Here is a 115343-nt window from a genome sequence, read left to right as displayed (position 1 = left end):
ATAGTTCCTGCCTCGCCTCTAATTTATGATGAATTTAAAGAGAGGTGAGGCACTAAAAACAATGACAAATATTGAAAACGCATACAAGTAAAGAAAGAATGCTTCAAAGTGCAAGCTGGTCCTTAATTACCTGTCACCGATTACTTCAAAATTACTTCAAAGTGTACTTCATATGTATATTTTATTGAAAGCGTTTTCCGAAGTATGTGTTGCAGATCAATTGAGGCGGCAACATCTAATAATTCAAGGAGTGAGTCATATGCCAGACCCATGGAAAAGAAGGCTTTTCAGTATTCTTAGTTTTGTGCTCTTAACTTTTTTGTTTGTATCTCTCGATTTAGTTCCAAGCTTAGCAAAAGCAGAATCAGCTCACTTGGTCACCGATGTGGATGGTCGAACGGCGATGAATGCAAGTCAAGGTTTATCCACTAACGGCAGCCCCTTTTCTACGGTCGTCAGCTCCAAAGAGGCACTTCTTCAAGGTTACGGCGTAGAAAAACGGGATACACCCTATACCGGCGATACGTTTTATAAAGGTGATGGCTATGTATCTTTCTTTTATGACTATGACTCAAACTCTGGCAAGTCTGATGGAACGGCTACATTTAAAATAAACGTGCCTACAGCAGGTCTATATAGACTGAGCCTCGGCTACTACATTCCGGCGGGCACCGGCTCCAAGGATACCAGCATCGAGGTCAATGGCACCATGACTGAAAACATAACGCTGGCTGCTCCTCCGAAAGGTACATCGGTAAACGAGAAAATGATAACCAAGATCATGCTGAATGCTGGCACAAACGAGCTGACTTTTTCAAGAGGCTGGGGATATTACGGGATCGAGTATGTAAAGGTTGAATTCGCCAATCTTCCTGCTGCAATCAGCAAAATTGAAGCCGAAGAGGGAGCCATAACTGGCGAGGTCAACATAGAAGCGACTGATACGGGGTATTCTGGTACCGGTTACGCAGCCATTAAGGGCACAGGTTCGCTAACCCTTGCCTATAACGCAGCTTCGAGCGGACTTTACAACCTTGCAATCGGTTACAGTAGCCCCACTGGAGATAAAAAGACCCATTTGGTGGTCAACGGCCAGACCAGCGAAATATCACTCCCGGCAACAGCAAGCTACACAGAGGTAGCCGGCGGTAAACTTATGCTGAATTCGGGAAACAACACGATACAGTTCAATGTCGACTCGGATCGATATCATATCGACTACGTCAAGCTGTCAGCTGTTTCCCTCCCTAAACTGCATCAGATTGAGAAAAAGCCAGTAAACCCAAATGCGACTGCGGAAACCAAGGCACTCATGAGTTATCTCGTCGATAGTTACGGTAGCCATATTCTTTCCGGTCAGCACACTCTGGAGGATGCCCAGTGGATTGAAGACCATACCGGAAAGTACCCTGCTATATTATCAACGGACATGATGGATTATTCCCCCTCTCGCGTCGAGCATGGTGCCACCTCAACTGAGGTGGAAAAGGCGATTCAATGGGCCAAAGAAGGTGGAATTGTCACGTTCGCATGGCACTGGAATGCCCCCAAGGGACTGCATGATATTCCCGGCAAAGAATGGTGGCGCGGGTTTTACACGGACGCTACTACATTCGACGTCCAATATGCGCTGAATCATCCCGAGTCGGAAGAGTACCAGCTAATCCTGCGGGACATCGATGCCATTGCTGCTCAATTGAAACGGCTCCAAGATGCTCACGTTCCAGTGCTGTGGAGACCGCTGCACGAAGCGGAGGGCAAATGGTTTTGGTGGGGCGCCCAAGGGCCAGAGTCCGCCAAACAACTGTACCGTATCATGTACGACCGTCTAACACACTACCATCACCTGAACAATCTGATCTGGGTATGGAACTCCGAGAGTCCCGACTGGTATCCAGGGGACGATGTCGTCGATATTGTAAGTGTGGATATCTACAACCAGGCGGCTAATTATAACCCAAGTATTGGCAAGTACGACAGCTTGGTGAATCTCGTGCAAGACAAGAAGCTGGTTGGCCTGTCCGAAAACGGCCCGATTGGCGATCCTGAACTGCTTCAAGCATATTCAGCACATTGGCTCTTTTTCACCACATGGACGGGCGATTTCGTCCGCAACGGACAATATAATTCACTCGATCATCTCATAAAAGTGTTCAACAGCGATTACGTGATCACGAGGGATGAGCTTCCTCAAGACCTGTTTACTTCGTCCAAGAATGAAGCGGAGTAAGGCGCTCTTAACGTATCCGTAACTGTAACCTTCCATCCAGCACCATGAAGCAGCGTAGAAGCCTGTCTCTAAGGAACAGCGGCCACCTCAGAAAGTAACCGAGGTTGGCCGCTGTTTGTACTTTAAGCAAATGTAGTCTATCGCAAACCTTAATAGAAAAGGACCGTCTCCTCTCCAATTGGAAAGTGGAAACGGCCCTGTTCTTTTATGCAAAACGAATTAGTTAGCGGACCATAGCTTAATCCGATTCTGAATATGCTTGGTAAAGGATTGTTCCATTTCTTGTACTCCGGCTTTCTCCAGCTCTGCCATATAAGCATCCCAAACCTTATCGAAGTTTTCCGGCTTGGTCATGACCGCTTCCGGAATCCGTTTCCATGTAATATCCTTCATCTTGGCTCCGAGGATAACAGCCGGATCGTCATTGGGAAGAGACATCGTGTATGCTGCCCCGTATGCTCTAGGCGGAAATTCCTCTTCTTTCGGAAACAGATCTTTCCAGTGTTCTATCTTATAGCCCTTCAGGACTTCCTTCTCCGACTTGTTATAGGTTGCTGTCAGCATCTCCGGATAACTACGAGTAAAGTAGTTGCCGGTTGAGTCCTTGATGCCATCACCATAATGGACCATCAGGTTCCAATATAGACCGATTCCGGACTCCTTTTGGAAAGCTGCATTGTCATTGTTCATCCGTTCCAGCACAGCCGGAATAATCGTCCGTTTGCCGTCTTTAACCGTGTAATGCTTTCCTTCAATTCCCCAGTTATTCAGGACTTGCCCCTCTTCCGATGCCAAAAAGTCGAGGAACTGGATAGCACGTACCGGGTCCTTGCACTTGCTAGAGATCGAGATTCCATATCCCCCATCAAAACCAGGGAGCCAGAAGTTGGTATCCTTATATTCCTTGCTCATGGTGACTGGATAATGACCGTACGTTTGGTCGAATTTGCCCTCCGCTTTCAGCGCATTTTGTCCGTCGCCATAGTCCCACTCTGGATCGGCCAAGCCTAGTACACGTCCTGAAGCTATCTTCGCCTTAAACTGGTCTGTCTTCTGTACGAAGCTTTCTGGGTCCAGCAATCCAATGGAGTTCATGTGATTCAACCAGCGGAAATATTCCTTTTCTTCCGGGCGGCGGAAATGATAAGTTGCTTGGTGTGTTTTTTGATCGATGAAGTATTCGCCGTCATCTGGTCCCCCGGTCGTTTGAAATCCTGAGTTGGTTACCTGGTACATATGCCAATCATCGGCATTAAGGGACAATCCGATATTTTTGTTGCCATTTTCGTCTGTCGGATGCTTGGTGATATAGTCCTTAATGACTTTTTCAAAATCCTGTACCGTACGAATGTCCGGGTATCCCGCTTCCTTGACGACACGATGCTGGAGTTTAAATCCTACGTCAGGCTTGATTTTTTTCTCTTCGACAGCAGACCAGGTTGGAATCACATAGATCGATGGGTCGTCCAAACTGTACTTTGTCCGAACAAGCTTGTCACCCAGCATTTTTTTGATGTTCGGTGCGTGCTTATCGATCAAATCCGTCAAATCAATGATTGCGCCAGCATCGACAAGTTTACCGACATCCGCCTTAGCAGCGATCAAATCAGGATAGTTTCCTGTGGCTGCAATCAACGAAATCTTTTGGACCGGGTCGCCGACAGCGAATTCAGCATCTAGAGTTACTCCGGTTTTTTCAGCGATGACCTTACCGACTTCATCCTTCATGTTATTCCAATTTGTGCTGGAGTCTTCCGAGAAATAAGTTAGCGTGATGTCTCCTGTAGTTACGGCCTTGGTAGCCTCAGACGGATTATTACCGCTGCACCCTGCGAGCGTCGCGACTAAAGTTAATGACATTACGAAAGATACGATCATTCTGTTTTTTCTTGACTTCATGGAGCGAAACCTCCCTGTATAATGAATGTTTGCTGCTTCGTTTTAGCTTTTTACTGCTCCAAGCGTCATACCTTTAACAAAATATTTTTGTAAAAAAGGATAGACGATAAGAATCGGCACGGTAACAATGATGGTAATTGCCATTTTAACCGATTCCGGGGATACCTGTGCCATACGCTCCGCCATATTGGCAGCGTCCTGGGAATTGGTTGCGCTTGTTGTCGTACTTTGCAAAATTTTCATCAATTCATATTGCAGGGTCGTCAACGATTCATTGGACCCATTAAACAGATAAGTATCGAACCAAGAGTTCCATTGCCCAACGGCCAAGAAGAGCGCTACGGTCGCTAATGCCGGTTTGCAAAGAGGAAGTATAACGCGCCAGTAGATTGTGAAATCGTTGGCACCATCCAGCTTGGCTGATTCCTGTAACGCATAAGGCAGGCCGTCAATGAAGGAACGAATAATGAAGACGTTAAACGCACTTACAAGACCTGGTAAAATATAGACGGCAAATGTATCAATTAGATGCAGTTCCTTCATCAGGATAAAACCTGGAATTAACCCCCCGGAAACATACATAGTGACAGCAAGAAAGATGGAGATGAACCTTCTAGCTTGAAAATCACTTCGGGCAAGTGTATAGGCAAGCATCGAGCCGCTGACCAAACCCGCTACGGTGCCAATGATGGTCCGCAGAAAGGAGATCTTGAATCCAGTGATTAACCCCTCATAGGTGAAAATCAAATCGTAATTCTTCAACGTAAATTGCCTTGGCCAGATGGTGATTCCCCCTCTAATGGTGTCTACCGAATCGTTAAAAGAGATAGCTAGCACATTTAAGAACGGGTAGATCGTCAGAACGGTGACCACAATCATGAAAAGATAAACAACTACCCCCAGGATTCGGTCTTGTGGTGATTTCGCCTGAAGCTTGTTGTTTAATCCGCCGACCGGCGTAGTGCTTTTGACAGCCTCCATGTCCATTCTCCTCCTTACATAATGCTCTCGTTGGTATAGCGCTTAAAGATTCCGTTAGCCGCAAACAATAGGACTAGGCTGATCACCGAATTGAAAATATTAATGGCCGTTCCGAAAGAGTAACGTCCCATCGCCAGACCATAATTAAGCGCATACAAATCAAGTACTTCAGAGTAATCGATGACCAGGTGATTGCCCAGCAGAAATTGTTTCTCGAATCCCGTACCGAGCAGATGGCCAATAGACATAATCAGGAGAATGATAATGGTCGGCCGGATTCCCGGCAGCGTAATGTGCCACATTTGCTGGAATCGGCTAGCGCCGTCCACCCGCGCAGCCTCGTATAATTCAGGACCAATACCGGCGATGGCAGCCAGATAAATAATGGCGTTCCAACCTGTTTCCTTCCAGATGTCTCCGAAAGTTACAACCCACCAAAATAATTTACCTTGGGCCATAAACTGGACTGGCTGGTCGATGATGCCTAGACCCATGAGCATATCGTTTACGACACCGCCATCCGCTGAAAGCATTTTGGTGACGATGCCTGCAGCAACCACCCATGAAACAAAGTGTGGCAGATAAGATACGGTCTGAACAAAACGTTTTATCACTTGTATGCGGACCTCGTTGAGCAATAGAGCAAAGACAACCGGTACAATAAAACCAGCGACCAGTCCCATAAGACTCATAGCCAACGTGTTCCGCAGTACTTGGTAGAAATGATCATCTTGGAACAAAGTACGAAAATGCTCCAAGCCCACCCACTTCTGTTCAAAAAAACTCAAACCGGGTCTGTATTTCTGAAATGCCATTGTCCAGCCCCATAGCGGCAAATACTGAAAGACGAAGACCCAAATAACAAACGGAATAGACATGTAGTAAAGATACCTTTGGCTTTTAAATACCTTCCAAGCATTCCTCTTCGGTTTTTTGTATACGTTTTCCGAATTTGCTGTTACCGCTTTCATTTTCTCATCCCCTCTCTTAAAATCCATCATAAAACAGAGGAGAGTCCGAGCCCAGATAACGGATTTCGGGAAAAATCATCCACAAATTATGGATTTCTATATTCCGACGGTGAACAGCCTTCGTACCTTTTGAATTTGCTATAAAAGTAGTTGACGCTTGTGTAGCCAACGCTTTCAGCGACTTCGTAAACTTTCATTCCCTGATCCAGCAACTCCTTTGCCTTGTGGATACGGACTCTGTCCAGATAGGTGTTAAAGTACTCCCCTGTCTTGTTCTTAAAGAGCTGGCCCAAATAGGCGGTACTATAGTTTAGTAGTCCGGCTAACGCTTCCAGCCTCAGGTTGTCTGCATAATGCTTGTGAATAAAGTCGATCATTTTTTTGAATTCCTGCTCCTTTCCACGAGGTTCGGAGTCTTTCGCCAAAGCTAGCAGGAAACGGTAGGTCTCTTCCAAAAGGTCATCTAGGTGATCATGCTGGTATATCCCATTCAAAAAACGGGAAACTTCCTCCGTCTCTTTCAACTCGATACAGAACCCCGCGGTCAGCTTGTGAATGATCGCATTGGATAGAAAGAAGAACGACTCTTTGATCGACTTTTCATCTTGCCCCTGTTGGAGAAAAAATGCTGCCACCTCGTTCAACAATGGTAGTATGACATTCTGGTTTCCTACTTCCAGACTGTAATACAGGCGGAAGATGAATTCCTCCATCGTTTCTTCAGCTTTATCGACAGACAATCCGGGGGAAGCCAGCGAAGGAGAAAAGAAAGGATACGGATCTAGCAGTCGGTTCTTCTCGCTGAAAAAGGATCGTTTTACCGCTTCCTGGGCCTTTAAAAAAGATTTGCAAATATCTTCGGGAGCAGTTACTCCCCCTCCGGTTGCAGCGGCGAACCGGACCTTATCCGCAGCGTTACGAATCTCGTTGTACAGAGTTTCGCGTCGTTGTCTTCCACGCAGCGGCTCGTTGAGCAAAAGGACCGTATACGGCGGGATTACTGTGACAAGCCCCATCATCTGCCCCTCGATCGTTGCCTTCAATCCATTCGAAAGCTGGTATGCGACATCGGAACGGTCTACTTCAGAAACACGCGGGTAGACGATCACGACTTCGTAGTGGGGCCACAATAAGTCCGCTTCTATTGCCTTACTTCTCAACTTGGTGGGATCTTCCGTCTTCTCTTGAGAGACGAGCAGGCTGTGCAGGTATAAATCCCGATTTATAACCTCCTTCTTACGCCACTCCCGTTGAAGGCGCTCCTCTTCGATCCGCTCGCGTATCTGTTTTAAACTGGCCGACATTTCACCAATGTCCACCGGTTTAAGGAGATAGCCGCACACCCCGTATTTGATCGCTTGCTTGGCATACTCGAAGTCGGCATATCCACTGAGGATCATAAAATGTAAATGATGACCGTCAGATCTCAAGTGCTCAATCAACTGTAAGCCATCCATAACCGGCATGCGGATATCGACGATTACGACATCGGGGGACTTTTCCTGGATGACTTCCAATGCTTCTTTTCCATTGGCTGCCGTAGCTGTAACGGTAAACCCAAGACTCTCCCATGGAATCAGCGTTTGAAGGCCTTGACGAAGCTTCGGCTCATCGTCAACGATAACTACCTTAATCATTTGGATTCACCCCCAGGTATGAAAAACTGAATACAAGTGCCTTTCCCCGGCTCGCTCTCAATGCTTAAGGCACTAGAGGTCCCATACAATAAGACAAGACGATCGTTTACATTTCGCAATCCAATTCGCTGGACCTCCTGCTCATGTACGGATGCAGCAAGCTCTTCTCGTACAAGGGCGAGACGATCACCTGTGAAACCGGCGCCGTTGTCACATACCATAACTCGGACCCCCTCCGGAATTTCCTTTACTTTCACTTCAATGACAGCTCCTTCTGCTTGATTATCCAGACCATGTACAATAGAATTTTCCACCAATGGTTGGATAATCAGAGGTGGAACCAACATTTCCTCCAAATCCGGATCAACCGTTAAGCGATACTCCAAACGCTCTTCATACCGGAACTTTTGAAGATCAAGATAACAGCACACCCGCTCAAGCTCTTTACGCAGCGGAATCTTGTCGTTACCGGCCTCCAGACTGCTGCGTAACAACGCGCTCAACTGCCATACTGCTTTGGCGATATCGTCCTGTTTGCGAATGTGGGCTTCCATTCTGATGGACTCCAAAGAATTGAAGAGAAAATGCGGATTAATCTGGCTTGCCAGCATTTTGAACTTGATCTCGTTTTGTCTTTGCTCCACCAGACTTTTCTGACGATTCGTTTCTTGAACCTCCTGGACCAGATGGTTTACGTTACTGACGAGCGCGTTAAATTCCTTCGATAGTAGACCAACTTCATCTTTTCCGTCGATATGGAGATAGGTTTCCCATGAGCCCGCCCCTACCTGGGTCATATGCTTGCTCAAGCGAAGAAGCCTTCTGGATAGTAGCGAAGCAGAAGCATAGATAAGTAAGGCTGCAAATATCAGGCTGGCCGTGATCACGACTCCGCCGAGCCATATCACTTGATTAGCATCTCGGGTAATCTCGGAAACGGAAAAAACGGAGATAATGCGAAGTCCATTCCAGCTGTTCTGTGGAGTTAGATTTGCGATCACCACTTTTGACGCTTTTCCATTAATGAGTGTGTTGTAACTTCCTTCCTGTTGGTAAAGTATATTCTCGTCGACATGAATTTCAGATAGATTCTTCCCGAACAACTCTGCTTCATTGGACGCGACGATCTGATTCCGGTTATCCACGATCAAGGTAGGGAACGATTCCTGATTCAGGATTGAATTTAATTGGCGCTTACTAACATTGATGACCAATACTCCTTTTTGCCCTAGTGAATTCACTGCGAATGAACGAATCAGGCTGAGATAATCGGCATCGTCCCTCTCATCCTTGATTAAGTTCCAGCCAGCCAATCCTTTCTGCTCTATAGCCTCCTTGTACCAATCTGCGGTTGTGATTCTTTCGTCCGGCTGAATAAATTCCCAGTTGTTCAATGCTCCAGGATTAGAAACATAGACTCGGATGCCGGATATCTCTTTGTACAATTGGAGGTAGTCACGAATACCTGTATACTCCCGGTAAGCCTGAATGACTTCAATGTAGCTGTCATACTTCTGGCTAGCCACCATTTTCATCCGGTTATCATTGGTTAGCCGATACGAGATGTCCAGTGGTACTTTAATCAGTTCTTCTGTACGATTTTGGACCCGATCGACATTGTTGGATACTTGCATAAAAGCGTCCTTAATGACGGCCTCTCGGAGTTTTCCCGTCAGAAACAGGCCACATAACAGCAAGGGAAGAACAGCTACCGAAATGAATGTAAGCGTCATCTTCTTCCTTAGTTTCATATCATTCATCATTCGTATAAAAAACATGGCTTGCCCTCCCCGATCAGTACGGCTGCTGCGCGCAAAATGCCCCTTTTCATATAAAAAGGGGCATGCATAACTCAATCAATTGTTTTCTATCTTTCGCCAATGTACTGTTGTACTGATCCTTTAAGCCCTAAGCCTTGCTGGACTTTATGGCCCGAAGCCTGAACCATCCACTTTCATAGTCTTTCTGTCTGTAGACAAGAGGCAGGCCCAACTTCATAAGCCTATCCCCCCCATGGATAGACTTTTCCCCGCTATTTCCAGACTGAACTTCATATTCGAGTTCTGGATTCAGTCCGTCAAGGCGCAGGGCTCGCCAAGGTGCATTCGGAACAGCCATCACTTGGAAATAGTAGACGATGGCATCCTCTTGGTCTTCGGAAACAAACATCCAAGCCGACTCGTTATGTTCAAACGGACTCTTTAGGCGATACAAGTCACCCTTCTGTACTAAGCCACGAATCTGCTTGTATGCTGTGACTTGACGTTTAACCGTCTCTTTTTCCTCATCAGTGAATTTCGTGAGATCAAGCTCATATCCAAAATTTCCAGACATGGCGACATCACCTCGAAAATCAAGGGGCGTTATGCGTCCAACTTGATGGTTCGGAACGGCCGACACATGGGCTCCGATGGCGCTTACGGGATAGACAAGGCTAGTTCCATATTGAATCTTCAGGCGTTCCACCGCATCGGTATTATCACTAGTCCAGACTTGAGGCATGTAGTAAAGCATGCCTGGATCAAAACGTCCTCCACCACTTGAGCAACTCTCAAAAAGAATATGCGGAAATTCGGTGGTGACGCGCTCTAACAGCTCATACAATCCAAGAACATAGCGATGGGCAGTCTCGGATTGGCGTTCCGGCGGCAGATCAGCGGAACCAATTTCCGTCAGGCACCGATTCATATCCCACTTCACGTAAGAGACTGGAGCACTGGAGAAAATGGCAGCCAGCGAATCGTAGATGTAATCGCGCACTTCCTTGCGAGTATAGTCCAGTACCAACTGCCATCTGGCTTCGCTACGCCGCCGTCCTGGAACGTGAAGACACCAGTCTGGATGCTTGCGGTACAATTCGCTGTCTGGAGAGATCATTTCCGGCTCGAACCAGAGCCCGAATTTAAGCCCCAATTGATTGATGCGTTTCGCGACATCGGCCAGTCCGTCTGGCAGCTTCCGGCGATCTTCGTACCAATCACCGAGAGACGAATTGTCAGAATCCCGTTTGCCGAACCAACCATCATCCAGGACAAAGAGTTCGATGCCTAGCTCAGCCCCCTCTTTCGCTATCGATACCAACTTATCCGCATTGAAGTCAAAATAGGTAGCTTCCCAGTTATTGACCAGAATAGGGCGTTCTTCATCCCGATATTTACCTCGGCAAAGCCGAGTCCGATACAAGCGATGATATGTACGCGACATTTCTCCCAGCCCTTGACCGGAGTATACCATAACGGCTTCTGGCGTTTGGAAGCTCTCCCCTGGATTCAGTAACCATGAAAAGTCAAACGAGTTTACGCCAATGCTAAACCGTGTAGAGCCAAATGAATCTAATTCTGCTCCCGCCTCAAAGCCTCCGCTGTACACAAGACTAAAGCCGAATGCCTCACCCTGGCTTTCCGTGGTCTCCTGCGTGACTAATGCAGTAAAAGGATTGAGCTGATGGCTGCTCATGCCTCTTTTACTATCAATTCGGGTTTCACCTTGCAAAATCGGTTTGCGGGTAATATTCCCTTCCCGTGCCCATGCTCCCGAAAGATACATGAACTCTAAATCGCTTTTCCCCGCGAAATCGACACTGGCGCTTAGTGCACGGAGGAGCCGAAGATTTTGTCCCCCCGCATTACTCAAACGAGCCGAACGAGCGATTACATTTCGATCCGCGAAGACGGTGTAAAGAAGAACAACTTTAAGACCTGAAAAGGCATCTTTTAATTCCAGTTCCAACGTATCCGCTTCGGCTTCATTCTCGGTATAAACGGCCGGAAGCCCGGGTAAAGATGGCTTTCCCTTAATGATCCGGTAACCATCATACTTTAACTCCGTGATGCGTGTTCCATCCTCAAGCTCTACTTGATACGCCGGTGTACGGAAGTCTCCACTCCCATACTGCGGGTATTCTTGCGGCAGCCGATCTAATCCAGCCGTCGCGGGAGTGTGAAGCAATAGATCAGCCATGGGCTCACGGTGCTTCAACCTGTCTCCCCAGTATACATGCACAGGAAATCCATCGACAATCTGAATAATATAACTCATGCCCGACGACTGCAAATGAAACAGCCCCGGTTGCTCTTGAACAATGATACCCATTGGGAAAATAACCCCTCTCTTAGATAATAATCATCGGAGATCCACACCTAAAATGGCACTTAGAACAACCCTTTTGTAACAGCCATCAACTAAGTCCATATGGTGTAAAGCTTGATAAGATTCAATGATATAGCAATAGGTTCTATAGAAATCATATATTAATTTTAGATATGAAGTACATGGCATGGTACTCACTGTTTATGTTATAATGCTTGATAATTTACATAAGGAGATATACCGTGATTGAGTATTTGCCACGTAGTAAACAGCACTCTGAATTGTATCTAACTCAGTTTGGCATAGAGGAATGCATACCCGGTCACTTTTTTGGACCTGCTATAAGAGATCACTATCTGCTCCATTATATTTTGGACGGGGAGGGTACCTTCGAGGTCGGTGGGTTCAGTTATCGCTTACGGAAAGGACAATGGTTCCTAATCTGCCCGCAAGTCATCACTTATTATCAAGCCGATGTAGTGAATCCTTGGTCTTATTGCTGGTTTGGTTTTAACGGGGCACTGGCAGAAACACTCCTCAAGCAGGCAGGCCTGACGATGATGTCCCCAATCCTCTACTTTGAAGGAGAGCATTTGATTTATCAGTATTTGCAGCAAATGAACGAATCAAGTGGGTATCATAAAGCTCGGGAAACCAGATTGGCCGGGCTGCTTTACTCAATGTTATCGGAGCTAATTGAGTTCAGTCCGGCAACGTTCTCTGGACAAAAGGAAGGTCGGGCGGAAATTTACGTTGAAAAAGTGAAGGATTTTATCGAAATGAATTATGCTCAGAAAATTACCATCGAGCATATTGCAAATTTTATCGGACTCAATCGGAGTTATTTATGTTCGTTATTTAAACGACGAGTAAACACCAGCATTCAGGACTATCTGATTCGCTACAGGATCAACAAAGCTTGTGAAATGATGGGTAACGCTGAACTTTCGATAGGCGATATTTCCCGTTCAGTCGGCTATAATGACCCTTTACTCTTCTCAAAAATTTTTAAAAAGGTAAAGGGATTCTCTCCCAAACATTATCGAGCCGAAACCCATGCTCAAATGCAAAACGACTACTGAAATTACCAGTAGAAGCCTCTAACGAATAAAAGAGGTCAACCAGAAAACTGGCTGACCTCTTTTATGTTTATTTTGCAGTTTGTCCTTCCAAATAAGAAACAGGTTCTTTAACCTCTACTTTGGTACCGCCAAATTCATCCTTAATGTACTTTTGAGTATCCTCGTTATGATAGAGATCCGCTAATTTTTGTAGTCCCTTATCGTTTGCCTTATCCGCTGAAGTAACCAGAACGTTAATATTGTTCTTTGTCGCCTGACTGATCTCTTCGTGGAACAAGGAATCCTTCAGTACATTCAGACCGCCTTCTAAAGCAATCGTGTTCCCGATCAACACCAGACCTACATCTTGAATCACGCGCGGACCTGTTTTGTCGTCGATGAGCTCAAATTTCAGGTTTTTAGGATTACTCGTAATATCATTGACTGTACCTAAAGCATCATTAAAGTCAGCTTTAAGCTTAATTAAACCGGAGGCTTCTAATAGCCTCAAACCTCTTGCTGTATTCGCCGGATTGTCCGCCAAAGCCACCAACGCTCCGTCGGTCACTTCATCAATACTTTTGAACTTTTGCGAATAAATCCCCATCGGCTCCAGATAGGTGGTGGCTATCGCCTTCAAATCGGCTTTGCTCTCTTTGTTATAGCTCACCAGATACGCCCACGATTGGAATGCATTCACGTCCACATCGCCTTGTTTAGTCGCATTGTTCGTTTCGATTCCACCGTTAATTTCCTTTACTTCAATATCCAGCTTGGCATCCTTGGCGGCCTGGGATTGAGCAATATGCTTCCAAATCTGCGCGTCAGACCCCATGGAGCCAATGACTACCTTTTGCGTTTCCGCACCGGAAGCGGAGCTGGAGCCATTACTGTCTGTACTTTTATTACCGCACCCTGCGGCTACGAGTAATAAACTAATCCCTAATAGTAAAACGAACGATTTCTTCATGTTGTTTTCCCCCAGATCATGCTAGTATGCTAGTGCATCGTCATTCCACCTGTAACATTAATCGCTTGTCCTGTCATATATGCGGAGAGCGGACTTGCCAAAAACAGCACCACATTGGCGACATCCTCTACCTCGGCGGTTCTCCCCAATGGTACCTGCGAACAATCTTCTTCATATATCTCCTGGGCGGTCATTCCGCGAATGACGCCCCCTTCAATCCGCTCACGATGCTTCATCGGCGTTTCTACGATACCTGGACAAACCGCATTCACCAAAATTTGATGCGGAGCAAGCTCAATGGCCATCACCTTGGTCAAGCCGAGAACCGCATGTTTGGATGCACAATATCCGCCCATAGCCCGATATCCATTTTTTCCAGCCTGTGAAGCAATTTGGATAATTCGCCCCGGTTTACGCGCATCCACCATTTCCTTGGCAAACCGTTTGGACGCTACATACAGCCCGGTTGAATTGATCGAAAATACTTTCTCCCAATCAGCCAACTCACTATCAATGACATAATCCATCGTAGAAGTACCTGCGCAGTTCACCAATATGTCAGGAACTCCTGATTTGCTAATGAGCAGATCGCACCATCTTTCGATATCATCCGGCTTAGATATGTCCAATTGAGTTTCAACCAACTGTGAATGGATCACTCTATACGGCTCTTCATAAGAAATATCAGCAGAAATCACCTTAGCTCCACTTTGAATGAAAAGCTCTACAATCCCCTTGCCTATACCCGACTTACCGCCTGTCACTACTGCTGTCTGATGAGATAGGTCTATTGAAATCATAGATTTTAAAATACTCTTTTGAAAGGATCGCGGCTAATGCCAGCCTCCAACACAATCTTCACATATTCCTGCGCGGAGAAAAGAGAATGGTCCTTATAGTTCCCGCATTCCAAAGCAGTAACAGCCGGGACTTCTGTCGTTTCCAGAATTCTCTTCAACGTTTTTTCCAAAGCGAGTGCAATTTCCTCAGGCTCGTGTTCATTCCATAAAATCAGGTAGAACCCTGTTCTGCAGCCCATAGGAGAAATATCGATAATTCCCTTGATTTCATCTCTCAGATACGTCGCCAATAAATGCTCCAGCGTGTGTACAGCAGCTGTTGGCAGTGCGTCTTCGTTCGGTTGCAGAAATCTCAGGTCATACTTTTGTACCGTGCTTCCTTTTTCATCATGCTCTACTCCCGCTGCTCTTACATAAGGAGCCTTTACAATCGTGTGGTCTAATTGGAAGCTTTCTACTTTTGCCATTTTTCTCATCCTCATTTTCTGTAATTTTTATGTTTAGTCTAATGACGACTACTCAATACTTGTGCTATTTTTTTAAAAGTTTAATGCTTTAAATCAGCATTTTTGCAATTATACATCGGATTACTCGGTTTTACCACAATAATTATTATTTTTTTCTCATTTCTTTGTCCGCCTCTCCTTTGCCTGTACGTTTTGACATAGTGTACAATATATACGGTAATCCATCTTTACGAAATAGATCGAGGACATCGTAAGCCTCATTTAGGAGAATGCTCTGTGAATGAACCGGATTGGAAGCACTTGAATGCTGTCCCTTTGCCCTTGCAGGAATTTCAGCTACAGCTGGACCAGAACAGTGTGGACGCCAAGCAACTAGAGGAATGGAAGAAGATTCCCGTCCTTTATCAACTAGCTTTGGAGGAATTAAAGAACAAAATTAAGCTGATTCAGACGGAATGGAAGCTAATAGATGGTTTTAGCCCGATTGAGCACATTAAAACCCGGATCAAAGAACCCCACAGCATTGTGGAAAAGGTTCGGCGTAAAGGGCATGAGGTCACCCTGGACAATATATTGCGTGAAATTCATGATATCGCAGGCATGCGTGTGGTATGCGCATTTGTCAAAGATATCTATCGCCTGATGGATCACCTCCGCACACGGGAAGACATTCGTATTTTGGAGGTCAAGGACTATATTGCCCATCCTAAGCCCAACGGCTATCAGAGTCTACATGTCATTGTGGAGATTCCACTGATCCTGTTTGAGGGCACACGCTGGATTAAAGTCGAAATTCAATTGCGCACATTGGCTATGGATTTTTGGGCCAGTATGGAGCATATTTTGTACTATAAGTTTGATAAAAAAGTGCCCGAACACGTGGTTAACGGGTTGGCCGAAGCTGCACGTGCAACCTACGAACTGGATCAGAAAATGCTCAAGCTGCGCGGGGAAATTTTATCGCTTAGCGAGGAACAGGATGTGGAAGAGTCTCCAGGGAAACGAGCTGAGGAGTCAGCTCTGAAGACACTCTCCCTTCCCGCAGATCACGCTACTTCGAGGTCACAGACTTGCTAGCCATACAGGCACGGGATAACTAAAGCATTCATATGGGGTTGTTCCCCCTTGTGCTGGAACTTAGGAACTTATGTATGATGTATAAATAAAGAGCCGTCAAAACCACTACGATCCTGGTTTTGACGGCTCTTTTACACATTTGTTTCAATCAAATATTACTGTTTCTCGCGAATCTCTGTGCTTATTTTCTCAACGATGTCTGCAATGCTGAATGATCCCAGATCGCCTTCGCCCCGTTTGCGCACTGCTACAGTACCGGTTGTTTTTTCATTTTCCCCGATAACGAACATGTATGGAACCTTCTCCAATTGCGCTTCACGGATTTTATAACCAAGCTTCTCATTCCGAGTATCCACTTCGACACGCAGACCCGCTTTCAGCAATGCTTCCTGCACCTCATTGGCAGTCTCGATATAGTTCTCGGATACAGGCAACAGCTTCGCATGAACAGGAGCCAGCCACAATGGGAATGCACCTGTAAAATGTTCAGTCAGGATGCCCATGAAGCGGTCGATCGAACCATAGATGGCACGGTGAATAACGACCGGACGGTGCTTCTGGTTGTCTTCGCCCACATAAGTGAGGTCGAACTTCTCAGGCATTTGGAAGTCCAATTGGATCGTTCCGCACTGCCAGCTGCGTTTGAGCGCATCGAGAATGTGGAAGTCAATTTTCGGACCATAAAACGCTCCATCTCCCGCATTAATACGGTAGTTCATACCCAAATGCTCCAGCACGTTTTGCAGAGCTTGTTCCGCTTGATCCCACAGCGCTGGCTCGCCCATAAAGTCATCTGGACGTGTGGACAGTTCCACTGTGAATTCAAAGCCAAACACACTGTACATTTCATTAATCAGCTTGATTACGTCCGTAATCTCTTTTTCAATCTGTTCTGGTGTAACGAAAATATGCGCATCATCCTGACAGAATGTACGAACACGCATCATACCGTTCAACGCACCGGACAGCTCATGACGATGCACTTGTCCAAATTCGGATATACGAATCGGCAGATCGCGGTAAGAATGAAGTTCATTTTTAAACACAAGCATATGCCCCGGGCAGTTCATCGGTTTCAGAGCAAATGTAGTTTCATCTACTTCCGAGAAGTACATATTTTCTTTGTAATGGTCATAGTGTCCCGATTGTTCCCACAGACGGTTGTTCATCATCAGCGGTGTACGTACTTCTTCATAGCCATGCAGACGTTGAATGTCGCGGGAGTAATCTTCGAGCGCAGTACGCACCACCATACCTTTAGGCAGGTAGAACGGCATGCCAGGTGCTTCTTCGGAGAACATGAACAGTTCCAGTTCCTTACCCAGCTTGCGGTGGTCGCGTTTTTTCGCTTCTTCCAGCATGTGCAGGTGCTCATCCAGTTGAGCTTTTTTAGGGAATGCTGTTCCGTAGATACGTTGCAGCATCTTGTTATTGGAATCGCCTCTCCAGTATGCACCTGCCACACTTAACAGTTTGAAAGCTTTGATGCGGCCAGTGGATGGCAAATGCGGGCCACGACACAGGTCGAAAAATTCGCCTTGATCATAGATCGTAATTTCCGCTTCTTCCGGCAAATCACGGATCAGTTCCAGTTTCAATGGATCTTCCAGTTCACCAAAAATGCGAGTTGCTTCCTCACGGCTGACCACACGACGTGTAATCGGCAGATTTTCCTGCGTGATCTTCGCCATTTCCTTTTCGATCTTCGCCAGATCGTCAACGGACAATGGGTTTTCGATATCAATGTCATAGTAGAAGCCGCTGTCAATGACTGGACCAATACCCAGCTTCACATTTTTCTCACCATAAATGCGTTTGAGCGCCTGTGCCAGCAAATGCGCTGTGCTGTGGCGGTAAACTTCCAGACCGTCCGCACTGTCCAGCGTAATAATTTCAAGGTCAACGTTCTGATCCAAAACGGTGTTCAGATCGACAGCCTTCCCGTTCACTTTACCTGCTACTGCGTTCTTTTTCAGTCCGGAACTGATCGAACCCGCCACGTCAGCGATGGTTACGCCCTGCTCGTACTCGCGTACGGCTCCGTCCGGCAATTTCACTTGAATACTCACGATTAAAGCCTCCATTTCAAATTGTGTGCTATATCAAAATTGAACGCAAAAAAAACGCCTCTCTCCCTCAAGGGACGAGTGCGTTCAGCTCGTGGTTCCACCCTAGTTCGGCCCGCTACTGTACATACATTCATGTTCATCCAAACATGCTCATGCACGACCTGCGTGACCCTCCATTGGTATCCGTTAACGGGGATAAATCGGTGGGCGCTTACTGATGCCACTGCCAGCTTGCACAGCTACACGTTCAACGTCACGGCTACAAAGGGGTAACTTCACATGCGGTTGCCGGAAAAGCTCTCAGCCTCGTCTTTTCTCTCTGAACGGCCCTTCAAGGAAATCATGTCTTTGGTCAATGCCTTGAATATTACTATATGCTACAGCATTATAGATCAAATTCGCAGGTATTTCAAGTGGACGTTTATGTAAGCTTCTGTCTTATTTATCATCCGGCTATGAAGGCGAAATAGGCCTATATTTACACCCTACTAAAAACACTGTAAAATTTTTCTCATCTAGACGATATCGTACAGAAAGAAGGCGAAAGAGATACCTAAGATCATTGTCACAGAAGAACAATGGATTCAAAAAGGAATAGAACGTTTTGAACAGGGCGGAATGGATCAACTCATTGTTGAAAAAATGGCTACTGCTTTAGGGTGCAGTAAGAGCAGTTTTTATTGGTATTTTGCCAATCGCAGCAGCTATATTAGACAAATTGTAGAGACATGGAAGGCACAGACGACACAACAGGTTATGACCTCGTCCATCAACCATGCGACCGCAGATGAGCGGATCAGAGAGGTGCTAACCCAGATGTTCGGCAAGACGAAACGGGGAGACTTTCTGTTTTATCTGCGCAAGCTGTCACTGAAGGACGATAGTTACCGTTCCTTGCTCAACGAAGTCGAGCAGATGAGAATGGAGTTTATGAAAGAACTTTTAATCCAACAGGGAATGCAGCCAGAGAAAGCCTCGCAGAGGTCATGGATGTTGTACCATTACTATTTGGGTTGGTATGAGCGTCACAAGCAAGAGACGTTAAGTGAAGAAGCCATTCAGCAGCATATTCATATGATTTGGACAGAGTGGATTTCCAATTAAGGAGGATGTGAGATGTTGGAGTTACTTACATGGGCAGTTGGCGGAATTTTATTGGTACTGAGCGGTATGCATCTATATTGGGTATTTGGCGGACAAAAGGGTGCTAAGGCAGCGATCCCAAGCACGGGAACGGATTTGCTTTTTAAACCCTCCAAAATAGGGACGTCGATTGTTGCCATTTTACTAGCTTTAGCCGCTTGGTTCGTTCTGGAGTTAGGGAGAGTCGTACCCATTCAGTTTTTCCATTTCTTCTATTTCTACGGTTCAGGCTTGTTGTCATGTTTATTTATTTTACGTTCTATAGGAGATTTCAAATGGGTAGGGTTCTTCAAGAGAAAAAAAGGAACGGTTTTTGCAAAATGGGATACTGTGCTCTATTCGCCCCTTTGTTTTCTCTTGGGAACAGCCATTTTAATCATGACGCTTTTACGTACGGCGTAATTTAAAGCTGATCTTTACCCGTTTTGTTTCTTTCGTACGTCTCCACCAGTTTCTTTCTCAGTGAAATAGTACAGTAAAGCCAGCACAGGCAAAATGACTCCAATCAGAGCGCTGAAATTCCAACCACCCAACGCATAAGACCAACCACCTAATGATGATCCAATCGCTCCGCCTATGAAAAAGATAGACATGAATAATCCATTCAGACGCCCTCTCGCTTCACTTCCCAGGGAGTAAATGACACGCTGTCCAAGCACCAGGTTTCCCGATACAGCCATATCCAGTGTAATCGCTGAAATAAAGAGAAGGATGAGCGCAGCCGTCGAATGACTTTGGAAAATATAGATGACCAAAAAGGACAAGGCGGCTATGACCATAGCTAGCCCGGTTAAACCTTTGCTCCAGCCTTTATCAGCCAATCTTCCGGCAATCGGAGCTGCTATTGCGCCGCCTACACCTACTAAAGCAAACAGTGCAATCCCTTGCTGAGACATGCCGAAATCATCCGCCAAGCGTAGAGGAACAACCGTCCAAAACAGGCTGAAGGCACCAAATAAGCAGGCTTGATATAAGGCACGACGGCGCAATGCAGGCGTTTGTTTGAAAAGAGTACCTAGCGAGAGAATCAGTTTACTGTAAGATACCGTAGGTACAGGCTTGCGCTCTGGAAGAGCCCGCGAGAGAAGAATCGTCAACAATGTCAAAACGATGGCTGACATAATAAATATGGCTTGCCATCCCCAGATGCTGGTTATGAAGCTTGCCAATGGACGTGCAAACATAATGCCTAGCAGGAGCCCACTCATGACATTCCCGACAACCCGACCGCGCTGTTCTTCGGATGCTAAATAAGTAGCGTACGGTACCAATATTTGGGCTACTACAGATCCAACTCCAATGAACAAGGATGCGGTCAGGAACAACGTGGCATTGGGAGCGAAGGCAGCAACAAGCAATGCAAAGACTGTAATGATGAGCGATACGACCATGAGCCTTCGATTTTCAATAATGTCGCTAATCGGTACGATAAACAGCAGTCCTACAACATAACCGATTTGAGTTAAGGTGACAATGAAGCCCGCTGTTGTGGAAGAAAGGCCCAGTGCTACATGAATAGGCCCTACAAGGGTTTGAGCATAGTAAAGGTTGGCAACAATAAGGCCGCATGCGGCTGCCAACAGAAACATCATCCAATTTGAAATCCGATTACCTTCTACGGCTTGTTGTTTTCTTTGCATGATAATCCTCCTCAATAATTTAAATACTGAACGTATAGTTCGCTAATTCGATAATCAAATAATATACTGAACGTTTCGTTTTGTAAATAGGCAAATTCAAATTTTTATTTTTGTCTATTATTTGATATACTGAACGTACAGTTTGTATTTTGTGTTTTCCTATATCTATGTAAGAGGGTGAGCATTCCAGTGCAGAGTAAACGAGGACGTCCTCGTAATGTCGAGTCGCAAAAATCTATCCTTGCCGCCTCCTATGATCTACTGTTGGAGCAAGGCTTTGGAGCGGTAACGGTAGAAAAAATTGCTGAGCGAGCGAAAGTGAGCAAAGCCACCATTTATAAATGGTGGCCTAACAAAGCTGCCGTAGTCATGGATGGCTTCCTGTCAGCTACCATGGCAAGATTACCTGTACCCGACACAGGTCGTGTACTAGACGATATTCTCATTCATGCTACGAATTTAGTACGGTTCCTAACCAGTCGAGAAGGTAAAATCATTACGGAGTTAATTGGTGAAGGGCAACTTGATGCAGGGTTGTCAGAGGCATACCGAACCCGGTATTTTCATCCCCGGCGACTTGAAGCCCGGCATCTTATTGAGCGGGGAATTGAACGCGGGGAATTGAAGGAGCATCTCGATGTTGAATTATGTATCGATCTCATTTATGGACCGATTTTTTATCGTTTGCTGGTGACAGGTTATCCATTAGACGATGCCTATGTACGACAATTAGTCATGAATGCATTCGAAGGAATTGGCTTGGACTGAATGGCGAATGCTATATAGCGGGGCTGGCAGCCACCACAGAGTATTTTTTGTGAATGGCTGCTTTTTTCTTTTATCTTTTCTTTTACCTGCCGCGATTCTCAAGCTAACTCCTGATTGGCTTATTCGTCAGGGTCTATACTAATCTTTTGCAGCAGATCGATCAGAAGGTCCTCTTCCTCTTCGGATAAATTGTGGACAAGACCGGCATTGAGCTCGTCCAATATTTCTCGTAAGACAGGAGCGAACTCTAACGCCTTAGCCGTAGGAGATACAAGTTGAGAACGACGATCATTCGGGTCCGTTTTACGTTCAATGTAGCCTGATTCCTCTAATTGTTTTACAGAGCGGGCTGTGGTTGCCTTGTCAAATTTAAGTTCATTCGTCAGCTGCTCCTGTGTAATGCCCGGCCGCTGCAAAATAGTTTTTAAGAAACTGTGTTGTCCCCCACTGCCGATTCCGTAAGGAGCCAGTTTTTTGGACAGTATTTTTTGATTTCGACGGTACAGGTGGGAAATTAGCTTTCCAATCGGTTTTTTTCTCATCAAATTCACCTCATTGGCTTGAAAATGGCAATCCCCAGCTGGGACCAAAACAAAGTTTACAATACTATTGTTGCGTACGCAACTAATTTGCTGTACACTAGAACCGTTCATTTAGTTGCGCACGCAACTAAAGAAAGAGCTGCCAACGATAAAGAGGTGTTCATAATGAGTTCAACTGCTACAACTGCTGCAACCTATCAAGAAAATATCGAAGTTCAGAAGAAACGTTGGATGATTTTGATTGTTTTAAATCTGTTTACGTTTATGTCCACCCTGGATGGAAGCATCGTTAATATTGCTCTTCCTGTATTGTCCCGCACGTTACATTTACCTGTGGCACAGATTGAATGGGTAACAACCGCCTATCTAATGGCGATATGTACCGCTATTTTATTTTTTGGCAAGCTAGGGGATATGGTCGGTAAAATCAAAATATTCAAAATCGGTACGATCATATTCATTCTTGGCTCCCTATTGTGCGGTCTTAGCTCCTCACTCTCCCTATTGCTGATTTCCCGCATTATTCAGGCGATTGGCGCATCTATGACCATGGCGAACAGCCAAGGGATCGTAACAGATATCTTTCCGTCCACTGAACGGGGTAAAGCGCTTGGCCTCATCGGAACCTTCGTTTCTCTGGGCAGTATCGCCGGTCCAAGCTTGGGCGGTATTATTGTCTCCTCGTTGGGCTGGCAGTATATTTTCTGGGTCAATGTACCAATAGGCTTGGTCGCTGTCTTTCTTGGCTGGAAGCTTCTGCCGAAGGATCTGATCAAGGTGAAGGATAAAATTGACGTTCCCGGCAGCCTAGTGTTTGCTGTTTTTATTCTCACTTTGTTCGTCGGATTATTGCTAGGACAGCAAGTCGGGTATGGAGACGCACGTATTATTGCTTCGCTGGTGGTGGCGGTAGTTGCTTTTGCCACATTCATCCGATTGGAATTTCGTCGTCCACAGCCGCTGTTACAGCTCACATTGTTCAAAAATCCATTGTTTTCACTTAGTATTTTGTGTGCTTTTCTGGTGTTCGTCGCTAACTTCTGCTTTAACATCATTTCGCCTTTCTATGCACAGAATATGCTGAACTTGTCGCCTTTTTATGCCGGATTTTTGCTGATGCTGTTCCCCATCTCTATGGTTATCGTAGCCCCGCTCAGCGGTGCGCTGTCCGATAAAATCGGGTCTGAGCTGCTTACCTTCGCCGGGCTGGTCGTTATGGTCGTTGCCCAGATTGGATTAGCCCAGCTCCATGCAGGCAGCTCCATCCCGCTCGTCGGTCTGTGGATTGCCATGCTGGGTATTGGCAGTGGTTTATTCCAATCACCGAACAACTCGCTGATTATGTCCAAGGTCCCTCGTACACAGCTCGGCTCAGCCGGAAGTGTTAATTCGCTGGTGCGCAACGTCGGTATGGTTGTAGGGATCACGCTGGCCACATCCATTCTCTTTTATATTATGAGTAAAGAGGCTGGTTATCGGGTCACCGGATTGGTGCCAGGTCACCCTGAAATTTTCCTGTCAGGCATGCATGTAGTCTTTATGACATCTGCGTCCATCTGTCTTGTAGCGGCCTTGTTAACAGGCTGGAGGCTGATCGGGGCTAGACGGGCAAGAATGCAGCAAGAAAAGAGATAGGATTATCAGGAAGCCAAACAGGCTTTTGTAAACAGGATTACGTATTCTCTTACACTTCTACTAAGCGTCCGTTCTCTCTCCAGGATTGCAGAATTTTCTCAAGTACCCATTGATTCTTGTATCCGTCATCGAACAAGGGGGCTCGATCTACGAACTCCCCCCTTGCCAGTTTAATAAAGTCGCCATCGGCTGTATGATTATAGATTGCAGGAACAGCCCAAGTCTCGTATTCGGCATCTGGATGTTCCAGATCACGCAGCACGATACGAATACTTTCCGGATTATTAAGGCTGGCATGCAGCGTACCGAGCTCACCGTAAATATCCACTTCGATATCGTGACGCTTGCCGATGGCATTTTTGTGAGTGATAAAGGTACCCACGGTATTATCGCCAATGATGCCATGGAAGGCGGCGAGATCTTCCACGTCCACTTTTACAGGCAGGCCCGTGACCGGATCAGACCGCTCGGGTGTAATGATATGCAGCAGCGCCGCGACGCTTTTAAATTCACCAACGAGAAAACGGGCCAGATCAATAATGTGTGAGGCAGTATCCCCCACGACTCCGGAGCCGGCCTTGGCTAAATTATGTCGCCATGTATACGGATGCTGACGATACGGTGAAAATGCATCCATCAGATAGCGGAATTGAATATTGTATATTTTCCCCAGTTTGTGCTCTGCCAGCAGCTGCTTGGTATATTGGAAGGCCGCGCCGTAGCGATGCTTGTAGTGAACCAGCAAAGGAACTGGATTCGCGGTATACAGCCTTTCCAGCTGATCGGTTTCCTCCCATGTGAGGGTCAATGGCTTTTCTGCCAGTACTGCTTTGTGTTCTTCCAGCGCAATCCGAATAATGTCAAAATGCACATCATTGGGTGTCAGCGACAAAATCGCATCTACCCCTGGGTCACGGATCAGTGCTTCATAATGGGGATATCGCTTGGAAGCAGGCAGTTGCAGTTGTTCTCCGATGGCTTGAAGGCGGTTCACGTTGACATCACTAACGGCCACAATCGATACCCCTGACATACGGTTCAATGATCTGATGTGATATTCAGCGATCAGGCCCAAGCCGATGATACCCATCCGAATGGGGATGGTTGGGGAAGTAGAAGCACCCATATGTTCAGAACTCCCTTCTCTACAATTTGGTTTGATATGTGTAAAACATTCCTTTTTGCTATGCAGTATCACCCGTAGCTTTGTAGAATAGTCCCCACCAGAAGTGATTGCCGTAACTTTTACTTCTACAGACAGATACTAGACCGTGAATATAATTTCCCATAAAAAAAGAATCTGCAGCTCCGTTGTCCGGTTTTGCAGATCCTTTGTACCTCTTTCTTTATATCGACTACATCCTATCGACTACATCAAAAATGTACCTACGACAAAAGATACCCCAATGATGATCGAGCGCAGCAGCTGTGCCAGAGCCACATTGCCTTTGGCAATTTCTTCGCACACCTTGGTGCGCGGTGTCACCAGATCAAAAATAATATAGACCAGACACAACACTACAATGCCCACGGCCGACCAGGTCAGCATATCGAGCCATGAATGGCTGCTATACGACACCATGCCCACGATGATACACAGGCCTAGCAGCTTTGCACCCATGTAGATGCCTGCTGCTTCATTGCCACGTGCGATTTCCTGATTATCGTTATAACGTGTCAGCAAGCTGAACACAAAATAACCTACGATTAAAATGGCAAACAAGATAAGCAGGCCGATGCCTACATTGCCCAATGCGTTGCCCAAACTGAGATGAGAGTCCAATTTTTTTCCTCCTTATGATACTTGTGAATGAATAGGGACAGATAAGTCCAGCATGTTGTACATTTTGCAATTCAAATTATACAGCGGGCGGATTAGAAGGTTTGTTGGCAACGGCGGCCGCGCAATAGTAGGCCATATCACCTGTTACCTTCTCGCCGATTCGCGGCAGGACTCCCGCAAAACGTCCTCCGATCACGAATATGCCTGTCAGTACATAACCGTGAAATAACCCTTCCTCAGTCTGTACCTCTGCACTCTGCATGGGCCACAGCCGCTGATAAATCTTGGGCTGTCCCTCGTAATAAGCGGCAATATGTGCAGCTTCCTCCTGTTCAGGCGTCAGTGGAGCATCAGCTTGATGCAGCAGATCAGGCTGGTCAGCCTCCGCATTTTGGGCCACTCCCGAAACGCTTTTCAGTCTCTCCTCGGATTCAGGGTGTTCGATCAAGTGTGTCCCTTTTCCCTCTCGGCCCCATATGCCTTTGGCCACATAAGGCTCTTTAGTTTGCATAAACACAGATGGTTCAAAATATGTTGGTAGCAGGTAGGTTCGTATGACCTCCAGCTCCCGGTCGTCAAACAAACGAAAGCCACAGAACGCTGGTGTCTGCTCATTGCGCTCGTACAGCGACCATACGGTTGCGGTGAACCCTTTGCTCTGGGTAATGATATGCTGCGGTGGATTAATGAGTCCTATTTTCCCGTCTGCCACCATATCCATTAGCGCCTGCCCCACCTCAAGCCCTGTGTCTTCTTCCCGATCTTCAATCAGATATTCCAGCGGATACAGGCGATAGAGGATGTGAATCTGCTCTCCCCGGTGATACAATCCTTCATTTGGGATAATTTCCAGTTCTTCCAATGGCGCATAAACCACTTCAAACCCGGCTTGTTCACATAAACGCATAATATATTTGGTATTTGTCTGATCCTCGACATGCCAATCATAGCAAGTGAAATACACCTTTGTCCCTAAGCCCTTACGGCTATAAAAATGAATGAGCTCCGTCAAGGCAGACTGAATCGCCTCATCCATTCCAGAGGAAGGGCCATGTAGACTCATGTCAGTCTCTGACATTCCCTCACTACGCAGCGCTTCCAACAGCTTTCCTTCGAGATAAGCCACCTCTGGAATCCCGGTTGGAGTATCGGTGTTATTCTCAATGCATTTGATCCCCGCTTCCCCCACAATCCAGTCCTGACGGGTTATGCCATCTGGCGCGGCCTCCATCCGTGCAGCACGCAGCAAGCCCGGATGAATCCCCAATCGCTCCACCAGATATTCATCCGGCATATAGCGCTGGATGAATTGCTGGACCTTGCGATAAATACGATGTACCGCCTCGGAAGCAGCCTGAAGCTCTGCCAGCTCGCTGTCCCGATACACCGTTAAGGCGGGCACGCAATAGGACTTGCCGTACATGCGATGATACGGAATCATACGGCTGATTTCATCCTTAAAAAGCTCGTCATGTTCATAAGGTAATTGCCGAATTGTACGCATGCTCATCTTAACCCCCAGAAAAAAAGCCGCTGTGTGAGCCGCTGCTGCCAAAACCACTGTGTGAGCTGGAAGATGAGGACGAGCTTTTGCGATAAGAACTGGAAGAACGACTGCTATGATATGAGGAGCCTCCATTATAATAGGTCGATCCGCCATAATAATACCCGCTGCTGCCTGAATCCCGACAGGCCGTTTGCTCCGATACAGGGAGCTCGTCGCAGTCATAATACTCGTCGTCACCGCAACCCGTCAGAGCGGCCGGGACAGCCAGCATCAGGGCAAAGGCCGCCATCCGTGCACGAGAACCGGGCTTGGATTTCATGGCTTCCCAAGAATGCTCCATTACAGATCGACCTCCTTCACAAACAAATGCACCTTTTTCAACTGAGGGTCCAGCACCGAATAGATGAACTCGTATGTTTTGCCACCCAAGACCGTATAGTGATCCAATAGTCGTTGGGCCAGCTCCAAGGTAAATATCGAGCCTTCCCGCTGATCCGTACTGCGGAACGCAGGCTCATGCCATACCCAGTACAATGCACTGAATGTGGACGTGTAGCCTCCCTCACTAGCCAGCACGAGATCCGTGATCGATGCACCGTAAGGCTGTGCACGTTCCCCTGTAAATTCGGTCACATAGATGGAATGATCCGTATGCTCTTCACTTTCATTCGAGATATGCGCCCATAGTTTGTCATGGAGACGCGTAGCGTCTACAAGCTTGCGCAGGAACAGCTCATCTCCCGATACGGATTCCCGTGTCAGGCTACGCAGTTCCTCTTGAGTGTCTTCTGACCATTCGCGATACGTTAATGAATAATAAATGATGATTCCCTTCCCTTCCTGTACGCTTCTGTCATGAGGTTTGCTATAAATCCAAGCTTCTGCCGTCGTTCACTATACGCGATTCTACCTTGAAAAGGTTCAATTTGGAAGAAAAATAAGACAAAAAAGCCGCAATCCCCAGGATTACGGCTTGGTTGTAGCAATTACAGTTTAATATTGTTTTCGTCGAAATATTCCTCCAGTGTCAGCCCCTGCTTGGCTACATCCTCTGCAATGTCTACTCCCACATAACGGATATGCCAAGGCTCGTACACATAGCCGGTCACATCTTCTTTACCCTTCATATAACGAATAACAAATCCGTATTCCGGTGCATGTTCTTCCAGCCATTTGCCTTCCTTGGAGGCTCCAAAGGATTGCTCCAGCTCATTGCCTACGCTGGGGCTGGATACGTCAATGGATAATCCTGTCTGATGCTCGCTCGTCCCCGGTACGGCGCTGACCTTAGAGGCATATTCCTGCCCCTTTGTCTTTACATTGTTGTTGAAAATAGACACCTGACGCTTATAGGACCGGTATCCCGATACCGCACGCAGCTCAATGCCATCCTTTTTCGCACCGTCAAACAGTTTCTCCAGTGCCTCTGCCGCTTCCTTACGCAAATGCCGTTTCTCATGCGGCCCCTCGAAGGAAAAAGGCACCTGCGGCTCCACCAGGTCATCCGGGACATAGCCCACAGGCAAACTGCGCTTTTTGTTTACAACGACTGTATCGGAAGTCGCATTAGTGACAACCGCCGTTCCATCCTCTTCCTTAACTGTGGCTTGCAGTGCACTTTGACTTCGCAACGCCATCACGGAGTCAGCCTGTCCGCTTGCTGTACCCGCAGAGGCTTGTCCAGCGCTAGTGCTGGCATTTCCTGCGTCCGTCTGGGTGGAAGGTTGTACATTCTCCTGTGCCGCTGTGGATGACTTTAATGGCTCACTTTCCTGGCCACCTGATCCCCCTTGCTGGCAAGCAGCCAACAATAGCCCAGGCAAGATTAGCCCGGGAATGAGCGCTTTGGTCCATCGCTGAGATGTGCGCGTCTGTTGTATATGTCGTTTCATGCTGGTATCTCCTCCAATATTGCAATTGATACATGACTTGCAGTGACTTTTCCGTTCCCCCATTGTAACTGAACTTTGGACACTCTTCGAAGCTGTTATCCTATCCAATGAAGGTGAACAGACTCGAAAAAGAAAGCATATACCCGAATTATTACGGATTATGACGTTTTTGCGGAATTGCAGCCCGAGCTCGTTCGGCTACCCGTTCACGTATGAGTTTCAATGCTTCTTCGGCACGAGGTAATCCCGGCAGCAAGGACGTGATATCGGTTTCCTTTTTGGAAGCAAGTTTTTGCGGCAGACGGATCTCAATAGCATGAAAGCCTGCTCCGGGACGATGCAGTGCTCCTTCCGCTGCGGATTCTGCAATCCATTCGCTAATTGCTGCCGATCCACTGCGTCCGCCCTCCGGGCGTGAAGTAGACTCAAGCGCGGGCGATGTTCTCTGTATATGGGATAACTCTCCAGCCCAAGCACTAAACACGTACTCCAACAGCTCTTCCTGCGTCATTCCGATCAACGCTGGACAGTGTTGTGGCTCGTTTTCCAGCCCGGTCTGCAGAGCTTTCTTTACATCTTCGACTGTACCTATACCATCCTCGCTGGCGGAAATGGCTGCCTCAGCTGCTAGCTGAACAATCTCATCGAGCGACAGACAGGTTTTCCCTTGCAGAAAACGGTAGATGTCCAAGGGCTCCGCTTTTAGCTGCTCCAGCCATGCCTCTCGCTGCTCCAGACTTAGTACAGGTACTGGACCAGTCCATTGGACGGGATGTGCGAAAGGTACACCCGTCGATTCGTCTACCAGCCCGTTGCCGTCTAATTCCACGATCCATCGACCGTCAGTTACTTTCAGCTTCACTTGCGGTCTCGTCATCGCCTTCATCCTTTCTCTGCTCACTCGATCCATACGTCATTTTGCAGCGCAATCAGACCACGCAGTTCATCATCAGACATTTCGGTGAGCCAATGTTCCCCAGAGCCGACAACCTGCTCAGAGAGCGCCTTTTTGCTCTCAATCAGCTCGTCGATCCGCTCCTCCAGTGTCCCTTGGCAAATCAGCTTGTGCACTTGTACATTGCGGCTTTGACCGATACGGAACACCCGGTCTGTTGCCTGATTTTCGACCGCAGGATTCCACCAGCGGTCATAGTGAATGACATGGCTGGCACGCGTCAGGTTTAGACCCACGCCACCTGCACGCAGGGAAAGTACAAATATATTCGGTCCTTTTCCCTGCTGGAAATTGTGGACAATTTCGTCCCGTCTGGTTTTCGCCAGCCCTCCATGCAGGAAATACGGCTCCTCTCCCAAAATCTTAGCCAAACGGGATACCAACAATTCTCCCATCGACACATATTGGGTGAAAATCAGCGCCGATTCGTCGTTCTCGCGAATGGTTTCTACCAGCTCCAGCAATCGCTCCATTTTACCTGAATTTTCAGCTTTACTGCTGTCAGCACGGCCCGGGATGATCAACCCTGGATGGTCACAGATTTGCTTTAACTTGGTGAGTGAAGACAGAACAAGCCCTTTGCGGGCCATACCGACCTGCCCGTCCAGTGTGCCCAACAGTTGGTCTACCACGCCACGGTATAATCCGGCCTGCTCTGGTGTCAGTACACAATAGGACTTCAACTCAAGCTTCTCTGGCAGATCCTTGCGGATATCCGGGTCGCTTTTGAGCCGACGCAGCATGAACGGGGAGACGAGGCGATGAAGCTCACGCAACGCGGACCCTCGCTCCTCTCCTGCCAGACTGTACCGCTGGCGGAATGAAGATGCCGTACCGAGATACCCTGGATTCAAAAACTGAAAAATAGACCACAGCTCGCTTAACCGATTCTCTACCGGCGTCCCCGTCATGGCAATCCGATGTGGTGCAGACAGCTTCATGACGCTTTGTGCCTGCTTTGTGCGTGCATTTTTTATATATTGCGCCTCATCCAACACGATGGAAGACCAGTGGACCGCAGACAAATCACTGCCGTCCCGGCCCGCCAAATGATAGGTAGTGAGGACGATATCATACTCTCGTACACTTTCCTGAAACAGCTCGCCGTGAAGTCGCTGGTTGCCATGGTGAATATACAGCGATAAATCCGGCGAAAAACGCTTCAACTCCCGCTGCCAGTTGCCAAGCAAGGACGTCGGACAGATTATTAACGCCGGACGCTGATCATCTGCGCCGATGCCGCCATCGAGCAGGCAGGTAATAACCTGAATCGTCTTACCCAGACCCATGTCGTCCGCAAGACAGACACCAAAGCCCAATCCTCGCATCGCAGCCAGCCATTGAAAACCGCGCTCCTGATAGGGCCGTAGCGCACCATGCAGCGTTTCCGGCACAGGCCGCGGTTCTACGGAACGGAGCACTCCGCCCTCAGCCAAAGACGCGAGCAATCCGGCGGATTCCGCGCCAAAGATGGACAGGCCCTTCCACGAGGCCTCGCCTGCACTTTCATTTTCCGCAGCCAGATGCATCCATTCAGACAAGCTCATTTCACCGTTTTCTCCGCGCTTGATAAAACGCAGCACCTGGCGAATTTCCTTGGGATCTACCTCGATCCATTCGCCTCCGAGACGTACATATGGCAAATTGGCCGCGACGATGCTTTCCAGCTCCTCCATCGTCAGGATCGTATCCCCCAGCACAGCCTCGGCCTCAAACGAAATCATGCGGTTAATGCCAACGGACGATGTATCGGCAATCACCCCATCTGGCTTGGCCCCCTGCTCTGTCGAGCGCATTTTAAGTCGCAAGCCTGCACGTCTTCGCCCCTCCCGGCTCCAGCGTGAAGGCATCTGCACAGTGATACCGTTCTTTTGTAACGCCGGCACGGCTTCCGTCAGGAAGCGAAAGAACATCTCCGGCTCCATAGTCAGCCCCTCGGGATAAGGGCGATTCAATGCTTCCTGCATGATAGGTGCCGCTTCAGCCGCCTGTCCGAGCCTCGTCAGCAGTTGTGCCTGTACTTGACGGTATACAATTTCACCGCGAACCAGATCACGTTCAGGATACGCCCAGAGTGCCAGAGCAGGCAGTCGCAATCCAGGCTCAGCATCGCTTTCTGCCCAAAAGGTAATGCGCCATTCCTGGATGCTCTCTTCCAGAGAAGGCTCCAAACGAAGGCACAGACGCAATTGCCCTTCAATGGGCTCCCTGGCTTCCCGTTCCGTGACAGGCATCGTGCTCCCCTTAAGAGAGGACGCTTGAAGAACCAGCTCCTCCATCTCAGCGGGCGTTCCCTGTATCGCAACCTGGCGCGAGCCTGTCAACAGACTGTTCCACCACAGCTCCGCCAGTGGCGATCCTCCGCGCCGATACTCTGCCCGATATCGTCCCAGCTCACGATCTGACGCTGTCAGCACTGCGGTCGTTTCGGCATGGACGACCGCACACAAGAAGGAATACAGCACCATTCCAGCTGCATCCTCACGTGTTTCTGGCTCCTTGCCCGCAAAAACGGCCGGAGCTGCCATACAAACAGCTGGCATTGCAGCTGCCAGCTCATGAAAGCGGCGGATGTCCTCCTCTTCGCGAAGCCGAGGAACCCACACCCCTACCGCCGCATCTGGACCGCGGCGGCGCGGTCCGGACGGACGCGCCTCTGTAAGCGATGGCGCAATTTCGCCCCGCTGCATTAGTTCCAGTGCAAAATAGGCAGCCTTTTGCCAATATTGCATTTCCTCGCCGAGCGTAATGCCCGATGCCGCACAGCCCTTCTCGTCCATGCGGGTCAGCAGAGCCATCGTCTCGCGAGGTTCCAGTGCCAGACCCTCCAGCGTACGCCCCAGCATGGAGCGTCTCTTGCCGCCTCTGCCCGCGGTTTCCACGCGAGCATTGTTAGGTATCCGCACCTCGGCAAGACGCAACGCAGCCTGCCGAAACGGTCGAAGGTCTCCCTTTAGCGTCAGCCTGCGGATCACACTGCTCCACGCATCAATACGTGGTTCCGACGTCTCACCAGAAAAGCAAAAAAACACATCACCGAGCCATATTCCATAAAGCGGTTGATTCATATCTGTCTCCCGTCCAGCCTTTTGAATTATTACTCTTCATCATATACGAAAACGGGCTCTTTTCAAAACTTTATCACAAAAATAATTGGAAAGTCATATGTTAATAACCTTAAATATTCATGTGATTAACTATAAATAGAGGAACCGAAATATATGGAAATGCGATGGACACTCCCTCCTATTCTTCGTCATCCTCTAAATAAGGATTCAGACTGTCTTGCAGCAATTCCCTGACCAGTGTACGCAGTTCTTTCGGATATACGACCTCGGCCTCAGGCCCGTATTTTAGCAAAAGTCTGGATACATACCTAAACTCTTCAACAGGGATATGTCCCTGCCATTCTTGACCTAGCCCTTCCTGATGGGAGACATTGTGGAAGAGGGCGTCTGATTCGGCCAGCCTGGCACCCAAGGCGGTAAATCTTATTTTCGACGGGATCCCAACACGGGAATCTTCTGAAGCCAACCACTCTTGAAGGGTAGGAAGGCTATCCAGAGTTTCATCTAGCATGGTTATGTTAATCACCCGATCTGAACGGTACAGAATAATGCGGTCTCTACTATGCGCTGGCATATACCAATAGCCGTGATCAAAGTAAAGCCCAATCGGATATACCTGGGTCCACTTTGCCCCGGAAGCAGAGCGGTAGTGCATGTTCACCCTGCGCTTATTCAGCGCAGCCTCCAAAATGGGCGAAGTGTGGGGTGCGTCTACGTGAGTGGGCATCATGCGAAAAGAAATGTAATCCTTTAGCTGGTTAATGTTGCCCTGTACATCCTGAGGAAGCTCGGCATAATAATGCTCGGACAAATGTCTACGAACCGATCCAAAAGGGATATCCGGGATATTTTCCAGCAGTTGCAGCATGAGAAAAAGACCCAGAGCTTCGTCGCGCGCAAGATGAAGGGGAGGAAGGAGCCGATTGGGAAGTGCCCGGTATCCGCCATGAGGGCCCGTCTCGGTATACAGGGGCAACCCGGTTTGCTGCAGATAATCGAGATCTCTTTGTATCGTTCTGATGGAAACGCCAAAACGTTCGGCCAACTCACGCGCCGTATATTTTTTTCGGGAATCCAGTATCCTCATAAGAGCAATTCTGCGTTCGTTCATAGGATGCTCCTCTAATAAAAATAAAGTTTAAACAATGATTTAACTACGACAAAGTATGTCATAAATAGATTGTAACATAGAGATAGAAAGGAGTGATGAATCAATGAAGGATTTGAAATCTAATGAAGTGGTGTTGTATATCGCCATGAGTCTCGACGGGTATATCGCATTGCCGGATGGCTCGGTGGACTGGCTGTTTGATGTCAAAGGGGATGGTGGCGACAATGGATATGCCGACTTTTACGACACTGTAGGCACGGTACTGATGGGCAGGCTGACGTATGAAGAAGTATTAAAGCTATCGGCTGACTTTCCTTATGCCGGAAAGCCGTGTTATGTACTCACCCGGTCAATGACGGAGCAACAGCAGGCACCCCATGTTACATTTACGGACGAAGCTCTGTCTGAACTGGTTCCACGTCTACAAAAACAATCCGAGGGTTTGGTATGGTTAGTAGGTGGAGGCCAGCTAGTTCAGGCTTTCATGCAGGCTGGACTGCTAGAAAAGGCGATCATTGCGATTATTCCCAAAGTGCTTGGACAAGGAATCCCCTTATTTCCAGAAGGAACACTGCCAAGCACATTTGAACTCCAGGAAATAGAACGCCGCGGGGATATTGTTCTACTTCATTATCATTTATAGTTATGTTTGCCGAAAAGCCTTCGTATGCTCAGGACCATGTATCTCCCTGACATGCGAAGGCTCTTCTGTGTATTTCATTTCATTATTTGGTCTTTAAATTATCCCATGTTCTCTGGAAGTCCTCGAACAGCTTCCCGGCATCCGATTTACCTGCCACATAGGCCTGCATCTCACTTCCGAATTCCTGCTGTGCTCCTTCAGGATAGCGGCTGAAGAACCAGCCCAGCAGTTTATTTTCCTGGCTGTATTTCACGACTTCGGCACCCAATTGACCCATATCAGCCTCGTCGCCCTTGATGCTCTTGAACGCTGGAATGAACTTAAATTCCTTAGTGATGTACTTTTTCCCTTGCTCGGATGTCACCATCCAGTTTAAGAACTCTTTCGCCTCGGCTTTGACAGACGAATTTTTATTAACTACCCAGTTATTGGCTACCCCTACAAACAGCTTATCTCCCGCTGCTGGATCTTCACCAATCGGCATAGGCAAAATACCCAAATTCAACTTCGGATTAATTCCGTCAATTTGGACTTGAGTCCAGTTCCCTTGCTGCATCATGGCAGCCTTGCCAGTGGCAAAATTCGTTACCTGCGTATTGTAATCGGTCGTGAGCGGCTTCGCATTGCCATACTTGAGCGTCAGATCAAGCAGCTTAATCCACTCGGCGAATACAGCATTGCCCGGAATTTTGGCTGTTCCATCATTCAGTCCCTTGACGAAGCCGGACGGATCTGGCTGATTAGCAAATGCCACGTTCAGCAAATGATTGCCCAGCACCCAAAACTCCTGGTATCCATTGGAAAAAGGTGTGATCCCTGCAGCTTGCAGCTTTTGCGCAGCAGCCTCCAGCTCGGACAGCGTTTTAGGAGGCTCGGTGATTCCAGCCTTTTTGAACAAGTCCTTGTTGTAAATAAAGCCGTACCCCTCCAGATTCATCGGCTGACCATATAGCTTGCCATCCTTGGTCATCGGTTCTTTAGCGACATCGACCACATCACCGACCCAAGGCTGATCGGACAGGTCTTCCAAATATTCCAGCCACGTATCCAGCTCACGATAACCGCCGACGTTAAAAACATCCGGCTGTTCGCCAGAGGCAAACTTGGCCTTCAACGCTGCCCCATAGTCACTGCCTCCGCCTACAGTCTGAATGTCGAGCTTGATTCCCGGGTGAGTCGCTTCATATTCTCCTTTCATGCGATTTAGCGCTTCTGCAATTTCTACCTTGAACTGAAAAATGTGAATGGTTTTTTCCTTTACTTCCTCATTGCTTGCTTTTTGTCCACCACTGCTGTTACACCCCGCCAAAACCAGAGCAAAGGCTGCAAAAAGCAAAATTAGTGCTTGGGCTTTCTTTTTAAAAGTATGCGTTTTCATTTTGATGTTCCTTTCTATTCTAGGTTTCATAGCACCATACTCAACACTCAACCTTTAACCGAACCTGCCATAATCCCTTGTATAATATATTTTTGCATAGCCAGAAAGAATGCGATGACTGGCAGGATGCCGAGTACCAGAGCAGGTAAAGCCAGATCCCACTGCTTCGTATATTGTCCGAAAAAGGCATAGGTTGCAATCGGAATGGTGCGCAATTCAGCTTTTTGCAGTACCAGAGAAGGCAGTAGATAATCATTCCAGATCCAGAGTGTATTCAAAATAATAACCGTTACCATCATAGGCAGCATCAACGGATAGACAATCCGGAAAAACACCCCGTAAGGCGTGCAACCGTCCACTGTAGCTGCTTCTTCCACCTCAACCGGCACACCTTTGACGAATCCGTGAAAGAGAAAGATCGACATAGGAGCCCCGAATCCCAGATAACAGATCACGAGACCACTAATACTGTTCATTAAATCCAGCGTGCTTACAACCTTAACCAAAGGAATCATCACCGATTGGAAAGGAATGACCATCGCAGCCACGAACAGGCTGAACAGCACACGATTGTAGCGTGTTGGACGCCGAACCATTCGGTAGGCAGCCATTGAGCTAATCAGTACCAGCAGCAGATTGCTGACCACCGTAACTACGAGTGAGTTCCACAACGCTTCAGGAAAACGTGTGATGCTCCAGGCTCTAGCATAGTTGCTCCATACAAAAGCTTGTGGCCAGGCTGCAGAATCGGTCAGCAGGTCACCAAAGCTTTTGACCGAATTCACGAACAAAAAGTAAAACGGGACGAGGAATAACAATGCTACGAGAATCATCACCAATTCGGTCGCCCATGTTCCAATACGGTAGCGATTGCTTGTTTCCATTTACGATTCCACCTCCCGGCTTTTCGTCAGGCGTACCTGAAGGCTCGTAACAAGTGCAACAATAATGAAGAAAATAAGTGCTTTAGCCGTCCCCAGCCCATAACGATTATTGACAAACGCTTCATTGTATATATTGAGTGCCACTGACTCTGTAGAACCAAAGGGACCGCCCTTGGTCAAGGACAAATTGAGATCGAACATTTTAAACGACCACGATATCGCCAGGAAGAGACATACCGTAATGGCGGGCATGATCAAAGGCAATATAATCGACCGCAAGATTTGCATTCGGCTCGCTCCGTCAATCTCGGCTGCCTCCAGCATATCCCGGGGCACATTGGTTAGGGAAGAGATATAAATCACCATTAAATATCCTGCTGTTTGCCAGATAAACACGATCACAATGCCCCAGAAGGCCGTAATCTCATCTCCCAGCCAGGGCAGGTTGAAGAAGGACAACCCCGTGCTCTCTCCGATCGCAGCAAATCCCTTGACGAAAATAAACTGCCAGATAAACCCGAGCAACAGACCTCCGATCACATTAGGCATGAAAAAAATAGTTCGAAGTACATTTTTTGTTTTTAGCGGCTTGGTTAGAAAATACGCTAGCAGAAAACCAAAAATATTGGCAGCTACCACTCCAATCACCGTAAAACGGACGGTAAACCAGAACGCTGTCCCGAATTTGTCGTCGTTAAATAAGATGTGACTGAAATTATCCAGCCCAACCCACTTGGCCTGATTGGCTACCCCGTTCCACTCCGTAAAAGAATAGTACATTCCTAGCATGAAAGGGATTACAATAATGATAACGAAAAATAACGTCGACGGCCCTACAAAAATCCATTGTTGGAGCCATTGCGACGACTTGGCACGATTCAAACCGATCCCCCCCTTTGTAGTCTTTGGTGTCTGGAACGCTCCCCTACGGCATCCTTGAAAGCAGTGTGGACGCTGAACCCGTATGGATATGCAATTCACATGTTCATTATGTCGAATTAGCGCTCTGGAGAACACGCAAGATCGTGAACCATTAAGGGGGAAAATATTGACCTCTGCTTTGCCTTGAATTCTGAAAGGAGCTACCTTCATGAAATTTCATAGCATTCGTTCTCGCCTAATCTGGTTTCTACTCATTGCAGTCACCCTTCCACTGCTGCTTTCAATGACCATGACCTTCATTCTCACCAAGCAATCCTTGCGGGAGCAGGCCACCCAGGAAAATGAACGGCTTATTTTTCAGGGAATTACGAATCTGGATAACTATTTACAGGGGTTAAATCGCGCATCGATCGGAGTCTATAATGACCCGCATTTTCTGCGCAACCTGGCTAAAATTCCGGATGATTACCGGGCCGTCGCCGAGATTTATACCACGCTGCAAACCATGATGAATGCTTCCTCAGGCATTGACCAGGTGTATTTGCATTCGTTCGAGGCCGGGCAATCTACGCTGATTACCAGCACGGTCCCTCTGCGGGAATTCAGGCTGGCTCCCTTCACTGGCTCTGTTCATTACGGTCCTTCCGGGCTGTTCATTCAACCCTCGCACATAAAGCATTTGTACGGCTTTTCAGCGGTTTCCTATGCGGAGCACGATACTAAGCGGCGGGTATTTACACTCCACCGGGCGATTCGGAACATTCCTTCTTCAGAGACACTTGGGGTACTGGCTATAGATGTGGATCTGGAGCCGCTGCGCAGTATTTGCCGTCAATTGTATGATGCGGATACAGAGGAGTTATTTTTAATCGATCGGAACGGGACGATCATATATAGCGGAAAAGAATCCACCATAGGAACACACTGGGAGGAATCTGACCTGCTCAATCGAATTTCTAAAGAAGGCGAGCACGGTGTAATTGAGGATGACACAGCCCTGCACGTATATGGCAAACTGGATGCCAACCTGTCAGGCTGGACGCTCGTCAAGAAAATCCCTCATCGGACGCTTTATTTGCGGGCTACCCAACTGACCCAGATCAATGCGGTCATTACGGGCGCAGCGTTGCTGCTCGTTATTGTCGCCACGCTATGGATTTCGATAAAAATTACGGAACCTATTAAGCGGCTGACTCGCTACATTACCCAGATTCAGTCCGGTCAGTTAGATGTAGACATCCGAGCCATGGGCAACGATGAGATTGGAGTTCTGTCGCGTCGCTTCAGACAGATGATGGATACCATCAATAACCTCATTTTGCAGGAATACAAGCTCGAACTGGCTAACAAGACGAACCAGTTGAAAGCGCTTCAGGCACAGATTAATCCTCATTTTTTATATAATACGCTACAGTCTATTGGAACACTGGCTCTACAGCATGAGGTGCCGCGCATTTATTCTCTGCTCTCCTCCCTTGCCAAAATGCTGCGCTATAACATGCGAGACCATACGGTTGTTACACTCAAGGAAGAAGCTGAGCATGTAAAACAGTATCTTGATTTGCAAAAGGAACGCTTCGGTGAGCAATTAGAAGTAACCTATCAGTGGGATGATGAAGTACTGAATGAGCGGGTGCCTAAGATGATCCTCCAGCCGTTGGTGGAAAACTACTTTAAACACGGTGCCGATCCCCGGCTGGGGCCCGGTCAGATTCGCATTACAGGCAGCCGAATCCGGGAAGGTATTGTAAAAATAGAAGTGGAAAATAACGGCGCATCGATTCCACCAACTGAGTTGGAGCAGCTTCAGCAAATGCTGAAACGTCCGCTGAAAGCCCATGAAGAATCAGACACCAGCGAACAGAACTCCATCGGCCTTCGTAATGTTCTATTACGTATCCAACTTCACTCGGAAGATGGTTCTAATACCTTGTGTGTAGACAATATTGTACCTCATGGCGTTCGTTTTACACTTGAAATTTGCACCGAACCGCTTACAGAAATTCATATTAAGGGAGAGTGATCTGTCAATGAAAGTCCTGATTGTGGATGATGAAAAGCATGTACGTCACGCCATTCGGATGCTTGTACATTGGGAAGCTTACGGAGTGACCGAGGTGGTTGAGGCTGAATCGGGCGATCAGGCGATTGAGGTCATTACCGCACTTTCCCCACCCGTGGTACTCACTGATATGCGAATGCCCGGGAAGGATGGAGTAGCCTTGATGGAGTGGATTCAAGCGAATTCCCCTTCCACCAGAGTCGTGGTGGTCAGTGGATATGATGATTTTGAGTTGGTTCGACAGGCCATTCGCCGAGGAGGCATGGACTATATTCTTAAGCCCGTAGATCCGGTAGAGATTAATGAGGCAGTTAGTAAAGCTACTCAAGCTTGGAGAACAGCGGAGCAGGACCGGAACAGGCAGGCCATGCAGGCTATAGAGGTCAATCGAATGAGACCGCACTATGCTGATAAACTCCTGACCGAGCTCATTTCCGGTACATCGCTCTCCATCACGCCTTTACGTGAGGAGCTGCGTCTCCCGCCAGCTATCCAAGTCTGCAATGCGGCAGTGATGAGCACCACTCAGCTGGACGCCGATATCCTGGATAAATACAAAACGCGCCGCGCGCTCTTAGGCTTTTCCCTCATTAACATCTGCAACGAATTTCTGGGCACCTCTCAGACCGGAGTTGCATTCCGTCATCTGGAGCGTACGGACGAAATTATCCTGCTGTATTGGGGCGAGCCGGCTCGTTGGCCAGCGCTCTTGCAGGACATTCACGCAGGGATCAGAACGGCGCTGCGGTGCTACATGCACATTGGAGTTGGTTCTTTCGAAACCTTTCCCGCAGGGGCAGCCACAGCCTACCAAGAAGCACGGCAAGCGCTCTGGAAACGGGATATGTTGCAGAACACTGACTGGATGCACGAAAGTTCTCCGGCCCGGCAGACCGTTCGTCTCCCCCAGTTGTCTGAAATGGAAGAGGAACTCCGGCTTAGCGCACTCAGCTGTAATGCCAGTCGCGTATCTATGGCGGTAGGCAGCTGGATGCAAGCTGTAGCCGTACTGCCTTCGGTTACAGCAGAGCAGCTAGCCGGCTGGAATCAAGAGCTGGATTGGATGCTGGCTCGCTGGCTGAATGACAGACCTGGAGATACCGAAGGCGAGGAACTGACAGATGAGTCGAGCACTATTCCTGCCTTGCCGGTCGATAGCCGCGGTTTGCTTTCCCCACCTTTATGGAAAAAACAGATCGAAAATCGATTACTGGCAGCCGGTCAGGCACTTACACCAAGCCATAACCCAAACAATCCGACGATCCGTGATATTGCTCGCTATCTGGATGCTCACTATGACGAGGACATTTCTCTACAGGATATAGCAAGCCGCTTTTATCTTAGCCGAGAATATATTTCTCGTAAATTCAAGCAGGAGTACGGGGTTAATCTATCCGATTATTTGTGTCAGATCCGGATGGGCAAGGCAAAGCTGTTACTGCTGAATGATAAGCTGCGGCTTCATCATATTGCTGGTATGGTCGGTTATCAGGACGAGAAATACTTTGGCAAGGTGTTCAAAAAGCTTGAGGGAGTCACGCCTGGCGAATTCAGAAGGCGCCATTCTGCAAATCCTCAGCCGTCATCGCATATAACACATGATCTTCCCACACACCATTAATCTTTAAATAGTTGAGAGCCAGCCCTTCGCGGCGAAATCCCGCCTTGTCCATCACGCGATGGGAGGGCTTATTTCTTGGCATGACTCCAGCTTGAATACGGTGTAATTCCAACTCATTCAAGGCATAGTGTACAATATCCTTCACTGCGGAGGTAGCATGGCCTTGTCCATGATATGCAGGATCTACGAGGTAGCCCAGATTGGCATTTTGGAAAGGACCTCTGGCAACACCTGACAGCTCCATTCTGCCAATCAGTTTATTATTTTCCGTTAAAAAGAGTCCAAACATATATCCCTGTCCGGCTTGTGCCGCTTCTAAGCCGTTGGAAATCAGGCGCGCCTGTTCTTCCAGCGTAAAGTAAATTTCAGGTCGTTCTGGCTCGTACGGCTTGAAGAAATCAAAATTTTCACGTCTGATCTCCAATAAACGTTCAGCATCACTTACTTGTAACAATCGAATCTGTAACCCCGGATGGGTGGACCTCATCGAAATCACACCATTCGTTTCATGGAACATTATTATTACCTTCTTTCTATGTTATTCCTATATAATTGCAAATCACGGTTATGAGACAAGAAAATACCCTAGGCGCATGAACGCAGCCTAGGGTATTATTATTCAAAATTTAGTCCGTAACAGGCATCCAGCCAGGGATGGTCGTCAGTGCACCCCACAAATAATCAGGAATGACCAGCTCCTGTTGAGCTTGCTTGGACAATGTCGTGCGAATAGTATCTTCAGTGCCGTTTTGCACCTTCTGAACCCATTGCGGCTCCATCAACAGCGGACGTCCCAGTGAAACAAGCGGTACACCTGTCTCCAATGCTGCGAGCGCCTCATCCGGAGTATTCAGCGAACCAACCCCCATGACTGGCACACGGTTCCCTACCTTCTCATGGATGAGAACCGTACGTGACCGTTCGTCACTGCGGTCACGGAACGAACCGCCAAAGAAATGATTTACGGAAATGTGCAGGTAATCCAGCCCTTCATCGGCCAGACGGTCAACAAGCACCATCGTATCATCCAGTGTGATGCCTGGCGTGTGTCCTTCCTCAGGGGACAAACGGTAACCGAAAATGAATGGACGCTTCGCATGCTCCGCGATCACTTTCTTCACTTCGTGAACAATCGCCAGCGGAAAGGTCAAGCGTTTCTCAAGGCTTCCTCCCCATTCATCAGTACGAATGTTGGAATGCGGGGAAAAGAACTGCTGTACCAGGTAGCCGTTCGCTCCGTGAAGTTCCACACCATCATAGCCTGCTTCAATCGCGCGGCGAGTTGCTTCGCCATAGGCGCGGATAACGCGGTGGATATCGTCAGATGTCATTTCACGCGGCACAGGTGCGCCTTCTTTTTCCTCAGCCACTGCGCTTGCACTAATCGGTTGTCCGTCTGGAATCTGATCCGGTGGACACAGACGTCCACCATGATATATTTGCAGGATCGCTTTCGCGCCCTCCTGATGAATCGTATCGGCCAGACGACGCAGGCTAGGAATCATTTCATCCTTGTCCGCACCAAACTCGTTAACAAATCCTTTGCCATCTGGAGTTACATACACACAAGCGGTAATAACCGCGCCTACACCCCCAGAGCGTTCACGGTAGTATGCCAGTTCCTCGTCACTGACTTCGCCATTTTCGTGGGAGGCAAAGTTAGTCATAGGGGCCATCGTAATACGGTTCTTCAATGTAACACCGGATGGCAGAGTAAATGCTTCAAATAAAGGATTATATTTCGGGTTCATTCGGTCTCTCTCCTTCAGTTTAAGTCAGATCAGTTTATATAGGGCTGTTGAGCATGAAGCAAATACGAATTTGACGTCATTTTCCTTCCATGACAAAGCCTATCTCCCGTTGCTTACTTAAATACAGTGGTTGTAATAACCACAGTATAATGATCCGCCCCTGTAAAGTCAAATCTATCCTTTCTGATCTCCCTTAAACTTTCCGAAAAACCTGAACTTTAACCCCTTGTCACAAATCATTGACCCTCGTTTATTTGCTTCCGGCCATGCTATCTTTCTCCTCCCGGCGGGAAAACCAGGTCGCCAGCAACGAGCCGGAAATATTATGCCACACGCTAAAAATCGCACTTGGTACAGCAGCAATCGGATTAAAATGAGCGGCTGCCAACGCAGCGCCCAGCCCGGAATTCTGCATTCCCGTTTCCAACGTAACGGCTTTACGTTTGGAAAGATTCATGCCAAACAGCTTGGCAAACCAATATCCGAGCAGAAAGCCGATACCGTTATGCAAAATAACCACAGCAAAAATAATCGGGCCTGTCTCCAAAATTTTACCTTTGCTGCCTGCAACCACAATAGCCACAATGAGTACAATTGCCAATGTTGAAATGAGCGGCAGCGCCTTGACACTCGCTTCCGCCTGTTTGCGGAATAGCGATTTGACGATTACACCCAGCACAATAGGGACTATAACCACGATGAGAATATCCATGATCAGCGACTTCGCATCAATATTCATCCAGCGCCCGGCAAGCAGACTAATCATCGCCGGAGTCGCCAGTGGAGCAATCAGCGTCGACACTGAGGCAATCGATACCCCAAGCGCCACATCGCCTTTGGATAAGAGCGTCATTACGTTGGATGCAGTTCCACTCGGGCAGCAGCCAACCAAAATGACACCCACCGCAATATCGGGCGGAAGCTGCAATACTAATGCCAATACAAAAGCGAGAAACGGCATGATCAGATAGTGCCCGACCACCCCTATAGCCACATCCACTGGACGCCGGAATACTTCACGAAAATCATCAGCAGATAAAGTTAGTCCCATTCCGAACATGACAATGCCCAGAAATAGCTGTATGAATCCTTTCAACCCTGTAAACGCCGTAGGAAAGAAAAATCCCAAACATGCAAACAAAAGTACCCAGATGGAAAAGGTTCCACCTACAAATTTCCCTACTCTCTCCAGACCATTCATTTATCTATCTCCTTACTTCTATATAAGCCGAATTCGAGAAAATTCATATGAGAAGCATCTTTCGTCTGCCAATTGGCACCTTATGTGAATTTTTCATCAGCTTATATAGTACTTAAAATTTTTATCATTGTACTACATATGAATGCATATACATACAACTTTTTATGATTATATGGGGTTCAAGAAACTTTTTTCCCGTTCGGACATATTTGAAAAGAAAGTGGGTATATTCATAGTAGAAGATAGTGACCAGTCGGTCATTTTGGGACATCATTCGTTGAGGAGGAGTTATTCCTATGTCACGAAGCCATCCGTATAAATGGTGGAATATTATCGCATTTATCGCTGTTGTTCTCGTTAATATTTTGGCTTCTACACTTCCTATCGGCGGAAGAAGCACTGCTGCTATATCCAACATGTACCCTACCTTAATTACACCAGCAGGTTACGCTTTTTCCATCTGGTCGGTGATCTACGTGCTGCTCGCCTGTTTTGCCGTGTACCAAGCGACATCTACAGGGCAAGCCAAGGCAAGCGTTCAGTCTATCGGTATTTTCTTTATTTTGATCTGCCTCTTCAATATCGTCTGGATTTTCCTATGGCAGTATGTGTACGTGGAGCTGTGCGTGATCGTCATCATTCTATATTTGCTCTCGCTGATCATCGTATATATGCGTACCCGTACGCCGCAGCCAACTCGCGGAGAAATGTGGTTCGTCAAGCTGCCGTTCAGCCTGAACCTCGGTTGGGTATCCGTTGCTACTCTTATCAACATCGCAGTAGCACTGAAAAAGAATGAATGGAGTGGCTGGGGTCTCAGCGAGACGGTATGGGCGATCATCATCCTGCTCATTGGCACCGCTTTGGCCATCTTGGTCAGCTTTCCTTACCGTGACAGCATCTATCCTCTTGTATTTGTATGGGCCTATGTCGCCATCGCCATCGAGCATCCAAACCATGAAAAGGTACGACTGGCTGCTTGGATCTTGTCGGCAATCATCCTTTTATACGCGCTATGGCTATTCTTCGCCCGTAATCGAGACCGGGATTAAAGCAAACAAATACTAAACTCCTAGCAAGAACAAGCGAGCCTGGGTCTAAAACCTATACCCCAAGCTCGCTTGCTTCGCTTTTTATCATATATATTCAGGTATAGACTATTTTTATTAATCATCTCCACCTCCACTTTGCATTCAGAAGAACAGCACGCACTAAAACTTGAAGCAACCGGATGCCTCTATCATAGGGGCATCCAGTTGTCATGCAAACTTATTATTTTATGAACATACCCTGCAGACTATTCGCCCTTCAATGCAATGACTTCAATCTCTACCAGTGCATCCTTAGGCAGTCGAGCTACTTCCACCGCACTGCGCGCTGGATACGGCTGCTCAAAGAAAGAACTGTATACCTCATTGACGCTGACAAAGTCGTTCATGTCCTTCAGGAATACAGTCGCTTTCACAACCTGGTTCATGCTGCTGCCTGCCGCTTCCAGAATGGCTTGTACATTACTCAAAGACAGGCGAGCCTGCTCCTGTACATCCTTGCCGAACTCACCTGTTGCCGGATTCAGCCCTAGCTGTCCTGAGGTGTAAATAAACCCGCCTGCCTCTACCGCTTGGCTATAGGGTCCGATCGCACCGGGTGCTTTTTCAGTAGCAATTGTTTTTTTCATAGGGGTTAGATTCTCCTTCCTGATACTGGTTTACCGTATTATAGCATGTGAAATCCAAAGCCACTATTCCGTGCGACAGTTTGACATCTCGGGTTTCTTTGAAGACAACCTGTTGCGATGGTGCTACATTTTTTATTTCCGCTGTAACCTTTAGTGCCTATATATCATCTAATTCCTGTAACCTTCTAATTCCTGTAGTCTACCACACCATAGATTCTACAATTCACATACAGGTACAAGTACAATAATCATAGCTAGTATGGACGGGAAAGGAGCACCATCCTTTGAATCTCGAAACAATTTTACACCAAGCCAGGAACGGGGACCGCAAAGCGTTCGTCGCCTTGATGAAACATATGGAATCCGATATGTATGGCATGGCGCGTTCGATTCTTCGCAGCAATGAGGATTGCGCGGACGCAATGCAAGAAGCGATGCTCAAAGCATACAAGTCTCTTAGTGAACTGCGTGAACCTCGCTATTTTAAAACATGGCTTCTTCGTATCCTCATTAATGAATGCCATCTCATGATCCGCAAGCAAAAACGGGTTGTACCCGTCGCGGAATTTATAAAGGAACCCTCTACCTCGGGCGGATATGAAAAAATCGAACTGCGCGAGGCCATCGACCACCTGGAGGAATCCATGCGAACCGTAATTTCCCTGCACTATTTGCGCGATATGCCGATTAGAGAAATATCAGAGGTACTGGAGCTATCAGAGGGTGCCGTCAAAACACGATTGCACCGTGCTCGCAGAACATTAATGGACCTGCTACAAAATCGTGGAGAAAGGAAGGTGACCTTTCAATGAACCCCTCAGAGTTTGAGAAACAGGCACAAGAGTTGGATGAAAAATTACAATCGGAAAAGGAACACTTGGAAGCAGAAATGGTAGTCATCCCTGATTTGGTGAGACAACGCCTTGATGCCTTTTATACACAAATGGAATCGGAAGCAGACCTGCTATCCAACCGTCCATCCTCCCCTCGATCCGTTAAAAGGTTTCTACGGGGAACTGCAATTACCGCTGCTTCTGCAGCTGTCATTGGCTTTGTAATCATCGGCAGCGCCTTTGTTTCGCCTACAATGGCGGAGTCATTGAAACAGGTTCCCCTTGTCGACAGCGTATTCAAGCTCGCTGGAGATTTCGGCCTGCAAACCGCTGATCGGAAAGGGTTAGTAACCCCCACGAATCTCAGCGTTACCCATGACGGCATTACATTGAAGGTATCCCAAATTATTTTTGACGGTACCCGGCTGGTCGTAGCACTTGAAAAACAGGATGGCGAACAAAAAGTGCTGCCCTTGTTTACGAAAGTAACCCCCGACGGAAAAAAACCTGAAGACATCATCGAAAAAATCGATCTATTTATTAATGGAAAATCCATTCTTAGTGAAAATGGTCCATTTAACTCATTGGGGTGGGGGCCCGGCAAAGACAGCAATTCTATGATCATTTCCTATATGCGCGACCCTGCCGGCGGGCTGCCTGCCTTGCCGAAGCAATTTGATCTGAAAGTGTACGCCAAGCTAAAAGGAGTAGCGGAGCCATTTGCATTGCAAACGACTGTCTACAAAACGAAGCTGGCTAGCAAAGTGCTCCAGCCCCAGATCAGCAAGGCGAATCAATATCTTAAATTTACTGTTGATCGGGTGGAAATGACACCGGTTACGACCAAAATCCTCACCACCTTCACCATGCTTGTGGACCTTAAGGATATGCCCGACGACTATGCAATAGAACGCAAGTATATTTCCACAGAGGGACCGCACAAAAACTACACCAAAAAAGAAGTCAAACATCTTGATTATGCGGTAATTGATGATCAGGGACGTGAACTGGAAATACTCGGCGGTTCGGGCAAATCTATTTCCAAAAATCAGCCAGAGCAAATGGCCATGTTGTTCACTCCTTTTGCTGACCCGCCAAAAAAAATCACCTTCAAGCCATATACTCTTCTTATGACTCCAGATGGAAGAGCTATTCTGGACGCTAAAGGCCACTGGGTCCGCCAATACCTTCCTGAATTTGAGATTACAATCGATGTACCACAAAACACAAACCAACCATAAAACACGAATAACGCCGCTGCTGCCTGAATCATCAGGCAACAGCGGCGTTATTGTCATTTTCTAAGCCTAACTGTGGTTTTACACATTCTCATCAGGGGGCGTTCCTGTATCAGGTTCCTCATCATCGGAGGTTAGTTCCGCGCCAATGACTCGAATGATGTCATTCGGATAAATATGTACGCCGCTCGCCTGCGCGAGAGCAATTCGTACCATAGCTCGTGCGATGAACGAAGCGGGGATAGCACGGTAGGAAGCGAGCCTGCCCGTCATCAGGCTGTCTAGCGCCTTCATGACAACTGTGGCTACGGCTTCGCCAAAACGTCGTTCAGGCCTCGCACCCAAAATGAGCGATGGACGGAACATGTGCAGTGCTGATAATTCGATCTCAGCAAGCGCCTCTTCAGCCTCACCCTTGGTTCGGTTATAAAACACGCGTGAATCTGGGTCAGCGCCCATTGCGGAGATCGCAAGCATTTGTACTGCTCCTGCCTCTTTGGCCAGTCGGGCTGCCAGAACTGGATAGTCCAGATCCACCTGTCGAAACTGCTCCTTGGAGCCGGCCTTTTTCATCGTTGTCCCAAGGCAGCAAAACACATCATCCACCCCTTCGAAAGCGAAGGTCGAATTCTGTGGTTGTTCCCAATCGATTAGCGCCTGCTCCAGCTTGGGATGCTTGATGTCTAGTGGAAGCCTGCCCACAACCATGACGCGGGTGTATTCTTTTTGCACCAGCAGCTCCCGTACCACATACCCCCCGACAAGCCCTGTGCCACCCACAACGACCGCTTTACGTTCCATGATATACCTCCTAATGCTCCTTGTTCCCATGATTGCGATCAGGTTAATTTAAACGGCTGTTCGTCCGCCTTCTTGCTTTTGGACGGACACATAGGCAGATACAGGGAAAAAGTACTCCCCTTGCCCTCCTCACTCTCCAAACGGATAAACCCGCCCAACAAGCGGGAAAAATCACGGCTGATGGACAACCCCAGCCCAGTTCCACCATATTTACGATTAATCGAACCGTTCGCCTGCTGGAATGCCTCAAAAATAACATGCTGTTGAAGCTTGGATATGCCGATGCCTGTATCTTTTACAGCAAACACAACCCAATCTCCCTCCTGGCCCTTTTGATCCAGATGCTGTGTGCTGATTTCCAGCAGTACACGTCCTTCATGAGTAAACTTAAAGGCATTGGACAACAGATTGCGCAAAATTTGCTGTACTCGTTTGGAATCAGATCGGATTTCATCCGGTATATGTTCAGGCACGTTCAAGCTGAATTCCAGGTTTTTATCCTTGGCTGTGACTTCAAAATGCATCATCATCACCTGTGCAATTTCACGTACACTGACTGGCTCACTTATAATTTCCATATGTCCAGCCTCGACCTTGGATAAATCCAGAATATCATTGATCAGCTGGAGCAAATCATGCCCCGAGGCATAGATTAGATCACTGTACTGTTCCAGCTCGTCCTCATCCAGCTCTTTTCCCTGCTCGTTGATAATCTGGGCCAGGTTAATAATGCTGTTAAGAGGTGTACGCAATTCATGCGACATCGTTGCCATAAAATCGGATTTATACTGGGAGGCCATCATGAGCTGCTTGGCACGTTCCTCTAAAATAACTTTTGCTTTCTGCAGCTGATCACGCTGCTCTGACAATAACTCATTCGCCTGCTGGATCTGAAAGTTTCGCTGTTGTTCTAACTGAAAATCACGTAATATCAGGGCAAATAAAAAGCTGAGGATAACACCGATAGGCAGTGTAAGAGGAACGACTTCCGCTACATAATAGCGCAAGGGAATGACGCCCAGGAAGGCAATATTTAACGTATTTACAATATTAACTGCTAAAATGGTTACGGATGCCTTAATAATCAGGCGCCAGGTAGAGCGACGCATCCAGTAGTTCAATCCGGCGCATAATACGCCCAAAATGCTCATATTGAGAAAGCCGACCCACGCCGCCATATTCAGTCCGAAGGTAAATCTCGTAAGACCGATCGCTACCCCAATAATAATAAGCGTATAGGAACGAGGGTATACCAGCGCTGCGATAATTAGCGGTACGAAACGCAGATCAAAAATAACCGTTTCATTAAAATTAAAACCAAAGCAAGAACTGACCCATCCGCCAAAAACCACCAGCAGCACCGAGCTAACATATTTGAACCGCGAAGAGGTACGGCTCAAGCCATATTTATAAATCACGTTCGCCACATAGGCAACGGCAATCAGCATCCCCAAATTCATTATAAACATCATTGAAAATTGCATGGATTCACACTCCCATTGCGCGAGAAATTGGATGCCAGGCCTATGCTAGCCGATTTTGCCTTTCTCGTACATCATAACATGAAGCTCCATCTTTCGACATCTCCAAAGAGGCTTGGGTGTGTATATAAAAAAAGCGAACCTCAACGGCTCGCCCTAGTGGGAGGATCTATAGAGTCAGCTTAGAATGCCTTTGTTCCGGCGCCACTCTTTGACAAATAATTCGGCAAAGTAAGGGTCCCACTGGGTTCCTTTACCCTCTTCCAATATCATAACTGCCTTCTCTTCCTTCATCCCTTTCCGATAGGGACGATCCGACGTCATCGCATCATAGGCATCTGCTACGGCTATGATGCGCCCAAATAGCGGAATATCTTCTCCGGAGAGCTGGTCAGGGTATCCCTTGCCATCGTAACGCTCATGGTGCGAGCGCACACCCGGCAGATAAGGGGCCATAGCATAAGCCGGCTCCACTTGCCGAAGAATACTTTCTCCCATAACCGGGTGCATTTTAATCTGATCAAACTCCTCGTCCGTCAGCTTGCCATCCTTAAACAACACAGCGTCAGGAACACCGATTTTACCGATATCATGCAGCAAGGCTGTTTTACGCAGCAAGTCGAGATCCATCTCACTCAAACCGCCTTTTCGCCCAATGAGTACAGAGTATTCCGCCACGCGCAACGAATGTCCTGCGGTATAAGCGTCACGTGCATCCAGCGCTGCAGCCAAAGTGGCAAAGTAACTGTCTAATAGCTGACCGTTCTTTTCCTCTCGTTCCTTCAGGCCCTCAATCATCATGTTAAACCCTTCGACCAGCTCCGCAAATTCGTCCGAATACAAATCACTGGCGTTACTGTTCAGGCGGCCTTCTTTCACTTCATTCATTTTTTCCAACAAGTGATGGATGGGCTGCTCGATCTCACGGGTCAGCAACCTGCCGCCCAGATAAGCAAAAGCTACACCGAATATTAAAATCATCCCTGCCCATGCCCAATAGGAACCGGAATCCGCCGCATCCAAGTGTTCCAGCCGAATCTGTGTAGCTAAACAAAACAGAAACAGAGGAAATGCACCAATTAGCGTTGCACTTAACTGAAATTTATGCCGCAGGGATAGCAAAACTCGTCCTCGCAGGGACAAGCTCAATCCATATTGCTGACAGGTTCGATTACGGATTTCCTCCAGCAGCGGTTTGATTGCTCTCATGGTCAGAAAAAACTCGACCAGTGCATGCATGGAAGCGACCAGACAAGCTCCGATACAGGCAATTCCTACATAATAGAAGGGAAAGGCAAGCTGTCCAGTATGTATCATCCATAATGCAATGACGGCTGCCGGGATAGAGAAGCCTAACAAATGCGGCCCAACAATACGCAAAACTGACAAATTAGGCAGATGGTGAACCCGGATATACACCGCTTCTACATCCTTGAGCGTCTCCTGGTTGCCTTGAAAAAAACGCTGAACAGGTCTCAAATGCATTCGAAACACTATAATTTCACAAGCAATCATAATAACGCTGGAAAAAGCAACAATTTTGACAAGACCCAGAAGCTCATAGCGGGCTACATTTAACGTGGAAAATACAAAAATCATACATACCAGTAGTACAGCAATAAATGAACCTATAATATAGTTCAGGATAACATGCTGAATAAAGCGCTTATAGATCGGCAAAATGCTACCCCTTCTTTCATCCGTACGCTCATAAGATATCTTTGTATTCAATATCGGAGTCCAGACGTCAAAAGTTAACCTTCTTGCTTGAGCATTTTGCACAAATCCTAGGAAAATAACACTAGCGAGCCTTCCGCATTGGATTGCGGCTTTCGCAGGGCACCTTAGTCTGGCAAAGTCCACAGCCGGCACCTGATTTAGCCTCACCGCCGTTTAACACTGCCCACTTTCGGGATTCATCGCCGTACACAAATTTCATGCAGGCGATTTTGTCATGGCCGCCTTCCTTGCTGATGGCCTGCACCGGACAGCGAGTAATGCACACACCGCAAATGCCTTTGCTGCACAGCAGGCAGTTTGCGGTATGGCTCAGGTTCGAGGACAACCTGACATCAGGCGACACCTGCAGATCCGTTACTACAGACAGCAGGCGGATGGCAATTCCCTTCTCGGTGATGAAGCCATCGTTGATACTGAAGGTGCCCAAACCAGCTGCATACGCGATATGCCGTTCCGACCAGTTAGAAACCGGCCCCCCTGTGGCACCGTGGATGCTGTACCAATCCGTATCCAGCGGTGACACCGCCCGGTAACCAAGCCCGGTCAGATATCCCGCCAAATGCTGCCTTGCCGAACGCACAAACTCTTCATCGCCAAAGGTCCGCAGCAGTGCCCACTCTCTGGAGGCTCTTGTCTTTTGCGCACGATTGGCCTTACGGATCGTCTCACTGATCGGCAGCACAACACTGACAACGCTGCCTCCACCAAAACTTCCTGTGCCGAAGGTTCGTTCGAAGGCTTCCTGTGGCGTAGCATGTTCGGGACCCACCACTGTTTTATAATCATCAAACAAAGGATCATTGGCCGCAGCAAATTGAATAATCGGTTCCTCGTAGTAATGACTTTGCAATTCTTCGCTGAAATTACCCTTGTCTTCGCTCACATAGGCTTTCATCTCGGCTGCGATAAGTTCTTTCATGTCCGGTACGGACAATACCATCCTATCCACATCCCTCTTCTTAGTTATTGTGAATCTTTCTACTGCTTTACACTTCTGCATCTTTTTTTCGTGTATATACACGAAAATATCAGCATGACTTCCCTTATTAGGTGAAGGCTAATCACAGACTCAACTTTTCAACTTTGGATAACAGTGCGGTCAAGATCTGCAAATCAGCGCTTCCGAGTGACTCCTGCAAAAAAAGCTGCGCCTCCTCCCAGAGCGCTGCTGCATCGTTATATACCGCTTTTCCACTCCCCGTCAGAGTAAGGCAGCGGTTTCGGCTTCCCTCAGCGGATGTATCCTCCACATACCCGCGTTGCTCCAGTGCCTTCAAATTGCGCACAAGCGTGGTTCGGTCGAGTCGCATCTCCAACGCTAATTCGCTTACGCTAACCGGTCCCAGCACCGTTAAGTGCTTGAGCAGCGAAAACTGACAAATATTGAGTCCACTTGGAGCCAGATATCGGTCATACAGCCCTGATACAGCCATCGAGGAACGACGCAGATTAATGCAGGTGCAGACTGAGGGCGAGTTCTTCTGTGATGTTTTTTTGTCCTTCCTTGATGCAGCCATAGTTCTTGTTTCCTTCCATCTTTTCGTGTAACTACACTATTTCAGAATTTGCGTGCTTTGTCAGGGTAATTTGTCACAGCCTCCATTCTCTGCAAATACAAATAAGCTTAATCCATTGCAGAAAAGTGTATTTTCCAGTCTACAATCAAAAAATCCAAAAATGTCTTGTGTTTTAGAATCATTCTTGTTATACTGTACTGGTATGTATTAACCCCATAGGATTCCACGCAAGAAGCTATACTCCTAATCACCGCATGGAGCTTCTCCAAATTTTATGTATAACCCTAATGTAGAATTTTGAGCTTTTGCCGAAGATTTTCACATTCACACTGGCGCGGTCATCGGAGCCGCAAGGACGAAAGAGAGGTAGGGCTTTTGTCGTTTGGAAAATGAACAGAGGAATCAGACTGCCCCTTATGAACATGCTGACCATATAATACAAGGTAGCAGGGGTTAAATATATATTATGCCGTCAAACGATAAAGTTTGAGCAGGCTTTGCAGTATACGCAAGCTGCACCCGTCCTCCGGATGATCCCCGGGGGATTTTTCATATACGAAAATGATATCTATGAACAAAAAAGTGACCCTGCCGATACATCGACAGGGCCTATAGCTTGATCAAAAAGGGGTTAATAAGGTCATTATAGTCTTGCTTTCTTAAAACTAAATGATATGCACCTTAAAAACTCATTAATTTTCCAGCTTTATATCGCTATTAATAATTCGTCCAATATTCCGTATTCCCGGACTGTGACGTTGGGGAAGTAGAACGTGCGGCTTCCACTTGGGCATGCCTGTAAGTTGAAGGACGCTCCCAACCTTCTAGTAAAACAATGTGCTGGGTCCCTGTGCTATTTTCCCAAGTGATATAGCGCTCTTGTTCCATATGTCGCAATGCGGCTGTAATTTCAGAATCCCGCCTGCCCGTTTTTGCAGACAATTCAGCCATTGTAGGCATGTGGCGATGTTGGGCAAAATAATTATACAAAATACGCAGTAGCTTCCGTTCCAAATCTGGCAGCATCATTATTCCTCCTAAAAAGAACGTATGTTCTCATTATAACACATAAAAATGCACCCTCCTACTGGAAGATGCAAGTGGGCTTGTATGCCCATGCTGAATTTAGTTTTTTTCCTTTTCCTGACGACCGACAGAGCGTAGCCACCAAGAGATTCCTGCAACGCTTCCAAGTGCCAAAACCGTCAAGAAAATAATATAAAACAAATGAAATGCACGATCACTCATGGCAATCGCCTCCTTACTTTATGTATACACTTTCCAGCTAAGCCTGTAAACCTCTTTTTGATCCCACCATCACATTTTCGCCAAACATTTGACAATAGATACTTACTTGGGTACATCGGTGCACATCTACCCAAAATGGTTAATACCAAATAGGAGACTGGCTAAGGAGGTAATCGACTATGAAGTTTCTCTTGATCGTGATCATCATTGTACTGATCGTTGTTTTGCTGATGAGAAGACGCAGATGAACGAATACATCCTGTATGGCTAAATGAGAATACAAAAAGGGCTTTCGGTATATTACCGAAAACCCTTTTTTCAATCGTGGTTAAGGCTGAACTACGCCTTGTTCCTTTTGTTATATTTAATAAAAGCAATCACAAGCGCTACAGCAAACAATATTCCGCTGACTACCCATGTGGTCAGAAATGCCATCCCCAGACCGACATTAGCCCCCATGGTCGGGTGCTTCATGGCAGTAAGCACCGAGCCCTGCATCATAAATATGGTACAGAACAACACAACGGGCGCCAAAATAATCGTGCTTGCCGTCTTCCGACTACCAGATACTGCAATCACGCACAGAGCGGAAATCACCAAGATTACCCAATAGATAACTGTTTCCCAAATCGCAGAAGTGCCCACCAGTTCGACCTCTTTTCTATCCATCGTATATACCTCTTCCATTGTAACAGACGTCACACAGTGAACCAAGCCATAATTTGAACAGAAAAGGGCTAAACCCTGCGGACAATGTAAATAATGTATCGTAGCAGCAGACCCCACATAGAAGAAATGAAAGGAATTGATCTTATGAGAAGTGCAAGTCCTTATGTGATTGTAAATGATTTGCAGCAGTCAGTCGACTATTACCAATCTGTTTTAGGCGGAAAAATCAAAGTACTGAACAAGCAGGAAGGCAGGCTTCTACATGCCGAACTACACCTAGGCAGCAGTCATATCCATTTTTCTGATTCCTACGGTAAACCGCTGAAAGCGCAGCATGTCCAAATCATTCTTGACTGTGAAAGTGAGAACGAGCTTAAACAGGCTTACCATGCACTATCAGAGAAAGGTACCATTACCGTAGAATTACAAGATACCTTCTTTGGCGCGCTGCATGGCGAAGTAACGGATCATCTTAATCAGATTGGATGGGTCATGAACTATTTTAAAAGATGATCACGTTGAGCCATAGCCGAATATGTTTTGTAGCCACCATCAACGTTCCTTACTCGATAGCCTGATTGGGCCAGAATTCTGGCCGCTAGATAGCCGCGCAGCCCGACTTGGCAGGATACCGCGATCTCCAGATCACGAGGAATCTCCGACATTCGCTCTCTAATCTCGGCCAGAGGAATATGAATGGAACCTGGAATGGCTCCTCCCTGTAGCTCCACCGCATCCCGGACATCAATAACAAGACCACCATTGCGGTGAAAATCGTCAACTTCATGCCATTGTATCGTCTGGACCAGTCCATCCATAATATTCGAAGCTACGTAACCCGCCATATTCACAGGATCTTTAGCTGAAGAATAAGGAGGTGCATAAGCAAGTTCGATATCTGCCAGTTCACGGACATTTAATTGGCCGCGAATCGCCGTCGCAATAACATCAATCCTTTTATCCGCGCCATCAGCCCCAACAGCTTGTGCCCCGTAGATCATTCCGGTCTTCGGATGAAAGAGCAGCTTCATCGAAATGGGGGACGCGCCAGGATAATAACCGGCATGTGAACCGGGATGAATATGAATAGCCTGATAAGGCACAGCCAGCCGCTGCAATGTTTTTTCATTGTTACCTGTAGAAGCTGCGGTCAATGCAAAGGTCTTAATTACGGATGTTCCGAGCGCACCATCATAAGAAATCGCCTGACCATTAATATGATCCGCTGCCAAACGTCCCTGACGATTGGCTCCCCAGGCCAGCGATACCATCGTTGCAAACCCATGATTGCGGTCTTTGACCTGGATGGCATCCCCTACCGCATAAATGGCCGGATCACTGGTTTGCAGCTGAGCATTCACCTGAATAGCGCCGCGAAACCCTAGTTCCAATCCGCATTGCTTGGCCAGCTCATTTTCAGGCACAACACCAATCGCCAGGATCACTATGTCTGTCTGAAGCATTTCCCCCGAGTTCAAACGAAGCTGTGCCCCCTGCTCTTCAAAAGCTGCGACTCCTTCCTCTAAACGCACCTCCACCCCGTTCAGCTTCATATGCTGCTCCACCAGTTTGGCCATCTCAGGGTCAAGTGGATTTAACACTTGTTGTCCCATATCAATGACGGTTACTGAAAGCCCACGCTCCCGCAAATTTTCAGCCATCTCCAGCCCAACAAACCCGGCCCCAATTACCGCGGCATGCTTGGGTTGCCTTTCATCTACATATGCCTTAATAAGGTCGGTGTCATGAATGTTTCTTAACGTAAATACATTTATAGCCTCATGTAATCCGGGAATGTCCGGTATCATCGGTTTGGCTCCCGGCGATAATACGACAATATCGTATGACTGCTCATCCGTCTCCCCTGTGATCATATCGCGGTAACGGACAAGCTTATGCTTGCGATCTATTTGTATTACTTCTATTTGCACCCGTACATCTATATTAAAACGGTCTCTAATGCCTTGAGGCGTCTGGAGAAACAGCTTCTCCCGCGCCTGGATTGTTCCCCCAATATAGTAGGGAAGACCGCAGTTTGCAAAAGAAACATGCTCACCGCGTTCAAACAGAATAATCTCGTCTTCCTCATTCCATCTACGCAATCTCGCTGCGGCAGAAGCTCCACCTGCTACCCCGCCAATAATAATTATTTTCCTACCCAATTGCTTCCCCTCCTCATATACCCTATGGGGTATAATATATACCCGTAGGGGTATGTTGTCAACAAACAAAAAAGGCGGAGGTTGCCCCCGCCTGCTCAAACCCTAAACGAAACCCGCCTTGAATCAGAAATCACTTGTGACTGCTACAAAAATTCCTATTTCACCGGGCTCAATAAACCGCCAATATTTGCTTGTTACTGTTGACTGACCGCGATTGCCTGCTCCAGATCATACAAAATATCTTCTATTGCTTCGGTCCCGACAGATAGACGCAACAGTTCCGGTTTAACTCCGGCAGCCACCTGTTCCTCTGCATTCAACTGCTGGTGGGTTGTGCTTGCCGGATGAATAATCAAAGACTTGGAATCGCCTACATTCGCCAGATGAGAAAAAAGCTTCACATTTTCAATTAGCTTGCTCCCCGCCTGACTCCCGCCTTTAATACCAAAGGTCAGGATCGCTCCTTGTCCCTTTGGCAAATATTTTTGGGCTAACTCGTAGGATGGATGGCTCGGCAATCCAGAATAGCTGACCCACTCCACATCCTTGTGGCTTTCGAGATATTGCGCTACCTTGAGGGCATTCTGACTATGTCTTTCCAGCCGCAGATGCAATGTCTCCAACCCTTGAAGCAGCAGCCATGAATTAAACGGAGAAATGGCTGCTCCCAAGTCACGCAGCAATTGCACCCGTGCCTTGATAATATACGCGATAGGCCCCACCGCCTCGGTGTATACAACCCCATGGTAGCTTGGGTCAGGCTCAGTCAGTCCCGGGAAATGGCCACTGGCTTTCCAGTCAAACTTGCCGCTATCCACGATTACCCCGCCAATAGACGTACCGTGTCCGCCAATGAACTTCGTTGCCGAATGCACCACAATGTCCGCTCCATATTCGATAGGACGCAATAAATAAGGGCTCGGGAACGTGTTATCCACAATCAGCGGAATACCATATTCGTGTGCAATCGCCGCTACAGCTTCCAGATCCAGCACATTGCCCTGTGGATTGCCAATCGTTTCGGCAAATATGGCCTTTGTTTTATCCGTAATGGCATGGCGGAAATTCTCCGGCTCATCCGAATCGACAAAATGCACCTTAATCCCCAATTTGGGCAGTGTGGTAGAAAACAGATTATATGTACCGCCATACAGGCTGGAGGCGGATACAATTTCATCTCCAGCTCCCGCAATGTTCAGAATAGAAAAGGAGATCGCCGCCATTCCTGAAGCTGTGGCCAACGCGCCAGCCCCGCCTTCCAGTGCGGCGATCCGTTGCTCGAATACATCCGTGGTCGGATTCATCAGACGCGTATAAATGTTGCCGAATTCTTTCAGCGAGAACAAATCAGCCGCATGCTCGGAATCCCGAAACCCATATGAAGTGGTCTGGTACAACGGAACGGCGCGGGCAAAGGTATGAGGATCAATCTCTTGTCCGGCATGGACAGCGAGGGTTTCGAATGACAGCTTGCGTTCTTCTGACATGATTATTGCCTCCCTTGTTATACGTGCTGTATGAATCGTCTCTTCCTGTATGCGTAGTCTTGGATGATTTTTCAACTATTCTCGCACAAAAAGGACGATTTGGGAAGATAATTCTCATTATTCAGGTAGGATATTATTATTTTACTGAATGTTCAAGTTTCGGACCGGAAGGTTTTGCCCAAATGCTCACCCAGACCAAAATAATGGCGGAAATTATAGATGAGCGGACTCCACTTTGCCGGATCAATATGATTCTCACCGCGGATGATATCCTGATGAGCATGCACTTGTACAGCTTGGGTTTCAACGATCGCAAAATAAGGGGAATGGCCAGGAATCCGGATTTCTTTCACCCTAGCTTCGATTTGAATAGGGCATTCCCTGATTCGGGTGGGCCGGACTCTATTCGAGTCAATCGCAGTCAGTCCGCTGATCTCATACTTATCTTTGTGATATGTAAATCCATTTTTCTCTTTTTCCACTGGAACAGGATTCTTGCCTGTAAAAGGAGCTAACCGTTCTACATTTTCCCACATGGAAGGTCCAGGAACATTGATTACACATTCGGGATGCCGCTCCATATTTTCTAATGCTTTGCCGCCTGCTCCAATGCCTAGTACCACACAATCTCCTAATGCCCACGAGGAGGAAATAGGGCTAATATTGGTCGTTCCATCCTCATTCAGCGTGTTGAGTAAAATCACAGACGTTCCATAATATAAAATGCTAGGGGTTATCGTTTGTATGCTTGGGCTGACATTCGATTGATTTATTTGATTCATTGAGTCCATGTCCTCTTCTCCTTCTGTTCAGATATGCCTCCTTATTGTAAAATGTAAACATTTCAACCTTCATCGAAGTATGGATTACAAAGGGGGATAATCGTGCCATGAGCACCAAATCAAATGTAGCCATGATCGCTTCTCTCGTCAGCGAGCCTTCCCGTGCAGCCATTCTCACCGCCCTATTAGACGGCAGATTCCACACGGCAAGTGAATTGGCCCATATGGCAGGCATCAAACCGCAAACCGCCAGCTTCCATCTGGCTAAAATGACCGAGGCACAAGTCGTCACCGTAGAAAAACAAGGGCGTCACCGTTACTATGGCATTCAAGATCCTGAAGTTGCCCAGGTGATGGAGTCACTTTTATCCATAGCTCCACCTGTTCCAATCAAATCATTCAAACAAGCCTCTGAAAACGAGGCCATACGGTTGGCAAGAACTTGCTACGATCATATTGCAGGTTATTTAGGCGTACAGATCATGAGTTTTTTCATTCAAAAGGGGATTCTTTCCGAGGATCAGGACGGACTTCATATTACTCAACAAGGAGAGATTTTCTTCGCTGACTTTCAGATCAACCTCAAGAACACAAGACAAAAGCGTCGCTCCTTCTCACACAAATGCCTGGATTGGAGTGAACGACGCCATCACCTTGCCGGTGCCTTAGGAAAGGCTCTCTTGGATAGATTATTCGAATTACACTGGATCGAGCATCTGCCCACAACCCGCGCGATACGCATTACAGCCGATGGTAAAAGAGGTTTTAAGGAGGTTTTTGAGATAGAGATCAGCTAGATAACTACAGATCTAACCCTTTTCTTATTTCACATTAGATGTTACTTACTGATTAACCTCTCTGAAGAATTCTATCATTTCGCTAAATGATTGCTTGGCTGAATATTCGTGATATCGGGGAGAGTACGGATCGCCGAATCCGTGCTGTCCGTTGAATTTATGTACCCGGATATTACGATTGTCTAAAGTTGAAATGAGCTCATCCACATTAAATGATCGTTCTTCGTGTGGAAAAAAAAGCAGTGTTGGGCAATGTGGAGTTATTTCTAAATAGTTTCGAATACGAGAGCCATAGTATCCTACGATTCCATCAACATATTTTTCTTGGCTGCACAGCCAGGCCATCGTTGCCCCGATACTAAACCCGACGATCAATACCTTTTTATAGCGAGCTCGAATACTTAATAACAAACTTTTGATATGATAGGTAGCGCGTTCAAATCCTATATTCCCCATAAAATGGGCATAGGCAGCCTCCTCTTGCGAATAGTCAAAAGACGTTTCTTTGCCTATTAAATTGGGACAAATGACGTCATAACCCTCATCCGATAATAAGCTACAAAAATTTTGTATATGCTGGTTCATCCCATAAATCTCATGCAGCACGACAATTAGAGTGTCCGACTTTTTATCTATGCTTATCATATTGCTCCTCCAACCAGGTTTGAATATGGGAAAACAAATCTCCCGGAAACGTATATTTATACTTAGCCGCCACCTCCAAGGATAACCGATTGAACAGCTCAAAAGATACAATCAGTGCTGCCCAACTATGATGGGGATCGTATTCCCCAAAAGATTTCTTCAAATCAGCAACAATCTCCTGCTCAGCCCATTCATTCAGAAATTTCTCTGCATGCCAAGTATCATAATCGGCTCCATGTAGGGCTTTGGCATGCCATTCTATCATTTGCAGCAATAATTGTTTACAGTCTGTATCCCGTTGCTTGGCTACCCACATATCATGGCGCAAAATTTGTTTAGCCACATATAAAGAGGCGAAGCAATACATATTAACAACCTGTAGAAAAGCCGTTTCAGATATCGGGGGCGTAAGTGGGGTCGTTGTGGTTTGAGGGATGATTAGGTGTCCATTTCCCGTCTTATCGAGCAGCATCCTTACCCCCGGAATTCAAAGTGATGCTTCTGATGCACACACTCATCAAATCAAATTCTTCATCTTTATCTTGTGATATAATTCCTTCATTATCATCGTATGGAAGGATGGTGCAGATGTCGGAGCAGCAAGTGTACGTCCGATTCCCAGAAGAGGTGGACGTCGCAGAATTGACAGCAATGTACAAACGCAATCGGGAGTTCTTTGATAAGTTTTCACCAGAACACCAAGAAGACCACTATACGGAGGAACACCAGCTTCAAACGATTATTAAAAGTAAGGCTGACATGGCGGAGGATCGGAAATATTCCTTCGTGGTGTGCCACAAGGAGGACGACCGGATTATAGGTAGTATAGGTCTATCTTTTGTGGTGAGGGGCCCCCTTCAGAGCTGTATGATCGGATACAGCTTAGACCAAGCTTATAACGGCAAGGGTTATATGACGGAGGCGGTGAAGCAGGTGGTTCGCTACGCTTTCGATGAACTAAAGTTTCATCGGATCGTCGGAGAAGCCTCTCCTCGGAACCCAGGGTCCATCCGGGTGCTTGAGAAGGCTGGCTTTCACAAAGAAGGTATTTCTCGAAGCAACGTAAAAATTAATGGAAAATGGGAGGACCATCAGGTTCTGGCGATTATAAATCCGGCAGAGGATATCTAAGCTTTCAGGGTAAACATTCGTTTAAGCACTGGAGGTAGTAGATAGGAGTGCCAAATTACAGTATTCTTATTATTGTAATTTGATTTTCAGAAATTTCTAAGGAGGTTATTATGAATTATCAATCCATCAAACTGAGTGAAAAGTTATCTAAGTTTAGTGAACATTGGTCTCCGAAAGTTATTGGTGAAATGAATGACTACCAATTTAAATTGGTAAAAATAGTGGGGGATTTTGTATGGCATGATCATCAAGATACCGACGAGGTCTTTATTGTACTTGAAGGCGAGATGTTCATTGATTTTAGAGATGGGCGTGTACAGGTTTCCCAAGGAGAAATGTTTATTGTACCTAAGGGAGTCGAACATAAGCCCTTCGCACAGAAAGAGTGCCATATCATGCTAGTAGAGCCGAGGGGTATAGTAAATACTGGAGGGACGGAGTCAGAATTAACGGCAGCCAATGATGTTTGGATTTAAATACATGAAAAGAAGAATTAATCAAATGGCAACAGCGGCAGCCTAAGACTTTATTTTTAAGCCTTGGTTCACCGCTGTTTGATTTATTTTTCTTATACGCATCTAATTCCGGAATTGAGCCGGAGTTACTAGATCGTTCAGGATTAGATCATCTAGGTTCTTCTCCTGCTACAAGATCTACGCGAAATTCAAGCTGGTCTCTCATGAAAATTTTTCCTGATATCTTGACTGATTCTGGCTTAATCTCCTCTACTATTCCCCCGTAATCCTCAAATGTCACGCGTAGTTCCTCATCAACGGATACCACATATACATGCGCCTGGACCAAAGCGGCTCCAAACAGCTCTATGTCGGTCTTTAATCTTTTATATGTACGTTTCACAACGATCACCTCAAATATTTTCATTCGTTAAATTATATATCGATTCCTTCTGCAACAAGCATTTCTGCGTATGTTATCTCAATTCTTTATATAAAAATTAAATTCCAAAATATTACTTACATTTGAATATATATCATTTAATGTTTGGACAATTATCCCAATCCAGTTTTATAATTCACTTGTTATTACATAATTTTAGGAGGAAGTCATGAAAAATAAAATGTTTAAAAGAATGGGAAGTATCTTGCTAGCCTTACTTATTGGAGCTTCAGTGCTTTCTTTATTCCCTACAGTTTCGAGAGCTGAAACAACAAATGTAACTTGGTCCGACGGATCTCTTAGTAGAACAATTTCTTCTTGGAATTATACTGAGGTTGCCAGTAAAGGGAAGAGCTCAGGTAAGTGGTATTGGGAAATATCCACTAATTCTACTCAAGCAGCTATCGGAATTACTAACTCAGATAAAAGTAAAATAACTAGATATTATGGTTACGATGGTCAAAACTTCTTATATAACTCTTCCGTTCTTGCATACTCTTATGGTTTAACTTTTGGACCGAATGATGTTATTTCTATTGCTCTAGATTTAGATAATGATAAACTCACTTATTATAAAAATGGCGTTTCACAGGGAATTTCACGCTATAAACCTTCTCAAATCGGCAGCACTGTATATCCATCAGTGACAAGACTTAATTTATCATTACCATTAGTTGCAACAGCTAATTTTGGAGCAAGTGATTTTAAATATCCGATTCCAGAAGGATTTTTTCCTTACCAAGATTCAGGTATATCTACAACACCTGGGTCATCTACAACGCCTGGATCATCTACAACACCTGGATCGTCTACAACACCTGGATCGTCTACAACACCTGGATCGTCTACAACACCTGGGTCATCTACAACACCTGGGTCATCTACAACACCTGGGTCATCTACAACACCTGGATCATCTACAACGCCTGGATCATCCACAACGCCTGGATCATCTACAACACCTGGATCATCTACAACACCTGGATCATCTACAACACCTGATTCATCTACAACACCTGGGTCGTCCACAACGCCAGATCCGTCGGATACAGATGGTTCCTCACAGCCAACTGGTGACCGCGCTATTCTAACTGTAACGATGGACAATGGATTTGATAAAGAATTCGATCTAAGTAAAAAAGAATTAAACGCCTTCATCGCTTGGTACGACGCTAAAGATGCTGGCAGAGGTCCTTCATTTTTTGCCATTGATAAGCACAATAACAACAAAGGTCCATTCAGTAACCGTAAAGACTACGTAATCTTCAACAAAATTCTCACATTTGAAGTAAGTGAGTATTCAACCAAATAAACATAAGGTTTGCAACACGCTCCTTTCAATAAAAAAGCGCAGCTTCCAAAAAGCATGGAGGCTGCGCTTATATTTTAGTAAATTGCTCTTGAATGAGTGCTAATAACAAACCTAGACTTGGCTTCCAACTTGGTTTGGATTAAGATCTATATTTTTAGTATACACCTTGTTATTAATGAGACTGATGATGCTGTTAATAATAATTGAGGTAAGTACCGTTAACAATATTAACCATAACAAGATCAAGATAGATACCTTGGGGAAGAAAACAATGCTCTGAAAATAATAATAACAAAAAAAGGTGTGGGTTAGCCAAATATTCATTGAATTTTTCCCTAAGTAAGCGAAAGGTCTGGTTAGTTTTAATTTATTCATTAAATGAATACTAACGAGGATAACTACAGGAGCTATTATCATGTCAATCGTTGTCTTCTCAAACAATTGACTCGTAGTACGAAAACGGAATAACAGCACAAGAACAATAACATCAAATAGTATATTATTAAAAATAATAGAATTGTAAATCTTATTCATCCATGAGTACAATTTATATTTCGCAAAGAACAACCCTATCATAAATGGCAATTGCCAATACATAATGCTGTAATAGTTTCCTTGTGAATAGGAATTATAAAAAACTAGACCCGCAATTAGAAGCGTTACCCATGCATTACGTTGAAAGGCTTGGAAGGTTACCGGAAAAATTAATAGCAGCAGGATATAGTCATACAAAAACCACCACTCACCATTATATGAACTGGATAACGCTATAAAATTCCGCAAAAAATCCATTGTTGTGTTATGTTGGAATCTATCGGAATTCCCAAAAAAGTACAGACCTACCGGAATAAAAAGTAAAAAAACAACCCAGTAGTTTATCATGATTTTGCTTAATCTTGTAAAGCTTTTCTGCATTAAATGCTGTGGATTTTGAACATTGCTCTTGTACAAACCATACCCACTCAAAAATAAAAAAATAGAAATGGCGATCTGACCAAAATGCCCTAAATAGAATTCTCCTCTCTCATGAAATAAACTAAATAATGAAACATAGTCATATTTTAACCGGTCAGGAAAAGCAAAAAGATGGTGGATCAAAAGTAGTATTACAGCAATCCCTTTCGCAATATTTGTTTCTACAAGCTTTAATTCCTTGTCATGATGCACACAGTATCCTCATTTCTAGTTGTAATGGAATAGAGATATATTAGCACAAACAAATAATATAGAATATTTATTTTTTTGTACATCCTATTACGTCCCATTTTTATGCAAAAGAGGCGCCCCACAAAAGGCAAAAAAAGCTTTCCATAGCCACCTTTGGGGTGATTACAAAAAGCTAATCTGCTTTGCGGCGACTGCACCACTTACTTAAAATTTTTCTGGAAACTGTTTGACAATGCCTTCTGTAAGAATGTCCGCTAAATGAATCATATGGATCTCATTTTTATCGGTTGCTGCAATATCTGCTTTCCAGTCTCCTTTGATACAGTTAAGGACTATTTCCGTTATCAACTGAAGGTGCGTATACAGCATATCTTGTAGCGTTTTGAACTGCCAGTTCGGATTCGCTGCACTTAAAAATTTGGCGATATCATCGGCGTTTGTATGCCAAACTGCTTCTAGCTTTTTCACGTCTGCCTGATTACCTGCTTTGGCAGCCGCTACTATCTTCCCTGCGATCAGAATATGCTCTCTCAGAAGATCAGCCAGCTTATTACCGGCAGCTTCCCCATAATAAGGCTTGATCACATTGCCGATATCCTGTTGGTTCCGTAAAAGTCGGTCCAATACGTCTTTCTGATCCGGACGATTAGATACGGCACTGACAATATAGCTTCTCGTCCATATGGTATGGTCGATCCATACCTTCTGCATATCGACCTTCAGTTGCACCATTTTGGGACTTAGGCAAGTGGAGCCCTTTTCCTCCCCCGCCTTCGCTTGCACGACGACTAATGGAGTCATGCTAAAGACGAGCGCCAAGGTTAACGACAATGCCAGTAACCATTTATTTTTCACATTCATCTGCTCCTCTTACGTTTGGAATAAACAGGCTGTCTTATTATGATTGAAACATCTAATTTTATACTATCCTTACAACCATCTTGCAAAAACATAATTTCGTTTTTCAAAACACAAAAAAGGCCTGCCGGTACTTGCCAGCAGAGCCCAAGACTCCATGATCCAAGTAAAAAAGTAATTCTGATGAACAAGCTACGTTCTGAATCACCCATATAATCGTTTAGATGCTAAATCCTTTTGGAGAATAGGCCATGCCGATGGGCATGACTATTTTGCCCGGTGGACCGTCAGGTTGACCCGATTCGTCTCACACATAAATGTAGAGAGATGAACAGGCTCATCGTTTGCATCAAAAGCAATTTTCAATATCCGGAATAAGTTCGCCCCGATATCACATTCCAGAAATTTCGCATAATCTTTAGTCGCACCGATCACATCAATGATCTTGTCATTGCTCACGATCTCGGTGTTATAATCCTCCGCCAGAATCTTGTAAGTCGATTCTTTCATTGCGATCTTTTTTTCCAAATCCGGAAACCGGGTCAGCGAATAATGGGCTATATCATAAAAAAGCGGGCGGTCATCTACATACATCAAGCGTTCAAGCTCCAACACAGGGCTGCCTTCTTCAATAAGAAGATGTCCAGCCACCTCTTCAGATGCCGGGATTACTTCGCTTCTTAATATCCGTGAGTTTGGAATCATGCCCAGCTGGTGGCTGAACTCCGAGAAACCGCTTACGGATAACAGTTCATTATGAAATTTGTTGGAGGCCACAAAGGTGCCTCTACGAGGAATTCGCGTCAGGGTTCCTTCCCGCACGAGCTCCTCAATTGCTTTCCGTATAGTGATTCGGCTTACACTATAAGTATCACAGAGTTCTGCTTCGGTTGGAATCTGTTCATCCGGTTTGTACCGTCCGTCCTGGATATCGTTCTTCAACATTTGCCTGATCTGCATATACAGCGGCTGGGGGGTTGAAGGATTCAAATTCATGGTAAATTCATCCTTATCCATCAATGATTATAATAAGTATTATACATTGATGATCATCTCCAGTCACCATGCACCGAAATAACCTACCGTCTTCCCAGCTGTAATTGTCCCAAGCTCCAGGCAGTCCTCCGCTGAAAGCCCTTTCAATCGGCCGTAAAGGAACCCGGCAATGAAGGAATCCCCAGCTCCCATCGTATCCACGACGTTCACCTTACCCACGCCGTGCGGAAAGAATTGTTCGCCATCGTAAGCAAGCGAACCGTTCTCCCCCAAGGTAGCTACAGCAATCTGCGCTCCTCTTTGCTTGACCTCTACCAAAAGTTGGCGGATATAATCATCATCCTGAGTGTACGAAAAGAATGGATAGTCTACATAGGGCGTTAACGTTTGTACCCGATCATCCTGCAACTGATCCGAGAAATCAAAGGAAGTGATCAGGCCCTTTTCCTTAAAGAGAGGAAAGTACGGATCGGCATGTCCCCATATCCCTGAGTGGACAAGCTGATAATTGACAGCAAAATCGATCTCTTCTGCTGTAAGGAAAAACTGTGCCATAACTCCCTCGTCGTATTCGCCGAACCTCCGGTCATTCTCCACCATCTCCACGTGGGTTACCGCTGTTTTTCCGTCCTTTTTTGAAATTCGGGAAGTATCCACACCCTTGTCCTGAATAGCCTGGATCATGATCTCCCCATAAATGTCGGTGCCCACCCAGCCCAGATAGGCCGTCTTTGCACCCATTTCAGTTAAATAGACGGCCACATTCACCGGATTGCCTCCAGGATAGGCTTTGCCGCTTGCTTGATAGACATCCATGCAATTATCCCCGACTGTAATGATTCTCATCTTGCTCCCGCCTTCCCTGCTATTAAAGAATGAGCACTACGAAGTAGTGCTCAAATCAAATGCATCAATATAGAATGAACTAAGGTTGCGTATCTTAATATTCCATTTGGCGATAGTATCTTCTAAGTGTTAATGGATGATTTCTCTCACGCTCCAGATAGGCGCTGATACGGCTTAGTACAGACCAGTTGATACTTACGGCAAAATGCTTTCTGAACTCCTCGCTAATGCCTTCCATGGCAAAGTCTTTGGTATCAATAATGGTCAGCTTCTTCGTAATCTTCTCAGCGAATCTTTCCACCCGATCCATCAGTGGTCTTGTCTCATCTTCGCCTTTCAGCAGAATAACACTGGTATCTTCAACCACAAGCTCAAGCGTGCCATGGAAGAATTCCGCCGCATGAATCGACTTCGCATGAATCCACTGCATTTCTTCCAGGATACACATCGCGTAGGAGTACGTGTTCCCCCACAGGTTGCCGGAGCCAACCATCATATGATAGTCAGTATCTTTATGTTCTTTTGCAAAAGCTTCCGCTTTAGGGTCAAAGGTTTTGACTGCGTCCAGAATCGCACGCGGCAATAAGGCAACTTCCTTCGTGAACTGTTCATATTGAGGGAACTCATTGTTGTTATACATGAACCGGAACACAACCATGTACAGGAGCATGAAGAATGTATCAAAGGAATGTTTCTCCGAGCCGGTTGTGATACAGTGATCTACAATTTTGGTTAATGGAGTATCCCTTTCTGCCACAAGTGCAATCGTAGTCGCTCCCCGTTCCTTACAGAACTCGGCTGCCGCAACGGTCTCCTGCGTGGTTCCCGACACAGATGTAAAAATACATACGGAATCCTTACTGAAATGTCTGTTGTTCATCACCATAAACTCAGCAGCAATCGCCGCATGCACATCGATGGTCGAGTTTGATTTCAGAATATACTCATAAGGATACATCATCGCAATTGTGCCACCCGCACCAATCAGAAAAATATTGCTGTACCCTTTCTTGGCAATCCCGTCTACAATCTCTTCAATTTGTCCTCTAAAGGCCAGGCCCTCTTGTTCCACAAGCTTAAGGAATAACTGTTCGTCAAAATTCAACATTTACGTTCCCTCCCTATACTGGATCGGTTCCTCTCCAATATCATCCATTTTTATTTATTATATATAGTATCATAACCAGACAATACAATTAAAACAACTATTTTTGTAAAATAAGAAGGAAATCAGTGAGTTAGAGTTGGCTCCCTTCATTTCATCTGGGCTAAATGACTATATTCCTGCTGTCATGACTGCTTTTAGATCCATACTTCTTCTCCCAGTAGTAATACACAGGCAGACCCGTTGCGATGACGATCGCCGCGGCAATCATGCCCTGCACTGGAGCCCACGTAAAGGTTCCCCAAGCCAGCCATCCTGCCCCAAGGATAGCCAGGATAGTAGTTACTCTCCACATTGGCATGCGGTAAATCGGGTTATAATCCTCTCTCTTACGGCATTTATAGACCGCGGCAAAGTCCAGAATGTTAATGACCAGCTGAATCAGCGTGAAATAACCCAGCAGTTCGGTTAAATTGCTGAAGAACACAAGAATACAGGCCAACGTAACCTGAGCAATAATCGAAAAGCTTGGTGTTTCGAATTTGGGATGAACTTTCGCAAAACGCTGAAAGAACAGCCCATCCTTCGCCATGGCATACTCCAGGCGAGGCTGAAACATAATGCAAGAACTCAAGGAACCCAGGATAACAATAATCGCGGTAACAGCTACAAAAGATGAGGCCATGCCGGATAATCCGGGAATATACTTGACGGCGTCGGACACAGCGGAGCTGGAACCCATCAGTTTATCGAACGGCATTAGGCCGGTGACACATACCGCAAGCAGCGTATATAAACCCAATACAATCAGTACCGAACTAATTAAGGCGCGAGGGAGAACTTTCCCTGGATTTTTGAATTCTCCAGCCATAAAACAAATGGCGGCCATTCCCGTGTAAGCCCACGTCGTGGCAGATACGCCACCAATTAAGCTTGAACTTGTCGCTCCTGCGACGGGCGTGTAAGCAAAGTTGTCAAAGTTCATATACATGAGGCCCAGCACAATGACAATCAGGAAAGGGATGATTTTGATAGCCGTAATAATGACCTGAAAACTACCGCCTGCCTTAACACTACGGTAATGGATGGACGTGATGATCAGAATGATCGCTACTCCTAGCAGTTTACCGGTAATTCCAACGAAGAAAGGGAAGAAGCTCGCCAGGTATGCAACAATGGCCAGAGCCATAATTGAAATGGACGGAGGATCGAGGGCCCAGAAGGTTGCCCATCCGTATAGAAAAGCCAAAGGCCTCCATCCTGCTTTATTCAAGTATACGTAACCGCTTCCATTTTGCGGGTAGGCAGTCGCCAACTCAGCCAGCACCATGACCTGAGGAATCGCAATAACTCCACCAATAATCCAGGCTAGAATTGAGATCGAAGGCATACCCGCAGCTTTTGCGACATCACCGGAAGAGACGAAGATTCCGGAACCTACCGTAGTTCCAACAGCGATGGCTAGGGCCGACCAAAAGCCCAGTTTTCGTGTAAGAGAGTCATTACTCATAACGAGTTCCTCCAAATCAAGGTGATAAGACTTCCATTCCCCTTATTTTCCTGACTGATTCCCTAAGTACTTCCTGTGGATTCTGATAATAATTGAACCCCATAATCTCTAGTGTACAAGCTCCCTCGTAATGATGGCTCTGAAGACTGGTTAGATATTCCCGCCAATTCAGCACCCCATCATCCAGAGCAAGATGCGCATCAGACAAGCCGTCACCGTCAATCAGGTGGAAATGAACCATCTCCGCAAGTAGGGAGAAATAATCTTCGGGTGTCTCGTTAGCGAGCTGCATCGCTACGGTATCGATCATCCCTTTTAATGAGGGGGAACGAATCTCCTCCAGCATCCTCTTGATTCCCTTAGCATCGATAATTAGATTCGATTCGAATCGGGTCAGAGGCTCCAACGCTAAAGTCACCCCTTCCTTCTCCGCCACCCTGGATATCTGATAGATGGAGTCGCTTGCATATTTCCATGATTCCAATTGCGATACAGCGAAGTCCCCTATTCCTGAAGTCACAAGCATCATGTTGGTCTCCAGCTCCAGAGCCGCGTACAGATTATCTATGAAGTATACGATACTCTTCTGCCGCAGTTGGGAATCGGAAGCAGCAATATTGAAGGGATAGACACACTGTTCCGGCGTATAACAGACGACCTTCATGTCTCGGGATTTCAGTTGCTGCCTTATGTGCCTCAAGTTGCCAAGAACATTCCGATAGACGTATAAATGAGGCTCGCCCGCCCACAACTCGATGTGCTCGATCCCAAGCTCGGCGACTTGGTCCAGAAAGTGCTCGAAAGGAAAATACCTGTACGTAATATTCATTCCTGCAATCTTCATCTGCTTCCCCCCCTCCCATGTAAGCGCTCTTAATTGTTATGTCTTGTATTATAACTAGGAGTCACAAATATTTCAATGTCTTTTTGAAAATAATTAAAAAGTCATTCAACTGGTTCCTAATGTGGGCTGCTCAGCTCCTATAGGAGTAAAAAAAGCAAGCCTAAACGAGTACATTTGCTCGTTAGGCCTGCTTTTGTTGTTCTATCCAAGGATTAAGCGCTCTTACTACCATGTCCCCATTACTTTCGCTGAAGCACTGGCTTACTTATCATATCTCTTATTGAGCTGATGTCTAAAAAAGTTTCGATCAAATTACAATCCAAGATATTTCCGATAAAGCGACTGTTGGTCCAAGGACTATATACATCACTATCAAGATAAATTTGATTTGCTCTCGAAGCTCATTGAAGAACATATAAGTGAGCTACGAAAATTGTGTCAATCAGTCTTCAACAAAAAAATCTCTGCCGACCAATTAAGGTTAGCGGGGATTTGCTTTGCTTACGTTTAAGCTCCTCCAACGACATCCGTTAGTTGAATAACATGACTATGTGACTGAACAGACACAGTAACAATAAACAAAAAGCTAGCCGCGATGATCAGAAAAGCAACCTTTTTCAACATTATCTAACCACACCTTTTCAATAAATTTTGAGAATTTTTCCATTGTTTCAGGAACCGCATGAGTACGGAAATGCTCAAACAGCCCTATACAGTTTATATAATAAGTCTCATTATTTAGTGTATGATAACTTACCATTGAATACATCAAGTATTTGAAGCCATCGTTGTATGTACCTCGATATAAATGATAATAAGCTAATTCGTAACTCAATCGTGCGAATTGCTCTGGTATAACTTGATTAGAGTACATATCAGATGCTAGCTGTCCCTGCTGCACAAAAGAGTCAATAACCGTTTTAAAACGTTTAAGTATGTGATTCACATCCAACTGATATCGATTAGCTGCCAACACTACGTTCAGTAGCTTTGTTACCATTTCTTTATCGGCTTTATTGGTTGAAGCAGCAATGTATTCAACATAATCCGTTAGCACACTTGTATCCCCGGACAAAAGTTTAAATACGTATGTATTAACTTCTGCCCAATGTTGAAACAAGCCGATCCAATGTTGGGTATCCTTATCCGTCTCTTTTACCCAATCTAAATTAGCATAGGCGTATGTATAATCTAGAGCTTGTTGATAATCGCCTTGGGCTTCGCAGACACCTGCACACAGCAGATCAGCATAGGAAATGTATACAAACAAAGGACGGCTAAGCTTAAGAGTAGATTCAGGACGTTCCCGATCATTCTGTTGATGTTTCAGTGCATATTGGATTTCGGCTTTAGCTCTCATTTTCCTCGCTATCTCATCAACCTTGTCCCATTTGCGCAAAGACCTGTACACGTTTGCCAAATCCTTTAATGCGTCAAGTTGGTCTATTTCATCTAGACGTTCGACAAAAGCTTCAAACACCGCTGCCGCCCTGATATTACGACTTTGATCGTCCCCAATTTGAATCGTAAATATGCGATATTGGCAGATGGCTAGTCGTTCAGAATGTTGATATCTCTCCGCTTCAGCTACACTCTCATAGAGCAGCAGCGCAGCAGCATATCGTTCCTGTGCAAATAGGTCTTCCGCAATTTCAAATAGCTTGGGTGAATAGAGTAGATTATCCATGATGGCTCCCACCACTCGACGGATCGCATCCAGCTTGTCCAACTCCGCACAGCGAAATAAAAACGGCTCGATTCGCCTCATATTTGGAGGAGTGTCGATGATGTAGTTTTCTATAAACAGATCGTAGAAATGTCCTTCTGGCAAACCCATAGCCTCAGTGATTAGGTCAAGCTGGTTAACAGACATAGTCTTATTCCCTGTCACAATAGCGCTTACTATTCCCCTATTCATGCCTGCTATATGCCCAAACTGCGTTAGACTCATGCCCTCTTGGTTGTATGTATCTGTCTAATTCTGCTCGAATCGTAGGTGTATGCTTCATGCCATAGCCACCCCTCGAATAAAATCCTAGTATTTTATATTCATTTACTATTTTTATCCATAAATTAACAATTGTCAACATCTTTTTTTGCGAAATCATATAGAGCTGCCAGTAGGACTATAGATACTTTACTTCTTTTTTTCTTTGCTAGCCAGAAAGTGAGTTTTTTAGCATTGTTCTTTTGGCTCATTGGCTGGCGAGTTTCAGCCTTGCTTGTTCATGCTCAATGGCTACAATTTGAGCGAGAACACGAATTTTCTTGTCGCGCACCTTATTGAGATGATCTTCCTGCTTGAGAATCTTGTCCAGTTTGAAAGCAACAACGGTGGTTATCTCCGTAACCTGGTACAATTTCCTTTTTTGTCTTCTTTTCTTCATCGGTCAGGCTGGCTTCAAGCTTCTTGATGCGGCGCATTGTTCGGCGTTCTGAAACAACCAAGGTCTTTAATGTTGTTTTTAACTGGTCGAGCGTATCCACCTCAATGGCATCAAACAGCGCTTGCTCCTGCTCGTTCAACATATCAAGAAAGATCGTTTCGTAAATGCCGTGCTTCAGGGCCTTTTTATTGCGGTACGGACCACCGGGTCCGCCACTATTACCCTTGGCGTTTTAGTTACCTGGGGGGAACACCGACGCGATTGCCGACTGCGTTCTTGTTCCCCTTTGGCTCTCCCCTTGGATTAGGAACGTTCCCATTGGAGGAATCAAAAACGTCCCCGTTCAATTGATCCTGCCAGCAGTCCATAGACTTCCATTTGCGTCCCCCTCCCACAGGAATAGATAGAGCGGCGGGATGTCTTTTAGCTTCATCGCTCCGCCGCTCTCCAGCCACATCTGTTTTGTTTTATTCCGCTCAGGACTCCGTTCTCTCGCCATGTTACACAATCACCACCCCCACGAATGTAAATGATGTGACCTTGAAAAACAAAGAAGAAAGCTCCAGACCATATGAAGGTCTGAAGCTCTCTCTTGATTTTGTTCAGTTATTATTTTGCGTCCGAAGGCAGTGAACCGGCTACGCCCCATACTTCCACATTAACTTTGTTTGAACCACCGCGGAACTGAATTGTATATCGTCCGGAACGCATAGCATCAGAACTTCTCCAAATAGTTTCAGTGTTTTTGCTGATTGTCTGGCCGTCAACATACGCTTTACCAGAATCATTGTGTTCTACAGTAAAATCAACTGGGGCATTTGCATAGTTTCTAATGCGCAATTTAACATACCCGAAACCCTTAGGAACCTCGAAGGTGCCTGATGAAGTTGCACTTCCCCCTGAAGTAAAGTTAAAAGAATTTCCTAGGCTCTGAGGAGTTATTACATGGTCGCTAGTAGTTGTTGTACCAGCATCTTGGGTCGCTGCAGTCGATGTTGCAGAATCAGTTACAGCAGCATCTGAATCTGCAAAAATCGTATTAGGTACTGCAACAGCTCCCCCTATTAGACCCAGAGCTAAGGCCGGTACAATAAAATGTTTTTTCTTCAAGCTTATCCCTCTCTATATTTGTTTTAAAACTACCACTTCATTCTACTAAAAGATTCCATGTTTTTAGTCTATTTTTCAATAAAATCATAATATTATTTAATAAATATATATTTATGCATTGATTAGGGCCTGTACGCAAACCTATTTGAGCCATAAACGAATTGAAAGCAGCGTCAAAAAAGCCATGAACATGTTCGCTGTTTTTTCATAGCGAGTGGCCAAGCGTCGATAGTTTTTTACTTTGTTGAAAAAGCATTCAATTAAGTGTCGCTCTTTATACGTTTCAGAATCTAACGGGCGCTTTACCCGCCGATTGCGTTTGCTTGGGATAACCGGAGTGATCGCTCGGCTTTGCAAAAGCTCCAGAATGACATTGGTATCGTAGGCGCGATCAGCCAACACTTCGCCCGGGCAGAAGTCCAGTTCATGAAGAAGGCGATAGCCGGTGACAGAATCGTGGTCTTGTCCTGGCGTCAATTCGAAACGCAGCGGATAGCCGAGCGCATCCACCATCGCATGAATTTTGGTAGTTAATCCTCCGCGCGAACGTCCGATTGCTTGCCGGTCCTGCCCCCTTTTGCGCCCGCTCCATGTTGATGGACGCGGACGATGGTGGCATCGACCATGACCTGCTCCCAATCCGGCTCGATGGCGACATGCTTCAGTATTTCACCCCAAATATTCGCTTTTTGTAGCCGCCAGAAAAAGCTGTAGGCTGAAGACCAAGGGCCATAGTAACTCGGTAAATCCCGCCATGGCGCGCCCGTTCGAGCAACCCAAAGCACGGCATTGAGCATCTGGCGCCGATCCTTGGGCGGACGTCCTCCCTGTTTTTTTCGGGCTGGGGGCAACAGGGGGTCAACTATATTCCATTCTTCATCCGTTAACTCGTATCTTCGTCTCATGTGCCTTATTTTACTAGATTTCTACGAGTTGTACAGTTTGCGTACAGGCCCTAGCAAGATAATAAAACAGATTTACAGCTCGTCCTCTTGAAGCTTAATATCCAACTCAATCAGACGATCCAAGTCCTGGACCGTCTGCATTTTTATATTCCCAGCTTGCAGGTCTTTGACCCACTGAGCTATACCAGCCTTAACAATCTTCCGTTACTACGCCTTGGATTCGAGGATTCCCTCAACGGTCTTCACGATCATGAATCTTTACACACGTTACTATCATGCTGGCTACTCCTGTTGTTTTTAATTTCATGATAGAACAGTAGGTAAAAACCTACGAAGTATTGCATGATTAAACCCAAAATTAGATAATAAGTTTTGACAAGATAAAATGAGCAAGTTTCCCAACCGATGGGTCGATAAAAGGAAGATTAAAGTGAAAAGAATTCTATTAATAAATATTATGGCAACAGTAGTTCTCGCAGGGTGTGGCACTGAGGGTGAAGCACAAAATCCAATTACTACAACTCACTAGACAACTCAGACAACAGTTGATACCTCTGATGTCAAAGCTACTTCTGAAGCTGGTTCAAACACATATATTTTCGATATGACAGTAGGAGATTTTACAGAAACGTTCAATGCCGTTGCTGAAAAAAATAAATTATATTACTTACACATATCGAAATTAAAAATAGAGCATAAAAAGTTCCAATACACTTTCAATGATGAGTTAAGCATGATAGGAACCATTGATTCAAAGCAGAAAATACAGGAAGTTATGTTAATAGGTTCTGGAGGTTTCAAAAAAAGAATTGATGGAAATTTAATGACTGCTATGATTGCTTTAATAATGACAACAAACAGTGATTACAATTATGATAATGCACAAGATTTACTCAAAGAAATGGGATTATTGGATAAAAATGAAAATGTCATTGTTTCAAACACTATTAGAAACAGAGTGAAATATAAATTTAAGATTAAGAATAATGATATGACTACGTTCCGTATAATAGGAACAAAGTAAAAACTTCCATACACATGAAATTTCGATACAATATAACCCCGAGCCCTTTGCGGGCTTTTCTTTTAACACAAAAACAGAACATACATTCCCAGTTCTTTTAATAAAGGAACCTTCGTAGAACCGACCAAGAAAACTTTCGGTGAAATTATGGGGACCTGGCTCAAAGACAAAAAAACTTGGTTAAACATAGTACTTGGAAATCTTATGAGTGGTTAGTAAACACGCACATTATTCCTAACCTTGGGAAATTGCTGATGACAAAATTAAAACCACTTGCCTCGTATGTAGACTTGCCCAAGGAAAAAAGAAGAAGCGCCAAAGTGAGATACTTGCACTACCCCGTGCAGAGGTAGATTTACAGAGGAAAACGGCCTCAGTTCAACAAGCTTATACCATTTCTGAAATAGAACAACATGTTCTTCCGAATTTCCAAGAAGCGGTGTTAAAAAACATTGGCGATTCAATTACAGGAGAGAGAATTAGCACTGAAGAACTTACTTTACTAGACTAAAGGTTAGAAGAATGTTAGAAGGATGCTCGCTTCAAACGAAAAAGCGCGACCTCCAAAAAGCTTGGAAGCCGCGCTGTGCTTGAGTTTTATAGAATACTGGTGAAGGGAACTGGATTCCTGGCCTACGCATTACGAGTGCGTTGAAATTTGATGGGTTTTACAAGGCTTCTATAGCCTATCCAACAATAAATAAGGTTCCGTCAGGTATTACAGATATCCGTATTTCGGTAGAAGATTTGGTAGAAGAAAATAATTGAGGCAACAAGTACAAGGCAGATGCCTTAATGGTCTCAAGTCCCTCCGTCTCATCTCCAGATCCTTCATAGCAGCATCCTACGGTCGCCTGCTGAAAACTGTAGACTGAACCGCGACGTTAAGCTAACGGGCAGGATAGTTCAAATACGTGGTATCATGTGGTGAGTAATTAATGGAGCCCTCTTTTACAATGTTGAGAATGGGGGAAATCGTGGTCGGCTTGGAATGGGAAGGTTTGTATAGGAAATTGTTGGGAGATGGAAACCAATTGCTTATGGAAGGCGCAATGGATGTCTGTCATCGCTTATCAAAGACCCATCGAATGTTCGTAATCACGAATGGTATCACTCACACGCAAATCAAACGCTTGAAGCAGTCTGGGCTATATAAGTTTTTCGAGGATATCTTTGATTCGCAAAGCATTGGTTATCAAAAACCGAAGGAAGAATTTTTCAATTACGTCATAAGTCATATTTCAGAATTTAATAGAAAGGATGCGCTTGTCATTGGAGATTCATTAAATACAGATATCAAAGGTGGTCTTCAGTCGGGCATTGACACCTGTTGGGTCAACAGAACCGGACAAATAAGTCCGGCAGAAATTAAAAGCACATATACAATCTCAAACTTAATGGAGCTCACTTCCATCTGTTAGGCTGTAAAAAAAACGCTTGTGCCGCCTCAATTATCACTTTTTGGTGACTATATCACAAAAAAGTGGGTACTGTTTTTCTTGTAACTTTCCCCCCATACTATCGTTCATAGGAGGTTCATGAAGCAGACAGAGCATCCTATACCATATAAATCATTATAAAAGGAGTGTAATAGAATGGGGAAATTTGACGGGAAGGTAGCAGTTGTAACCGGAGGTACAAGCGGCATCGGTCTCGCGTCGGCACAACAGTTCGTAAAAGAAGGGGCTTACGTTTTTATCACGGGACGCAGACAACGTGAACTGGATGAAGCAGTAAAGCAGATCGGAAAGAATGTTACAGGTGTCCGAGGTGACATATCTAAATCGGAAGATCTAGATATATTATTCGAAACAGTTAAGCGAGAAAAGGGACACTTGGACATTCTCTTTGCAAATGCCGGACTAGGGTCATTGCTTCCATTAGGAGAAATTACAGAAGCACAATACTACAAGACTTTCGATGTCAACGTGAAAGGAACCATCTTTACAGTACAAAAGGCATTAGCTTTGTTTCCAAATAAAAGAGGTTCGATTATTCTAACGGGATCCACTGCTGGCTCGACGGGGATGCCAGCGTTTAGTATCTATGGTGCATCCAAGGCAGCGATCAGACAGCTCGTCCGCAGCTGGATTCTTGATATGAGAGGGACCGAAATTCGTATAAACATCCTTAGTCCGGGAACAATCGTAACGCCGGCGTACGATGAGTTATTTGGCTCTGAACTAGATCATTTCCTGGAACAGGCAAAAAATGATATTCCGCTCGGCAGAGTGGGGCAGGTTGAAGAGATCTCCAATGCTGTCATGTTCCTAGCCTCTAATGAAAGCAGCTATATGAACGGCGTTGAATTATTCGTAGATGGCGGAGTAGCTCAAGTTTAACCAGGACATAATAATTTTCAAACGACAAAGATTTTTAAATCAACTTAAATGCGATTGTATTATCCCCTCCATGTAACGTTCAATTTTTCCTTCAGTGATCTTTGAAGGATCAAGCGATACATGAAGGGGATATTCTTAGATCGGGAGATGGTGCATTGATATGAAAACATTTTTCTGTGAACTGGAAGTTACACTAGAGGTTATCGGAGGAAAGTGGAAGGGGCTTGTTCTGTACTATTTAATAAAAGGACCTAAACGGACGGGAGAGCTTAAGCGACTCGTTCATAATATATCGCAAAAGATGCTGATTCAAACTCTTCGGGAACTGGAAACAGACGGATTAATTCGCAGAAAGATGTACAATCAGGTACCGCCTAAGGTGGAATATTCAACGACGGAACTGGGTCAATCACTTGAACCCATTTTGAGATCGCTTTGTGATTGGGGGGGAAATTACGCAGAGCAATCCTTCGCTCCGGGCGAGATTGAGATTTTGTATCTGGATTAACTGTCGGGGGACAAGAGCATAGTCCCATTTGAAGTCGCTATTTTAGCGGCTTTTTTGTTTTATCGTTTTACGTTGATGTTTTCGAGTGATGAGCAATATTCTAGTACAGGTTACTTCGTAATTAACAAGGTGCACTACAAAACTAAGGACACAAAACTTGTCTCAGAGATTAATAAGTACGTCTTGGATTATGGCAAAAGCATCATGCCCCAGCTGTTGCCAGGAGTCTGAGCAAACAGGTAAGCGGTTGAGGCTAATGACAATGAACCCATTACGCTCCCTCGAAATGATTAATTTTTCTCACTCAAACTCTTGAATTCGCAGGATTTCACCTTTAGTTTAGCGCGAGATAAGAAGGGAACAGAGGAGCCGATAGCTTGGAACAACTGAAAGGGCGTGCAGGAACAGGGGTGCGGGATGAATCACCCAATTCACTCCATATTCTGCACGTCTCCATGTCGCCCCTAGCGATTTTCACTCCCATGTCTCAACGGGTCCAAGCCCTTTCATTCCTTCGTTACATCTACTAAGGGGTGGAGGTCGGTTTTTTTAACGGAACGGGTCCGAGCCCTTTTGCGTAATGTCTCCCGATACTCCGTGCTTTTTGGAATCCTGCGAATGCATCAGCTGGTGAGAAAATGCCGGTTAAGCTGCTTGCGGAAAAACTTTGTTGGAGTCGTAAGCCTCGCTGCTCTTCGCCAGACTGACAAGGATTCGGGCTACTTTACCGCATAATTTCATAATAGATTTCATTTTCTTTAGCTTTTTCACGTCGACATTGTGGTGGTGCAGCGCTCTAACATCCGGATTGGTCATGACCATGCACATCGTCATGAGATAGAGGAAGCGTCGGAGACGAGGGCGCCCACGTTTGCTGAGCACCATCTTTCCACGTCATTTCCCAGAACTGGCTTCTGCTAGATTTAGCCCGGCATGGCGGAGTAAAGCATTGCCGTGTGCATAGCCGCTCAGATCACCGGCTTCACCTAGCACACCAGCTAAGCTCGTTGCATTTACGCCTTGAATGGCAAGCAACTTCTGAGCGTACGGAATACGCACCAGGATGTAGTGAAGCTCGTGCTCAATCTGCTCAAGCTGGCGCTGCGCCAAGTCGTATTCTTCGAGCAGCTGACCCAAGTGCAGTTTGTAGGCGTGCAGCGCCTGCGTGGCGCCAACACTGCGTTTAGCCAGGGCAATGAGCTGCTCGGCTCGATGAATGCCCGCATGGCGTTTCACGTATTGCTTCCAGCCGGCAATGACTTGTTCCGTCGTTAACTGGCTAATGTCCTTCGGGAGAGGAAACAGCCTTAACGTGGCTATGGCGCTGGTGCAGGTAAGGATTTTAAAGACGTGACGAAGTTCCGGAAAGACTATATCTACCCAGCGATGAATCTGGTTAACGGCGCTGTTTAGCCGTTTGGCAACTGTGTCGCGGTTGGCCATGAGAATCCGCAGCTCCTCGTAAGCTTCCGGGTTGAAGCGCACAGGGGAATAGTAACCGTTTTTGACCATATCCGCGATGACGAGCGCGTCTTTGCGGTCGCTTTTAGATGGCGTATTGTCGCGGTTTTCCTTGTTCTTTTTGACGAGATGGGGATTTACGAGAACAGCCTCAATGCCTTTGACCGAAAGCCAGCGAGCCAGGCTGAACCAGTAGTGACCGGTGGGTTCCATGCCGACGATGACTTTGCTCAGCGTGTACGACTTGAGCAGATCTTGAATCCAGCGGCCGAACAGCTGGAAACCCTCGTCATGGCTGCCGAACTCTAGCGGCGATCCTAAGGCAATTCCCCGAAAGCTAACCGCACGAGCGACGTGTGCCTCCTGTGCAATATCTACGCCGACAACTAAATGCGATGAGGAAATGTTTTCAATGCGTTGATTTTGTTTATCTTGTGATTTAAACTTCATAGTAGAGCGACCTCCTAGATGATGGGCTTTTTAGGGCATTGACCCGTGACGTAACCCCATCGTACCGAGGCGCTCGTTTTTGTGCAAAGACCATATTATTCGTTTTACAGGAATTCTAACGGGAAACGTTAGTTCAATGAAACAGATGAAGCAGCGACAGTCTAGGGCATATTTTCTCTCCTAGCCTACCGTTGTTTCTTTTATTGTAGTTATCAAAACTCTCAACTAAAAGGCTCTGCCGACCCATTAAGGTTAGCAGAGCTTTTATATTTATTTAGAGTATTCACTTACTTCAAACGTGAGGATACGATCATACAGCATGTAATCCTTACGGCTGCTGAATGGACCTTTGTTGTTATCGTGCTTATTGATTGCGTATGAAGCTGATCCAGAACCAGCCTGCTTGCCTTCATACCAGGCAATAAAGTCATTGACCTCTTTTATGCTTAGGTCAAATTCTTTTTCGAGGCCAGTTGTCATAGTAACTACAAGGATTGCGCGGTTGCCTGATGGTGATTGAGGATTAGTAGGCTCACCAGTCGATGGTTCACCAGGATTTGTTGTACCAGGTTCGCTCGGATTACTTGGCTCTCCTGTAGAAGGATTGTCAGGAGTTGTCGGCTCAGTTGTTTTAGGTTCATTTGGTGTAACTGCAACTTCATTAGAGATAACCATCTCAGCTCCGTTAATAATAGCTATAACCTGAAAATAATATACTGTTCCATTAGTCAGATTCGGGACCACATAATTGCCATCCACATCCTTGGTTACTGTAATAGACTCTGAATATTTACCCGATTGCGTACCGTAATTGATCTTATACTTAGCAGCATCTTTAATCGGATTCCAATTCAACTTTGCTGATGAATCAAGTGGTTGACCTTTGAGATCGATTGGTTCATTGATGCCAAGAGTTATCTCGTTAATTGCCAACCAAGACGCACCTCCCAAAGCGTCAACTTTGATACCATCATATGTACCCTGTTGAACTTTAATAGGCGGCGTTATTGTATTTGTAGCAGATAAAGATTGAGTAACTTGTTCGCTTATTTTTTTCCATTCTCCTTCAACGAGTCCGTAAATTGTATATTTTATATCTCGTGGTGGCGTAGCATTAGTAGAGATATGAATAAAATTTATTTCGACTGGGCTAGGGAATCTTAACTCAATATTCCCATTTTCCCCTCCGGCATTCCATGTTGTTTTAACACTTCCGTCTATCGCATTGCTTGCCACTAAATTGTAATAGGTGGTACTTCCTTTTGCTGTAGTGCCTGTTGGAGGCGAGAACCCTAGCATTCCCTCAACTGTTTTGTTTAGTGTTGCTGCATGTGTTGCTGCTGGTAGTAACATGATGTTAATTAGAAAAAAAGTTAGAACGGTAGTCAAAAATTTCTTTGACATGATTATTAGCCCCCTATGAATATCTTGTATATCTATAAAGATAGATTGACACTCACATATTGTCTAAACATAAACTTGCTAATCTATAAATATAATCTAAATATTTGCATATTTATTTTTTATTGGGTATTAAAAAGGACTCATTCCAGCTTCTATACTGGTTGAGTCCTTGTTTTTATTTCACTATAAACCTCACTTTAGTTCCATCAGCATACTTATCTAACTGATGACTTACCCATGATCCTGCTCCCCGGTTATCACTAGGAGTTATGTATCTGATATCAGCACCTGCGCCACCTTCAGCACACATTGCCATCGGCCATTCATCACGGTCATATCCTTTTTTAGTAGGTTAGCCCTTTAGAGACTCCTTTCTATTTTCTTCGGCTCCGTCCCGATCAATCGTACACACCGCAGAATGTCCGGCTGCTATTGCATCTCTAATATGCGCCCCGGTTTCAGGATACCGTGAACTTGGAAACTCCAACGTATACCCAGTTGCTTGTTGGTTGATTGCTGCCGGTTCAGCATAGACACCTTGAACGGAAAAAATAGCAGCTAATAAAAACACAATTAATCCTTTTGCGATCCCTTTTATCATATGACACCTCCATAATATTTAGCCTTTTTTATACTAATTGGAGAGTCATGTCGAAGTATCGCATAGCTTGTCGCAAAACAAAAAAGCCTATCGTGTATCGGGTGACAGAGAGTAATTACTGCTATAAAAATTTAAATTCTCATTTCAACTTTTATTTGAATATATAGACATTAATGTTTAGACATACCTTTTTCTTTTTTTGTATGCTTACCAAGCAAATAAAACAAAAGGGGCATTTTTATGAAAAAACTAGCATTAATATCTTTGTTATCCTTACTTCTTTTACTTGGTTTTAATCAGAATATCTACGCCGCTTCAGTAGGTGAAAAATTAACTTCTCCCGAAGCTGGTTGGACAAGATTTGATGACAAAGACCCTAATATCATATACCGAGGAAATTGGAGAGATTATCCTGGATCTTTATACTACTCCTCAAGTATGAAACTCACAAGTAGTATTGGTGATACAGCTACTTTTCCTTTTTTCGGAGATAAAATAAGGATTATCACCGATTCAAATACAGACCATACAAACAAATTAAATATTGAGATTGATGGTGCATTAGAAAGCTTCACACTTAATAGAAGTGCTGGAGGACAGTACTTGGTCTATGAAAAACTTAACCTAACTAATAAATGGCATACTGTGGTAATCACAACAACTGAAACAAAAGTTTCTTCCATTGACGCTATTGATATTAGTAAGGACGGGTTATTGGGTAATTCTACTATCGTCGAAAGAGTGAACGTAACTCCTGAAGAATCAAGCGTTATACTGGACTGGGGCCAAATGGGACTAGCAACTACATATTCAATTAAAAGATCAACGATTTCTGGCGGCCCCTATAAGACAATAGTCAACGATTTAAAACAACTTAAATATAGTGATACCAATGTTATTAATTTCAAAAAATATTATTATAAGATTGAAGCATATGATGATTCAGGCAATTTAATCTATGCTACTAAAGACTATAGTGTGACTCCTCCTTATGCTACCATTGAGAGTATGGAAGGCTTCACACCTCCCATCGGTACAACTGCCAAAGCAACTAGCACTTATAGTAATCAGACCGCAGATAAAGCATTGGATAAAAGTTTAGATACAAAATGGAATGCGTCAGTTCCTGTCGCTTCACTTGAGTTAAATTTTCCTAGGCGTTTGAAAATGAATTTTATTCAGTTAGCTGCCCAAACAACGCCTCAAACTCAAGTTAATTATACTATTTTTGGACTAAAGGATGGAGAATGGACTCAAGTAAGCCCTGTCTCAACTAGAACTGTGAACGCAAATACACAAATGAGAGTATTAGATCGTATTGATATTACTGAGGGCGTGTACAGCGCTATTAGAATTAATGTTGATGCCCGCTCATCATGGGCTTCCATTCATGAAGTAACGCTTGGTATTATGAGTGAATTACCCATCGATCCAGATTTCCCTGGTACCGAAACGCCAACTCCCGATCCGAACCCAACACCAAACCCTAAACCTGAACCGTCTAATCCTAGCGTTCCAACCGAACCATCACAACCAACTGGTGACCGCGCAATTTTGGTTGTGACACTGGATACAGGGTTGGAGAAGGAATTCGACCTGAGCATGAAAGAAGTAAACTCTTTCATTTCTTGGTACGAAGGTAAACAATCTGGATCAGGTACAGCATCTTATGCTATTGATAAGCACAATAATAACAAAGGTCCATTTAGTACCCGTAAGGACTATGTAATATTCAATAAAATCCTTACGTTTGAGGTAAGCGAGTATTCAACTAAATGATAAAGGACTCCATACTGGTTACATACTAGCAGAACCCTTTTTTACATCTACTCTAAATTCAAACTAATCAACGAAAAAAGAGCTCTGCCGACCAATTAGGGACTGACCCCATAACATGAGACAAATCAAAACACCTTCAAGAAAATCAAGCCATATCGTAAGATATGGAGATAACCTTGGAGGTGTTTTTGCGTTGGCAACGAGAGTGAGTTTATCTCTTAGAAATAAAGATGAAAGCGATTGAAATGTGATTGGTAGGAGTTCCGGTAAGAGAGGTTATGGAGCAACTGGGAATACGGAATAAGACACAGCTAAAAACATGGATGAGGTGGTATCGAACAGGCGAAGAGCATCGTCTGGAGCCAGCCTGTGGGTAAACAATACAGCTACGGAAAAGGTCCGGAACACTCTTCGGAGCTTGAAAAGGTAAAGGCGGAGAACCGGTTCCTGAAGTAGCAATTGGACCTGCTGAAAAAGTCAAGGAACTGGAAAGGAGGTGGAACCAGAAGTTGCCGTGGCCTGGATAGAATCCATTCGAGACGAAGTATACGGTGTCTGAGGCTTGTACATGGCTCGGGATCGCAAGAGCGACCCACTACCGCTGGAGAGCAGCCGTGGAGACAGAGCACACAGATGCTACGGTGGAGAACATCCGGGGGCTTTGCATCCATCATAAATTTCAGTACGGCTACCGGAAAATCACCGTACTCCTTCGGGCAGAGCAAAGAATCATTCACAAACGAGTTCAGCGGATGATGCAGCGTGAGGGGTTACAGTGCCGCGTGAGGATGAAGAAACGAAAGGCCACTGGGCAGCCTGCTCATCCAGCGGAAAATCTGCTGAAGCGGCAATTTCATGCAGAGGCACCCCTGCAAAAGCTCGTCACGGACATCACGTATTTACCGTTTGGGGGTAAGATGTTGTACTTCTCTAGCATTCTAGACCTGTACAACGGGGAGATTGTGGCTTACAGTATAGCGGACAAGCAAGATACGTCCTTGGTTTTGGATACGCTGAATCAACTTCCAAAACGGACAAGCATGCTACTTCATAGCGACCAGGGAAGCGTATATACGTCACAGGCTTATCAAGCGGCCGTAAAGGGAAAAGGCATTACCATGAGCATGTCCCGAAAAGGAACGCCCGCTGATCATGCCCCCATCGAATCGTTTCATTCCACGCTAAAGACTGAAACGTTCTATCTCGAAGGTTTAACCTGTACGACGACGCCCATCGTCGAACGGACCATTCGAGACTACATCAACTACTATAACTCAATTCGGATTCAAGCGAAACTAAATAACCAGTCGCCAGTAGATTTCCGACGACTGGCTGCTTAAACTTGCAAGGTGTTTTGATCCCTGTCTCACAAATGGGGGTCAGTCCCCTAATGATTGGCGGGATCTTTTTACCTTTTCCGTTTAGAATCTATAGCTAACCAAGTAGCTTCTCCTTCAATTCAATGCTCCTATTGCTCTCGGCCAGCTTTTCAAGTACCTCACGAGCATCCCACTCATAAATTGGATGTGCTCTAAGTTGATAATCTTTTATAAATTTTTCAAATACTTCGTAACTCAACTCAAAATCACCAACTTTGAAATGTTCATCAAAGTTCTTAGTGATTTTTTGAACATCGGGGTTACTTTGATCAGGATGCAATCGTATGTTAAATAACATACAAAGATTCGTGATAAAGTGTTGATCTTCGCTACTAAGCTCTTTTTCTGCACACCACTTATCATATGGTGACAATTCATCTCCTGCTAAACGCAACAATACAGACTTCCATTCAAGCAAAACATTTATGCGTTTCTCAAGCTGGGTTATATTTGAGTTTTCCATGATGCACCTCTCATTTTCCAAGTCATTAAAGTATTACTTTGCTACCATAATAAATCAACCACTCAACAACCATCCCGACTCCTTCAGCGATTCCTTTACTAACGACTCCTCTCAATTCTTGGACGATTGCAGACCTTGCGCCTGCGGCTATTTCAGCAGTAGTCAATTCTACTGCTCCTAGGTAACTTTCAAGAACACCAAAAACCTTACTGTTATATTTAATAACAGCTGCCACTGTCTCTGTATCAAAGAATTTTTCCAGAGTCCATCTCGACACAGGATTATCGATAACATATCTTAATGCTTTAATAGCAATTTCTACAGCCTTAACTTTCACACCTTGGGTACTAACTTCCCCATCAGGCTGTACAGTAGGAGGAGGCGGAGTTACAGTATTAACATCTATTGTTGGTGCTGTTCCGTATGTAGCAGTTACTGAAGACGTTTCTGCAAACGCCGCGAAAGGAGTTATAACAGAAAACAATAAAGCGGTTGCCATTGAGCTCAAAATAGTTTTTTTAGCTAATTTCCATTCCACCTATACATTCCTCCAATATTTTGTATTTACAACAAAATAATATATAAAAATGAATGTCGAAGTAACGGGAAAATAGTAAATTGTAATAAACAGTAAGGAAGTCCCATAATGAATTCCTTAAAATTCAAAACATTTAATCAATAGCATAAATAAATTTCATGCTATTTCTCTTCTGTAAGTTTGGTCTTTTGAACTATTAGATACAAATGGATTGTTGATTGATGTCAAAAATCCCCGTCAACCAGTTTTAAATTAGCGGGGATTTGCTATTTTACTATAATTTCCACTCGGGTTCCATCAGAGTAATCTTCCAAATGCTGATCTATCCACGAATTAGCCCCCTCATCATCCTTTGGGCTAATATAACTTACATCTGCTCCCACTTTACTTTCTGCGCAAGTTGCCAACGGCCATTGACCACGCTTATACCCCTTTTTGACTGGCACGGTTTCCAATGATATCTCTCGATTTTTAAATACGCCACCACGATCTATCGTGCATACATTAGGTATTCCGGCTACTATAGCCTCTTTAATGTGCTGTGCGGTCTCTGGATACTTCTCTGACGGGAATTCGAGTTTGACCGTGTCTGCTGATACCTGCGTTACCGGAACGGCTACAGGGTCGCTCTTAGTGGTCTTTACAACGTCTTGTTGTACGCTGCATCCAGCTAATAGGATTGTAATCAGTACGGTGAATATCCATTTAAACATATGTATTCCTCCCCCTAAACGTAAAAAATACCCCACCAGCGTATGCCAGCAGGGTATCACCGATGCTTTCGGATTTATATGGAAAGTATAATCAGTTTGGAGGATTCTGTAAACACTTATATGTATGGTTCATGCTGATCACCTCGATAGTTTTTTCGATAAACGGTGTAGTAATTCCTTCAATAAAAAAATCCCCGTCAACCAGTTAAGGTTAGCGGGAATTTGCTCTACTTACGTTTAAGCCCCTCCGTGCTGTACTTGAGGCTCTATGCCATGCGAATGAATAGGTACAGTAACAATTAACAAAAAGCTAGCCGCGACGATCACCAGTGCCATTTTTTTTAACATTGTTCATCCACACCTTTTCAATAAGATTTAAAAAATTTGCTTTGGTTTCAAGACTCGCATGTTCTCGAAAATGTAAAAATAGCCCCATACAATTTATGAAATAAGTCTCATTATTTAGTGTATGATAACTTACCATAGAATACATCAAATGTTTAAAACCATCATCGTAAGAACTTCGATGTAAATAATAATGGGCCAACTCATAACCACACCACGCAAAATAATCTGGTACCACTTGTTGAGTATATATATCACTTGATGAGTGTTGTGATAATGATAAAATGTCCGTTTCAAATCGTTTAATTATATCACTAACGTCGATATCATATCGGTTAGCCGTTATCATAATGTTCAGTAGTTGAATAATCCGGTCTTCTTGAGTTGTATCCTTCGCTGCATCGATGTATTCAATATATTCTTGCAGCACCTTTATGTCTCCGGATAAAAGCTTATTGACAATAATATTTGCTTCTGCCCAGTGCTTAAACAAACCAATCCAGTGTTGGTTATCTTCGTCTGTCTCTTTAACCCAATCTAAATCAGTATAGGCGTATGTATATTGTAGAGCTTGCTGATAATCGCCTCGGGCTTCACAGACACTAGCACACAATAGGTCAGCATAGGAAATATATACAAACAACGGGCGACTTAGCTTATTGACAGACTCATCCCGCTCTCGACTCCGTTGTTCATGTTTCATTGAATATTGGATTTCGGCTTTAGCTCTCATTTTCCTCGCTATCTCATCAACCTTGTCCCATTTGCGCAGAGACCTGTATACGTTTGCCAAATCCTTTAATGCATCAAGTTGATCTATTTCGTCCAGACGTTCGACAAAAACCTCAAATACCGTTGCCGCTCTAAGATTTTGTCTTTGATCGTCTCCAACTTGAATCGTGAATATACGATATTGACAAACTGCCAAACGCTCAGAATGTTGATATTTTTCCGCTTCAGCTACCCCCTCATAGAGCAGCAATGCAGCCGCATGTCTTCCCTGCTCCAGCAATCCTTCTGCAATTTCGAATAGCTTGGGTGAATACAGTAGATTGTCCATGATGGCTCCCACCACTCGACGGATCGCATCCAACTTGTCCAACTCTGCACATCGAAACAAAAACGGCTCAATTCGCCTCATATTTGGAGGATGGTCGATTATGTAGTTTTCTACGAACATGTCGTAAAAATGGCCTTCTGGCAAACCCATAGCCTCAGTAATTCGATCCAGTTGTTTAATAGACAAAGGCTTATTTCCTGTCACGATAGCACTTACTGCTCCTCTATTCATATCCGCAATATGACCAAATTGTGAAAAGCTCAAACCCTCTTGTTGTAGGAATCTGTCTAATTCTGCTCGAATCGTAGGTGTATGTTCCATGCCATAGCCACCCCTCGCTTAAAAATTCCAGTATTTTATAATCATTTACTATTTTTGCCCAGAAATTAACCAGTTGTCAATATATTTTTTTGCGAATCGTGTAGAAAGGCTACGTTTGTCATAAGGGTACTCCTGTAAACAAAAAAAGCACCCCACCGGCTTGTGCCAGCAGGGTGCTAGTGATGCTTTGACGATAATATGGAAAGTATATAATGTTTGGGTGATTCTATGATTTTTTTCTTTTTTTGTTTATCTCCTGTAATTTGGTGAAATTCTATTAGTTAGAGCCTATTAAAACCTGTTTAATAGGCCATAACCCTTTTAAGGCAGCGTGTGTTTGATATCAAACTTGTATTCAAAAGAGTGAATTCCTCTTGGATAGGAGCACATCAATTTCTTAGGCGAATACAAATTCAATTTCAGACAGAATCAGGAATAAATTTCGCAAATCATTTATAGCTGCTGAAAAAACAGGAAGTTGAATGATCGTTGGTCTAGGTGATTTTCGGGTTGATGAATGTATTTTGCTGCAAATAGTTCGATATTCGATTTCGACACCTTATATGTATGGTTCATGCTGATCACCTCGATAAATTCACTCGGTGTATGGTGTTGTAATTCCTTCAACAAAAAAATCCCCGCCAACCGATTAAGGTTAGAGAGGATTTGCTTTACTTACATTTAAGCTCCTCCATGCTGTACTTGAGACTCTATTTCATGCGAGTGAATAGGTACAGTAACAATTAAAAGTTAGCTGCAACGACTAACAGTGCCATTTTTCTTAGTATTACCTTTCCACACCTCTTCAATGAATTTTGAGTATTTTTCCTTTGTTTCGGGATCTGCATGGGCTCGAAAACGCTCAAATAGCCCCAAACAGTTTATATAATAAGTTTCACTATTCAATGAATGATAACTTATCATTGAATACATCAAATATTTAAAGCCATCAGTGTAATGATCTCTATGTAAATAAAATAAAGTTGTGTACTAAAATCCAATATTTGCGACTAATTTTACTAATATTTCTTTACCATAAAACTGCTCCCTATTTTTAAATCAAAGCAGCCGTACACAGCTTTATTGTTCGTTGACAGTTATTTACGATTGAAGAACGGTTTCTGATAGAATAAAAGGATCATACAAAATGAAGCCATCTATTAAAATCACAACCGGAGGTATATTCATGCAAACACTTGAAACCAACCGATTGATCCTGCGGAATTTTACCGCAACCGACGCTGCCGGATTGTTGGAGTATACAGCTAATCCAAGAGTTAACTGCTTTATGGATCACCAGATTTCGACGTTGGAGGAAGCTACAGCGGAAGTCGAAAAAAGAAGCAGTGACGACTCTCAGATCGCGGTCTGCCTGAAAGACAGCAACGAACTGATCGGAGAGCTGTTTGGTATGAAGGAAGAACGAGATTCGGATACGTATGGTATTGGATGGAATTTTAATGCCAGATTTGAAGGAAAAGGGTACGCAAGTGAGAGCGCCAACGCCTTCATAGAATATCTCTTTACGCAACAGGAAGTAAGAAGGCTGTACGCCTATGTCGAGGACGATAACTTCCGTTCCCAAAAGCTGTGTGAAAAACTGGGCTTTCGCCAGGAAGGCTGCTTCATGGAATTCGTTTCATTTGTTAAATATGAAGACGGCACGCCAAAATACGAGAATACGTATCAATATGCATTACTGAAAAAGGAATGGCTCTCACAACGTGCTAATCAGAAATAAAGAACAACAGATTAATCTTATTTTTAAAACTAAGAAACTCGATTAAACAGGTACTTGGAAGTCTTATGAGTGGCTTGTAAACACGCACATTATTCTCATGAATTACTTCTACCCAAGTTATCTGTAAGCTCTATCAAGAAGGTTAAACCGGGCAGTAGCTGGGGAGTTATCACACAGAATGTTGCCTCGTATGTAGACTTGCCCCAAGGAAAAAAGAAGAAGCATCAAAGTGAAATAATTGCGCTACCCCGAGCAAAGGTAGCTTTACAGAGGAAAACGGCTTCGGTTCGACAAGCTGACACCATTTCTGAATAGGACATGATCTTGATGATCCTAAGAATGATAGCAGCGTTCTCTCCATCGCACTGTTTGCTAATTTTGGCGATTCAATCACAGGAGAGAGTATTAGCACCAAAGAACCTACTTTACTAGACTAAAGGGTAGAAAAATGGTAGAAGAATGCTCAATTCAACAAAAAAGCGCGGCCTCCAAAAAGCTTGGAAGCCGCGCTGTGCTTGAGTTTTATAGAATGCTGGTGAAGGGAATTGAACCCCCGGCCTACGCATTACGAGTGCGTTGCTCTACCCCTGAGCTACACCAGCAGGTCAGTGTGACTGACAACAAAAACTATTATACTCTTAGTTACATAAAAATCAATCACTTACATCAACTTTATCAACTAGGATTTGGATTTAATTCTGTAACATTCCCTGCCGTAGCTCCAGATAGCTTCTCTGCGACGGATCTGAGCTTTTGGCGACTGGAGGAAGGTTTGTCACGGCGATCATCAATTTTGACCGAGGTGGACACACGTTTGGCTCCTGCTAGGAATGGTGCTTCGTGCAGCGCAGCAATCGCGGTGAACACATCGTCCAACGAACCTTCAATAATCGTACTCATGGAGGTAAGCTCATAGGTAATTCCCTTTTGTATCCTCAACACTTTTTGCATTTGAGCAACATAGTCGCTCAGGCTCGTACTCCCCGTCCCAATCGGGATCACTGTCACTTCTGCAATAGCCATCACCAAGTTCCTCCTTTAATTAAGAAAAATAGTCTTTTATTTAATTTTAAAACCCAGGTCCATAAAGCAACCCTGTTTTGCGAAAAAAGCATCATATGTATACTGCTTGTTTCTGTATAAAACATTTATATCATTTATTGTACCGTTCACTCCGTCTCAATTCAAATACAGTCCGCGACTTCTCTTTAAATTTTAATTTTCCATTCCTTTTCCTTTACGTATAGCTTCGAATGTTGCTATAATACTCCTTGCACTTATTTGAAATTTTAAGTTTATATATACAATATGTTGGGTTAAATATTCATAACACCTCTAAATATAGTGATGTAGCCGATAAACTCTACGGGAACCATCTTCTTTCCCTTCATTGGCAGACGCATCGCTATTTCTATGTTATTGGATTACATACAGCCCCAAAATGCTGTCTGATCATCGCTTTTTTTCACCATATTCTTTTCTCAGATCATTTTCATGCCTATCCCTAAGTATGAATTTCAATTCAAGAAAGCGAGGAATTAATCCTATGCCACAACTCGTAACCAAACCTAACAATCGCCAGTTGGCTTTTGATGAAATACGTATATCTGTATACGCAGACCGTGTACTCAGCGGGCTGGACAAGCTCGATAAAGAGCGACTCATTCGAGGTGTAACCAGTAAGCTGCGCCGCGATGAAGTCACGGGGGATGAAATTAGCAATGCATTTGCAATGGCTGCCCTTGAACTGGTTAGCAAGGAAGAACCAGACTGGAAATTTGCCGCTGCGCGTGCTTTGCTCACTTCTTTATATAAGAAAGCAGCTACTCACCGCCGTTACAAATCGTATGCAGACGAGCCTTACGGCGCCTTTTATCCACTGATCACCGATCTAGTGCAAAAAGGAATCTACCGTCAAGAACTGCTTGACTGCTACACCAAGGAGCAGATTGATGAGCTCGGCGATTCCATTATGCCGCAGAATGACCTGCTGTTCGACTATATCGGACTGTTGACGCTGTCTGAGCGCTATTTGGCCAATGATTTTGACGGACGCGTAATGGAACTTCCACAGGAACGCTACATGATTATTGCAATGTACCTGATGCATCAAGAGCCTGCCGACAAGCGTATGGAGCTAGTCAAAGAGGCATACTGGGCGATGAGCAACATGTACATGACAGCAGCTACACCAACCATGTCTAATGCCGGAAAAAAGGTGGCCGGACAGCTCTCCAGCTGCTTTATTGACACTGTAGATGACTCATTGGAAGGTATTTTTGATTCCAATACCGATGTAGCCCGTCTTAGCAAAATGGGCGGCGGCATCGGCGTATACCTCGGTAAAGTACGGGCACGCGGCTCCGATATCCGTGGACATAAAAATACAAGCTCTGGTGTTATTCCTTGGATTCGCCAGTTGAACAATACAGCGGTTAGCGTAGACCAGTTGGGTACACGCAAAGGAGCCATTGCCGTTTATCTTGACGTATTCCACAAAGATATTCTGGCATTCCTTGACCTGAAGCTGAACAACGGTGACGAGCGGATGCGTGCACATGATGTGTTCCACGGCGTATGTCTGCCCGATTTGTTTATGGAGCGGGTCGAAGCACGGGGCGAATGGAATCTGTTCTGTCCACATGAAGTGAAGAAGGTCATGGGCTGGAAAGATGACAAGGGTCGCCCACTGGGACTGGAGGATTTTTATGATGAATCCTTCGGTTCAGGCTCCTTCCGTGAAAAGTATGAGGAGGCGTCACAGCATCCGATTCTCTCTCGTATTACGGTGCCTGCCATTGACATCATGAAGCGTTTGATGAAGTCGCAGCTGGAGACGGGTACACCGTACATGTTCTACCGCGATACAGTAAACCGGGCTAACCCGAACCGCGCTCATGGTATGGTGTATTCCTCCAACCTGTGCACGGAAATTATGCAAAATCAATCTGCTACAGTAGTGGAAAAAGAAGAACTGGTCACCAAGGACGGACAAACACGCATTGTTATTTCCAAAATTCCTGGCGACTTTGTGGTATGCAATCTGAACTCCATTCATCTGGCTCGTGCCGTTCCGGCTGGTGTGCTGGATCGTCTCGTACCGATTCAGGTACGTATGCTGGATAATGTTATTGATATCAACAACATTGAAGTGCTGCAAGCACAATACACGAACAGCCAATACCGTGCAGTCGGTCTGGGTACATTTGGACTGCATCATCTGCTTGCACTTGAAGGCATCCGTTGGGAGTCCGATGAAGCGGTAACGTATAACGATCATTTATATGAAAAAATCAACTACCTGGCTGTAAAATCCAGCATGGAGCTAGCGAAAGAAAAAGGCCGTTATGCTAAATTCGAGGGTTCCGACTGGGCAACTGGGCATTATTTCACTTCCCGTGGCTATACAGACGGTACACGTGAAGGCAAATTCGTCACTACGTCTGAGTGGAGCGAGCTTGCGGAAGAAGTCAAACAAAACGGAGTCCGCAACGCATGGCTGTTCGCCATCGCGCCTAACGGTTCCACATCCATCATCGCAGGCTCTACCGCTAGCATCGATCCATTGTATGAGTTGCTTTCCTATGAAGAGAAAACGACCTACAAGATCGCAAACCCTGCACCAGACTTAAATGAAAAAACCATCTGGTACTACAAAACGGCTTTCCTGCTGGATCAGCATGCTTCGATCAATATGGCTTCTGCACGTCAGCGTCATATTGACCAAGGTCAAAGCTTTAACCTGTATGTGCGCCCAGATATCAAAGCTACCGAATTTTTGGCGTTGCACATCCATGCCTGGAAATCGGGTATGAAGTCGACCTATTATGTACGCAGCCGCGCGCTGACGATTGAAGAATGCGAAAGCTGCGCATCCTAAACTAAAGGAGAGAGGCTCTCATGCAGTTACAAAAGATTTTTAACACAGAAGCGCCTAACCGCTCTACCCGTATTATTGAAGGCGAAAACTCCGGTATTCTGAACTGGAATGATATTCGGATGCCGCATATGTACAAACTATATAAAGTGTTATTGCTGAACCACTGGATTCCGGATGAAATTCCAATGTCCAAGGATGCGTCCCAGTTCCCTATGCTAGATGCTGAAGAACAGCGCACCTTTAAAATCAATATCGGCCTGCTGGCCGTGCTGGATTCCATGCAAACCATGTTTGTCGGAGATGTAAAGCGGTACTTTACCGACTCCTCGCTGGAAGCCATTTCGGCCATTATTGGACAACAGGAAGTCGTGCATAACCAGTCCTACTCTTACGTGCTATCTTCCCTGGTATCGGATCAGGAGCAGAAAGAAATTTTTGAATATTGGAAAAACGATCCTGTCCTGCTGGAGCGCAACACATTCATCTCGGCAATCTATCAGGAATTCCGCGATGAACAGAATCCGCAAACCTTTTTCCAAGCAATGGTAGCCGATTTGATTCTGGAAGGTATTTTCTTTTATAGTACATTTGCTTTCTTTTACAATTTGGCCCGTGACCAAAAAATGATGGCTACCAGCCAGATGATCTCGTATATTCAGCGCGATGAAAATCAGCATTGCTACTTCTTTGCCGAAGTGTTCAAGCAGCTTTTGGCTGATTTCCCTGAGCTCAACACGAAAGAGAACATGGACTATGTCTATCGTATGATCGACCGTGCTGTGGAGCTGGAAACGAATTGGGCGCATTATACGCTCAAAGAGGTTCGCGGCATTGACTTGAACGAGCTGAGCGATTATATCAAATACATGGCAAATATGCGTCTGAGACTTCTGGGTATGGACAAAGCCTATGAAGGTGTAGATGTAAATAGTATGCCTTGGATCAAGCCATTTTCGGATGAAGCCCTGAACGCAACAAAAACGGACTTTTTTGAAGCAAAATCACGCAATTACGGCAAAGTCGGAGACGACAACGGATTTGATGATTTGTAAGTCATACACTACAAGCCTTAACTCGGTACCTACTGAGTTAGGGCTTTTTTTATGAGATGGAATTTGCGCAAATGTGCAAAAATTTTCATGAAACATATGAATTACTATTCATATTTTCCTATTTGAACACGATATATATGAAGGTGAAATAATATAGTAAGGAGCATATTATGAAAAGCAGATACCCGAGGTGTGTACACCGTTATCCAGCTAGATGCATACATATATAACATAGAAGGTTTAGCAAGTACTTAAAAGTTATGCCGCTTTTCTTATGATGGAGGAATCGCAGCTGTTTTCTTCGGTTTCATATACGAAGGATAACCTCCCGTATGCTGGAGCATTTCAATTTCACGCAAAATACGCGGCAAATCAGCGATCGAGTTCATCACAAGGTGAGCCCCTGCCCTTTTCAAACCATATATATTCTGTCTGCGTCGTTCCTCAGCCACCCTGTCGTCCGTTTCACAGCTTGTAGTGTGATCTGTAGTCAGATCACCCACGTTATGGTTCAACACACCAATCGTCCAAACGCCAGCATTTCGTCCTTCTTGCATATCGGCTGCTGTATCTCCTACCTTCACAATATCGCTAAGCGGGAATACCTGTAAGCGATGTGCAATTTCATAGATCATCCACGGATAAGGCCTCCCCTGTGAAACTTCACAAGGAGCTACCATACAATCCAGCGTATAGGGTGACTGTACAGGCGTGAACACGTGACTCAGCATTTCCATCGGGCAGGAGGCAGTAGCGCCTGACTGAATGTTGCGATCCTGCAACTCCTGTAGCGCCCTATCTATACCAGCAGCAGTCTCAGCACCCTGGATCAAAGAGCGGAGAACAGGGACAAGCTCAAGATAAATATGCTCAATATCCACTCTGCCAGGATGCACACCAAAGCACTCCAGCCATTTTCTACGAACCTCTGCAAGCCCCAGCACACTCGCAATATGATCCCGGATGGGCAGTCCCCGTCCATGAGATACCTGTACTTCAGTTAGATGTATACCCTTCCACCTGAAAATATCGCGCATTCCCTGAATCAAGCCCCGTCCTCCGGGGTCTAGCAAAGTACTTTCCAGATTAAAAATAACCGCCTGTATCATGCAATCCCCGCCTTTCCGTACCGCGGCTATCCGCAATCTTTATTTCGCTTAGGAACATGATACACAGCTAACGTAAACACAAATGTCATAAATGGTAAGCGGATTGTAATTGATAATAAATCCCTGGAATGGTTTTGATTCACCAAATCGAATGAGGAGGGAATCGACAATATGAGACAGCCTTGGAATGAATTCAATTCCAAAATGCCTTGGCGCATGGAGCTTGGATGTTATGCCCTGAATAAGCTAGCCTGTGGAGGATTGGTTTTTGGTCTCTTATGGCTTTACTGCTATCTGACAGAGGAAATCACGGGACTGCCTGTAACTATAGCAGGTAATAGCGGTGAACTGACCGCACAGTTGTGGGCCTATGGCTTTGCCCTACCGGCAGCTCTTGCCGCTGATGCCCTATATGATCTTTTCCCCTGGCTTCGCAAGCCTGAGCAATTCACACTATACCTTGCCGTAGGATTCAGTGTCTTTCTTCTGCTAGGATCTTTGATGTCGCCTGCGGGAACAGGCATATTATGGAGCAACGGCATGGCAGGTGCAGGAATTACACTGCTGTATTATGGGGGAAGGCACTGGCTGAACCGTGAATATGAAGTACAGATTATACTGGCCTTCCTCCTGCCACTACTGCTGTGGATTATAGGGCTTCAATAATGTCGCCAGCTACCACTGAGGCGGGATGCTGACGATGGCGCGCGGCCGTTTCTCCAGCCGCCCCATGCAAATACACGCCAAAGGCTGCTGCCTGGGAAGCGTTCAAGCCTTGGGCCAGCAAACCTGCGATGATGCCTGTCAGCACATCGCCTGCCCCCCCTGTCGCCATCCCGGCGTGGCCTGTGGTATTGACGTAGGCCGTTCCGTCAGGACACGCGATGACCGTGCGTGCTCCTTTGAGCACCAGCGTGACTCCGTGTGTCCGGGCATAATCCCGTGCATGGCTGATTCGGTCACGCTGCACCTCTGCTGTCGGTATGCCCAGCAGACGAGCCATTTCACCGGGGTGCGGCGTTAGCACGACCGCCGCATTCCTCGGCTTCCAGGCCTTCAGCTCAGGCCCCGCTGAGGCGAGGATGTTCAAGGCGTCCGCATCAAGCACAAGCGGACCGCTGTATTCCTCCCACAGGTGGCGCAGCCAGCCAGTGTCTCCTGCGAAGCGGCCGAGGCCGGGCCCGACGGCCAGCACATCGCGCGCCTGCGCGAGCTGGAGCAGCTCGTCTGCGGAGTCGGCGTTCCATTCGCCGTCTCTGCCTGTTGCTGCGGCAGCGAGCATCAGCTCCGGCGCGGCGCCAATGACGTGCGGAAGCAGCGCCTTGGGCACGGCCCACGTCACAAGGCCGCTGCCGATGCGCAAGGCGGCACGTGCGGCCAGCAGACCCGCACCGCTCATGCGCAGGCTACCTGCCGCGACCAGAACGTGGCCATAGGTGCCTTTGTGCCCGTCCGGCTCACGGCTGCGGCTGACATCTACGCCCAGCGCATCGTGCAGCGTATCGCCGGTCAGGAGCTGCACCTGCACGCCGCACTCACGGGCGAGGCCAGGCGGGATACCGATGTAGCGTACCACCACATCACCAGCGGTTCCGGCGCCCGGATATTGGACGAGCCCATACTTCAAGTAGGCGAGGCATACGGTGACACTCGCACGAATGCACGGCTCGTGCAGCGCACCTGTGTCGGCGTCGAGGCCGCTAGGCACGTCTACCGACACGATTGGCGCGCCGCTGGCATTGGCCTCGCGGATCAGCGAGGCGTAAGGTTCGCGCGGTGGTCCTTGCGTGCCCGTGCCCAGCAGGGCATCGACGATGCCGGAGGCACCGCGCAGGTCGAGGTTATCCTGACCATAGAGGATAACCGGGATATCCAGCGCCGCGATGATATCGCGCTGGGCAGCCGCTTCACCGCGCAGCGCTTCAGGCGGCTCGGCATACACAACGGTGACGCGCAGGCCCGCATCGGTCAGATGGCGTACTGCTACCAATCCGTCACCACCGTTGTTGCCTTTACCTACGAGGATATACCAGTGTGCTCGTTCACGTACGGCATGCTGCTCTCGGCTCCATGTATCCGTCCGTATAACACCACCATGACCCGGTACATCTCCCGGCCCTGTGTGTGTAACCTTTTTTATGACACCGCTCTTCCTATCTCCCTCTGCACAAAGCTTCAGTACCTCGTCCGCTACTGCACGTCCGGCATTTTCCATCAAGGTAAGGGCCGGGATGCCAAGCTTGTCAATCGTGTATCGATCCAATTGCCGCATTTGTTCTGCGGTCACCATATACATGCTTTTTCGCCTCCCCTATAGCCAATCCCTCTTGATTTAATATCCGACAGTAAAGCGGGAATTGACAAATTCCCCTTCTACTAATTCATCAATCAGGGCTACCGCATAATCCTCAACGGAGATACGACTATGACCTAATTCATCAACCACCAAGTGATCCAAACCAATACGGAACTGTCCTGTACGTTTTCCCGGTTCAATAATTGCGGCAGGACTACAATATGTCCAGTCTACATCCGCAGCATGGTACAGTTCCAGTGCATCAGCGTGCGCAGCCGCCAGTGGTTTGATCTCCTCCGGGAACTCAGCGGTATCCATGAGGCGTTCACCGTTTTCTGTTTTCAGACTGCCCGCTCCGCCAACCACAAGGATGCGCTCTGCGCCAGACCGCCGGGTTCCTTCTAGCAAAGACCGAGTCACTTCAAGCAGTTCCTCCTCAGCACCAAACTTGGGACCATATGCGCTAATGATTGCATCGTGCCCTTTGGCTACCTCTGTAATGGAGTTCGGGTTTAGAATATCTGCCTGAACCACCGTCAAATATTCACTTTGTTCTGTTACGCGTTGCGGATCGCGCACTGCTGCCGTCACCTCATACTTACGTTTGATTGCTTCCTTTACTAACGCTTTACCAATTGTTCCTGTTGCTCCGAAAATAATAACCTTCATATTAACGTGCCTTCTTCCTATCTATAATTTTCTTACTGTTATTTATCCGTTTTATAACCAGCTCAAACTCGTGCAGGATTCCAGCTTACAGTCCTCCCGGCTGTCGCCAGTACATCCCTTCCGGCTCTCATGATGTTCTGTTACAATTTTTATATTTTTATTCATGCCGAACTCCCCTTCCTGCTGTAATCTTGTCTATTTTACCAAAAAATACTTTATAGTTCTTGGTTAGAGATATACAAGCCCTTGAAATGCCTGTGTAGTCTGTGCAATAGTGTAGAAAGAACAATGGAAGGAGGGATTGCGGGTGTCCCCAACGGACTTTGCGGCATTAGCTGCATATATCTCACCCGGTCTGATTGCCTGCCTGCTGGCGTTGTCCTTGCTGGTATGGCTGTATGTTCACAGTGCAGCCCAGCTTCGAAACTCGCGTCAGCAGCGGCTGGAAGAATTACAGGAATCACTCCGTATCTATGGCCGGCTAGCTGGTTATCTCCAGACAGCTACCCAGAACGCTCTTAACAACAGCGATAAACAGCAGCACCAGAAGGGACTAATCCATGCTCTTCAGGAGGCTAAAGCAGCTCCCTATTTGACCCCTCACCTTCAGGAGCAGGTTCAAGCATCCCTCCGGGAATGTGATACGTTCCGCCGGGAGCTACTTCTCAAATCACTGGAGCGTGAAATGAACAAACTTATTGAGGAACGGCGACTTGTTCTGCTGGAATCCCATGCTCCAGGCTGGGGAACGGCATTATGGAAACTATTGCGCCCAGCAGCCGGACCGCTCGCGCTGGCAGGAATTGTATGGTTGATCTCAAGACTCGTTGTGGAACTGATAACCTACAGCAATGTCAATGTTAGTCTACCCGAGACTTCCCAATCTGCCTCATGGGTTATAGGATATGCTTGGATAAGGTTCGTTTCTGGCTTGATCGCCTTGTTGTATGTCTATCGTCTAATGACCCTGCGTAAACAAAATGATTTGGACGTGACAGCATCCCATTTCCCAACAAGCCTGTTGTGCATGGTCATTGCCGTTGTTGCCCTTTTTCAATGGCTCGGACCAGAAGCGTCTCCCTACATACTGGCTGCACAGCTTGCGCTGTTCCTGATTGGCTTCCGACTTACCCGAGGCCGCTCGCGAAGTGATCGTCCTTATGTGGGTCATCCTGGCTTGATGAGGGCCGATGCTTCACAGCACCAGGAATTACACACACCTGACAAAGATACAGCCGCAGATTCTTCTTTAGCTGACGAACATATGCGGTCCTAATATCAGTTGCATGGAATAGATCCCGTATACATCTCGTAAAACACATACCATCACAGGACATCCCAACAAACAAAGAAAGATTGCATGGGATGTCCTGTTTTTTGAACAATTTTTGCCTTTTTGCAGGGTTAGGCTTGTGCCAACGATCAAGGAAAGGGTATATTGTTTATATAAATGTAAATCATATCGTTTTATATGTATTAATATTGAAAAAAATCCATATATGTTAAACTACCATCAATTTATGATGTGCGTTAGAATTGGAGGAACTATGCAACTGGACATTTCTGAAAAATCACTTCCCGTTTATGAAGCGCTGGCCAGTGAGGTTCGGCTGAACATGATTGTTCTGCTTGCGGAGAAGCCTATGAATATACGTGAGCTGGCGGAAGCGCTGGGACTCAGTAGTGCGATTATGACGATGCATGTCAAGAAACTGGAGAGAGCATCCATTATTTCGACTAAAATGCTACCCGGACGAGGCGGGGTTCAGAAGGTATGCTCATTGGCCACAGACAAAATTGAAATTGCCATGCCACGCTATCAGCAGGATGTACGGCAGTTTCATCAGACAGAAATTTCCGTCGGGCACTTTACAGATTTTGAGATTCAGCCAACCTGCGGTCTGGCCACCGTCGAAAAGATTATCGGAGAATTCGATGAGCCTCGTTCGTTTTTGGACCCTGAACGCTTCAATTCCAAAATTCTGTGGTTTAGCCAAGGGTATATGGATTATAAAGTACCGAATTTCCTATTGTCTAGTCAAAAAGCTGAGGAACTGGAGATTTCGATGGAATTATCATCGGAAGCCCCTTTTACCAATGATAATTGGCCTTCAGACATCACATTTTTCCTAAATGATGTGAACTTGGGCACATGGACCAGCCCAGGAGATTTTGGTGATAACCGTGGTAAATATACACCTTCTTGGTGGCCTGATTTTATCAATCAATACGGTCTGCTGAAGAGACTTCGCGTGACGTCCGAAGGTACCTTTATGGATGGGAAGCAGATATCCGATGTGACTCTAAACGATGTGCTGATTGATCAGAAGCAATGGAAATTCCGTATCGCCATTTTGGATGATGCCCAGCATATTGGAGGGGTAACCCTGTTCGGTACCGGGTTCGGTAACTACAATCAGGATATCCTGTTCCGGTTGTACTACAAACCTGCCGAAAACCATACCAAAACAGCAACGGTAGAAGCTGGCGATAGCAGCAAGTAATAAAGCCCCTTCAAAATCTGAACACGGCGTTTTGCCCTTGTGGGACAAAACGCCGTGTTTTACTTTCGCATCGTCCTTTTTGGCCCCTTTTTGCCATACGCTGTGTAATTAGCGCGCAGGTTCAATACACACCGGTGAAGGAACCTCCAATACATACGCGGCGTGCTGCCGAAAGTCTCGACCCATTCGATCGTCTTCAGCTGGCCGCTGTCCAGATCGACATGATATAGTACGATGCTATCGTGCCCTCGGTTAGATACATACAGAAAACGCTGAACCTGCCCCGACATGTCTCCCAACCCTCCTGCTTTTGTCACAGGGAATACAACGGCATTGCCCCCGGAATAGTTGGAGGCCAGCACATATCTTCCATCTGATGTGACGGAGACATAGCAAGTATGTGCCCCCTCCGTTCCTTTGCGATCCAAAGGATGCAATTCCCCTGTCTGCGTGTTCACCTGATAGGTGTATAGTTCGCCTTGGTCTGTTTTACTGGCCGCATACAACTTCGTTCCATTCGGATGCAGTGCCAGAAAAGAAGGTCTTTCAACTCCTTCCACGCCTCCAACCATACGAAAATCGCCATTGTCCATATGCAAAGCACCTATATAAAATAACTGCTCTTTCTTCTCTTCCATCCAATCCCAGCTCCTTTTGCGTATTACTCACAAATTATCTGGCTTTGTATATAAAAAAATAGCCTCTTCCGCTGCAATCTGTGGTTCATAAGAACGTCACAGTTCACACCAAAAGAGACTATTTTATAGTGAAAATTACATTAAACCGCTGTGGATTGCGTATCTCTGCTTTTCCATTTTACAGCCAGCCCCAAACTAAGTATGAGAATGACCGCTCCAAAAATGTACGGCAAATTGATATGCACCTCAAACAATGTACCGGCAAGCGCAGGCCCCAGAATATTACCAATACTCATATAAGCATTGTTCATCCCGGCTGCAACTCCCTGCTCATCCCCTGCCATTTTGGATAAAGCAGTATTAATGGCTGGTCGCAGCAACGACGTTGCGGTAAAGAAGATAAGCGATACTCCAAGTACATAATAAAAGTTTCCAGAGAGCAACATAAGCACAAGGGAAATTGCGGAAAAGAGGAAAGAAGCGATAATCACACCTTTTTCACCAAAACGGTTCAACATTGGACTAATAACCACAGCTTGAATTATAGTTCCGACCAACGCGCCTACCGTAATGATGGTGGCAATATCACCCTCATTATAGTGAAACTTGCCCGTTACAAAGAAAGGAAACATCGTTTCAAAATGCGTCAGGCCAAAGGTTAACGTGAATATCATAATCAGCAGCAAAAAGTAAGGCTTGCGGAAAGAAAGGGCAAACTGTTTAATCACATTGTCCCGTTTCACCTTAACATTCCGAAATTTCAACTGTTTCTCCAATGACAAGGTTTCAGGCAGTAAAATCAAAGAGATTAGCGCAGCCACGGCCGATACCCCCGCCGAAACATATAAGGGCGTGCGCATCGAGGTATGTGCCAAAAAGCCACCCAAACCAGGACCAATCACAAAGCCAAGCGACATAGCGGCCCCCAGCAACCCCATTCCTCTGCCTCGGTTATGGACTGTTGTAATGTCTGCAATATAAGCCATCATTGGAGGGATCATAAATGCCGCGCCCGCGCCTCCGAGCAAACGGGAAATATAAAGCATGGTCAACGAGTTTCCAATCGCAAACAACGCAGAAGACACGGTCATGATGATCAAACCGATAATAATCATTTTTTTACGTCCGTATTTATCGGACCATTCCCCAGCTAATGGTGAGAACATAAACTGGGTCAAGCCAAACACGGCAACCAGATAACCTCCCGTTTCGCCACTGCCGCCCAAGGAGCCCATGAACTTGGGGAGGATTGGAATAATGAGTCCAATTCCCAGCATGGCAATAAACATATTAATCATCAAAATAACGAGCGGCCCCATTTTCAACTGTTGTGAATCCGACATGTTGCGTGTTGTCCTCCTCAGGGTCTTTATTTCGTATACGAAATATTTATTTTGCAACCATTTAGCAAAACTCTTCATTATATTAATAGAGCGGGCGGCAAATAACAATCATAAAATACTTCCGACACAGCTATCGCAATATCATAATCAAATGTCTGAATTTCTGCAGATGGAATATCAAAAGGATTCACAGGCTTCAAGGGGCCTGTGCAGTCAGCGCTGCTACCTTGAAAGCCGATATCCGCTGAATAACTATAGCGAGATTTGAACTCATACGGTTTCCCTTCTCATCGAAGTGGATCCTGCCAACTCCCTAATCCTTATTGTGAATCTTCGAATAGCTCCTGCAATAACCTTTCCTTGTTATTCAGAAATTGTTTGGTGATGATAAAATGATCGGTTTCCTCCAGCGTCCGTGTGTCGATTCCTTCATGTGTCAGATGATACAGGATCGAATCTGGATAAGACATCAAGATCGGGGAATGGGTAGAAATGATAAACTGTGACCCCTGCTGCACAAGCTCATGAATCCGTGCAAGCATGGCCATCTGACGTAAGGGCGATAGCGCTGCCTCCGGTTCATCCAAAATATACAATCCGTGACCTCCAAATCGATGCACAAATGCCGCAAAAAAAGACTCGCCATGCGACTGCTCATGCAGCGACTTCCCTCCGTACGAATCTCGAATGGGTCGACCTCCCCCCTCGCGATCCAGCTCGTCGATATGGGTCGCTACATTATAGTAGCTTTCCGCTCGGAAAAAGAAGCCATCCCTCGGCTTTTCGATCCCTCTCACCAGCCGGATATGCTCATGCAGCGAGGAATGCGTGGCTTGTGTAGAAAAATTAAAGTTTTTAGTGCCACCCTCTGGATTAAATCCCCATGCAACTGCGATTGCCTCCATAAGCGTCGATTTGCCTACGCCGTTTTCGCCAACAATATAGGTAACGGAGGGATGAAATTTGAGTTCATTCCACTGATGAAGAGCCTTTAGGTTAAAAGGGTATTGGCTCCTGTCAGCATCTGGTGGCCACAAAAGCTCCAATCGACGTATAAAAAGATTGCGATCCCATATACTCATATTCAGTCAGCTCCAATGCCAAGCAATTTACTAGGTATTCCATCATTATATTGGAATTATTTACAGCAATCAATCTGAACTCCCATTTCGTAACCCTTCTGTTGTTATTCAAGCCATTATTATAGGTATAATATATAGTAATGTTCATCAGTCATGACATCCAAGCTCTTCATTCTATGTATATCTCATTCTTTTCAAGCAGGTGAATCTATGAAGTCAAATCACAAACCGATCCAATCCTTTAAAATCGTACAGTACTTAATGACCATCTACAGGCAGCGATTGACACGTATTTTGCTACCGCTGGCTGTACTGGCTTTTATTATATGGGAGGCTGGACGAGAGCTAAAAAACTTTAATCTGGCACGGATGCTTCATGAGCTGCGGCGAATGGATGCCATGTTTCTCATTGAAATCGGCTTGTTCTCACTGGTAGCGGTGGCAGCTATGAGTGCATACGATTATGTAATCAGGCATCATTTTAAGCTTCAAATCAAGCCTGGAGCGACGTTCCGGTACGCATGGATCTCCAATACCTTCAATAATGTATTCGGCTTTGCAGGTTTTACAGGCGCTGGACTACGCACAGTGCTGTATAAAAAGAGCGGTGTGCCATTGGGTGTCATCACCTCGGCAGTCGTATTTCTTTCGCCTGTCGTAATTACCGGACTATCTTTGCTGGCTTGGGGCGCTATTGTCCATCTGTATCCGGTGCAGCCTGTGCTGGATGCTCATCCATGGCTTCATTGGGCGCTGTGGGGAATGGCACTGTACCTGCCTCTATTTCTGATCATGCAGCGCTCCAAAAGGTATGCCACCTGGTTCAACAAGGGGGAAGGACAACTCTCCTGGTTCACCATCTCTGCCTCCATTGGCGCCTCTCTGCTGGAATGGCTGCTGGCCGGTCTTACCTTTGCATGGATCGGTACACACTTGCTCCATGAACTGCCGCTCTATGCTGTGTTCGGTATTTATGTGATAGCCGCAATTGCTGGGTTAATCAGCCTTGCGCCCGGAGGCGTTGGCGCATTTGATATTATTGCCCTGCTTGGGCTGCAAATGGCAGGAGCCAACTCGGATCGTGCGCTGGCTGTGCTGCTGGTCTTTCGCGTCTTTTATTTCATCATCCCGTGGCTCATCGGCTTGGTATTAGCCGCACTGGAAATGATTCCGCGTAACGAGCGCCTAAGCCAGCTCGCGGAGACAGGCTGGGATTACTCCCTCAATGCCTGGCAGAAAGTATGGAGCTGGCCTGGTCAATTTCGATTTTTAGCCGATCTGGGGGTATGGGCGCTCGGGAAGCTGGTACTCATCTCCGGCGTGGTACTTCTATTATCAGCCGCTACACCCGGTCTACTGTATCGGCTCCGTTTTGCTGAACATTTGCTCAGTCTGCCTGTTATGCGCTTATCGCATGAAATCTCGGTCATCATCGGAATTATGCTGGTCGTCCTGTCTCACGGAATTTCTCTGCGTATTCGCAGAGCATTGCGGCTGACCCTGATACTGCTGCTGACAGGGGCTATTTTCACCTTCACCAAAGGTCTGGATTTTGAAGAAGCCTTATTCCTGCTGTTCGTGGCGTTAATGCTGTGGATTTCACGTTCACGGTTTTATCGGGTCAGTGCGCCGCTGAATCGACACAACATTTTAATATGGGGCGGATTATCTCTACTCGTAACCGGAGCTTATTTTATGATTGGGGCAGGCTCCAACACTCCATTTATGCGTCATATACATGCCAAGGTCCACCTGGACTTTTTTATGAACCGCAGCGATTACGGAGTTACGGCCGTATTTAGTTTGATTTTGGCATGGGTATTCCTGACAGTGTATTTCTTTCTTCGTCCTCAGCGTAGCATCGGCAAACTCCCCGACGCACAGGAAGTGGTTAAGCTGAAAGAATTTCTGGAACGGCAAGGTGGTAATCTCGTTTCTCATATGCTTTTTCTGGGCGATAAATACCTGTATTGGACCAAGGACGATCAGGTGGTTCTCCCCTATGCTCGCAGCCGGGACAAACTGATTGTATTAGGAGACCCCCTCGGTCCGAAAGAACTTGTGAGTCAAGCCATTCAAGAATTCCAACGGTTCGCGGATCGATATGCGTTGACGGCTGTATTTTATCAGGCATCACCGGAGTATTTGTCCATCTACCACGAGAACGGCTATCGCTTTTTTAAATTAGGTGAGGAAGCGCTCGTGCCGCTGGATTCCTTTACACTGACAGGCAAAAGCAATCAGGCGCTGCGCAGCGCCAAAAACCGCTTTGACCGCGAAGGCTACTCGTTCGAAATGATCCAGCCGCCTCTAGACGCGGCGTTGATTGAGGAGATGCGTCATATCTCCGATATTTGGCTCGATGGGCGCAAGGAGAAGGGATATTCCCTTGGCTGGTTCAAAGAATCTTACCTTCAGTTAGCTCCCATTGCATTGCTTAAGGACTCTGAAGGGAAGGTCATTGCTTTTGCCACGATGGCCCCTGCTTATGATCATGGACAGACGGTCTCTATCGACCTCATGCGTCACCTGCCCGACACACCAAACGGAACGATGGATTACTTATTCACACGGGTCATTGAGTGGGCCAAGGAAAATGGATATACGACCTTTAATCTAGGCATGGCACCGTTATCCCAGGTAGGACAGAGCGAAAAGGCATTGCGAGAGGAAAAGCTGGCTCGACTCGTTTTTCAATACGGAGGACATTTTTACGGCTTTCAGGGGCTTCGACGCTTTAAGGATAAGTTCAAGCCACAGTGGGAGCCGCGCTATCTGGCCTATCCGGCCTCAGTTTTTCTGCCGATCCTGACGCTGGAGTTGGTATATCTCGTGTCCAAACGCTCAGACTAAACTAGAGACACAGTCAAAAGGAATTTGACAGTAAAAACACGTAAAAAAGGGTGTTCCCCACCACAAAATAATTGCGGGAACACCCTTTTATATTCGCTATTTTTCTTAGAAGCTGCCTTTTACAACAACATCAGACAGTGGGAAACGTCCCGATGGACGTGCTGGCACTTGTGCCTTACCTACACTAATAAGCATGGTTGGCAGGTAACGTGCCGGAATATTAAACTGCTCGATCAATTGTGCTGGAATAAAGCCGCCCATTGCACAAGTATCGTAGCCCAAAGATTTAGCAGCCAGCATAATGTTTTGTGCTGCAAGAGCAGAGTTCAAGATGGCTGCATCACGAGCCACCTGTGGGTTTTGGTACGCGCCATTAATTTGGCCTACCAATGCGTCACGGATTTCCGCTGGCAGTGTGCCTGCTTCTACGGCTTGATCATAAATGACCGCATTGCGGTTCGCTTCCAGATCACCCAGTACGGCAATCGTAACAGAGCTCTCTGCTACTTGACCTTGGTTGTAGGCGATAGGCAGCAATTTTTGTTTGTCCGCTTCGCTCTCGATAACAAGGAATTTCCAATGTTGCAGGTTCCAAGCAGAAGGAGCTTCCACCGCGGCAGTCAAAATAGCCTCGAGATCTTCCTCTGGCATTTTGAAATCTTTTACATAACTTTTTACCGCATGTCTTTCACTAATAACAGATAGGGTTTCATTTTTATGGCTGCTCGACATTTCTGGGCACACTCCTAATTTCTTAATATATATCTTGAACCTTTATTCACTTCCCAAACTACTGCAATTATAAAAATGATAGTGAATGATGTCAATATGTTTAAGTATGACCCTACACACAAAATACAGTACAATACGGATAAAGACATGCATATCGGTAGATGCCTGCCGATGGACAAGACACAATGAGTTCATCCTGTTCTCATTTGAATTAAAAAGGAGCGTTACTATGATCGGATCGTTTAAAAAAACGGATATTGCTTTATTTGCCGCCTGGGTTGTAGCCTGTGTGGCCACATTGGGCAGTCTGTATCTCAGTGAAATCCTGGGGTATGAGCCTTGCAAGCTGTGCTGGTTCCAGCGTATTCTGATGTACCCCCTGACCCTTCTGCTTGGAATCGCATATTTTCGAGGTGATACGAAAATACGCATTTACGTTATGCCGTTAGCTATTATCGGAGGTGCAATTTCAGCCTATCATTTTATTATTCAGCGTATCCATGCAGCCGCCAAAGCAGCTACGCAAACTTCAACGGCCTGCGGCAGAGTATCCTGTGAGCAGGATTACTTGAATTGGTTGGATTTCATCACCATTCCGTTTCTCGCACTCATTGCTTTTATCCTTATTATTGCAGCGATGGGTTATATCATGCGCCAAGAGAAAAAATCAGCCACAGGTGAGGTACAAGCCCAAGAACTCGCATAAGATAAAAGAGACCCGATTATAGGGCCGGTTACCACCAAGAGGCGTATAATCCGCTTGCCGGAGGACAGACTGTAACTAAATATATCCATTGCATATGTGCTATAATGTAAAAGGTTTGCAGTCTGTCCAATAACGCTTATATTCCTTATAGAGGGGGCCAGTCCATGTTTCATATCAGCACCCCATTGCTGCAATATGGCGCAACTTTTGGCATGATTTTAATCGCTATATCGGCTATTTTCATCCGTATGAAGACAGGCCATCGCCCGATTAATGCCAAGAAAATCATCATTCCTCCGCTCGGCATGAGCACTGGCTTTATGATGTTTGTGGTGCCCGAAGTACGGGTTCCCTGGGCTTGGGCGCTGGGGGCTTTTCTGATCGGCTGGTTTATTTTTTCCTACCCGTTGATCCGCAGCACCAAGTTTGAGTTGCAAGAAGGGCTGGTTTTCGTGCAACGCTCACGCGCCTTCTTTTTTATCCTGATCAGCCTGCTGATCATCCGATTGCTGCTGCATGAATTTATTCAGCATTACATTACCATCCCGCAAACAGCAGGGCTATTTTTCATACTAGCCTTCGGGACCTTGTTACATTGGCGGCTTCGTATGTATTTTCAATATCGCCAGTTCGCTCCGGACGAGAAGGAACTCCGCATCTGACCAACAGATATTTAACGTGATATTGCATATTGCTATGTAGACCCAAAAGACACGTTCTCCCAACAGGAGGCCGTGTCTTTTGATTTTTTTAGTCTATCAACCTCAACGTTTTCGACAAAAACTAAGCAACCTAAGTCCTTATGAATATCGAACTCAGGTTGCTTAATATTGCTTTTTGATTACTGTCCACATGACAGGGCCAACTCACTAAGGTGGTACTTTTGTTGTCGTTCTTGAACACATCTTACTCTCCCAAGACTCTGCGGTCAGCCTAGGACTAATGCGTTAATGCCGTACTGCCTGAACGCCGGGAGCTAGGCAATTACTGAGAGCTCTCCTTTGTAAACAGCGTGCTGCCGTTTGTGTTGTTCTGCGGAGCATAAGCGCCATCCCAGGTGATAAAGAAGCTTGCACCAGTGTAGACTTCATTCAGGGCGTTGTTCCAAAGCGAATAATCGAATTCCTTGAGCTGATTATTGTTGCGATCCACATGGTCGCCACCCACGGCTGGTCCAATTTCGCAGAAGCCATACGTTTTGCCAAGTCCTTTGATGTCATTGTAAGCCATTTTAATTTCATTGTCATTGGACGGATCGTCGCTGTAAGCGTCGATGCCAATCCATGTGACATAGCTAGAGCCCGGGTAATAAGCAGCCGCGTTGGCTCCTTTATTTGGGGCATAGACAAAATTGACGTTGGACATTCCACGGGTCGTCACCATGTAATTGTACAGATTGATGTACAGGTTCTTATAGTCTGTCGTGTTCTTGTTTCCCCACCAGAACCAACCTCCGTTCATTTCATGGAAGGGTCTATAGTACACGGGGGATGAGTTGAACTTTTGCAAGCCGGTCACAACATTGTCAACCTGAGCCTTATAATTTTGCAGCCATGCTGGGCTGGACGAGTTGATGGATGAAATGTCTGTATTGGCCAAGATATTAAAATCAGAATCAGACATCGGGGCGTTTACATTTCCACCCTGTGGATTGGGCATGTGGGTGGAAACGGTGACGATTTTCCCCAGAGCTTGGATGGTGGAGGCACTATTAGAGGTAATTGAGGCTGCATCGGCCCCCCCCTGATTCCAGTTCAGCAGATCATAGGAGACAATGTCAGGGTTGTAGGTCCAGACAGGACTGGTGTTTACACTTCCATCATAGCCCAGGAACATGCCAGTATAGTTGATATTGCTCTCCGCGCCTGCCGTCATTGGTAGCGAGAATAATAGTGCAGCCCCCGTCAGGGCGCTGATCAAGCTCTTCGTTTTGTTTAATGAATTCATATTGGTTCTCCTCCTAATGCTTATATCTTGCTGCTTGTAATCACAAGACTTAAGATTTGTTATGCGGGAAACAAGAAATTATCAAGAACCCAGGGCTCTCTTATTTTCTACAATAATTTTGACATTCTGACACAATCATAAGTTAGATGTACAATCTTTAGAGAGACCCTTATCAGCCTCAATCTTCCGGTGGCTTATGGTCAATCGCTTTATCCAGCAACTTTTATCATTCTTTTTGTCCATAACAAAACCCCCGTTTTTCCTCAATTCTGAGTTCCGTAACGAGTCTTTTTTTAGTAAATCCCCTCCTTTTCAGTAAGACAATTCTGATTTGCAACCTTCATGTCTTTCGTTTTAGCGAGTCGATCTCCATCTGCCTATAGGACTGCGCTTTTGCGGCCCTCAATTATATCGGCATCAAGAAAAAAGGTTGAAATAGTTCTATTAGATCAAAAAATAGTTCGTATAACAATAAACAAGCACCCCCTGAAAAGTGTGGTAGGGACTAAGTATGTAATAAGTGGAATTTGCTTGTTTCACTCTTATGAATTTGGATTCAAATTATTGCTATTTTTGGACTATATGGAAGGTTCATAATCACACACTTAACGTATCTTGTTATCAGTAGCCTAGAAAATAAACACATGTGCAGAATAGTTAGCAACGGTGGACCATTAACGTCTATTAGGACTACACTGCCACTCTGAAGGCATAGCGTTTACTTTTTAAAATGTTGGCGTGGCACTCATAAAACGAAAAAAAACCGATATTCGGCCTTTGGGCCAAATTCGGTTTTCCGAGGTGAAACTATTACTCCCCTAGTTTCCTTTTCTTCATCTAGTCAATGCACTGGTTAAATCATGATTAATTTATTATTCGCTCTAAAAGGCTTGTAAAAGGCACGAAGGTCCTGGGCTAAAAGCTCAGATGCTTCCATAGCGGTAAAATGTCCGCCGGCCGCGAGCCAATGGAGTCAAGCGAGTTACATTTAGGTTGCACACTGCCCATTCTTTAAGTAGTAACAATAGCAATTGCTTCTCAGAGCCATCAGCGATTTAGAATATAATGTTCTAAATCTTGAGTCTCATTGACTAAGGATAATGCTTTTTAAAAATACAAAAAGAAGAGATGGCTTAAGCCATCTCTTCTTTCATCTATATAAAGCGGGTGATGGGAATCGAACCCACGCTACCAGCTTGGAAGGCTGGAGTTCTACCATTGAACTACACCCGCAAAAAAATGATCGGGATGACACGATTTGAACATGCGACCCCCTGGTCCCAAACCAGGTGCTCTACCAAGCTGAGCTACATCCCGAAAATAAATGCCGATGAGAGGACTCGAACCTCCACGGTTTCCCTCACGATTTTGAGTCGCGCGCGTCTGCCAATTCCGCCACACCGGCTTATGAAATTAATGGCGCGCCCTGAGAGATTCGAACTCCCGGCCTTTTGATTCGTAGTCAAACGCTCTATCCAGCTGAGCTAAGGGCGCAAATATGGAGCGGACGACGGGAATCGAACCCGCGACCCTCGCCTTG

Annotated in this window: 98 protein-coding genes, 5 tRNA genes and 7 pseudogenes; 34 read left to right on the top strand and 76 right to left on the bottom strand. The window is 45.8% G+C overall.

The genetic code is table 11. The annotated features are described in order from the left end of the window. Positions 1-259: 259 nt before the first annotated feature. Positions 260-2230 (top strand): glycosyl hydrolase, encoded by a 1971-nt coding sequence (locus tag FKV70_RS17040; RefSeq protein WP_142613588.1) that lies wholly within the window; start codon positions 260-262, stop codon positions 2228-2230. Positions 2231-2449: 219 nt separating this feature from the next. Here FKV70_RS17040 and FKV70_RS17035 read toward each other — a convergent pair whose 3' ends face one another. From FKV70_RS17035 to FKV70_RS17010, 6 genes are all read right to left on the bottom strand, one after another. Beyond that, positions 2450-4129, bottom strand: a complete 1680-nt coding sequence (locus tag FKV70_RS17035; protein ID WP_142613587.1) for an ABC transporter substrate-binding protein — start codon at positions 4127-4129, stop codon at positions 2450-2452. Positions 4130-4171: 42 nt separating this feature from the next. Next, positions 4172-5110 (bottom strand): carbohydrate ABC transporter permease, encoded by a 939-nt coding sequence (locus FKV70_RS17030; protein WP_016819521.1) that lies wholly within the window; start codon positions 5108-5110, stop codon positions 4172-4174. A gap of 14 nt (positions 5111-5124) precedes the next feature. Beyond that, complete coding sequence (locus tag FKV70_RS17025) at positions 5125-6081, bottom strand: ABC transporter permease (protein ID WP_016819520.1); 957 nt, start codon at positions 6079-6081, stop codon at positions 5125-5127. Between the two features lie 86 nt (positions 6082-6167). Then, positions 6168-7718 (bottom strand): response regulator transcription factor, encoded by a 1551-nt coding sequence (locus FKV70_RS17020; protein WP_142613586.1) that lies wholly within the window; start codon positions 7716-7718, stop codon positions 6168-6170. After that, the gene (locus FKV70_RS17015) at positions 7715-9496 is read right to left on the bottom strand and encodes a sensor histidine kinase (protein WP_142613585.1); all 1782 of its coding nucleotides are present in this window, start codon (positions 9494-9496) and stop codon (positions 7715-7717) included. The genes FKV70_RS17020 and FKV70_RS17015 overlap by 4 nt, the downstream gene beginning before the upstream one ends. Before the next feature lie 130 nt (positions 9497-9626). Then, positions 9627-11810 carry an alpha-galactosidase gene (locus FKV70_RS17010; protein WP_142613584.1) on the bottom strand — a complete coding sequence of 728 codons (2184 nt, stop codon included), beginning with the start codon at positions 11808-11810 and terminating at the stop codon, positions 9627-9629. 239 nt (positions 11811-12049) lie between these two features. Here FKV70_RS17010 and FKV70_RS17005 point away from each other — a divergent pair, with 239 nt between their 5' ends. Further along, a complete protein-coding gene (locus FKV70_RS17005) occupies positions 12050-12889 on the top strand; it encodes an AraC family transcriptional regulator (protein WP_142613583.1) in 840 nt (279 codons plus the stop codon). A gap of 67 nt (positions 12890-12956) precedes the next feature. On the opposite strand, the gene FKV70_RS17000 is transcribed toward FKV70_RS17005, so the two are convergent. Genes FKV70_RS17000 through FKV70_RS16990 form a run of 3 tightly spaced genes read right to left on the bottom strand, consistent with a single transcriptional unit; the run spans position 12957 to position 15105 of the window. Next, on the bottom strand, positions 12957-13838 hold the full coding sequence (locus tag FKV70_RS17000; protein WP_107734799.1) for a MetQ/NlpA family ABC transporter substrate-binding protein: 882 nt from the start codon (positions 13836-13838) through the stop codon (positions 12957-12959). A gap of 29 nt (positions 13839-13867) precedes the next feature. Continuing rightward, positions 13868-14638 carry an SDR family NAD(P)-dependent oxidoreductase gene (locus FKV70_RS16995; RefSeq protein WP_142613582.1) on the bottom strand — a complete coding sequence of 257 codons (771 nt, stop codon included), beginning with the start codon at positions 14636-14638 and terminating at the stop codon, positions 13868-13870. 5 nt (positions 14639-14643) lie between these two features. Next, complete coding sequence (locus tag FKV70_RS16990; protein ID WP_013369209.1) at positions 14644-15105, bottom strand: S-ribosylhomocysteine lyase; 462 nt, start codon at positions 15103-15105, stop codon at positions 14644-14646. Between the two features lie 276 nt (positions 15106-15381). Here FKV70_RS16990 and FKV70_RS16985 point away from each other — a divergent pair, with 276 nt between their 5' ends. Next, positions 15382-16182: a GTP pyrophosphokinase gene (locus FKV70_RS16985; protein ID WP_142613581.1), complete on the top strand. Its 801-nt coding sequence runs from the start codon at positions 15382-15384 to the stop codon at positions 16180-16182. A gap of 155 nt (positions 16183-16337) precedes the next feature. On the opposite strand, the gene thrS is transcribed toward FKV70_RS16985, so the two are convergent. Beyond that, positions 16338-18251: a threonine--tRNA ligase gene (gene thrS, locus FKV70_RS16980; protein ID WP_142613580.1), complete on the bottom strand. Its 1914-nt coding sequence runs from the start codon at positions 18249-18251 to the stop codon at positions 16338-16340. A 522-nt stretch (positions 18252-18773) separates the two neighbouring features. Between thrS and FKV70_RS16975 the strand changes: the two genes are divergently transcribed. Beyond that, the gene (locus FKV70_RS16975; protein WP_341873591.1) at positions 18774-19355 is read left to right on the top strand and encodes a TetR/AcrR family transcriptional regulator; all 582 of its coding nucleotides are present in this window, start codon (positions 18774-18776) and stop codon (positions 19353-19355) included. A 12-nt stretch (positions 19356-19367) separates the two neighbouring features. Continuing rightward, complete coding sequence (locus tag FKV70_RS16970) at positions 19368-19796, top strand: DUF3995 domain-containing protein (RefSeq protein ID WP_142613578.1); 429 nt, start codon at positions 19368-19370, stop codon at positions 19794-19796. A 14-nt stretch (positions 19797-19810) separates the two neighbouring features. On the opposite strand, the gene FKV70_RS16965 is transcribed toward FKV70_RS16970, so the two are convergent. Further along, entirely contained in the window at positions 19811-21034 is a 1224-nt protein-coding gene (locus tag FKV70_RS16965; RefSeq protein WP_142613577.1) for an MFS transporter, read from the bottom strand. A gap of 189 nt (positions 21035-21223) precedes the next feature. Between FKV70_RS16965 and FKV70_RS16960 the strand changes: the two genes are divergently transcribed. Then, positions 21224-21802 (top strand): TetR/AcrR family transcriptional regulator, encoded by a 579-nt coding sequence (locus FKV70_RS16960; RefSeq protein WP_063211870.1) that lies wholly within the window; start codon positions 21224-21226, stop codon positions 21800-21802. A gap of 119 nt (positions 21803-21921) precedes the next feature. On the opposite strand, the gene FKV70_RS16955 is transcribed toward FKV70_RS16960, so the two are convergent. Further along, complete coding sequence (locus FKV70_RS16955; RefSeq protein WP_142613576.1) at positions 21922-22344, bottom strand: MarR family winged helix-turn-helix transcriptional regulator; 423 nt, start codon at positions 22342-22344, stop codon at positions 21922-21924. Positions 22345-22509: 165 nt separating this feature from the next. Between FKV70_RS16955 and FKV70_RS16950 the strand changes: the two genes are divergently transcribed. Further along, complete coding sequence (locus FKV70_RS16950; protein ID WP_063211874.1) at positions 22510-23979, top strand: MFS transporter; 1470 nt, start codon at positions 22510-22512, stop codon at positions 23977-23979. Between the two features lie 49 nt (positions 23980-24028). Here FKV70_RS16950 and FKV70_RS16945 read toward each other — a convergent pair whose 3' ends face one another. From FKV70_RS16945 to FKV70_RS16905, 9 genes are all read right to left on the bottom strand, one after another. Continuing rightward, the gene (locus tag FKV70_RS16945; RefSeq protein WP_142613575.1) at positions 24029-25105 is read right to left on the bottom strand and encodes a Gfo/Idh/MocA family protein; all 1077 of its coding nucleotides are present in this window, start codon (positions 25103-25105) and stop codon (positions 24029-24031) included. Between the two features lie 243 nt (positions 25106-25348). Next, a complete protein-coding gene (locus tag FKV70_RS16940) occupies positions 25349-25762 on the bottom strand; it encodes a DUF350 domain-containing protein (protein WP_063211878.1) in 414 nt (137 codons plus the stop codon). 76 nt (positions 25763-25838) lie between these two features. Then, a complete protein-coding gene (locus FKV70_RS16935; protein WP_142613574.1) occupies positions 25839-27272 on the bottom strand; it encodes a glutathionylspermidine synthase family protein in 1434 nt (477 codons plus the stop codon). Position 27273: 1 nt separating this feature from the next. Beyond that, positions 27274-27609: a hypothetical protein gene (locus FKV70_RS16930; RefSeq protein ID WP_063211882.1), complete on the bottom strand. Its 336-nt coding sequence runs from the start codon at positions 27607-27609 to the stop codon at positions 27274-27276. Next, positions 27609-27902 carry a hypothetical protein gene (locus FKV70_RS16925; RefSeq protein ID WP_244310769.1) on the bottom strand — a complete coding sequence of 98 codons (294 nt, stop codon included), beginning with the start codon at positions 27900-27902 and terminating at the stop codon, positions 27609-27611. Before FKV70_RS16925 ends, FKV70_RS16930 begins: the two co-directional genes overlap by 1 nt. 353 nt (positions 27903-28255) lie before the next feature. Next, entirely contained in the window at positions 28256-29161 is a 906-nt protein-coding gene (locus tag FKV70_RS16920) for a M15 family metallopeptidase (protein WP_142613573.1), read from the bottom strand. A 151-nt stretch (positions 29162-29312) separates the two neighbouring features. After that, positions 29313-30038 carry a phosphoribosylglycinamide synthetase gene (locus FKV70_RS16915; RefSeq protein WP_142613572.1) on the bottom strand — a complete coding sequence of 242 codons (726 nt, stop codon included), beginning with the start codon at positions 30036-30038 and terminating at the stop codon, positions 29313-29315. 20 nt (positions 30039-30058) lie between these two features. After that, on the bottom strand, positions 30059-33184 hold the full coding sequence (locus FKV70_RS16910; RefSeq protein WP_142613571.1) for a DEAD/DEAH box helicase: 3126 nt from the start codon (positions 33182-33184) through the stop codon (positions 30059-30061). Positions 33185-33362: 178 nt separating this feature from the next. Further along, entirely contained in the window at positions 33363-34295 is a 933-nt protein-coding gene (locus FKV70_RS16905; RefSeq protein ID WP_142613570.1) for a helix-turn-helix transcriptional regulator, read from the bottom strand. Between the two features lie 103 nt (positions 34296-34398). On the opposite strand from FKV70_RS16905, the gene FKV70_RS16900 reads away from it, so the two are divergent. After that, positions 34399-34938, top strand: coding sequence for a dihydrofolate reductase family protein (locus FKV70_RS16900; RefSeq protein WP_142613569.1), 540 nt, complete (start codon positions 34399-34401; stop codon positions 34936-34938). Between the two features lie 82 nt (positions 34939-35020). Here FKV70_RS16900 and FKV70_RS16895 read toward each other — a convergent pair whose 3' ends face one another. The 3 genes from FKV70_RS16895 to FKV70_RS16885 are packed head-to-tail and all read right to left on the bottom strand — an operon-like array spanning position 35021 to position 38082. Then, the gene (locus FKV70_RS16895; RefSeq protein WP_142613568.1) at positions 35021-36316 is read right to left on the bottom strand and encodes an ABC transporter substrate-binding protein; all 1296 of its coding nucleotides are present in this window, start codon (positions 36314-36316) and stop codon (positions 35021-35023) included. Between the two features lie 47 nt (positions 36317-36363). Then, on the bottom strand, positions 36364-37200 hold the full coding sequence (locus tag FKV70_RS16890; protein WP_142613567.1) for a carbohydrate ABC transporter permease: 837 nt from the start codon (positions 37198-37200) through the stop codon (positions 36364-36366). After that, positions 37201-38082 carry a carbohydrate ABC transporter permease gene (locus tag FKV70_RS16885; RefSeq protein ID WP_142613566.1) on the bottom strand — a complete coding sequence of 294 codons (882 nt, stop codon included), beginning with the start codon at positions 38080-38082 and terminating at the stop codon, positions 37201-37203. Between the two features lie 208 nt (positions 38083-38290). Between FKV70_RS16885 and FKV70_RS16880 the strand changes: the two genes are divergently transcribed. Next, positions 38291-40105, top strand: a complete 1815-nt coding sequence (locus FKV70_RS16880) for a sensor histidine kinase (protein WP_142613565.1) — start codon at positions 38291-38293, stop codon at positions 40103-40105. Positions 40106-40112: 7 nt separating this feature from the next. After that, positions 40113-41765 carry a response regulator gene (locus tag FKV70_RS16875; RefSeq protein ID WP_142613564.1) on the top strand — a complete coding sequence of 551 codons (1653 nt, stop codon included), beginning with the start codon at positions 40113-40115 and terminating at the stop codon, positions 41763-41765. Here the strand turns inward: FKV70_RS16875 and FKV70_RS16870 are convergent. The 3 genes from FKV70_RS16870 to FKV70_RS16860 form a co-directional block, all read right to left on the bottom strand. Continuing rightward, complete coding sequence (locus tag FKV70_RS16870) at positions 41695-42282, bottom strand: GNAT family N-acetyltransferase (RefSeq protein ID WP_142613563.1); 588 nt, start codon at positions 42280-42282, stop codon at positions 41695-41697. The two genes, FKV70_RS16875 and FKV70_RS16870, sit on opposite strands and share 71 nt — an antisense overlap. Before the next feature lie 109 nt (positions 42283-42391). After that, complete coding sequence (locus tag FKV70_RS16865; protein ID WP_058710976.1) at positions 42392-43516, bottom strand: NADH-dependent flavin oxidoreductase; 1125 nt, start codon at positions 43514-43516, stop codon at positions 42392-42394. A gap of 250 nt (positions 43517-43766) precedes the next feature. Continuing rightward, on the bottom strand, positions 43767-44717 hold the full coding sequence (locus FKV70_RS16860; RefSeq protein WP_142613562.1) for a bile acid:sodium symporter family protein: 951 nt from the start codon (positions 44715-44717) through the stop codon (positions 43767-43769). 296 nt (positions 44718-45013) lie between these two features. Here FKV70_RS16860 and FKV70_RS16855 point away from each other — a divergent pair, with 296 nt between their 5' ends. Continuing rightward, on the top strand, positions 45014-45769 hold the full coding sequence (locus tag FKV70_RS16855; RefSeq protein WP_142613561.1) for a tryptophan-rich sensory protein: 756 nt from the start codon (positions 45014-45016) through the stop codon (positions 45767-45769). Between the two features lie 245 nt (positions 45770-46014). Here FKV70_RS16855 and FKV70_RS16850 read toward each other — a convergent pair whose 3' ends face one another. After that, complete coding sequence (locus FKV70_RS16850) at positions 46015-46395, bottom strand: RidA family protein (RefSeq protein WP_063211908.1); 381 nt, start codon at positions 46393-46395, stop codon at positions 46015-46017. Positions 46396-46679: 284 nt separating this feature from the next. Between FKV70_RS16850 and FKV70_RS16845 the strand changes: the two genes are divergently transcribed. Both FKV70_RS16845 and FKV70_RS16840 read left to right on the top strand, forming a co-directional pair. After that, positions 46680-47207 (top strand): sigma-70 family RNA polymerase sigma factor, encoded by a 528-nt coding sequence (locus tag FKV70_RS16845; RefSeq protein ID WP_142613560.1) that lies wholly within the window; start codon positions 46680-46682, stop codon positions 47205-47207. Beyond that, entirely contained in the window at positions 47204-48469 is a 1266-nt protein-coding gene (locus tag FKV70_RS16840; RefSeq protein ID WP_142613559.1) for a DUF4179 domain-containing protein, read from the top strand. Before FKV70_RS16845 ends, FKV70_RS16840 begins: the two co-directional genes overlap by 4 nt. Before the next feature lie 78 nt (positions 48470-48547). On the opposite strand, the gene FKV70_RS16835 is transcribed toward FKV70_RS16840, so the two are convergent. The 8 genes from FKV70_RS16835 to FKV70_RS16805 form a co-directional block, all read right to left on the bottom strand. Next, positions 48548-49267, bottom strand: coding sequence for an NAD(P)H-binding protein (locus tag FKV70_RS16835; RefSeq protein WP_142613558.1), 720 nt, complete (start codon positions 49265-49267; stop codon positions 48548-48550). Positions 49268-49305: 38 nt separating this feature from the next. Then, complete coding sequence (locus FKV70_RS16830) at positions 49306-50751, bottom strand: ATP-binding protein (RefSeq protein WP_142613557.1); 1446 nt, start codon at positions 50749-50751, stop codon at positions 49306-49308. Between the two features lie 174 nt (positions 50752-50925). Next, positions 50926-52428: an HD-GYP domain-containing protein gene (locus FKV70_RS16825; RefSeq protein WP_142613556.1), complete on the bottom strand. Its 1503-nt coding sequence runs from the start codon at positions 52426-52428 to the stop codon at positions 50926-50928. A 121-nt stretch (positions 52429-52549) separates the two neighbouring features. Further along, positions 52550-53428, bottom strand: coding sequence for a (Fe-S)-binding protein (locus FKV70_RS16820; RefSeq protein ID WP_142613555.1), 879 nt, complete (start codon positions 53426-53428; stop codon positions 52550-52552). A gap of 121 nt (positions 53429-53549) precedes the next feature. Next, entirely contained in the window at positions 53550-54005 is a 456-nt protein-coding gene (locus FKV70_RS16815; RefSeq protein WP_142613554.1) for a MarR family winged helix-turn-helix transcriptional regulator, read from the bottom strand. Positions 54006-54722: 717 nt separating this feature from the next. Beyond that, complete coding sequence (locus FKV70_RS16810; protein ID WP_142613553.1) at positions 54723-55031, bottom strand: LexA family transcriptional regulator; 309 nt, start codon at positions 55029-55031, stop codon at positions 54723-54725. A 99-nt stretch (positions 55032-55130) separates the two neighbouring features. Further along, positions 55131-55253, bottom strand: coding sequence for a hypothetical protein (locus FKV70_RS26930; RefSeq protein WP_262348500.1), 123 nt, complete (start codon positions 55251-55253; stop codon positions 55131-55133). 339 nt (positions 55254-55592) lie between these two features. After that, a complete protein-coding gene (locus FKV70_RS16805) occupies positions 55593-55922 on the bottom strand; it encodes a hypothetical protein (protein ID WP_063211924.1) in 330 nt (109 codons plus the stop codon). 144 nt (positions 55923-56066) lie between these two features. Between FKV70_RS16805 and FKV70_RS16800 the strand changes: the two genes are divergently transcribed. Next, positions 56067-56435 (top strand): VOC family protein, encoded by a 369-nt coding sequence (locus FKV70_RS16800; RefSeq protein WP_142613552.1) that lies wholly within the window; start codon positions 56067-56069, stop codon positions 56433-56435. Here FKV70_RS16800 and FKV70_RS16795 read toward each other — a convergent pair. From FKV70_RS16795 to FKV70_RS16785, 3 genes are all read right to left on the bottom strand, one after another. Further along, a complete protein-coding gene (locus FKV70_RS16795) occupies positions 56420-58084 on the bottom strand; it encodes a CoA-disulfide reductase (RefSeq protein WP_142613551.1) in 1665 nt (554 codons plus the stop codon). The genes FKV70_RS16800 and FKV70_RS16795 overlap by 16 nt on opposite strands. A 194-nt stretch (positions 58085-58278) precedes the next feature. After that, positions 58279-59571 carry a homocysteine synthase gene (locus tag FKV70_RS16790; RefSeq protein WP_142613550.1) on the bottom strand — a complete coding sequence of 431 codons (1293 nt, stop codon included), beginning with the start codon at positions 59569-59571 and terminating at the stop codon, positions 58279-58281. A gap of 152 nt (positions 59572-59723) precedes the next feature. Further along, on the bottom strand, positions 59724-60362 hold the full coding sequence (locus FKV70_RS16785) for a flavin reductase family protein (protein WP_142613549.1): 639 nt from the start codon (positions 60360-60362) through the stop codon (positions 59724-59726). A gap of 98 nt (positions 60363-60460) precedes the next feature. On the opposite strand from FKV70_RS16785, the gene FKV70_RS16780 reads away from it, so the two are divergent. Continuing rightward, the gene (locus FKV70_RS16780) at positions 60461-61150 is read left to right on the top strand and encodes an ArsR/SmtB family transcription factor (RefSeq protein WP_142613548.1); all 690 of its coding nucleotides are present in this window, start codon (positions 60461-60463) and stop codon (positions 61148-61150) included. A gap of 45 nt (positions 61151-61195) precedes the next feature. Here the strand turns inward: FKV70_RS16780 and FKV70_RS16775 are convergent, their stop codons facing one another. Together FKV70_RS16775 and FKV70_RS16770 are read right to left on the bottom strand one after the other, a co-directional pair. Beyond that, positions 61196-61795 carry a dienelactone hydrolase family protein gene (locus FKV70_RS16775; protein WP_142613547.1) on the bottom strand — a complete coding sequence of 200 codons (600 nt, stop codon included), beginning with the start codon at positions 61793-61795 and terminating at the stop codon, positions 61196-61198. Next, positions 61779-62267: an aminoglycoside 6-adenylyltransferase gene (locus FKV70_RS16770; RefSeq protein WP_142613546.1), complete on the bottom strand. Its 489-nt coding sequence runs from the start codon at positions 62265-62267 to the stop codon at positions 61779-61781. Before FKV70_RS16770 ends, FKV70_RS16775 begins: the two co-directional genes overlap by 17 nt. Positions 62268-62383: 116 nt before the next feature. On the opposite strand from FKV70_RS16770, the gene FKV70_RS16765 reads away from it, so the two are divergent. Then, the gene (locus FKV70_RS16765) at positions 62384-62926 is read left to right on the top strand and encodes a GNAT family N-acetyltransferase (RefSeq protein ID WP_142613545.1); all 543 of its coding nucleotides are present in this window, start codon (positions 62384-62386) and stop codon (positions 62924-62926) included. 110 nt (positions 62927-63036) lie between these two features. Next, a complete protein-coding gene (locus FKV70_RS16760; RefSeq protein WP_142613544.1) occupies positions 63037-63402 on the top strand; it encodes a cupin domain-containing protein in 366 nt (121 codons plus the stop codon). 148 nt (positions 63403-63550) lie between these two features. Here the strand turns inward: FKV70_RS16760 and FKV70_RS16755 are convergent, their stop codons facing one another. Next, a complete protein-coding gene (locus tag FKV70_RS16755; protein ID WP_425280362.1) occupies positions 63551-63784 on the bottom strand; it encodes a hypothetical protein in 234 nt (77 codons plus the stop codon). 208 nt (positions 63785-63992) lie between these two features. Between FKV70_RS16755 and FKV70_RS16750 the strand changes: the two genes are divergently transcribed. Next, the gene (locus FKV70_RS16750) at positions 63993-65135 is read left to right on the top strand and encodes an SPRY domain-containing protein (protein ID WP_142613542.1); all 1143 of its coding nucleotides are present in this window, start codon (positions 63993-63995) and stop codon (positions 65133-65135) included. 111 nt (positions 65136-65246) lie between these two features. On the opposite strand, the gene FKV70_RS16745 is transcribed toward FKV70_RS16750, so the two are convergent. From FKV70_RS16745 to FKV70_RS26680, 13 genes and pseudogenes are all read right to left on the bottom strand, one after another. Then, positions 65247-66302, bottom strand: coding sequence for an acyltransferase family protein (locus FKV70_RS16745; protein ID WP_142613541.1), 1056 nt, complete (start codon positions 66300-66302; stop codon positions 65247-65249). Positions 66303-66506: 204 nt separating this feature from the next. Continuing rightward, positions 66507-67157, bottom strand: a complete 651-nt coding sequence (locus FKV70_RS16740; RefSeq protein WP_208738417.1) for a glycosyltransferase — start codon at positions 67155-67157, stop codon at positions 66507-66509. Positions 67158-67427: 270 nt separating this feature from the next. Continuing rightward, positions 67428-68156: a GntR family transcriptional regulator gene (locus tag FKV70_RS16735; protein ID WP_016819462.1), complete on the bottom strand. Its 729-nt coding sequence runs from the start codon at positions 68154-68156 to the stop codon at positions 67428-67430. A 63-nt stretch (positions 68157-68219) separates the two neighbouring features. Next, positions 68220-69002, bottom strand: a complete 783-nt coding sequence (frlD, locus tag FKV70_RS16730; RefSeq protein WP_142613539.1) for a fructoselysine 6-kinase — start codon at positions 69000-69002, stop codon at positions 68220-68222. A 94-nt stretch (positions 69003-69096) separates the two neighbouring features. Beyond that, positions 69097-70110, bottom strand: a complete 1014-nt coding sequence (locus FKV70_RS16725; protein WP_019685995.1) for an SIS domain-containing protein — start codon at positions 70108-70110, stop codon at positions 69097-69099. A 160-nt stretch (positions 70111-70270) separates the two neighbouring features. Further along, positions 70271-71617, bottom strand: a complete 1347-nt coding sequence (locus FKV70_RS16720) for an amino acid permease (protein ID WP_102998328.1) — start codon at positions 71615-71617, stop codon at positions 70271-70273. A gap of 16 nt (positions 71618-71633) precedes the next feature. Further along, the gene (locus FKV70_RS16715) at positions 71634-72461 is read right to left on the bottom strand and encodes a TIM barrel protein (protein WP_142613538.1); all 828 of its coding nucleotides are present in this window, start codon (positions 72459-72461) and stop codon (positions 71634-71636) included. A 586-nt stretch (positions 72462-73047) separates the two neighbouring features. Further along, positions 73048-74470 (bottom strand): annotated as a pseudogene (locus tag FKV70_RS16705) (tetratricopeptide repeat protein). 271 nt (positions 74471-74741) lie between these two features. Continuing rightward, positions 74742-74990 carry a hypothetical protein gene (locus FKV70_RS26270; RefSeq protein ID WP_197492123.1) on the bottom strand — a complete coding sequence of 83 codons (249 nt, stop codon included), beginning with the start codon at positions 74988-74990 and terminating at the stop codon, positions 74742-74744. Positions 74991-75191: 201 nt separating this feature from the next. Continuing rightward, positions 75192-75347 carry a phage terminase small subunit-related protein gene (locus FKV70_RS26685; protein WP_231887652.1) on the bottom strand — a complete coding sequence of 52 codons (156 nt, stop codon included), beginning with the start codon at positions 75345-75347 and terminating at the stop codon, positions 75192-75194. Between the two features lie 110 nt (positions 75348-75457). Continuing rightward, the gene (locus FKV70_RS16695) at positions 75458-75958 is read right to left on the bottom strand and encodes a hypothetical protein (RefSeq protein ID WP_142613537.1); all 501 of its coding nucleotides are present in this window, start codon (positions 75956-75958) and stop codon (positions 75458-75460) included. Positions 75959-76102: 144 nt separating this feature from the next. Beyond that, positions 76103-76833, bottom strand: a pseudogene (locus FKV70_RS16690) (IS5 family transposase); the annotation flags it as partial. A gap of 102 nt (positions 76834-76935) precedes the next feature. Continuing rightward, positions 76936-77115: pseudogene (locus FKV70_RS26680) on the bottom strand (hypothetical protein). A 481-nt stretch (positions 77116-77596) separates the two neighbouring features. Here FKV70_RS26680 and FKV70_RS16680 point away from each other — a divergent pair. From FKV70_RS16680 to FKV70_RS16655, 5 genes are all read left to right on the top strand, one after another. Continuing rightward, positions 77597-77887, top strand: a complete 291-nt coding sequence (locus FKV70_RS16680; RefSeq protein ID WP_142613535.1) for a hypothetical protein — start codon at positions 77597-77599, stop codon at positions 77885-77887. A gap of 176 nt (positions 77888-78063) precedes the next feature. Continuing rightward, positions 78064-78240 (top strand): tyrosine-type recombinase/integrase, encoded by a 177-nt coding sequence (locus FKV70_RS27120; RefSeq protein ID WP_162305672.1) that lies wholly within the window; start codon positions 78064-78066, stop codon positions 78238-78240. Positions 78241-78843: 603 nt separating this feature from the next. Then, entirely contained in the window at positions 78844-79308 is a 465-nt protein-coding gene (locus FKV70_RS16665) for an HAD-IA family hydrolase (RefSeq protein ID WP_244310767.1), read from the top strand. Between the two features lie 174 nt (positions 79309-79482). Next, the gene (locus FKV70_RS16660) at positions 79483-80229 is read left to right on the top strand and encodes an SDR family NAD(P)-dependent oxidoreductase (RefSeq protein WP_058711000.1); all 747 of its coding nucleotides are present in this window, start codon (positions 79483-79485) and stop codon (positions 80227-80229) included. A 160-nt stretch (positions 80230-80389) separates the two neighbouring features. Then, on the top strand, positions 80390-80737 hold the full coding sequence (locus FKV70_RS16655; protein WP_019685981.1) for a winged helix-turn-helix transcriptional regulator: 348 nt from the start codon (positions 80390-80392) through the stop codon (positions 80735-80737). 645 nt (positions 80738-81382) lie between these two features. Here FKV70_RS16655 and FKV70_RS16650 read toward each other — a convergent pair. The 3 genes and pseudogenes from FKV70_RS16650 to FKV70_RS16640 all read right to left on the bottom strand — a co-directional run bounded on the left by FKV70_RS16650 (position 81383) and on the right by FKV70_RS16640 (position 84653). Further along, positions 81383-82648 (bottom strand): annotated as a pseudogene (locus FKV70_RS16650) (IS110 family RNA-guided transposase). A gap of 270 nt (positions 82649-82918) precedes the next feature. Next, entirely contained in the window at positions 82919-84052 is a 1134-nt protein-coding gene (locus FKV70_RS26675; RefSeq protein WP_244310766.1) for a fibronectin type III domain-containing protein, read from the bottom strand. A 175-nt stretch (positions 84053-84227) separates the two neighbouring features. Continuing rightward, positions 84228-84653: pseudogene (locus tag FKV70_RS16640) on the bottom strand (NucA/NucB deoxyribonuclease domain-containing protein). 1443 nt (positions 84654-86096) lie between these two features. On the opposite strand from FKV70_RS16640, the pseudogene FKV70_RS16635 reads away from it, so the two are divergent. Next, a pseudogene (locus FKV70_RS16635) lies at positions 86097-86432 on the top strand (ran-binding protein 10); the annotation flags it as partial. A gap of 193 nt (positions 86433-86625) precedes the next feature. Further along, positions 86626-87772: pseudogene (locus FKV70_RS16630) on the top strand (IS3 family transposase). Positions 87773-87866: 94 nt separating this feature from the next. Here FKV70_RS16630 and FKV70_RS16625 read toward each other — a convergent pair. From FKV70_RS16625 to FKV70_RS16610, 4 genes are all read right to left on the bottom strand, one after another. Next, positions 87867-88274, bottom strand: coding sequence for a hypothetical protein (locus FKV70_RS16625; RefSeq protein ID WP_142613533.1), 408 nt, complete (start codon positions 88272-88274; stop codon positions 87867-87869). A 25-nt stretch (positions 88275-88299) separates the two neighbouring features. Then, positions 88300-88812, bottom strand: coding sequence for a hypothetical protein (locus FKV70_RS16620; RefSeq protein ID WP_142613532.1), 513 nt, complete (start codon positions 88810-88812; stop codon positions 88300-88302). A 266-nt stretch (positions 88813-89078) separates the two neighbouring features. Then, on the bottom strand, positions 89079-89525 hold the full coding sequence (locus FKV70_RS16615) for a nuclease (protein WP_142613531.1): 447 nt from the start codon (positions 89523-89525) through the stop codon (positions 89079-89081). Between the two features lie 310 nt (positions 89526-89835). After that, positions 89836-91251, bottom strand: a complete 1416-nt coding sequence (locus FKV70_RS16610; protein ID WP_142613530.1) for a helix-turn-helix transcriptional regulator — start codon at positions 91249-91251, stop codon at positions 89836-89838. Positions 91252-92437: 1186 nt separating this feature from the next. Between FKV70_RS16610 and FKV70_RS16600 the strand changes: the two genes are divergently transcribed. After that, positions 92438-92992, top strand: coding sequence for a GNAT family N-acetyltransferase (locus FKV70_RS16600; protein ID WP_063213921.1), 555 nt, complete (start codon positions 92438-92440; stop codon positions 92990-92992). A gap of 530 nt (positions 92993-93522) precedes the next feature. On the opposite strand, the gene FKV70_RS16595 is transcribed toward FKV70_RS16600, so the two are convergent. After that, positions 93523-93594, bottom strand: a tRNA-Thr gene (locus FKV70_RS16595). A 73-nt stretch (positions 93595-93667) separates the two neighbouring features. Further along, on the bottom strand, positions 93668-94015 hold the full coding sequence (locus FKV70_RS16590) for an MTH1187 family thiamine-binding protein (protein ID WP_142613528.1): 348 nt from the start codon (positions 94013-94015) through the stop codon (positions 93668-93670). Between the two features lie 523 nt (positions 94016-94538). On the opposite strand from FKV70_RS16590, the gene FKV70_RS16585 reads away from it, so the two are divergent. Both FKV70_RS16585 and FKV70_RS16580 read left to right on the top strand, forming a co-directional pair. Continuing rightward, positions 94539-96872, top strand: a complete 2334-nt coding sequence (locus tag FKV70_RS16585) for a ribonucleoside-diphosphate reductase subunit alpha (protein WP_063213919.1) — start codon at positions 94539-94541, stop codon at positions 96870-96872. A gap of 20 nt (positions 96873-96892) precedes the next feature. After that, positions 96893-97924 (top strand): ribonucleotide-diphosphate reductase subunit beta, encoded by a 1032-nt coding sequence (locus tag FKV70_RS16580; RefSeq protein ID WP_063213918.1) that lies wholly within the window; start codon positions 96893-96895, stop codon positions 97922-97924. Between the two features lie 272 nt (positions 97925-98196). Here the strand turns inward: FKV70_RS16580 and FKV70_RS16575 are convergent, their stop codons facing one another. Next, positions 98197-99033, bottom strand: coding sequence for an HAD hydrolase-like protein (locus tag FKV70_RS16575; RefSeq protein ID WP_142613527.1), 837 nt, complete (start codon positions 99031-99033; stop codon positions 98197-98199). 171 nt (positions 99034-99204) lie between these two features. Between FKV70_RS16575 and FKV70_RS16570 the strand changes: the two genes are divergently transcribed. Next, positions 99205-99699: a hypothetical protein gene (locus FKV70_RS16570; RefSeq protein WP_063213915.1), complete on the top strand. Its 495-nt coding sequence runs from the start codon at positions 99205-99207 to the stop codon at positions 99697-99699. On the opposite strand, the gene FKV70_RS16565 is transcribed toward FKV70_RS16570, so the two are convergent. Together FKV70_RS16565 and FKV70_RS16560 are read right to left on the bottom strand one after the other, a co-directional pair. Continuing rightward, entirely contained in the window at positions 99683-101329 is a 1647-nt protein-coding gene (locus FKV70_RS16565) for an NAD(P)H-hydrate dehydratase (RefSeq protein ID WP_142613526.1), read from the bottom strand. The genes FKV70_RS16570 and FKV70_RS16565 overlap by 17 nt on opposite strands. 36 nt (positions 101330-101365) lie before the next feature. Beyond that, complete coding sequence (locus tag FKV70_RS16560) at positions 101366-101998, bottom strand: NAD(P)-dependent oxidoreductase (protein WP_142613525.1); 633 nt, start codon at positions 101996-101998, stop codon at positions 101366-101368. Between the two features lie 307 nt (positions 101999-102305). Here FKV70_RS16560 and FKV70_RS16555 point away from each other — a divergent pair, with 307 nt between their 5' ends. Continuing rightward, on the top strand, positions 102306-103274 hold the full coding sequence (locus FKV70_RS16555) for a DUF3021 domain-containing protein (RefSeq protein ID WP_142613524.1): 969 nt from the start codon (positions 102306-102308) through the stop codon (positions 103272-103274). 271 nt (positions 103275-103545) lie between these two features. Next, a complete protein-coding gene (locus FKV70_RS16550) occupies positions 103546-104502 on the top strand; it encodes an ArsR/SmtB family transcription factor (protein ID WP_063213911.1) in 957 nt (318 codons plus the stop codon). Positions 104503-104561: 59 nt separating this feature from the next. Here FKV70_RS16550 and FKV70_RS16545 read toward each other — a convergent pair whose 3' ends face one another. The 3 genes from FKV70_RS16545 to FKV70_RS16535 form a co-directional block, all read right to left on the bottom strand. After that, positions 104562-105140, bottom strand: a complete 579-nt coding sequence (locus FKV70_RS16545) for a lactonase family protein (protein ID WP_244310765.1) — start codon at positions 105138-105140, stop codon at positions 104562-104564. 140 nt (positions 105141-105280) lie between these two features. Continuing rightward, positions 105281-106561: an MFS transporter gene (locus FKV70_RS16540; RefSeq protein ID WP_425280366.1), complete on the bottom strand. Its 1281-nt coding sequence runs from the start codon at positions 106559-106561 to the stop codon at positions 105281-105283. A 242-nt stretch (positions 106562-106803) separates the two neighbouring features. Further along, the gene (locus FKV70_RS16535) at positions 106804-107565 is read right to left on the bottom strand and encodes an AAA family ATPase (protein ID WP_063213908.1); all 762 of its coding nucleotides are present in this window, start codon (positions 107563-107565) and stop codon (positions 106804-106806) included. 210 nt (positions 107566-107775) lie between these two features. Between FKV70_RS16535 and mprF the strand changes: the two genes are divergently transcribed. Beyond that, positions 107776-110418 (top strand): bifunctional lysylphosphatidylglycerol flippase/synthetase MprF, encoded by a 2643-nt coding sequence (gene mprF, locus FKV70_RS16530; protein WP_142613522.1) that lies wholly within the window; start codon positions 107776-107778, stop codon positions 110416-110418. A 105-nt stretch (positions 110419-110523) separates the two neighbouring features. Here the strand turns inward: mprF and FKV70_RS16525 are convergent, their stop codons facing one another. Further along, complete coding sequence (locus FKV70_RS16525) at positions 110524-111150, bottom strand: nitroreductase family protein (RefSeq protein WP_142613521.1); 627 nt, start codon at positions 111148-111150, stop codon at positions 110524-110526. A gap of 229 nt (positions 111151-111379) precedes the next feature. Here FKV70_RS16525 and FKV70_RS16520 point away from each other — a divergent pair, with 229 nt between their 5' ends. Together FKV70_RS16520 and FKV70_RS16515 are read left to right on the top strand one after the other, a co-directional pair. After that, a complete protein-coding gene (locus FKV70_RS16520; RefSeq protein WP_142613520.1) occupies positions 111380-111856 on the top strand; it encodes a disulfide oxidoreductase in 477 nt (158 codons plus the stop codon). 164 nt (positions 111857-112020) lie between these two features. Then, positions 112021-112518 (top strand): CcdC family protein, encoded by a 498-nt coding sequence (locus FKV70_RS16515; RefSeq protein ID WP_063213904.1) that lies wholly within the window; start codon positions 112021-112023, stop codon positions 112516-112518. Between the two features lie 322 nt (positions 112519-112840). Here the strand turns inward: FKV70_RS16515 and FKV70_RS16510 are convergent, their stop codons facing one another. The 5 genes from FKV70_RS16510 to FKV70_RS16485 form a co-directional block, all read right to left on the bottom strand. Next, the gene (locus FKV70_RS16510) at positions 112841-113803 is read right to left on the bottom strand and encodes a glycoside hydrolase family 26 protein (RefSeq protein WP_064796775.1); all 963 of its coding nucleotides are present in this window, start codon (positions 113801-113803) and stop codon (positions 112841-112843) included. A gap of 1162 nt (positions 113804-114965) precedes the next feature. Next, positions 114966-115036 (bottom strand) — tRNA-Gly (locus tag FKV70_RS16500). 10 nt (positions 115037-115046) lie between these two features. After that, positions 115047-115120: transfer RNA gene (locus FKV70_RS16495), tRNA-Pro, on the bottom strand. An 8-nt stretch (positions 115121-115128) separates the two neighbouring features. Then, positions 115129-115208: transfer RNA gene (locus FKV70_RS16490), tRNA-Leu, on the bottom strand. 12 nt (positions 115209-115220) lie between these two features. Continuing rightward, positions 115221-115297: transfer RNA gene (locus tag FKV70_RS16485), tRNA-Arg, on the bottom strand. Positions 115298-115343 lie beyond the last annotated feature (46 nt).

The sequence above is a fragment of the Paenibacillus ottowii genome (assembly GCF_006874425.1).
Taxonomy (GTDB): domain Bacteria; phylum Bacillota; class Bacilli; order Paenibacillales; family Paenibacillaceae; genus Paenibacillus; species Paenibacillus ottowii.
Note: the sequence above shows the minus strand (reverse complement) of the source record. Positions and strands in the feature narration are given on the sequence as shown.

What these genes read in the sequence shown, in the direction of transcription:
- FKV70_RS17040 (WP_142613588.1), top strand. Translation starts at nt 260, where the DNA reads ATGCCAGACCCATGGAAAAGAAGGCTTTTCAGTATTCTTAGTTTTGTG.
- FKV70_RS17035 (WP_142613587.1), bottom strand. Translation starts at nt 4,129, where the DNA reads ATGAAGTCAAGAAAAAACAGAATGATCGTATCTTTCGTAATGTCATTA.
- FKV70_RS17030 (WP_016819521.1), bottom strand. Translation starts at nt 5,110, where the DNA reads ATGGAGGCTGTCAAAAGCACTACGCCGGTCGGCGGATTAAACAACAAG.
- FKV70_RS17025 (WP_016819520.1), bottom strand. Translation starts at nt 6,081, where the DNA reads ATGAAAGCGGTAACAGCAAATTCGGAAAACGTATACAAAAAACCGAAG.
- FKV70_RS17020 (WP_142613586.1), bottom strand. Translation starts at nt 7,718, where the DNA reads ATGATTAAGGTAGTTATCGTTGACGATGAGCCGAAGCTTCGTCAAGGC.
- FKV70_RS17015 (WP_142613585.1), bottom strand. Translation starts at nt 9,496, where the DNA reads ATGTTTTTTATACGAATGATGAATGATATGAAACTAAGGAAGAAGATG.
- FKV70_RS17010 (WP_142613584.1), bottom strand. Translation starts at nt 11,810, where the DNA reads ATGGGTATCATTGTTCAAGAGCAACCGGGGCTGTTTCATTTGCAGTCG.
- FKV70_RS17000 (WP_107734799.1), bottom strand. Translation starts at nt 13,838, where the DNA reads ATGAAGAAATCGTTCGTTTTACTATTAGGGATTAGTTTATTACTCGTA.
- FKV70_RS16995 (WP_142613582.1), bottom strand. Translation starts at nt 14,638, where the DNA reads ATGATTTCAATAGACCTATCTCATCAGACAGCAGTAGTGACAGGCGGT.
- FKV70_RS16990 (WP_013369209.1), bottom strand. Translation starts at nt 15,105, where the DNA reads ATGGCAAAAGTAGAAAGCTTCCAATTAGACCACACGATTGTAAAGGCT.
- FKV70_RS16970 (WP_142613578.1), top strand. Translation starts at nt 19,368, where the DNA reads ATGTTGGAGTTACTTACATGGGCAGTTGGCGGAATTTTATTGGTACTG.
- FKV70_RS16965 (WP_142613577.1), bottom strand. Translation starts at nt 21,034, where the DNA reads ATGCAAAGAAAACAACAAGCCGTAGAAGGTAATCGGATTTCAAATTGG.
- FKV70_RS16955 (WP_142613576.1), bottom strand. Translation starts at nt 22,344, where the DNA reads ATGAGAAAAAAACCGATTGGAAAGCTAATTTCCCACCTGTACCGTCGA.
- FKV70_RS16950 (WP_063211874.1), top strand. Translation starts at nt 22,510, where the DNA reads ATGAGTTCAACTGCTACAACTGCTGCAACCTATCAAGAAAATATCGAA.
- FKV70_RS16945 (WP_142613575.1), bottom strand. Translation starts at nt 25,105, where the DNA reads ATGGGTGCTTCTACTTCCCCAACCATCCCCATTCGGATGGGTATCATC.
- FKV70_RS16935 (WP_142613574.1), bottom strand. Translation starts at nt 27,272, where the DNA reads ATGAGCATGCGTACAATTCGGCAATTACCTTATGAACATGACGAGCTT.
- FKV70_RS16930 (WP_063211882.1), bottom strand. Translation starts at nt 27,609, where the DNA reads ATGGAGCATTCTTGGGAAGCCATGAAATCCAAGCCCGGTTCTCGTGCA.
- FKV70_RS16920 (WP_142613573.1), bottom strand. Translation starts at nt 29,161, where the DNA reads ATGAAACGACATATACAACAGACGCGCACATCTCAGCGATGGACCAAA.
- FKV70_RS16915 (WP_142613572.1), bottom strand. Translation starts at nt 30,038, where the DNA reads ATGACGAGACCGCAAGTGAAGCTGAAAGTAACTGACGGTCGATGGATC.
- FKV70_RS16910 (WP_142613571.1), bottom strand. Translation starts at nt 33,184, where the DNA reads ATGAATCAACCGCTTTATGGAATATGGCTCGGTGATGTGTTTTTTTGC.
- FKV70_RS16905 (WP_142613570.1), bottom strand. Translation starts at nt 34,295, where the DNA reads ATGAACGAACGCAGAATTGCTCTTATGAGGATACTGGATTCCCGAAAA.
- FKV70_RS16900 (WP_142613569.1), top strand. Translation starts at nt 34,399, where the DNA reads ATGAAGGATTTGAAATCTAATGAAGTGGTGTTGTATATCGCCATGAGT.
- FKV70_RS16895 (WP_142613568.1), bottom strand. Translation starts at nt 36,316, where the DNA reads ATGAAAACGCATACTTTTAAAAAGAAAGCCCAAGCACTAATTTTGCTT.
- FKV70_RS16890 (WP_142613567.1), bottom strand. Translation starts at nt 37,200, where the DNA reads ATGGAAACAAGCAATCGCTACCGTATTGGAACATGGGCGACCGAATTG.
- FKV70_RS16880 (WP_142613565.1), top strand. Translation starts at nt 38,291, where the DNA reads ATGAAATTTCATAGCATTCGTTCTCGCCTAATCTGGTTTCTACTCATT.
- FKV70_RS16875 (WP_142613564.1), top strand. Translation starts at nt 40,113, where the DNA reads ATGAAAGTCCTGATTGTGGATGATGAAAAGCATGTACGTCACGCCATT.
- FKV70_RS16870 (WP_142613563.1), bottom strand. Translation starts at nt 42,282, where the DNA reads ATGTTCCATGAAACGAATGGTGTGATTTCGATGAGGTCCACCCATCCG.
- FKV70_RS16865 (WP_058710976.1), bottom strand. Translation starts at nt 43,516, where the DNA reads ATGAACCCGAAATATAATCCTTTATTTGAAGCATTTACTCTGCCATCC.
- FKV70_RS16860 (WP_142613562.1), bottom strand. Translation starts at nt 44,717, where the DNA reads ATGAATGGTCTGGAGAGAGTAGGGAAATTTGTAGGTGGAACCTTTTCC.
- FKV70_RS16855 (WP_142613561.1), top strand. Translation starts at nt 45,014, where the DNA reads ATGTCACGAAGCCATCCGTATAAATGGTGGAATATTATCGCATTTATC.
- FKV70_RS16850 (WP_063211908.1), bottom strand. Translation starts at nt 46,395, where the DNA reads ATGAAAAAAACAATTGCTACTGAAAAAGCACCCGGTGCGATCGGACCC.
- FKV70_RS16840 (WP_142613559.1), top strand. Translation starts at nt 47,204, where the DNA reads ATGAACCCCTCAGAGTTTGAGAAACAGGCACAAGAGTTGGATGAAAAA.
- FKV70_RS16835 (WP_142613558.1), bottom strand. Translation starts at nt 49,267, where the DNA reads ATGGAACGTAAAGCGGTCGTTGTGGGTGGCACAGGGCTTGTCGGGGGG.
- FKV70_RS16830 (WP_142613557.1), bottom strand. Translation starts at nt 50,751, where the DNA reads ATGCAATTTTCAATGATGTTTATAATGAATTTGGGGATGCTGATTGCC.
- FKV70_RS16820 (WP_142613555.1), bottom strand. Translation starts at nt 53,428, where the DNA reads ATGGTATTGTCCGTACCGGACATGAAAGAACTTATCGCAGCCGAGATG.
- FKV70_RS16815 (WP_142613554.1), bottom strand. Translation starts at nt 54,005, where the DNA reads ATGGCTGCATCAAGGAAGGACAAAAAAACATCACAGAAGAACTCGCCC.
- FKV70_RS16810 (WP_142613553.1), bottom strand. Translation starts at nt 55,031, where the DNA reads ATGCTGCCAGATTTGGAACGGAAGCTACTGCGTATTTTGTATAATTAT.
- FKV70_RS26930 (WP_262348500.1), bottom strand. Translation starts at nt 55,253, where the DNA reads ATGAGTGATCGTGCATTTCATTTGTTTTATATTATTTTCTTGACGGTT.
- FKV70_RS16805 (WP_063211924.1), bottom strand. Translation starts at nt 55,922, where the DNA reads ATGGATAGAAAAGAGGTCGAACTGGTGGGCACTTCTGCGATTTGGGAA.
- FKV70_RS16800 (WP_142613552.1), top strand. Translation starts at nt 56,067, where the DNA reads ATGAGAAGTGCAAGTCCTTATGTGATTGTAAATGATTTGCAGCAGTCA.
- FKV70_RS16790 (WP_142613550.1), bottom strand. Translation starts at nt 59,571, where the DNA reads ATGTCAGAAGAACGCAAGCTGTCATTCGAAACCCTCGCTGTCCATGCC.
- FKV70_RS16785 (WP_142613549.1), bottom strand. Translation starts at nt 60,362, where the DNA reads ATGGACTCAATGAATCAAATAAATCAATCGAATGTCAGCCCAAGCATA.
- FKV70_RS16780 (WP_142613548.1), top strand. Translation starts at nt 60,461, where the DNA reads ATGAGCACCAAATCAAATGTAGCCATGATCGCTTCTCTCGTCAGCGAG.
- FKV70_RS16775 (WP_142613547.1), bottom strand. Translation starts at nt 61,795, where the DNA reads ATGATAAGCATAGATAAAAAGTCGGACACTCTAATTGTCGTGCTGCAT.
- FKV70_RS16770 (WP_142613546.1), bottom strand. Translation starts at nt 62,267, where the DNA reads ATGCTGCTCGATAAGACGGGAAATGGACACCTAATCATCCCTCAAACC.
- FKV70_RS16765 (WP_142613545.1), top strand. Translation starts at nt 62,384, where the DNA reads ATGTCGGAGCAGCAAGTGTACGTCCGATTCCCAGAAGAGGTGGACGTC.
- FKV70_RS16760 (WP_142613544.1), top strand. Translation starts at nt 63,037, where the DNA reads ATGAATTATCAATCCATCAAACTGAGTGAAAAGTTATCTAAGTTTAGT.
- FKV70_RS16750 (WP_142613542.1), top strand. Translation starts at nt 63,993, where the DNA reads ATGAAAAATAAAATGTTTAAAAGAATGGGAAGTATCTTGCTAGCCTTA.
- FKV70_RS16735 (WP_016819462.1), bottom strand. Translation starts at nt 68,156, where the DNA reads ATGAATTTGAATCCTTCAACCCCCCAGCCGCTGTATATGCAGATCAGG.
- frlD (WP_142613539.1), bottom strand. Translation starts at nt 69,002, where the DNA reads ATGAGAATCATTACAGTCGGGGATAATTGCATGGATGTCTATCAAGCA.
- FKV70_RS16725 (WP_019685995.1), bottom strand. Translation starts at nt 70,110, where the DNA reads ATGTTGAATTTTGACGAACAGTTATTCCTTAAGCTTGTGGAACAAGAG.
- FKV70_RS16720 (WP_102998328.1), bottom strand. Translation starts at nt 71,617, where the DNA reads ATGAGTAATGACTCTCTTACACGAAAACTGGGCTTTTGGTCGGCCCTA.
- FKV70_RS16715 (WP_142613538.1), bottom strand. Translation starts at nt 72,461, where the DNA reads ATGAAGATTGCAGGAATGAATATTACGTACAGGTATTTTCCTTTCGAG.
- FKV70_RS26270 (WP_197492123.1), bottom strand. Translation starts at nt 74,990, where the DNA reads ATGTTGAACGAGCAGGAGCAAGCGCTGTTTGATGCCATTGAGGTGGAT.
- FKV70_RS26685 (WP_231887652.1), bottom strand. Translation starts at nt 75,347, where the DNA reads ATGGCGAGAGAACGGAGTCCTGAGCGGAATAAAACAAAACAGATGTGG.
- FKV70_RS16680 (WP_142613535.1), top strand. Translation starts at nt 77,597, where the DNA reads ATGATAGGAACCATTGATTCAAAGCAGAAAATACAGGAAGTTATGTTA.
- FKV70_RS16665 (WP_244310767.1), top strand. Translation starts at nt 78,844, where the DNA reads ATGTTGAGAATGGGGGAAATCGTGGTCGGCTTGGAATGGGAAGGTTTG.
- FKV70_RS16660 (WP_058711000.1), top strand. Translation starts at nt 79,483, where the DNA reads ATGGGGAAATTTGACGGGAAGGTAGCAGTTGTAACCGGAGGTACAAGC.
- FKV70_RS16655 (WP_019685981.1), top strand. Translation starts at nt 80,390, where the DNA reads ATGAAAACATTTTTCTGTGAACTGGAAGTTACACTAGAGGTTATCGGA.
- FKV70_RS26675 (WP_244310766.1), bottom strand. Translation starts at nt 84,052, where the DNA reads ATGTCAAAGAAATTTTTGACTACCGTTCTAACTTTTTTTCTAATTAAC.
- FKV70_RS16625 (WP_142613533.1), bottom strand. Translation starts at nt 88,274, where the DNA reads ATGGAAAACTCAAATATAACCCAGCTTGAGAAACGCATAAATGTTTTG.
- FKV70_RS16615 (WP_142613531.1), bottom strand. Translation starts at nt 89,525, where the DNA reads ATGTTTAAATGGATATTCACCGTACTGATTACAATCCTATTAGCTGGA.
- FKV70_RS16610 (WP_142613530.1), bottom strand. Translation starts at nt 91,251, where the DNA reads ATGGAACATACACCTACGATTCGAGCAGAATTAGACAGATTCCTACAA.
- FKV70_RS16600 (WP_063213921.1), top strand. Translation starts at nt 92,438, where the DNA reads ATGCAAACACTTGAAACCAACCGATTGATCCTGCGGAATTTTACCGCA.
- FKV70_RS16590 (WP_142613528.1), bottom strand. Translation starts at nt 94,015, where the DNA reads ATGGCTATTGCAGAAGTGACAGTGATCCCGATTGGGACGGGGAGTACG.
- FKV70_RS16585 (WP_063213919.1), top strand. Translation starts at nt 94,539, where the DNA reads ATGCCACAACTCGTAACCAAACCTAACAATCGCCAGTTGGCTTTTGAT.
- FKV70_RS16580 (WP_063213918.1), top strand. Translation starts at nt 96,893, where the DNA reads ATGCAGTTACAAAAGATTTTTAACACAGAAGCGCCTAACCGCTCTACC.
- FKV70_RS16575 (WP_142613527.1), bottom strand. Translation starts at nt 99,033, where the DNA reads ATGATACAGGCGGTTATTTTTAATCTGGAAAGTACTTTGCTAGACCCC.
- FKV70_RS16570 (WP_063213915.1), top strand. Translation starts at nt 99,205, where the DNA reads ATGAGACAGCCTTGGAATGAATTCAATTCCAAAATGCCTTGGCGCATG.
- FKV70_RS16565 (WP_142613526.1), bottom strand. Translation starts at nt 101,329, where the DNA reads ATGTATATGGTGACCGCAGAACAAATGCGGCAATTGGATCGATACACG.
- FKV70_RS16560 (WP_142613525.1), bottom strand. Translation starts at nt 101,998, where the DNA reads ATGAAGGTTATTATTTTCGGAGCAACAGGAACAATTGGTAAAGCGTTA.
- FKV70_RS16550 (WP_063213911.1), top strand. Translation starts at nt 103,546, where the DNA reads ATGCAACTGGACATTTCTGAAAAATCACTTCCCGTTTATGAAGCGCTG.
- FKV70_RS16545 (WP_244310765.1), bottom strand. Translation starts at nt 105,140, where the DNA reads ATGGAAGAGAAGAAAGAGCAGTTATTTTATATAGGTGCTTTGCATATG.
- FKV70_RS16540 (WP_425280366.1), bottom strand. Translation starts at nt 106,561, where the DNA reads ATGAAGAGTTTTGCTAAATGGTTGCAAAATAAATATTTCGTATACGAA.
- FKV70_RS16535 (WP_063213908.1), bottom strand. Translation starts at nt 107,565, where the DNA reads ATGAGTATATGGGATCGCAATCTTTTTATACGTCGATTGGAGCTTTTG.
- mprF (WP_142613522.1), top strand. Translation starts at nt 107,776, where the DNA reads ATGAAGTCAAATCACAAACCGATCCAATCCTTTAAAATCGTACAGTAC.
- FKV70_RS16525 (WP_142613521.1), bottom strand. Translation starts at nt 111,150, where the DNA reads ATGTCGAGCAGCCATAAAAATGAAACCCTATCTGTTATTAGTGAAAGA.
- FKV70_RS16520 (WP_142613520.1), top strand. Translation starts at nt 111,380, where the DNA reads ATGATCGGATCGTTTAAAAAAACGGATATTGCTTTATTTGCCGCCTGG.
- FKV70_RS16515 (WP_063213904.1), top strand. Translation starts at nt 112,021, where the DNA reads ATGTTTCATATCAGCACCCCATTGCTGCAATATGGCGCAACTTTTGGC.
- FKV70_RS16510 (WP_064796775.1), bottom strand. Translation starts at nt 113,803, where the DNA reads ATGAATTCATTAAACAAAACGAAGAGCTTGATCAGCGCCCTGACGGGG.